Annotated in this window: 113 protein-coding genes, 1 pseudogene and 1 riboswitch (2 of these 115 cut by a window edge); of the genes and pseudogenes, 58 read left to right on the top strand and 56 right to left on the bottom strand. The window is 33.0% G+C overall.

Going from position 1 to position 115,343, the window contains the following annotated elements; all coding sequences use genetic code 11:
* The 3 genes from arfB to Z054_RS0101110 form a co-directional block, all read left to right on the top strand.
* A protein-coding gene (arfB, locus tag Z054_RS0101120; RefSeq protein ID WP_024768264.1) for an alternative ribosome rescue aminoacyl-tRNA hydrolase ArfB crosses the window boundary here: on the top strand, positions 1 to 51 show its 3' portion. 351 nt of this gene lie to the left of the window's left edge; the window shows 51 of its 402 coding nt (coding positions 352-402); the start codon falls outside the window, past its left edge; it ends in the stop codon at positions 49 to 51.
* 195 nt (positions 52 to 246) lie between these two features.
* Complete coding sequence (locus tag Z054_RS0101115; protein WP_024768263.1) at positions 247 to 582, top strand: hypothetical protein; 336 nt, start codon at positions 247 to 249, stop codon at positions 580 to 582.
* Positions 583 to 753: 171 nt separating this feature from the next.
* Positions 754 to 2,115: a sigma-54-dependent transcriptional regulator gene (locus tag Z054_RS0101110; protein WP_024768262.1), complete on the top strand. Its 1,362-nt coding sequence runs from the start codon at positions 754 to 756 to the stop codon at positions 2,113 to 2,115.
* Here the strand turns inward: Z054_RS0101110 and Z054_RS0101105 are convergent.
* On the bottom strand, positions 2,112 to 4,544 hold the full coding sequence (locus tag Z054_RS0101105) for a hybrid sensor histidine kinase/response regulator (protein ID WP_024768261.1): 2,433 nt from the start codon (positions 4,542 to 4,544) through the stop codon (positions 2,112 to 2,114). The two genes, Z054_RS0101110 and Z054_RS0101105, sit on opposite strands and share 4 nt — an antisense overlap.
* 369 nt (positions 4,545 to 4,913) lie before the next feature.
* Between Z054_RS0101105 and Z054_RS0101100 the strand changes: the two genes are divergently transcribed.
* From Z054_RS0101100 to Z054_RS0101060, 9 genes are all read left to right on the top strand, one after another.
* Positions 4,914 to 7,133, top strand: a complete 2,220-nt coding sequence (locus tag Z054_RS0101100; protein WP_024768260.1) for a TonB-dependent receptor — start codon at positions 4,914 to 4,916, stop codon at positions 7,131 to 7,133.
* A 54-nt stretch (positions 7,134 to 7,187) separates the two neighbouring features.
* Positions 7,188 to 7,287, top strand: a riboswitch (TPP riboswitch).
* Between the two features lie 72 nt (positions 7,288 to 7,359).
* On the top strand, positions 7,360 to 7,560 hold the full coding sequence (gene thiS / locus Z054_RS0101095; protein WP_024768259.1) for a sulfur carrier protein ThiS: 201 nt from the start codon (positions 7,360 to 7,362) through the stop codon (positions 7,558 to 7,560).
* 77 nt (positions 7,561 to 7,637) lie between these two features.
* A complete protein-coding gene (gene thiC / locus Z054_RS0101090) occupies positions 7,638 to 9,497 on the top strand; it encodes a phosphomethylpyrimidine synthase ThiC (RefSeq protein WP_024768258.1) in 1,860 nt (619 codons plus the stop codon).
* An 80-nt stretch (positions 9,498 to 9,577) separates the two neighbouring features.
* Entirely contained in the window at positions 9,578 to 10,180 is a 603-nt protein-coding gene (locus tag Z054_RS0101085; RefSeq protein WP_024768257.1) for a thiamine phosphate synthase, read from the top strand.
* Between the two features lie 18 nt (positions 10,181 to 10,198).
* Positions 10,199 to 10,975, top strand: coding sequence for a hydroxymethylpyrimidine/phosphomethylpyrimidine kinase (locus Z054_RS0101080; RefSeq protein WP_024768256.1), 777 nt, complete (start codon positions 10,199 to 10,201; stop codon positions 10,973 to 10,975).
* 11 nt (positions 10,976 to 10,986) lie between these two features.
* On the top strand, positions 10,987 to 11,613 hold the full coding sequence (locus tag Z054_RS0101075; protein WP_024768255.1) for a thiamine phosphate synthase: 627 nt from the start codon (positions 10,987 to 10,989) through the stop codon (positions 11,611 to 11,613).
* Between the two features lie 24 nt (positions 11,614 to 11,637).
* Positions 11,638 to 12,408: a thiazole synthase gene (locus Z054_RS0101070; protein ID WP_024768254.1), complete on the top strand. Its 771-nt coding sequence runs from the start codon at positions 11,638 to 11,640 to the stop codon at positions 12,406 to 12,408.
* The gene (thiH, locus tag Z054_RS0101065; protein ID WP_024768253.1) at positions 12,401 to 13,513 is read left to right on the top strand and encodes a 2-iminoacetate synthase ThiH; all 1,113 of its coding nucleotides are present in this window, start codon (positions 12,401 to 12,403) and stop codon (positions 13,511 to 13,513) included. The genes Z054_RS0101070 and thiH overlap by 8 nt, the downstream gene beginning before the upstream one ends.
* Positions 13,514 to 13,587: 74 nt before the next feature.
* Complete coding sequence (locus Z054_RS0101060) at positions 13,588 to 13,998, top strand: hypothetical protein (RefSeq protein WP_024768252.1); 411 nt, start codon at positions 13,588 to 13,590, stop codon at positions 13,996 to 13,998.
* A 28-nt stretch (positions 13,999 to 14,026) separates the two neighbouring features.
* On the opposite strand, the gene Z054_RS0101055 is transcribed toward Z054_RS0101060, so the two are convergent.
* A complete protein-coding gene (locus Z054_RS0101055) occupies positions 14,027 to 14,458 on the bottom strand; it encodes a Rieske (2Fe-2S) protein (RefSeq protein WP_024768251.1) in 432 nt (143 codons plus the stop codon).
* A 120-nt stretch (positions 14,459 to 14,578) separates the two neighbouring features.
* On the opposite strand from Z054_RS0101055, the gene greA reads away from it, so the two are divergent.
* The 3 genes from greA to Z054_RS0101040 all read left to right on the top strand — a co-directional run bounded on the left by greA (position 14,579) and on the right by Z054_RS0101040 (position 15,988).
* Complete coding sequence (gene greA, locus Z054_RS0101050) at positions 14,579 to 15,055, top strand: transcription elongation factor GreA (RefSeq protein ID WP_024768250.1); 477 nt, start codon at positions 14,579 to 14,581, stop codon at positions 15,053 to 15,055.
* A 126-nt stretch (positions 15,056 to 15,181) separates the two neighbouring features.
* The gene (locus tag Z054_RS0101045; RefSeq protein WP_024768249.1) at positions 15,182 to 15,571 is read left to right on the top strand and encodes an HIT family protein; all 390 of its coding nucleotides are present in this window, start codon (positions 15,182 to 15,184) and stop codon (positions 15,569 to 15,571) included.
* 6 nt (positions 15,572 to 15,577) lie between these two features.
* Positions 15,578 to 15,988 carry an acyl-CoA thioesterase gene (locus Z054_RS0101040; RefSeq protein WP_024768248.1) on the top strand — a complete coding sequence of 137 codons (411 nt, stop codon included), beginning with the start codon at positions 15,578 to 15,580 and terminating at the stop codon, positions 15,986 to 15,988.
* Here Z054_RS0101040 and Z054_RS0101035 read toward each other — a convergent pair.
* A complete protein-coding gene (locus Z054_RS0101035) occupies positions 15,985 to 16,344 on the bottom strand; it encodes a hypothetical protein (protein WP_024768247.1) in 360 nt (119 codons plus the stop codon). The two genes, Z054_RS0101040 and Z054_RS0101035, sit on opposite strands and share 4 nt — an antisense overlap.
* A gap of 82 nt (positions 16,345 to 16,426) precedes the next feature.
* A complete protein-coding gene (locus Z054_RS0101030) occupies positions 16,427 to 17,614 on the bottom strand; it encodes a sensor histidine kinase (RefSeq protein ID WP_024768246.1) in 1,188 nt (395 codons plus the stop codon).
* A 134-nt stretch (positions 17,615 to 17,748) separates the two neighbouring features.
* On the opposite strand from Z054_RS0101030, the gene Z054_RS0101025 reads away from it, so the two are divergent.
* From Z054_RS0101025 to upp, 4 genes are all read left to right on the top strand, one after another.
* On the top strand, positions 17,749 to 18,621 hold the full coding sequence (locus Z054_RS0101025; RefSeq protein ID WP_024768245.1) for a flavin reductase family protein: 873 nt from the start codon (positions 17,749 to 17,751) through the stop codon (positions 18,619 to 18,621).
* A 12-nt stretch (positions 18,622 to 18,633) separates the two neighbouring features.
* Positions 18,634 to 19,011: a DUF3127 domain-containing protein gene (locus Z054_RS0101020; RefSeq protein ID WP_024768244.1), complete on the top strand. Its 378-nt coding sequence runs from the start codon at positions 18,634 to 18,636 to the stop codon at positions 19,009 to 19,011.
* A 221-nt stretch (positions 19,012 to 19,232) separates the two neighbouring features.
* On the top strand, positions 19,233 to 19,871 hold the full coding sequence (gene aat, locus Z054_RS0101015; protein ID WP_024768243.1) for a leucyl/phenylalanyl-tRNA--protein transferase: 639 nt from the start codon (positions 19,233 to 19,235) through the stop codon (positions 19,869 to 19,871).
* Between the two features lie 81 nt (positions 19,872 to 19,952).
* A complete protein-coding gene (gene upp / locus Z054_RS0101010) occupies positions 19,953 to 20,606 on the top strand; it encodes a uracil phosphoribosyltransferase (RefSeq protein ID WP_024768242.1) in 654 nt (217 codons plus the stop codon).
* A 1-nt stretch (position 20,607) separates the two neighbouring features.
* On the opposite strand, the gene Z054_RS0101005 is transcribed toward upp, so the two are convergent.
* The 3 genes from Z054_RS0101005 to Z054_RS0100995 are packed head-to-tail and all read right to left on the bottom strand — an operon-like array spanning position 20,608 to position 22,958.
* Positions 20,608 to 21,012, bottom strand: coding sequence for an ACT domain-containing protein (locus tag Z054_RS0101005; RefSeq protein WP_024768241.1), 405 nt, complete (start codon positions 21,010 to 21,012; stop codon positions 20,608 to 20,610).
* A gap of 23 nt (positions 21,013 to 21,035) precedes the next feature.
* Complete coding sequence (locus Z054_RS0101000) at positions 21,036 to 21,599, bottom strand: DNA-3-methyladenine glycosylase I (RefSeq protein ID WP_024768240.1); 564 nt, start codon at positions 21,597 to 21,599, stop codon at positions 21,036 to 21,038.
* Positions 21,600 to 21,650: 51 nt separating this feature from the next.
* On the bottom strand, positions 21,651 to 22,958 hold the full coding sequence (locus tag Z054_RS0100995; RefSeq protein WP_024768239.1) for a leucine-rich repeat domain-containing protein: 1,308 nt from the start codon (positions 22,956 to 22,958) through the stop codon (positions 21,651 to 21,653).
* A 450-nt stretch (positions 22,959 to 23,408) separates the two neighbouring features.
* Between Z054_RS0100995 and Z054_RS0100990 the strand changes: the two genes are divergently transcribed.
* Entirely contained in the window at positions 23,409 to 24,023 is a 615-nt protein-coding gene (locus tag Z054_RS0100990) for a thioredoxin family protein (RefSeq protein ID WP_174412241.1), read from the top strand.
* Position 24,024: 1 nt separating this feature from the next.
* Here the strand turns inward: Z054_RS0100990 and Z054_RS0100985 are convergent, their stop codons facing one another.
* From Z054_RS0100985 to Z054_RS0100965, 5 genes are all read right to left on the bottom strand, one after another.
* Complete coding sequence (locus Z054_RS0100985; protein WP_024768237.1) at positions 24,025 to 24,717, bottom strand: hypothetical protein; 693 nt, start codon at positions 24,715 to 24,717, stop codon at positions 24,025 to 24,027.
* A gap of 33 nt (positions 24,718 to 24,750) precedes the next feature.
* Positions 24,751 to 25,458: a tRNA pseudouridine(55) synthase TruB gene (gene truB / locus Z054_RS0100980; protein ID WP_024768236.1), complete on the bottom strand. Its 708-nt coding sequence runs from the start codon at positions 25,456 to 25,458 to the stop codon at positions 24,751 to 24,753.
* A 12-nt stretch (positions 25,459 to 25,470) separates the two neighbouring features.
* The gene (locus Z054_RS0100975; RefSeq protein ID WP_024768235.1) at positions 25,471 to 26,265 is read right to left on the bottom strand and encodes an undecaprenyl-diphosphate phosphatase; all 795 of its coding nucleotides are present in this window, start codon (positions 26,263 to 26,265) and stop codon (positions 25,471 to 25,473) included.
* Positions 26,266 to 26,329: 64 nt separating this feature from the next.
* Entirely contained in the window at positions 26,330 to 26,596 is a 267-nt protein-coding gene (locus tag Z054_RS0100970) for a DUF3098 domain-containing protein (protein ID WP_024768234.1), read from the bottom strand.
* Positions 26,577 to 26,984 (bottom strand): hypothetical protein, encoded by a 408-nt coding sequence (locus Z054_RS0100965; RefSeq protein ID WP_024768233.1) that lies wholly within the window; start codon positions 26,982 to 26,984, stop codon positions 26,577 to 26,579. Before Z054_RS0100965 ends, Z054_RS0100970 begins: the two co-directional genes overlap by 20 nt.
* Before the next feature lie 249 nt (positions 26,985 to 27,233).
* Between Z054_RS0100965 and Z054_RS29780 the strand changes: the two genes are divergently transcribed.
* Positions 27,234 to 28,652, top strand: coding sequence for a CAP domain-containing protein (locus tag Z054_RS29780; protein ID WP_024768232.1), 1,419 nt, complete (start codon positions 27,234 to 27,236; stop codon positions 28,650 to 28,652).
* Between the two features lie 248 nt (positions 28,653 to 28,900).
* Here Z054_RS29780 and Z054_RS0100955 read toward each other — a convergent pair whose 3' ends face one another.
* Entirely contained in the window at positions 28,901 to 29,779 is an 879-nt protein-coding gene (locus Z054_RS0100955; protein WP_024768231.1) for a cell division protein FtsX, read from the bottom strand.
* Positions 29,780 to 30,210: 431 nt separating this feature from the next.
* Here Z054_RS0100955 and Z054_RS0100950 point away from each other — a divergent pair, with 431 nt between their 5' ends.
* From Z054_RS0100950 to Z054_RS0100915, 7 genes are all read left to right on the top strand, one after another.
* The gene (locus tag Z054_RS0100950; RefSeq protein WP_024768230.1) at positions 30,211 to 31,197 is read left to right on the top strand and encodes a phosphatidylinositol-specific phospholipase C; all 987 of its coding nucleotides are present in this window, start codon (positions 30,211 to 30,213) and stop codon (positions 31,195 to 31,197) included.
* 281 nt (positions 31,198 to 31,478) lie between these two features.
* Positions 31,479 to 33,245, top strand: a complete 1,767-nt coding sequence (locus Z054_RS0100940) for a thiol-activated cytolysin family protein (protein ID WP_024768229.1) — start codon at positions 31,479 to 31,481, stop codon at positions 33,243 to 33,245.
* A gap of 155 nt (positions 33,246 to 33,400) precedes the next feature.
* Entirely contained in the window at positions 33,401 to 34,327 is a 927-nt protein-coding gene (locus tag Z054_RS0100935; RefSeq protein WP_024768228.1) for a 2-dehydropantoate 2-reductase, read from the top strand.
* A 113-nt stretch (positions 34,328 to 34,440) separates the two neighbouring features.
* Positions 34,441 to 37,254: a leucine--tRNA ligase gene (gene leuS / locus Z054_RS0100930; protein ID WP_024768227.1), complete on the top strand. Its 2,814-nt coding sequence runs from the start codon at positions 34,441 to 34,443 to the stop codon at positions 37,252 to 37,254.
* Between the two features lie 345 nt (positions 37,255 to 37,599).
* Positions 37,600 to 38,715, top strand: coding sequence for an alanine dehydrogenase (ald, locus tag Z054_RS0100925; protein WP_024768226.1), 1,116 nt, complete (start codon positions 37,600 to 37,602; stop codon positions 38,713 to 38,715).
* A 110-nt stretch (positions 38,716 to 38,825) separates the two neighbouring features.
* Positions 38,826 to 39,518 (top strand): zinc metallopeptidase, encoded by a 693-nt coding sequence (locus Z054_RS0100920; protein ID WP_024768225.1) that lies wholly within the window; start codon positions 38,826 to 38,828, stop codon positions 39,516 to 39,518.
* A 237-nt stretch (positions 39,519 to 39,755) separates the two neighbouring features.
* Positions 39,756 to 40,352: a hypothetical protein gene (locus tag Z054_RS0100915; protein ID WP_024768224.1), complete on the top strand. Its 597-nt coding sequence runs from the start codon at positions 39,756 to 39,758 to the stop codon at positions 40,350 to 40,352.
* A 100-nt stretch (positions 40,353 to 40,452) separates the two neighbouring features.
* Here the strand turns inward: Z054_RS0100915 and Z054_RS0100910 are convergent, their stop codons facing one another.
* Both Z054_RS0100910 and Z054_RS0100905 read right to left on the bottom strand, forming a co-directional pair.
* Positions 40,453 to 40,923, bottom strand: coding sequence for an Lrp/AsnC ligand binding domain-containing protein (locus Z054_RS0100910; RefSeq protein WP_024768223.1), 471 nt, complete (start codon positions 40,921 to 40,923; stop codon positions 40,453 to 40,455).
* A 146-nt stretch (positions 40,924 to 41,069) separates the two neighbouring features.
* On the bottom strand, positions 41,070 to 42,440 hold the full coding sequence (locus Z054_RS0100905) for a saccharopine dehydrogenase family protein (protein WP_024768222.1): 1,371 nt from the start codon (positions 42,438 to 42,440) through the stop codon (positions 41,070 to 41,072).
* Between the two features lie 137 nt (positions 42,441 to 42,577).
* Here Z054_RS0100905 and Z054_RS0100900 point away from each other — a divergent pair, with 137 nt between their 5' ends.
* Entirely contained in the window at positions 42,578 to 42,976 is a 399-nt protein-coding gene (locus Z054_RS0100900) for a DUF423 domain-containing protein (RefSeq protein WP_024768221.1), read from the top strand.
* Positions 42,977 to 43,045: 69 nt separating this feature from the next.
* The gene (gene pckA, locus Z054_RS27660) at positions 43,046 to 44,602 is read left to right on the top strand and encodes a phosphoenolpyruvate carboxykinase (ATP) (RefSeq protein WP_035090232.1); all 1,557 of its coding nucleotides are present in this window, start codon (positions 43,046 to 43,048) and stop codon (positions 44,600 to 44,602) included.
* A gap of 76 nt (positions 44,603 to 44,678) precedes the next feature.
* Here pckA and Z054_RS0100890 read toward each other — a convergent pair whose 3' ends face one another.
* Complete coding sequence (locus tag Z054_RS0100890; RefSeq protein WP_024768220.1) at positions 44,679 to 45,425, bottom strand: uroporphyrinogen-III synthase; 747 nt, start codon at positions 45,423 to 45,425, stop codon at positions 44,679 to 44,681.
* 34 nt (positions 45,426 to 45,459) lie between these two features.
* Positions 45,460 to 46,113, bottom strand: coding sequence for a DUF4271 domain-containing protein (locus Z054_RS0100885; RefSeq protein ID WP_024768219.1), 654 nt, complete (start codon positions 46,111 to 46,113; stop codon positions 45,460 to 45,462).
* 96 nt (positions 46,114 to 46,209) lie between these two features.
* Between Z054_RS0100885 and Z054_RS0100880 the strand changes: the two genes are divergently transcribed.
* The 3 genes from Z054_RS0100880 to Z054_RS0100870 are packed head-to-tail and all read left to right on the top strand — an operon-like array spanning position 46,210 to position 48,784.
* Positions 46,210 to 46,941 (top strand): polyprenol monophosphomannose synthase, encoded by a 732-nt coding sequence (locus Z054_RS0100880; RefSeq protein WP_024768218.1) that lies wholly within the window; start codon positions 46,210 to 46,212, stop codon positions 46,939 to 46,941.
* 2 nt (positions 46,942 to 46,943) lie between these two features.
* Positions 46,944 to 48,284 carry a dihydroorotase gene (locus Z054_RS0100875; RefSeq protein WP_024768217.1) on the top strand — a complete coding sequence of 447 codons (1,341 nt, stop codon included), beginning with the start codon at positions 46,944 to 46,946 and terminating at the stop codon, positions 48,282 to 48,284.
* Positions 48,281 to 48,784 (top strand): DUF4296 domain-containing protein, encoded by a 504-nt coding sequence (locus Z054_RS0100870; protein WP_024768216.1) that lies wholly within the window; start codon positions 48,281 to 48,283, stop codon positions 48,782 to 48,784. The genes Z054_RS0100875 and Z054_RS0100870 overlap by 4 nt, the downstream gene beginning before the upstream one ends.
* Here Z054_RS0100870 and Z054_RS0100865 read toward each other — a convergent pair.
* On the bottom strand, positions 48,756 to 49,769 hold the full coding sequence (locus Z054_RS0100865) for an NAD-dependent epimerase/dehydratase family protein (RefSeq protein WP_024768215.1): 1,014 nt from the start codon (positions 49,767 to 49,769) through the stop codon (positions 48,756 to 48,758). The two genes, Z054_RS0100870 and Z054_RS0100865, sit on opposite strands and share 29 nt — an antisense overlap.
* Positions 49,770 to 49,888: 119 nt before the next feature.
* Positions 49,889 to 50,068 (bottom strand): hypothetical protein, encoded by a 180-nt coding sequence (locus tag Z054_RS0100860; protein ID WP_024768214.1) that lies wholly within the window; start codon positions 50,066 to 50,068, stop codon positions 49,889 to 49,891.
* Positions 50,069 to 50,347: 279 nt separating this feature from the next.
* Here Z054_RS0100860 and tyrS point away from each other — a divergent pair, with 279 nt between their 5' ends.
* Positions 50,348 to 51,643 carry a tyrosine--tRNA ligase gene (gene tyrS / locus Z054_RS0100855; protein ID WP_024768213.1) on the top strand — a complete coding sequence of 432 codons (1,296 nt, stop codon included), beginning with the start codon at positions 50,348 to 50,350 and terminating at the stop codon, positions 51,641 to 51,643.
* 117 nt (positions 51,644 to 51,760) lie between these two features.
* Here tyrS and Z054_RS0100850 read toward each other — a convergent pair whose 3' ends face one another.
* A complete protein-coding gene (locus tag Z054_RS0100850; RefSeq protein WP_024768212.1) occupies positions 51,761 to 52,612 on the bottom strand; it encodes a M12 family metallopeptidase in 852 nt (283 codons plus the stop codon).
* A 566-nt stretch (positions 52,613 to 53,178) separates the two neighbouring features.
* Positions 53,179 to 53,481 (bottom strand): ribosome hibernation-promoting factor, HPF/YfiA family, encoded by a 303-nt coding sequence (gene hpf / locus Z054_RS0100845; protein WP_024768211.1) that lies wholly within the window; start codon positions 53,479 to 53,481, stop codon positions 53,179 to 53,181.
* Between the two features lie 202 nt (positions 53,482 to 53,683).
* On the opposite strand from hpf, the gene Z054_RS0100840 reads away from it, so the two are divergent.
* The 4 genes from Z054_RS0100840 to Z054_RS0100825 all read left to right on the top strand — a co-directional run bounded on the left by Z054_RS0100840 (position 53,684) and on the right by Z054_RS0100825 (position 57,539).
* On the top strand, positions 53,684 to 54,766 hold the full coding sequence (locus tag Z054_RS0100840) for an efflux RND transporter periplasmic adaptor subunit (protein WP_024768210.1): 1,083 nt from the start codon (positions 53,684 to 53,686) through the stop codon (positions 54,764 to 54,766).
* Positions 54,766 to 56,028, top strand: coding sequence for an ABC transporter permease (locus tag Z054_RS0100835; protein ID WP_024768209.1), 1,263 nt, complete (start codon positions 54,766 to 54,768; stop codon positions 56,026 to 56,028). Before Z054_RS0100840 ends, Z054_RS0100835 begins: the two co-directional genes overlap by 1 nt.
* A gap of 7 nt (positions 56,029 to 56,035) precedes the next feature.
* Entirely contained in the window at positions 56,036 to 56,710 is a 675-nt protein-coding gene (locus Z054_RS0100830) for an ABC transporter ATP-binding protein (RefSeq protein WP_024768208.1), read from the top strand.
* A 73-nt stretch (positions 56,711 to 56,783) separates the two neighbouring features.
* Positions 56,784 to 57,539 (top strand): DUF6544 family protein, encoded by a 756-nt coding sequence (locus tag Z054_RS0100825; protein ID WP_152538423.1) that lies wholly within the window; start codon positions 56,784 to 56,786, stop codon positions 57,537 to 57,539.
* A gap of 34 nt (positions 57,540 to 57,573) precedes the next feature.
* Here the strand turns inward: Z054_RS0100825 and Z054_RS0100820 are convergent, their stop codons facing one another.
* From Z054_RS0100820 to Z054_RS27655, 8 genes are all read right to left on the bottom strand, one after another.
* Complete coding sequence (locus Z054_RS0100820; protein ID WP_024768206.1) at positions 57,574 to 58,062, bottom strand: hypothetical protein; 489 nt, start codon at positions 58,060 to 58,062, stop codon at positions 57,574 to 57,576.
* The gene (locus Z054_RS0100815; RefSeq protein ID WP_024768205.1) at positions 58,052 to 59,053 is read right to left on the bottom strand and encodes an MlaD family protein; all 1,002 of its coding nucleotides are present in this window, start codon (positions 59,051 to 59,053) and stop codon (positions 58,052 to 58,054) included. Before Z054_RS0100815 ends, Z054_RS0100820 begins: the two co-directional genes overlap by 11 nt.
* 28 nt (positions 59,054 to 59,081) lie before the next feature.
* Positions 59,082 to 59,834 (bottom strand): ABC transporter ATP-binding protein, encoded by a 753-nt coding sequence (locus Z054_RS0100810; RefSeq protein WP_024768204.1) that lies wholly within the window; start codon positions 59,832 to 59,834, stop codon positions 59,082 to 59,084.
* Positions 59,834 to 60,616, bottom strand: a complete 783-nt coding sequence (locus Z054_RS0100805; RefSeq protein WP_024768203.1) for an MlaE family ABC transporter permease — start codon at positions 60,614 to 60,616, stop codon at positions 59,834 to 59,836. The genes Z054_RS0100810 and Z054_RS0100805 overlap by 1 nt, the downstream gene beginning before the upstream one ends.
* Before the next feature lie 208 nt (positions 60,617 to 60,824).
* Positions 60,825 to 61,763, bottom strand: coding sequence for a hypothetical protein (locus Z054_RS0100800; protein ID WP_024768202.1), 939 nt, complete (start codon positions 61,761 to 61,763; stop codon positions 60,825 to 60,827).
* Between the two features lie 12 nt (positions 61,764 to 61,775).
* Positions 61,776 to 62,735, bottom strand: a complete 960-nt coding sequence (locus Z054_RS0100795) for a DUF6175 family protein (protein ID WP_024768201.1) — start codon at positions 62,733 to 62,735, stop codon at positions 61,776 to 61,778.
* An 18-nt stretch (positions 62,736 to 62,753) separates the two neighbouring features.
* Positions 62,754 to 63,284: a hypothetical protein gene (locus Z054_RS0100790; protein WP_024768200.1), complete on the bottom strand. Its 531-nt coding sequence runs from the start codon at positions 63,282 to 63,284 to the stop codon at positions 62,754 to 62,756.
* Positions 63,285 to 63,303: 19 nt separating this feature from the next.
* Positions 63,304 to 64,515 carry a hypothetical protein gene (locus tag Z054_RS27655; protein ID WP_024768199.1) on the bottom strand — a complete coding sequence of 404 codons (1,212 nt, stop codon included), beginning with the start codon at positions 64,513 to 64,515 and terminating at the stop codon, positions 63,304 to 63,306.
* Between the two features lie 731 nt (positions 64,516 to 65,246).
* On the opposite strand from Z054_RS27655, the gene Z054_RS0100780 reads away from it, so the two are divergent.
* The 3 genes from Z054_RS0100780 (at position 65,247) to Z054_RS0100770 (ending at position 68,592) form a co-directional block, all read left to right on the top strand.
* Entirely contained in the window at positions 65,247 to 66,149 is a 903-nt protein-coding gene (locus tag Z054_RS0100780; RefSeq protein WP_024768198.1) for a metallophosphoesterase family protein, read from the top strand.
* 12 nt (positions 66,150 to 66,161) lie between these two features.
* Positions 66,162 to 67,340 carry a helix-turn-helix domain-containing protein gene (locus Z054_RS0100775; RefSeq protein ID WP_024768197.1) on the top strand — a complete coding sequence of 393 codons (1,179 nt, stop codon included), beginning with the start codon at positions 66,162 to 66,164 and terminating at the stop codon, positions 67,338 to 67,340.
* Positions 67,341 to 67,464: 124 nt separating this feature from the next.
* The gene (locus tag Z054_RS0100770; RefSeq protein WP_206538786.1) at positions 67,465 to 68,592 is read left to right on the top strand and encodes an acyltransferase family protein; all 1,128 of its coding nucleotides are present in this window, start codon (positions 67,465 to 67,467) and stop codon (positions 68,590 to 68,592) included.
* 49 nt (positions 68,593 to 68,641) lie between these two features.
* Here the strand turns inward: Z054_RS0100770 and Z054_RS0100765 are convergent, their stop codons facing one another.
* Positions 68,642 to 68,881, bottom strand: a complete 240-nt coding sequence (locus Z054_RS0100765) for a NifU family protein (RefSeq protein ID WP_024768195.1) — start codon at positions 68,879 to 68,881, stop codon at positions 68,642 to 68,644.
* A 3-nt stretch (positions 68,882 to 68,884) separates the two neighbouring features.
* On the bottom strand, positions 68,885 to 70,024 hold the full coding sequence (locus Z054_RS0100760; RefSeq protein WP_024768194.1) for an Mrp/NBP35 family ATP-binding protein: 1,140 nt from the start codon (positions 70,022 to 70,024) through the stop codon (positions 68,885 to 68,887).
* A 221-nt stretch (positions 70,025 to 70,245) separates the two neighbouring features.
* On the opposite strand from Z054_RS0100760, the gene Z054_RS0100755 reads away from it, so the two are divergent.
* Positions 70,246 to 71,562 (top strand): Fic family protein, encoded by a 1,317-nt coding sequence (locus Z054_RS0100755; RefSeq protein ID WP_024768193.1) that lies wholly within the window; start codon positions 70,246 to 70,248, stop codon positions 71,560 to 71,562.
* On the opposite strand, the gene Z054_RS0100750 is transcribed toward Z054_RS0100755, so the two are convergent.
* Genes Z054_RS0100750 through trmB form a run of 3 tightly spaced genes read right to left on the bottom strand, consistent with a single transcriptional unit; the run spans position 71,557 to position 73,228 of the window.
* Positions 71,557 to 71,919: an MGMT family protein gene (locus Z054_RS0100750; protein WP_024768192.1), complete on the bottom strand. Its 363-nt coding sequence runs from the start codon at positions 71,917 to 71,919 to the stop codon at positions 71,557 to 71,559. The genes Z054_RS0100755 and Z054_RS0100750 overlap by 6 nt on opposite strands.
* Positions 71,910 to 72,539, bottom strand: a complete 630-nt coding sequence (locus tag Z054_RS0100745) for a LysE family translocator (RefSeq protein ID WP_024768191.1) — start codon at positions 72,537 to 72,539, stop codon at positions 71,910 to 71,912. The genes Z054_RS0100750 and Z054_RS0100745 overlap by 10 nt, the downstream gene beginning before the upstream one ends.
* Before the next feature lie 14 nt (positions 72,540 to 72,553).
* A complete protein-coding gene (gene trmB / locus Z054_RS0100740; protein ID WP_024768190.1) occupies positions 72,554 to 73,228 on the bottom strand; it encodes a tRNA (guanosine(46)-N7)-methyltransferase TrmB in 675 nt (224 codons plus the stop codon).
* 327 nt (positions 73,229 to 73,555) lie between these two features.
* Here trmB and Z054_RS0100735 point away from each other — a divergent pair, with 327 nt between their 5' ends.
* Positions 73,556 to 74,611 (top strand): glycosyltransferase, encoded by a 1,056-nt coding sequence (locus Z054_RS0100735; RefSeq protein ID WP_024768189.1) that lies wholly within the window; start codon positions 73,556 to 73,558, stop codon positions 74,609 to 74,611.
* Here the strand turns inward: Z054_RS0100735 and Z054_RS0100730 are convergent.
* The 5 genes from Z054_RS0100730 to chrA all read right to left on the bottom strand — a co-directional run bounded on the left by Z054_RS0100730 (position 74,549) and on the right by chrA (position 81,602).
* A complete protein-coding gene (locus tag Z054_RS0100730) occupies positions 74,549 to 75,628 on the bottom strand; it encodes a sensor histidine kinase (RefSeq protein WP_024768188.1) in 1,080 nt (359 codons plus the stop codon). The two genes, Z054_RS0100735 and Z054_RS0100730, sit on opposite strands and share 63 nt — an antisense overlap.
* Entirely contained in the window at positions 75,628 to 76,311 is a 684-nt protein-coding gene (locus Z054_RS0100725) for a response regulator transcription factor (RefSeq protein WP_024768187.1), read from the bottom strand. Before Z054_RS0100725 ends, Z054_RS0100730 begins: the two co-directional genes overlap by 1 nt.
* A gap of 216 nt (positions 76,312 to 76,527) precedes the next feature.
* Positions 76,528 to 78,915 (bottom strand): inorganic phosphate transporter, encoded by a 2,388-nt coding sequence (locus Z054_RS27650; RefSeq protein ID WP_035090081.1) that lies wholly within the window; start codon positions 78,913 to 78,915, stop codon positions 76,528 to 76,530.
* A 77-nt stretch (positions 78,916 to 78,992) separates the two neighbouring features.
* Entirely contained in the window at positions 78,993 to 80,192 is a 1,200-nt protein-coding gene (locus tag Z054_RS0100715; protein WP_024768186.1) for a porin, read from the bottom strand.
* A 279-nt stretch (positions 80,193 to 80,471) separates the two neighbouring features.
* Positions 80,472 to 81,602 (bottom strand): chromate efflux transporter, encoded by a 1,131-nt coding sequence (gene chrA / locus Z054_RS0100710; RefSeq protein WP_024768185.1) that lies wholly within the window; start codon positions 81,600 to 81,602, stop codon positions 80,472 to 80,474.
* A gap of 343 nt (positions 81,603 to 81,945) precedes the next feature.
* Here chrA and Z054_RS0100705 point away from each other — a divergent pair, with 343 nt between their 5' ends.
* From Z054_RS0100705 to Z054_RS0100685, 5 genes are all read left to right on the top strand, one after another.
* Positions 81,946 to 82,305, top strand: coding sequence for a toxin-antitoxin system YwqK family antitoxin (locus Z054_RS0100705; protein WP_024768184.1), 360 nt, complete (start codon positions 81,946 to 81,948; stop codon positions 82,303 to 82,305).
* Between the two features lie 383 nt (positions 82,306 to 82,688).
* On the top strand, positions 82,689 to 85,499 hold the full coding sequence (locus Z054_RS0100700; RefSeq protein ID WP_024768183.1) for a TonB-dependent receptor: 2,811 nt from the start codon (positions 82,689 to 82,691) through the stop codon (positions 85,497 to 85,499).
* Between the two features lie 41 nt (positions 85,500 to 85,540).
* The gene (locus Z054_RS0100695) at positions 85,541 to 86,869 is read left to right on the top strand and encodes a hypothetical protein (protein WP_024768182.1); all 1,329 of its coding nucleotides are present in this window, start codon (positions 85,541 to 85,543) and stop codon (positions 86,867 to 86,869) included.
* A gap of 513 nt (positions 86,870 to 87,382) precedes the next feature.
* Entirely contained in the window at positions 87,383 to 90,202 is a 2,820-nt protein-coding gene (locus tag Z054_RS0100690) for a TonB-dependent receptor (RefSeq protein ID WP_024768181.1), read from the top strand.
* Between the two features lie 39 nt (positions 90,203 to 90,241).
* Positions 90,242 to 92,212, top strand: coding sequence for a hypothetical protein (locus Z054_RS0100685; RefSeq protein WP_024768180.1), 1,971 nt, complete (start codon positions 90,242 to 90,244; stop codon positions 92,210 to 92,212).
* A gap of 90 nt (positions 92,213 to 92,302) precedes the next feature.
* Here Z054_RS0100685 and Z054_RS0100680 read toward each other — a convergent pair whose 3' ends face one another.
* Entirely contained in the window at positions 92,303 to 93,709 is a 1,407-nt protein-coding gene (locus Z054_RS0100680; RefSeq protein WP_024768179.1) for an MATE family efflux transporter, read from the bottom strand.
* A gap of 369 nt (positions 93,710 to 94,078) precedes the next feature.
* Between Z054_RS0100680 and Z054_RS0100675 the strand changes: the two genes are divergently transcribed.
* The 5 genes from Z054_RS0100675 (at position 94,079) to Z054_RS0100655 (ending at position 97,608) form a co-directional block, all read left to right on the top strand.
* Entirely contained in the window at positions 94,079 to 94,426 is a 348-nt protein-coding gene (locus Z054_RS0100675; RefSeq protein WP_024768178.1) for a T9SS type A sorting domain-containing protein, read from the top strand.
* A gap of 118 nt (positions 94,427 to 94,544) precedes the next feature.
* Positions 94,545 to 95,525, top strand: coding sequence for a LuxE/PaaK family acyltransferase (locus Z054_RS0100670; protein WP_024768177.1), 981 nt, complete (start codon positions 94,545 to 94,547; stop codon positions 95,523 to 95,525).
* Between the two features lie 2 nt (positions 95,526 to 95,527).
* Positions 95,528 to 96,547 carry a hypothetical protein gene (locus tag Z054_RS0100665; protein WP_024768176.1) on the top strand — a complete coding sequence of 340 codons (1,020 nt, stop codon included), beginning with the start codon at positions 95,528 to 95,530 and terminating at the stop codon, positions 96,545 to 96,547.
* 5 nt (positions 96,548 to 96,552) lie between these two features.
* On the top strand, positions 96,553 to 97,071 hold the full coding sequence (locus Z054_RS0100660; RefSeq protein WP_024768175.1) for a DUF350 domain-containing protein: 519 nt from the start codon (positions 96,553 to 96,555) through the stop codon (positions 97,069 to 97,071).
* An 87-nt stretch (positions 97,072 to 97,158) separates the two neighbouring features.
* Positions 97,159 to 97,608, top strand: a complete 450-nt coding sequence (locus Z054_RS0100655) for a YHS domain-containing (seleno)protein (protein ID WP_024768174.1) — start codon at positions 97,159 to 97,161, stop codon at positions 97,606 to 97,608.
* A 191-nt stretch (positions 97,609 to 97,799) separates the two neighbouring features.
* Here Z054_RS0100655 and Z054_RS0100650 read toward each other — a convergent pair whose 3' ends face one another.
* Both Z054_RS0100650 and Z054_RS32670 read right to left on the bottom strand, forming a co-directional pair.
* Complete coding sequence (locus Z054_RS0100650) at positions 97,800 to 98,465, bottom strand: peroxiredoxin (protein WP_024768173.1); 666 nt, start codon at positions 98,463 to 98,465, stop codon at positions 97,800 to 97,802.
* 211 nt (positions 98,466 to 98,676) lie between these two features.
* Positions 98,677 to 98,865, bottom strand: a pseudogene (locus tag Z054_RS32670) (acylphosphatase); the annotation flags it as partial.
* Positions 98,866 to 99,074: 209 nt separating this feature from the next.
* Between Z054_RS32670 and Z054_RS0100645 the strand changes: the two are divergent.
* Positions 99,075 to 99,914 (top strand): universal stress protein, encoded by an 840-nt coding sequence (locus tag Z054_RS0100645; RefSeq protein ID WP_024768172.1) that lies wholly within the window; start codon positions 99,075 to 99,077, stop codon positions 99,912 to 99,914.
* A 62-nt stretch (positions 99,915 to 99,976) separates the two neighbouring features.
* Here Z054_RS0100645 and deoD read toward each other — a convergent pair whose 3' ends face one another.
* The 7 genes from deoD to Z054_RS0100610 all read right to left on the bottom strand — a co-directional run bounded on the left by deoD (position 99,977) and on the right by Z054_RS0100610 (position 104,451).
* Positions 99,977 to 100,675 carry a purine-nucleoside phosphorylase gene (deoD, locus tag Z054_RS0100640; protein ID WP_024768171.1) on the bottom strand — a complete coding sequence of 233 codons (699 nt, stop codon included), beginning with the start codon at positions 100,673 to 100,675 and terminating at the stop codon, positions 99,977 to 99,979.
* 6 nt (positions 100,676 to 100,681) lie between these two features.
* Complete coding sequence (deoC, locus tag Z054_RS0100635; protein WP_024768170.1) at positions 100,682 to 101,326, bottom strand: deoxyribose-phosphate aldolase; 645 nt, start codon at positions 101,324 to 101,326, stop codon at positions 100,682 to 100,684.
* A gap of 2 nt (positions 101,327 to 101,328) precedes the next feature.
* Positions 101,329 to 101,628, bottom strand: a complete 300-nt coding sequence (gene trxA, locus Z054_RS0100630; protein WP_024768169.1) for a thioredoxin — start codon at positions 101,626 to 101,628, stop codon at positions 101,329 to 101,331.
* Positions 101,629 to 101,721: 93 nt separating this feature from the next.
* Positions 101,722 to 102,606 carry an RsiV family protein gene (locus Z054_RS0100625; protein ID WP_024768168.1) on the bottom strand — a complete coding sequence of 295 codons (885 nt, stop codon included), beginning with the start codon at positions 102,604 to 102,606 and terminating at the stop codon, positions 101,722 to 101,724.
* Positions 102,607 to 102,832: 226 nt separating this feature from the next.
* The gene (locus tag Z054_RS0100620; protein ID WP_024768167.1) at positions 102,833 to 103,126 is read right to left on the bottom strand and encodes a chaperone modulator CbpM; all 294 of its coding nucleotides are present in this window, start codon (positions 103,124 to 103,126) and stop codon (positions 102,833 to 102,835) included.
* A 10-nt stretch (positions 103,127 to 103,136) separates the two neighbouring features.
* Positions 103,137 to 104,024 carry a DnaJ C-terminal domain-containing protein gene (locus Z054_RS0100615; RefSeq protein ID WP_024768166.1) on the bottom strand — a complete coding sequence of 296 codons (888 nt, stop codon included), beginning with the start codon at positions 104,022 to 104,024 and terminating at the stop codon, positions 103,137 to 103,139.
* Between the two features lie 19 nt (positions 104,025 to 104,043).
* Positions 104,044 to 104,451, bottom strand: a complete 408-nt coding sequence (locus Z054_RS0100610; protein ID WP_024768165.1) for a hypothetical protein — start codon at positions 104,449 to 104,451, stop codon at positions 104,044 to 104,046.
* Between the two features lie 107 nt (positions 104,452 to 104,558).
* Between Z054_RS0100610 and Z054_RS0100605 the strand changes: the two genes are divergently transcribed.
* The 4 genes from Z054_RS0100605 to hemN all read left to right on the top strand — a co-directional run bounded on the left by Z054_RS0100605 (position 104,559) and on the right by hemN (position 109,240).
* On the top strand, positions 104,559 to 105,794 hold the full coding sequence (locus tag Z054_RS0100605; RefSeq protein ID WP_024768164.1) for a PAS domain-containing sensor histidine kinase: 1,236 nt from the start codon (positions 104,559 to 104,561) through the stop codon (positions 105,792 to 105,794).
* Positions 105,791 to 106,849, top strand: coding sequence for a response regulator (locus Z054_RS0100600; RefSeq protein ID WP_024768163.1), 1,059 nt, complete (start codon positions 105,791 to 105,793; stop codon positions 106,847 to 106,849). The genes Z054_RS0100605 and Z054_RS0100600 overlap by 4 nt, the downstream gene beginning before the upstream one ends.
* A gap of 84 nt (positions 106,850 to 106,933) precedes the next feature.
* Positions 106,934 to 107,770: a universal stress protein gene (locus tag Z054_RS0100595; protein WP_024768162.1), complete on the top strand. Its 837-nt coding sequence runs from the start codon at positions 106,934 to 106,936 to the stop codon at positions 107,768 to 107,770.
* A gap of 105 nt (positions 107,771 to 107,875) precedes the next feature.
* Positions 107,876 to 109,240 carry an oxygen-independent coproporphyrinogen III oxidase gene (gene hemN, locus Z054_RS0100590; RefSeq protein ID WP_024768161.1) on the top strand — a complete coding sequence of 455 codons (1,365 nt, stop codon included), beginning with the start codon at positions 107,876 to 107,878 and terminating at the stop codon, positions 109,238 to 109,240.
* Positions 109,241 to 109,261: 21 nt separating this feature from the next.
* Here hemN and Z054_RS0100585 read toward each other — a convergent pair whose 3' ends face one another.
* The 7 genes from Z054_RS0100585 to ccoG form a co-directional block, all read right to left on the bottom strand.
* Positions 109,262 to 110,146, bottom strand: coding sequence for a sterol desaturase family protein (locus Z054_RS0100585; RefSeq protein ID WP_024768160.1), 885 nt, complete (start codon positions 110,144 to 110,146; stop codon positions 109,262 to 109,264).
* A 5-nt stretch (positions 110,147 to 110,151) separates the two neighbouring features.
* A complete protein-coding gene (locus Z054_RS0100580; RefSeq protein WP_084050013.1) occupies positions 110,152 to 111,117 on the bottom strand; it encodes a sulfurtransferase in 966 nt (321 codons plus the stop codon).
* The gene (locus Z054_RS0100575) at positions 111,101 to 111,577 is read right to left on the bottom strand and encodes a hypothetical protein (protein ID WP_024768158.1); all 477 of its coding nucleotides are present in this window, start codon (positions 111,575 to 111,577) and stop codon (positions 111,101 to 111,103) included. The genes Z054_RS0100580 and Z054_RS0100575 overlap by 17 nt, the downstream gene beginning before the upstream one ends.
* Positions 111,578 to 112,798 carry a sulfite oxidase gene (locus Z054_RS0100570; protein ID WP_024768157.1) on the bottom strand — a complete coding sequence of 407 codons (1,221 nt, stop codon included), beginning with the start codon at positions 112,796 to 112,798 and terminating at the stop codon, positions 111,578 to 111,580.
* 179 nt (positions 112,799 to 112,977) lie between these two features.
* Entirely contained in the window at positions 112,978 to 113,679 is a 702-nt protein-coding gene (locus tag Z054_RS0100565) for a sulfite exporter TauE/SafE family protein (RefSeq protein WP_024768156.1), read from the bottom strand.
* On the bottom strand, positions 113,680 to 114,126 hold the full coding sequence (locus Z054_RS0100560; RefSeq protein WP_024768155.1) for a FixH family protein: 447 nt from the start codon (positions 114,124 to 114,126) through the stop codon (positions 113,680 to 113,682).
* A gap of 120 nt (positions 114,127 to 114,246) precedes the next feature.
* Positions 114,247 to 115,343, bottom strand: partial view of a cytochrome c oxidase accessory protein CcoG gene (gene ccoG, locus Z054_RS0100555; RefSeq protein WP_024768154.1) — the 3' portion only. It continues 325 nt past the right edge of the window; 1,097 of the gene's 1,422 nt are visible here — the last part of the coding sequence; its start codon lies off the right edge, out of view; its stop codon occupies positions 114,247 to 114,249.

The raw sequence follows: 115,343 nt of genomic DNA, 5'->3' as shown, positions 1-115,343 counted from the left end.
AAACAAAAGCATTCGTTAAAGAAAGCTAACCGTAAAAAGCCTTCTTTATAAGTGAATTTCTTTTTCCAAAACGTGTAATATTTCTACACTTTTGTGTGGATTCTACATTTTCTACACTTAAATGATTATACATGTAAAAATAATAAAACACTGATAATCAGATATTTAAATTGTTTTTCCTTCAGACTGCATCTTTGGAACAATTATTACTATTTATTAACTGTAGAAATAATTCAGTAACCCAAAATGAAAAAGTTACCAATGATAGTAGCGATTGTAGTAAGTATCTTTTCGGCACAGGGTGTTGTAGCTCAGGACGAATTAGCCGTTCTAAGTGATGATCTCGAGTTTAGAGATTATGAGTATGAGCAGCAGGAATATACTGAAATCAATATTGTAGAACTGCCATTATCAATCCAAGAAGCAGCTGCCAAAGATTTTGCAGAGTTAAGGATTGTAAAAGCATATATGTCTAAGGATAATACATATAAAATTATCTTACAAGGTAAAGACGATAATACAAAAGTTGTATTTGCAAGCGCTAATGGCAAATGGATAAAGCCAAACGACAATAAATCTTAAATCTAGGGGTAGAAAAGAATATCGTTTTGCAACCAAGGACGATATAAAGTTGTTTAGTGCTAAAAAAGAGACTCAATCCCAAGGGTCTCTTTTTTTATGTTTTTATTCGAACTAAGTATTTTAAATTGTAATTTTATACAATAGCTTTTTTTAGGTAATAAATTTTTAAATATGTCTAAGATACTTATCGTTGAAGATGATGTGGCTTTTTGTACAATGCTCAAGACCTTTTTACAAAAAAAGGAGTATAAGGTCTTTACAGCATTTTCTGGTAATGAAGCTATTCAAAAAATTAAGAAAGACACTTTTGATGTTGTACTTTCTGATGTAAGATTACCTGATAGTGATGGTATTACTTTATTAGCCGAAATTTTAAAACATAATTCGGATACTCAAGTAATTATTATGACGGGTTATGCCGAAATCAATATGGCCGTTAGCGCCATTAAGCAAGGAGCTTTTGATTATGTTTCAAAACCATTTAATCCAGATACTATACTGCATACTATAGAAAAAGCACTATACAAACAAGGAGCTATATCAGACAAAATAGTTAAAGAAAAGGAAACGAGTGTAACATCGCCTAAAATACCAAAAAGAGCTAATAATTCTTTTGTTCGCGGAGTTAGTGACGCTTCCAAAAAACTAAACGAATATGTAGCTCTGGTAGCCCCTACACGTATGTCTGTTTTAGTAATAGGTGATAGTGGTACGGGTAAAGAATATGTTGCAAGTAGTATTCATAAGGCAAGTAAGCGAGCAGACAAACCATTTGTTGCAGTAGATTGTGGAGCTATTCCTAAAGAAATAGCCTCTAGTGAGTTTTTTGGTCATATAAAAGGATCCTTTACCGGTGCTGTAAATGATAAAGTAGGTCATTTTGAGGCTGCAAATAAAGGCACACTGTTTTTAGATGAAATAGGTAATCTAAGTTATGAGTTGCAAGTTCAATTGTTAAGAGCACTACAGGAACGAAAAATCAAACCCGTAGGTAGTAATAAAGAAATAGAAGTAGATATTAGAGTAATAGTCGCTACCAATGAAGATCTTAGTCATGCCGTAAAGGAAGGAGATTTTCGAGAAGATTTATATCATAGATTAAATGAGTTTTCTATCAAGGTGCCACCATTGCGAGATAGAATTGAAGATCTGATGCTTTTTGCGAATCACTTTCTTGAAGAGTCAAATATCGAATTAGAAAAACATGTAGTTGGATTCGCTGATGAAGTATTAGAAGCATTTAAAAAGTACAATTGGCCTGGTAACTTAAGAGAATTAAGAAATATGGTGAAACGATCTGTTCTTCTTTCTCAAAGCGATATGATTACATTAGATGTATTGCCAAATGATATTGCATATGCTCCTCATAATGCAAAACAAACCTATGGTTTGTTTAAAAATCAGAATGAACAAGAGTTGATTCTTGATGCGTTAGAAAAAGCAAATGGAAATAAGGCTAAAGCTGCTAGAATGCTTTTAATAGATCGAAAAACACTGTACAATAAATTAAAACAGTACGATATTAGTCTTTAATTTTCTACCTTTAATTTATCAATTAAATCTTCAATTTTTTCGATACCATCATTTGTTAGATTCAGTATAGCTTTTTTATTGAGATCATATTGATCAGGATGTTCTAGTTTTTCTAGAATAGGAACTACTTCTTTTGCCTTGATTTGTTTAAACATAGGAAGCATTTTATGAGCAATCTTTTTAATATGATAGGTATCTTTTTTTCTGATTGTCATTTTTAATTCTTTAACATTGCCAATAGTACTTTCATAAAATGTATCTAGAATTGCATATAGAGAATCAGAATCACCTTGTGCAAAAAGCATTAAATCACTAAGAGAATATTGCTCGTCAGAAAGGTTAAGATCATTCTGAGTTGTCCCATTATAATTGATTAAATCAACACTAAGTACCTTGGCAATAAGGTTAATTAGTTCTGTTGGAGCATATGGTTTTCGTAAACTAGCAGCAAATCCGGCCTCTTGGTACTCCATAAAAGAAGTGTCTGTTCTACCAGATAATGCAACAACCGGTATGTTGGATTGATTTGCATTACTTTTTATAGATTGTAAAAGTTCAAATCCGCCCATTTTTGGCATTTGGATATCGGTGAGTACAAGATCGTATGTATTGGTCTGTAATAATGAGATGGCCTCGATACCGTTTTTACAAATATCATAAGTCAGACCAGCTAATGTAGCTACCTCGCTAGTTAAAGCTAATTGACTTGGGTCATCATCAACAATCAAAACTTTCTTATTTGTAAAATTTTGTATTTCTGAAACTTCTGATTCTTCTTCGGGGATTGATATATCAGACTGTTTAAGAGGGATGTAGAATGTGAATTTACTACCTACATTGAGCTCGCTATCTAATTTAATCTTACCTTTTAAGAGTTTAATTATTTTTTTGGTAATAGCGAGTCCTAAACCAAAACCGCCATATTTTTTCTCGGTATTATCATCTCCTTGAGAAAATTCTTCAAAAATATAATGCTGTTGCTCCTTTGTAATTCCGATTCCTGTATCTTTTACAGATATGACCAATTGTTTTTCTGATAAGCCGTTTTCGATAACCTTACTGTCAATTGTTATAGAACCTTCATTAGTAAATTTATAAGCATTATTTACCAAATTTGTCAATACTTGTTTTATTCTAAAAGGATCTCCTAAATACTGCTTTTTTAATTGACTTTCTGTTATAATCCTGATATCAAGATTTTTCTTGTCATTTATAGGAATAACACTGGAAATAGTATTTTCTATTAATTTTTTTGGAGAGAACGGAAGCTCTTCAATTACCATTCGGCCAGCTTCAAGTTTTGATAAATCAAGAAGGTCATTTACCAGGTGAAGAATATAGTCAGATGATTTCTTTAAGTGATCCAGATAATGTTTTTGCTTATTATCTAGCCCCGTTCTTTCTAATAAATCTGAATATCCAATAACTGTATTTAAAGGAGAACGAAGATCATGAGTAACCGTGTTAATTAAAGACTCTCGTGTTTTTAAAAGAGATTCGGTATATGTTTTTTCGGCTTCGAGTTCATTACGATATTTTTGACTTTTAGAAACATCTTTAGTAATCAAAAACAGAAATATAATTGCTATTAGTAGACTGATGGCTGCGATTACTACAATAATATCGGCGGTATTATTTAAAACTTGATTTGAAGCCTCTAGACGTGCAAAATATTGATTTCTTTCATTACGTTCAATAGAAGCAAGTAAATCTCTTAGTTGTTTTGTAATGATTTGATCTTTTTTGAGAAGATTGTTCTCCTTTAGTGTTATTTCACGTCTAGATTTTTTATCCTTTTGCTCAAGTTCTGCAAGTACTTGTTTTACAGAAGTAGCCAATGAATCTACAGTCTGATTGGTAAGTCGTTTTGCATTATCCTGTTTGGTCAATTCCAAAATATTAATCAGCGCCCTTCTTGTACGAGGGTCATATTTTTTAAATCGGATATCATATTTAGTATATCCACCAAAGCTTTTGTTTACTTTTTCCAGTTCATCAATAGCAGTTTCGTATAACCCTTTTTGTTTTCGTTGCTCATAAATTTTAATAAGCTCTTCGAGGTTTTTATTTTTACTATCAATAAGAAGTTTGATACTATCGATTTTTCGAGTTTGCAGGGTGTCATCAGAAATTTCAGAAACCTGATTAATCGTTTTTAGTATGGTGTCTATTTTGGTTTTATAGGTAATATATTTTTTAACATCAGAAGTCTGAATGATATTTCTTGTTAAACTTTCGGCTTCATATAACCCTGTTATAGTTTCACCAACAAGGAAGAGTTTCTCATTATTTTGATTTTTGATTTCGGCAATTTGGGTATAGTTTCCTAATTGCTGGTAGATAACCCAAAAAGCAGTTACAGCAAGTAAACCTGCAAGTAAGTAACCTGCAATAATTTTAAAAGTAACCGATCTTTTCGTATTCTTCATAACCCTTTTATAACTTCAAAAACCCCAAAGCATTGCTTTGTTTTAGTATAGATTCTACATTACATCAAATAAATGTACAATAAATCAATAAAACACAGTATTTTTGCGCCAAAATCTCAAAGGGGTGCTTTTTAAGTTTTTAACGTAAAAGGCTGAGATCATACCCGATGAACCTGGGCAGGTAATGTTGCCAAGGGACTGTGGAACTAAAAAAGGTACTATGTGCCTAGTTTGTGACATGCGAGATAACACTTTAGGAAATATAACACTTTAGATAGAACGTATATCCTTAATGTTATTAAGCATTTTTTAATTACTAATTTTTAAAACAGAATAATAACCCCTTTTATTCGTAATGAATGTTTACGAATGAAAAACGTATTATTTTATCTTACACTTTTCTTATTGAGCATTAACCTCACAGCTCAGGAAAAATCAACAGATTCTACTCAAACTAAGATAGAAAAACTAGATGAAGTCTTAGTAAAATCTGTACGTGTAGAAGCAGATTCACCAATTACTCATTCTAATTTGTCTAAAGAGGAACTGGCATCACGCAATCTAGGTCAGGATATTCCGGTTTTATTAAACTATTTACCAGGAGTAGTTACTACTACTGATGCAGGAACAGGAATTGGGTATACATATATTAGAGTAAGAGGTAGTGATGCATCAAGAGTAAATGTTACATTAAATGGGATACCTTTTAATGATTCAGAGAGCCAGGGTACATTCTGGGTAAACCTTCCTGATTTTGCATCTTCTGTCGAAAATCTACAGCTTCAGCGTGGAGTAGGAACTTCAACTAATGGTTCGGGAGCTTTTGGAGCTAGTTTAAATCTATTAACAGATGCCGTTTCTGAAAAAGCTAATGCAGAAATTTCGAATACCATGGGATCCTTTGGTACCAGAAAACATAATCTGAAATTTAGTACAGGTTTAATCAATGAAAAGATAGAAATAGCGGGTCGTTTATCAGCTATTGCATCAGACGGTTATGTCGATCGTGCTTCTTCAGATTTAAAATCATATTTCGTTCAAGGATCTTATGTAAATGATAATACTTTAATTAAAGCAATTACTTTTGGAGGACACGAGATTACATATCAATCATGGAATGGTATCGATAAGACTACTTTAGAAAATGACAGACGATTTAATCCAATAGGATTTCAATACGATGCAGAAGGAAATCTTCAAGGGTTTTATGAGAGTGAAGTAGATAATTATAAACAGGATCATTACCAATTGCATTGGAATCAAAGATATAACAACAACTGGTCTACAAACCTAGGTTTAAATTATACGTATGGTCGAGGGTTCTTTGAGCAATATGTAGATGAGTGGCATTATGGTAATGTGTTATTTTCTGATCAGGCAACTTTGGCATTTCTGGGAGTAAATCCTGTTACTGTTAACGGAGAAGAAATTACACAAACCGATTACCTACGCAAAAGATGGTTGCAGAATGACTTTTATGTTGCAAATGCAAGTGTAAACTATAAAGATAATAGTTTTGATATCGATTTTGGTGGATTCTATAGTTATTACGATGGAGACCATTTTGGTGAAATTATTTGGACAGAGAACCCTATCGGTTTTCAGAGTGGAGACAAATACTATTATGGAAATGGGAAGAAAACCGAATATACTATTTTTGGTAAAACAACCTATAGAGTCAATGATAAATGGAGTGCATTTTTAGACCTGCAAGGACGTTTTGTAAATTACGAAACCACAGGGTTAACTTCAAAAAGAGTTCCGCTTCAAGTAGATAAAAGTTACTCATTCTTTAATCCAAAAATGGGAGCAACCTTTCATGTAAATGACGCAAATCATGTATATGCATCTTATGCCAGAGCGAATAGAGAACCAAGAAGAGATGATTTTGAAAATGGTATTGATACAGCAGAGAGACTTAATGATATTGAATTAGGATGGCGATTAGCAAAAAACAAAGTAATAGTAAATACCAACCTTTATTATATGTGGTATAAAGATCAATTGGTGTTAACAGGAGCACTGGATGATGTAGGCGCACCAATTCGAGCAACTAGTGGAGAAAGTTATCGTTTAGGAATCGAAATAGATGCAGATATTACACTTTCTGATCAATTTATAATTAAACCCAATATTTCATTAAGTACTAATAAGAATAAAGATTTTGTAACCTCTAGAGATGGTAGCTTAATCGATCTTGGAAATACAAACATCTCATATTCTCCTAATATTGTAGCGGGTAATATGTTTGTTTATCGCCCTATAAAAAACCTTCAATTAGGGTTGCTGTCTAAATTTGTAGGAGAGCAATACATGGGTAATATTGATAGTGAAACTTCGAAACTCGATAGTTTCTTTATAAATGATCTTAATGTGGTATATGAAATCAAAAATATTCCTGTTTTTAAATCTATAGTATTAACAGGATTGGTAAACAATATTTTTGATGAGGAGTATGTGTCTAATGGATACTTTTTTACATTTGATGATGATTTTTCTAATCCAGGTACAATAACTACTGTCGAAGGAGCAGGTTTTTATCCACAGGCAGGAATTAATTTTTTACTTGGAGCAACATTAAAATTTTAATTAAAAACTCAAGTTTAAAAGTAATTTTAAACTTGAGTTTTATTACTTTTATAACATAAACTTTAGGGGTGTCCTTAACTTCGGTTAGGTCTGAGAAATACCCTTTGAACCTGATGCGGTTAGTACCGACGAAGGGAAAAGTAAATGTCACATTTTTTATAGATGTGATTTTTCTTCTCTATTTAGGCAATTAGGACCTAAGGTTTATGGAATTAATCTAAAAAAGATGACCGTAAACGTTAACAATCAATCTCAATTAATTTTAAAAAATAGCTCAATAAAAAAACTGTTAGAACAATTGGATATTGTTCCTAACGGAATTGCTATTGCTATTAATAATAAAGTCGTTTCTAAAGAAAAATGGGAACAGACAATGATTGAAAACGATGATGATATAGTAATTATAAAAGCCACTCAAGGCGGATAGGATTAATTATAGATCATTAAGAATATCATAAAAAACTAATAGCAAAGAGTATAATCAAAACCTGAAACACAATATTTATGAAGAAAAAAGATACAGCACCGCAGGATACTATAATTAGTACTACACCTTTTCCGAGTTCAGAAAAAATCTATGTATCTGGAACTATTCATCCAGAAGTTAAGGTAGCAATGCGAGAGATCAGGTTGAGTGACACCGTTGATAGTGTTACAGAAAAAAGAACGGCTAATCAATCTGTCACCGTATATGATACAAGTGGACCGTATACGGATCCTTCAAAAAAAATCAATGTTCATAATGGGATCGAACCTATACGAGAACCATGGGTTTTAGATCGCGAAGATGTAGAAGAATTAGATAGTTTTTCTTCAGAATATTGTAATGAGAGGTTAAAGGATTCTAGTTTGGATCACTTGCGATTTAATCATCTTCGTAAACCAAAACGAGCTAAAAAAGGAAAAAATGTTTCCCAGATGTATTATGCGAAACAAGGTATCATTACTCCCGAAATGGAATATGTAGCTATACGCGAAAATCAAAAACTTCAAGAAGTAAAACGCCTTTCGAAGCAACATCCTGGGCAAGATTTTGGAGCTAGTATTCCAGAGGTAATTACTCCAGAGTTTGTGAGAGAAGAAGTTGCAAGAGGTAGAGCGGTGATTCCATCAAACATCAACCACCCAGAAAGTGAACCTATGATATTAGGGAGAAATTTTTTAGTAAAAATAAATGCAAATATTGGTAATTCTGCCACAACATCAAGTATCGAAGAAGAAGTAGAAAAGGCAGTGTGGGCATGCCGCTGGGGAGCAGATAATATTATGGATCTTTCTACAGGAAAAAACATACACGAAACCAGAGAATGGATTATTCGTAACTCACCGGTACCGATAGGAACTGTACCTATTTATCAGGCATTAGAAAAAGTGAATGGCAAAGCCGAAGATTTAACGTGGGAGATCTTTAAGGATACATTGATCGAGCAGGCAGAACAAGGAGTAGATTATTTTACTATTCATGCAGGAGTACGTCTGGCGTATGTACCGATGACAGCAAAACGTATCACTGGTATTGTTTCTAGAGGAGGATCTATTATGGCAAAATGGTGTCTTGCGCATCATCAAGAAAGTTTTTTATACACGCATTTTGAAGAAATATGCGAGATCATGAAAGCCTATGATGTAGCATTTTCACTAGGAGATGGATTGCGCCCGGGTTGTATTGCAGATGCTAATGATGAAGCGCAGTTTGCAGAATTAGAAACCCTGGGAGAGTTAACAAAAATTGCATGGAAACATGATGTGCAAACTTTTATTGAAGGGCCAGGACATGTGCCAATGCATATGATCAAAGCAAATATGGATAAGCAGTTAGAAGCTTGTGGAGAAGCACCTTTTTATACCTTAGGACCTTTGACTACCGATATCGCTCCTGGTTATGATCATATCACTTCGGGAATCGGAGCTGCCATGATTGGTTGGTATGGGACAGCAATGTTGTGCTATGTGACTCCAAAAGAACATTTGGGATTACCTAATAAGGAAGATGTGCGTACGGGAGTGATTACCTATAAATTGGCAGCGCATGCCGCAGATTTAGCAAAAGGACACCCTGGAGCACAACATCGAGATGATGCCTTAAGTAAGGCACGTTTTGAGTTTCGATGGGAAGATCAATTCAATTTATCTCTGGATCCAGAACTAGCAAGAGAATATCACGACGAAACACTACCAGCAGAAGGTGCAAAAATTGCTCATTTCTGTAGTATGTGTGGCCCAAAATTCTGTTCGATGAAAATATCTCAGGAGGTACGTGACTATGCTGCAAAAAAAGAAATTGATGATCGAAAAGCACTCGAAGCAGGAATGCAGGAAAAAGCAGAAGAGTTTAAAGAAAAAGGAAGCGAAGTATATTTGTAGATCATAGTAATCAAGACATCAGGTTTCTATAATTTACTGATATCTGATATTTGAGCGCCGAAACCTAATATATAAAACCTATGTTAATCATATTAACCTCAGAACGAGAATTAGAGAACGAAGCAGGTAAAATCAATAAACTTTTCGATAATGGTCTGGAGATATTGCATTTTCGCAAACCAACATTAGATGTAGAAGGGTATAGAACTTTGCTCAACCAAATTGACACAAAATACCATAGCCGTATTATGGTACATCAATTTCATGAGTTATGCGAAGAATTTAATTTGAGAGGAACTCATATTCAGGAACAACCACGACTAGATTTAGAAGAAAAATTAGAAGAGTATGTTAATGATTATAAAACGAAAGGTTTTAAAATAAGCAGCTCTTTTCATTCTAAAGAGGATATTAAAAACTGTCTTGTTGATTTTGAATATGTTTTGTTGAGTCCCGTTTTTGGTTCAATTTCTAAAGCGGGATATAAAGGAAAAGGATTTGATGTCAATGATCTAGATGAATTTGTTATAGGAATGGGTGGGATTAATGAAAACACATTGCAAGCAACATTTGATCTGGGGTATAGAGGAGTCGGTGTTTTAGGCGGGATATGGAATACAGAGGATTCATTAAAAAGCTTCAAAATGATTTATGATAAACTTAAAACGATACAAACTATTTAAAGTTGATTCTTAATAAGAATGGTAAAAAGACCGTATGTACTTACTATTGCAGGTTTTGACCCGTCAAACGGAGCCGGACTTACTGCAGATATTAAAACGATTGAAGCATTAAAGGGCTATGGTTTGTCTGTTTGTACTGCAAATACTATCCAGAATGATGTTGAATTCAAAACATGTTATTGGGTCGATATTGATGTGATAAAAAGTCAAGTAGAAATACTATTTGATCGTTTTGAAATAGCGTATGTAAAAATAGGAATCGTTAAGAGTTGGAAAATACTTAATACAATTATTGATGTTTTATTAGAAAAAAATAATGCCATTAAAATTGTTTTAGACCCGGTATTAAAGTCTAGTTCGGATTTTGATTTTCATTCTTCTAACGACAATTCAGATGATCAGGATAATATCGAGAAACAGTTTGAGACTGTATTAGATAAAATCTACCTTTTGACACCAAATTATAATGAAATAGAGAAGTTGTACTCAAGTAAAACTATCAAAGAAACAATTGCTTATATCTCTAGTAGAACTAATCTTTTTCTAAAAGGAGGGCATAGAAAAGAAGCAGTTGGAAAAGATGAACTATTCACTACAAGTGGAAAGAATTTTATGTTTAATCCCAAAAGACAAAATGTATCAGAAAAACACGGAAGCGGTTGCGTACTTTCTTCTGCAATTACTACATATTTGGCATTAGGATTTCCATTAATAAAAGCTTGTTATAGAGGAAAAAGATATACCGAAAAAGTACTGGTTTCTAATAGTAGTTTGCTGGGATATCATAGAATTTAATAATAAAGATTATGAAAGAAGTAGGTTTACAATATATCTCACAAGGCAAAACTCCACAGGAGCATCTTGATAACATAAAAAATGCTTGTAAAGCTGGTTGCAAATGGATACAACTACGCCTTAAAGAGGTTGATATGGCTACTTATTTAAATACAGCGTTGCAATGTAGAAATATCTGTGATCAATATGATGTAATTATGATTATCAATGATAATGTAAGTGTGGCAAAAGCTGTTCTGGCCGATGGCATACATTTGGGATTAAGTGATATGAATCCTCGGGAGGCACGAAAAATCCTGGGAGATAATTTTATTATTGGCGGTACTGCAAATACTATAGAAAACTGCTTACAACATAGTAAAGATGGTGTTGATTATATAGGTCTTGGGCCTTATAAACATACAATAACCAAGAAGAAACTAAGTCCAGTATTAGGGATTGATGGTTACACAAGTATTCTTACCAAATTGAAAAATCAAAATTTAGAATTACCCATAATTGCGATTGGAGGAATTATAGAGAAGGATGTTGCAGCACTTATGCAGACAGGAGTTTCAGGAATTGCCATTTCGGGAGAATTGACAAACCAGGTGAATTTGAAGAAAAAAATAGAATCTATAAAAAATATAATGGTTTAAAAGCTATTGACCAATCGTTAAGAAATGGAAAAATTAAAAATTGCAGATAAAGAATTTTCATCCCGTTTATTTACAGGAACAGGAAAGTTTAGTTCTTCTGGATTAATGAAAGAAGCGTTACTTGCTTCAGAAAGTGAGCTGGTAACGGTAGCATTAAAGCGAGTTGATGTTAATAATGAAAATGATGATATTTTAAAACATTTGGATCATCCGCGAATTAATTTACTCCCTAATACATCTGGGGTCCGGGATGCTAAAGAAGCAGTCTTTGCTGCTCAATTGGCAAGAGAAGCACTAGAGACCAATTGGATAAAGTTAGAGATTCATCCGGATCCAAAATATTTATTACCAGATCCTATTGAAACCTTAAAAGCAGCTTCAGAATTGGTGAAACAAGGATTTGTGGTCATGCCTTATATTCATGCAGATTCTGTTTTATGTAAACGATTAGAAGAAGTAGGAACGCAATGTGTGATGCCACTAGGTGCGCCTATAGGAAGTAACAAAGGCTTAAAGACATTAGAGTTTTTAGAAATTATCATAGATCAAAGTAATGTTCCTGTAATCGTAGATGCAGGTATTGGAAGCCCATCGCATGCAGCGCAAGCGATGGAGATTGGTGCAGATGCCGTATTGGTAAATACGGCTATTGCAGTATCACAGCAACCAATAACGATGGCAAAAGCATTTAAAATGGCTGTAGAGGCTGGTCATATGGCATATAATTCAAAATTAGCCCCTATTAGACAGCATGCAGAGGCGAGTAGCCCGTTAACGAGTTTTTTGAATGAATAGTTTCAAAGATATATTCGAACGATATGATTGGGATGAAACACTTTCCAGTATCTTTTCTAAGACAGAAGCAGATGTTACGAATGCTCTTGCCAAATCCAAAAGAGACCTCGAAGATTTTAAAGCACTAATTTCTCCCGCTGCAAAACCATATCTAGAACATATGGCGCAAATAAGTAGCTATACTACTAAAAAACGCTTTGGCAACACCATCCAGATGTATACTCCAATGTATCTGAGTAATGAATGTCAAAATATATGTACGTATTGTGGGTTTAGTATGACTAATAAAATTCCGAGAAGAACATTAACCGATAAGGAGATTCTGGAGGAGGTAGATTTTTTGAAATCAAAAGGATATGATCATATCCTTCTGGTTACCGGCGAGGCAAATAAAATAGTAGGAGTAGATTATATTAATAATGCAATACAACTCATACAATCAAAGTTTGCCAATATTACTATAGAAATACAACCATTAGATCAGTCTGATTATGAACTATTGATCAAGAATGGTTTGTATGCAGTATTAGTGTACCAGGAAACATACCATAAAGAAGAGTATAAAAAACATCATCCAAAAGGAAGGAAATCTAATTTCGATTATCGATTAGAAACACCGGATCGATTAGGTAAAGCAGGAATTCATAAAATAGGATTAGGAGCTCTTTTTGGTCTAGAGGATTGGAGGGCAGATAGCTTTTTTACAGCATTACACCTTAACTACTTGCAAAAAACGTATTGGAAAACAAAATATTCGATATCCTTTCCGAGGCTAAGACCATACAGTGGCGGACTAGAGCCAAAAGTAGAAATGACAGATTCGGATTTGGTGCAATTGATATGTGCTTTTCGATTGTTAGATGAAGATGTAGAATTGTCTATGTCTACCCGAGAGAGTGAAGTATTTAGAGAACATATTGTAAATCTTGGAATCACTTCTATAAGTGCCGAATCCAAAACTAATCCGGGAGGTTATGTTGTAGAGCCACAATCTTTAGAACAGTTCGAAATTTCGGATGAACGTTCTACAGGAGATGTAGTGAAAATGCTTAAAAATAAGGGGCTAGAAGTCGTTTGGAAAGACTGGGCTTATAATTGGAAATAAATTGTAATATATTTAACCCGGGTTTAAGGCCAAAAAAAGCACTATTGTAAATATGGATATATAATTTTATTTTTATGAGTAGGATAATTACTGTAATTTCTCTTCTTCTCTTTTGGAGCCATTCAAGTTATGCTCAACAAGAACAGGATACAGAAACAATAAAGTATACAAACCCAATACTGGTGGAATTAAAACCTAATATACCAGTAATGCTTACAGATTCTTTATCTATTCTATTAACGGGTTATTCTCATAAACGCCCACCATATCCCGGTACCAGTGGTCCAACAAAAACTACTATCCAGTTATCGCTTTCTAAAGGGAATAATTGTGGGAAAATAGAAGTTTGCAGGTATGGTTTACAAGGAAAAACAGAATATACATATGCGCCTTCATTATGGAACGAATATGAATTTAAGTTAAAGGATTTTGATTTTCTACTGTCTTTTAATGTTGTGATTTCAAAAAAACAAGATACAGATTAAAAAGATACTGGTTTTTTTCTTTTTATAATTAGTTAGAGATAAATAACGTATTTCCTTCTCTTCGCACCCTATATCGTCTTAATCCAAATTGACCATCACCAGAGGTTTGTTGTCCTGTAACAATATTGTAACTGTTTCCATCATCACAATTGCAAGTCGAGGTAATCCCATCTATTGTCTGGGCAGAACAAGAACTAGGAGAATGATTAGGGTCGCTAAGCTCAAAAGCAGAATACTGTGTGTTATCAATATTATAAATGATGACTCCTTTAATACTTCCGTTTTCAGAGTTATCTACAAAATGATTACTCGGAAATTTAAGCGGGTTAAATTGAGGTAAATTAAGATTGATTTGATAATTAACACTCGAAGGAGGTAGAAATTGATTATTGTCTCCATTATCATCACTACTGCATGATAAAATTAAAAGAACACTTGCTAAAAATAAAGTCTTTTTCATAACACTAATATTGTATTGGCAAATTACGTAAATTTGTAGTCTTCAGTAAAATTTTTGTTATCTTTGAATAACAAATCCCATTCTTATGGGATTTTTTGTATTTATATAAACGATGAAGTTATGAGCAAAGTATCTTATTATACTGTAGAGGGGCTTAAAAAATTAAGAGACGAACTAGGTCAACTTAAGGATGTAGAGCGCCCAAAAGCTTCTCAGGCAATAGCTGAAGCACGTGATAAAGGAGATTTAAGTGAGAATGCCGAGTATGATGCCGCAAAAGAGGCACAGGGATTATTAGAGATGAGAATTTCTAAAATGGAAGAAACTCTTTCAAATGCACGTTTAATTGACGAATCTCAATTAGACACGTCTAAAGCCCTTATACATTCTACTGTAAAGATCAAAAATCAAACTAATGGTGCCGAAATGACCTATAAATTGGTAGCACAAAGTGAAGCAGATCTTAAAACAGGAAAAATATCTGTAGATTCTCCTATCGGAAAAGGTCTCTTAGGGAAAAGTGTTGGCGAAATAGCCGAAATACAGGTCCCTAACGGGATTATGAAGTTTGATGTTGTAGAGATTTCAAGAGAATAAAAGAAGTAATTTTTTAGATTTTATTACAAGCCTTTTTTAATTTTTTTAAAAAGGCTTTTTTATGGTTTTGACTTACAGATAAATAAACTATATTTCCAAAACCGTAACCCAACTAAAATTTAATTAATGTCTACCCTATTTACTAAAATTGTAAATGGCGAAATTCCATCGTATAAAGTGGCCGAAGATGAGAATTATTACGCCTTTTTGGATATTAGTCCAAATGCTAAAGGACATACACTTTGTATTCCTAAAAAAGAAGAAGATAAAATATTTGATCTGGCCGAAGACGAATATCTGGAGTTAATGCGCTTTTCTCGTAAAGTAGCTAAAGCTATAGAAAAAACAGTCTCTTGTAAACGTGTTGGTATTGCCGTTGTAGGCTTAGAAGTACCTCATGTACACGTGCATTTAATTCCATTAAATGAAATGAAAGAAATGACTTTTCAGCATAAAATTTCTATGGCGGAGTCTGATTTTAAAACACTGGCAAAAGAGATTCATTCGAATTTATAAAGACATATGCAAGAATCTGATTTTAAATTATCTCTACAACTTCGTATTGATTGGAGTGAGATGGATACCTATCAGCATGTGAACAATGTAAATTTCATGAAATATATGCAAAGTGCACGTGTTCAATTTTGGGAAGTAACAGGTTTGGCAAAATTATATGCCGAAACTAAAAAGGGACCTATGTTGGTTTCTACCCGATGTGATTTTAAAAACCCTTTGTTTTTTCCAGGAAATGTAGTAATTAAAACTAAAGTCGATTTTATTAAAAACTCTAGTTTTGGATTATACCATCAATTGTATAATGATGAGGGTGTACTTTGTGCAGAAGGTCACGATGTAGCCGTTTGTTTTGATTTTAATACAGATAAAACCTTTCTGATTACAGATGAATTACGAGAGGTTATGAAACAATATTAGATTCCTAAAAGATCGGGCCTGTAAAGATAGATATACAGAAAAGCTGCTATAGTGATCGCAAGAAGTAATAGAATATAAAACAATTTGGTAAAACGTAATGATCCAGATTGACGAGTGATTGTTTTTTTATGATAATCATAGACTCTTTCTATATCTGTGGTCCACTGTCCCGGAAAAATTTGATTTTCACATTTGTTACAGTTAATACTTTCTACAATATTGCTTTTGGTTTTTACCAGAAATTTCGATTTTAGTCTTTGCTGTTTGAAAGAAAGTATCATGCCATCGGTAGAGTAACATTCTGGACAATTATTGTTAAGAGTTGTTTCTTTTAAAATAATATACTCAGTTTTCACTTTGTTTTAGATTTGGCGTTAAATAGGTATTCTATAACGTTGCGAAAAAAATATTGTTATACCCTTTTAGGAAAATTTAAGATTAAGAAGTAACTCCAGACTTGCGAAGTGTGATTTGAAAAGTAGTGCCTTTACCAATATCGGATTTAAGAACTTTAATTTTTCCTAAGTGATATTCTTCTATAATTCTTTTTGATAAGGACAAACCTAAACCCCATCCTCTGCTCTTAGATGTATACCCAGGCTCAAAAATTTTAGTAAACTTACTTTTAGGAATACCCTTACCGGTATCTTTAATTCGTATAAAAACCCGTTTTGCATCATCTATAAGGTCAATTTCAAGATCTCCTTTTCCTCGTACCGCATCAATAGCATTTTTTACGAGATTTTCGATTGTCCAGCTATATAATTGGGAGTTTAATGATACTTGAATAGGTTTATCGGGTAAATTAAGCGAAAAATTAATGAGTTTAGAGCTCCTGGATTGAAGATATGTATAAGCGTTTCGGGTTTCTTCTACAATATCAACATCTTCAAGGTTGGGAATAGATCCAATTTTAGAAAAACGTTCTGTAATTATCTTTAATCGTTCAATATCTTTTTCTATTTCTACGATATATTCTGGATTTACATTTTCGGTTTTAAGGATTTCGTTCCAGCCTACCAATGAGGATAATGGTGTGCCGATTTGGTGAGCAGTCTCTTTAGCCATACCTGCCCATAGTTTATTTTGTTCACTAGCTTTAGAGGTGGTAAAAAAGAAATAAATTACTCCAATTAGTAAAAATATAATGATGGCAATGGTCATTGGGTAATATTTCAGTTTATTTAAAATATCCGAATTTCCATAATAAATATATTGAACGGTATCTTTAAGATCGAGTTCTATTGGGTCATTTTCTGATTTTAACGTTTTTAAATATGACTTAAGCTTATCTTCATCTGTTACTTCATTTTTAGATAAATTTTTAAAATAACTTGGATCAGGTTTCCCTAAAGAATCTCTAATAAAATCACCTTTAGAATCTGTGATGATGATAGGAATAGATTTGTTTGTAGTATTTATGACAATAGATAATTCGAGATAGTCATCGGATTGTTCGCTATCTAATGCTTTCTGGGATTGCACCCATATTTCAACTTTAGTTCGTTCATCATCCTTAAGACGTTGCATGAATAACGATGTATTCCATAAAACGAGACCGGTTATTACTAAAACAGCTATAATGATAAAATAGCTCGAAAAATTACGCTCATCAGAAAAATTCATACAGACTAGTTAACTAAATCCTAAATATAAACGTTTTAAAACGATTTTATTGTTTATAAAACAGATTCTAAAACCTGTTCATTTAATGATTCTAAAACCAAACTTTTATATATTTGCTCAATATAAAACAAATTATGATTACAATTGATCCATCAGAGGTTACTACTGGAAAATTACATGGTTTAATTCTTGGAGCAATCGGTCCCAGACCTATAGCTTTTGCTAGTACGATGGATATAAATGGCAATGCTAATTTATCTCCGTTTAGTTTTTTTAATGTATTTAGTGCGAATCCACCGATTCTTATTTTTTCTCCGGCAAGAAGAGTAAGAGATAATACTACAAAACACACATTAGAGAATGCGAAATCTACCAAAGAAGTAGTCATTAATATTGTGAATTATGATATTGTTCAGCAGATGTCATTATCAAGTACAGAGTATCCAGAAGGGGTTAATGAATTTGAAAAGTCTGGGCTTACCATGGTGCCTTCAGAAAAAGTCAAAGCATATCGTGTAGGAGAGTCTCCGGTACAGTTTGAATGCAAGGTTAATCAAGTAGTTCCTATGGGTGATGAAGGAGGAGCTGGTAATCTTATTATTTGCGAAGTAGTTCTTATGCATATTAATGAGAATGTGATGGATGAAAATAATAGAATAGATCAGCATAAGATAGATCAGGTTGCCCGTATGGGAGGTAATTGGTATAGTAGGGCTAATATGGGGATGTTTGAAGTGCCTAAACCATTAAGCTCAATAGGGATTGGTGTAGATGCATTGCCAGAAGAAGTAAGAAGCAGTACTGTTTTTACAGGAAATGATTTAGGTAAGCTTGGAAATGTAGAAGGAATGCCAACAAAAACTGAAGCTTTAGAATTTGTTAATAACCATAATGATATTAAGGGTAAAATTCAGGAGGCTAACCTAATAGAAATTCATAAATTTGCAAAGCAGTATCTTGATCAGGACGATATAGATACTGCATGGAACATTTTAGCAGCAAAATAATAATTCAATAAGATGGAAGTACAAGGTAAAGTAAAGATGATTGGTGAGACTCAAACCTTTGGAAGCAATGGTTTTAGAAAGAGAGAAGTTGTAGTTACTACTGAAGAGCAATACCCACAACATATCATGGTAGAGTTTGTTCAGGATAAATGTGACTTATTAAACCCTTTCCAAGTAGGTCAGGATGTAAAAATAAGCATTAATTTACGTGGTCGTGAGTGGGTAAATCCACAGGGAGAAACTAAGTATTTTAATTCTATCCAGGGATGGAGAATTGAGAGTTTGCAACCTGCAGCTCAGAATGCTTCTGCTCCTCCAACTCCGCCAGTAGATGCCTTTGAGCCTGCAAAAGATTTTTCTGAAGAAGAACATGATGATTTACCGTTCTAAATAGATTTTTTAGACAGTATTTTAATAAAAAGAAAAAAGTCCGATATTATTCATATCGGACTTTTCATTATTGTGGTTTTAGGTTAACCTTTTAATAAAACTCAAAAAAGCAATGATGAACAAAATTTATCTTAAAAGGTCCTAACAAATATTGCGATTTTTTTGGTCAATTCAAACAACTGATTGATATTTAACGTTGTATAAAGATTTATAAGTATATTTTGTACATTTTAACAGATACAATACAATTTCCACCAGTAACTCTTGCTGATACGAATGGTCTTTTGGCTATAGGAGGAGATCTTTCGGTCGATAGATTACTGGAGGCATATCATAACGGAATTTTTCCCTGGTATGATGAGGATCAACCTATTCTATGGTATAGTCCTGATCCAAGAATGGTGCTTTTTCCTTCAGAACTTAGAGTAAGTAAAAGTATGCGCCAACTTATCAGAAAAAATAAGTTTGAAGTAACATTTAATAAAGCTTTTGAAAGTGTTGTACAACACTGTGCAACAATCACACGTCCAGAACAAGAAGGTACCTGGATCACAAACGATATGCAAAAAGCGTATAAAAAACTTCATGAGTTAGGATATGCTATCTCTGTAGAGGTTTGGCAAGAATCAGTTTTGGTAGGTGGGTTGTATGGGATTTTGTTAAGAGAGAAAAAAGTATTTTGCGGTGAGAGTATGTTTTCTAAAGCTAGTAATGCTTCTAAATATGGTTTTATTACTTTGGTAGAGTGGTTAATAGCAAAAGAAATACAGTTGATCGATTGCCAGGTGTATACTGATCATTTGGCAAGTTTAGGTGCCAGAGAAATTACAAGGGCAGCGTTTATAAAATATTTGAGGTAAGATGAGTTAGAGATTGATTTTTCATCTGATTTCAAAAATAATTAAAAAAAGATTTTAATAACTTCTTAAAATGTAGCATCAATGGTTATTCATAATTTAGGATTAAAAAACTCAATTTTAAATCAATTTATTTTAGAACTAAGAGATGTTACTATACAGAAAGATGCAATGCGTTTTAGGAAAAATATTGAACGAATAGGCGAAATTCTAAGTTACGAATTAAGTAAAACTTTGGATTATGAAACCAAAACAGTTCAAACACCTTTAGGAACCAAGGAAATTTTGGTACCTAAGAATGCGCTTGTATTATGTTCTATTCTTAGAGCTGGATTACCATTGCATCAAGGGGTATTAAATTATTTTGATACTGCAGAAAACGGATTTATTTCAGCATATAGGGATCATCAAAATGATGATGATGATTTTGAAATTGTGGTAAAATATCTGGCTTCGCCTTCTTTAAAAGATAAAACTTTGGTTTTGGCAGATCCAATGCTGGCAACAGGAAAAACTCTTGAGAATACTTTTACTGTGATGAAAAGACATGGTATGCCTGAGCAAGTACATATTGTTTCTGTAATTGGATCAGAGCAAGGGATATCATATATTAAAAATGTGTTTCCAGAAAATACTCATCTTTGGATTGCTGCAGTTGATGAAAAACTAAATGATAAGAGCTACATTATTCCTGGTCTCGGTGATGCGGGAGATTTATCTTTTGGAATAAAACTTTAAGCTATTCTTCATAATTTTCGGATAGTTTCTTTAGAACACTAATTGCTTTGTTTTCATCTTTTTTGTCAACAAAAATATGATCATGATAATAGCCGGCAATTACATTACAACTAATTTTATGTTTTGCTAATTCTGTCGAAAAAATAGCTGTAAGACCTACCGCATCTAGAGAAGAATGGATTTTTAGAGTTATCCATGAGGCAATATATTCATAAGAAAGATTAAGTTGTTCTGCTTTTTTGCGATCAAGTATAATAGTTACTCCTTCCTGTTCTTTAAATTCACCAATACTATCTTCTCTGGGGATATTATCTGTATTTTTTACTGTAGAAAAAACAAACTCACCAGCCTGTAATACAGGAGACATGTTTCTGATTAAAGTAGTTAAATTAGTTTCTCCACTCATTTTTTGATGTTTTTAATGTGTTTCTAAACTTCTTTGTATCTAAAACAACCCACTTCGTGATCATTTACCATTCCAATAGCCTGCATAAAAGCATAAATAACGGTAGAGCCCACAAACTTAAACCCTCGTTTTTTTAAATCTTTACTTACGATATCAGAAGTTTCTGTAGTAGCCGGACAATCTTTATGGTGAGGCCAATTGTTCTGAACTTGTTTTCCATTTACAAAACCCCAGATATATTCATTAAAACTACCAAACTCTTCTTGGATTTTGATAAAATTCTGAGCATTAGTTATTGCAGAATTTACTTTCAGCTTATTGCGAATGATTCCAGCATTTTGTAATAGTTCTTCTTTCTTTGTGTCGTTATATTTAGCGACGATTTTATAATCAAAATTATCAAAAGCAACCTTAAAATTTTCTCGTTTTCGTAAAATGGTAATCCAACTCAACCCAGCTTGAAAAGTTTCAAGAATTAAAAATTCGAATAAAAGCTGTTCGTCGTGTAATGGTACTCCCCACTCAGTATCATGGTAGGCTTCATATAATGGATCGCCAATACACCAACCACATCTGTGTTTTTGCATAGTATATACTTAGTTTGTTTTATAGATCAAGTTTCTAAAATACTGTTTATTTTAAAAAGAAATTGAACAATCAGGCAGTAGTTTTTTAATTTTTTCTTTTTCTAGATCAGATAAATTATTACCAGATAGATGAATAATTTTTAATTTTTTTAAATCTTTTATAGATCCTGGTAAAGAAGTGAGATTATTGCTGTCCAAATAGAGTTGTTTTAAGTTTTTAAGCTTGTATAGGGACTCTGGTAAACTTGCAATACTATTATAGGATAAAGAAAGAGTTTCCAGTTTTTTTAGTTTCTCAAAGGATTTTGGTAATTTCTTAAGTTGATTACTTATTAGATATAATTTTTGCAAATTTTTAAGCTCTCCTATCGATTCTGGTAACTCTGTTAGTTCGCTATCTGAAAGGTACAGGATATCAACATTTTTCTTGTTTTCTAAGGCCTTCTTCAAGGAGTAGTAACTGTTTTCAAAATTAATTTCACAATTTGGCAATAGTTGCTTACTTGCTTCTTTTTTAGTTTTAGAAAGCCTATTGCCTGATAAATTAAGATCTTTTAAGTTGGTTAGATTTTCAATGGTTTTTGGTAATTCACTGATTTTATTAGCATTTAAATACAGAAGTTTTAATTTCGAAAGATTTCCAAATGTTTCAGGAATTCGATCCAATTTATTTTCTTTACAAATCAACCACTCCAGATTGTTTAGATTTCCGAAAGATTCTGGCAATTCATCAATTTGATTATCTGATAGATTTAATGCTTCTATGTTTTTTAGATTTCCAAATGTCAGAGGCAATTCAGAAAGTCGATTTCCTTCTATAAGAAGTTCTTGTAAGCTGGCAAGGTTACCAAAAGTATTAGATAACTCGATAAGCTGATTCTGTCTCAGATCTAATTTTTTTAGATTTGTAAGATTACCAAAGGATTCGGGTAAGACCTTGATCTGGTTGTTTTTTAGAAATAACCATCCTAGTTTTTTTAAATTTCCAATAGATTCGGGTAGTGTGAGAATCAGGTTCTCAGATAAAAGTAAAACCTCTATATTTTGTAAATCACCAAGAGATAAGGGTAGGTCGACAAGTTTGTTCTTTTTTATGTTAAGCGTTCTTAGTTTTTTTAGATTTGAAATAGTTTCTGGTAATTTGCTTATTTCATTCCCTTCTAGGTTGAGGTAGTGTAGCTGTTTTAATTGTATTACAGACTCAGGTAGTTTTGTGAGCTTGGTATAACTAAGATCTAACTTGTACACATGATCTTTATTGATCAATGCCTCTTGTAATGAGTTGTAAATTTTATTTTCCTGACCAATAGCAGTCATATACCCTATTAATAGTATAGTTATAGTAAATAATTTTTTCATGTATTTAAAATTTTCTATCGAAAACCCCTTGAAATGATGCTATAAGTCTGTAGTGTGTAAAGTGTATAATGTCCCTCTTGTAAAGTTATTATTTAAATTCCTGACTGTTAGCTTCAAAACCATATTTTTTTGCCTTTATGTTAAAGATTTATTAGAAATTGAATACAAAGATTGAAATCTAATCACACGTAGAGTACACTATTAACAGTAAAAATAAACCCACTGTTTACAGGGTATATATAATATCTGTAAGTTTTAAGGATAACTATCGTCCTATGTATAAGAAACCTTTAAGAATTGACAATTATAAGGTTTTGATATAAAAAGATGATTTTTTAGACATTGCCAGATAATGTAATAATAAATTAAAATGCTCATAAGCTTGATATTAAAAGCTAGACATTTTAGACAGTAAATATATTGTTTTACCTATTTTTGAAAGCTATAATTATGGAACAACCTACTACTATGACAATACCCGAATTAATAACTAAAGGAATTGATAATTCATACACATACCAGGAATATAAGAATCTGATTAGTGACTTGTTAACCGAAGATAAATCTACTGGTCATGAACAATCTGAAGCATTAACAAATTATAGTATGCTTAATGACCGTAGAATGAAACGATGGGATAAGACCTTGAAAATAGACGAATCAATTACCGCTTCATTTTCTAATGCCAATCTAGATGTAACCTGGGTAGTATTAACAGAAGGATGGTGTGGGGATGCTGCACATGTATTACCTGTATTGAATAAACTTGCAGAATTAAATGAGGGGATAGATTTAAAAATCATCTCTAGGGATGATCACGATGAGTTGATGAATAATTTTTTGACCAACGGAGGAAAATCAATACCTAAATTAATTGCATATGATAATCAAAGCAAAGAGGTGCTAAATTCATGGGGCCCAAGACCTTCTGTAGCGACACAAATGGTAAATGATTATAAAGAACAGCACGGTAGCTTAGATTCAGAATTTAAGCAAGATTTACAAGTTTGGTATAACAAGGATAAAGGTACAAATATTGCCGAAGATGTATTAAAACTACTGTAGTTTAAGATCCATAATTAAAGTAATATGTAATAGTGCCTTCTTGTTCTTCTATGTCAGAACGAGAGAATAAAGCCTTTCTGGCATAATCCATTGCATTGTCAAAAAGACATTCGTTTCGGGTAGTAGAATTTCTCTTGTCAACTTTGGTATTAACTACATATCCATTTTTATTGACTTCGATTTTTACAACTACTTTACCGCTTCCATTACATGTGTATACAGGATTAGGTAGATCTATAGATTTTCTGTTTTTTAAGCTATAAGTAAGAGAGCTATTTCTATTGTTAGTTTCTTTACCTTCTGGTTCTAGTTTTTCCTTTTTTTCCTTTTCATTTTTCTCTTCTTCATCAATAGGAACCTCACCTTCTGTAGGTGCAGCTTCTTCACTTTCTTCGGAAGCAGCTTCGGTTTCTGTCAATGATTTCATTCGTTGTTCAAACTCTTCAGGGTCTTCAAAATCTTCGTTAAAGGCCGAATGTGTTCTTTTGGCAGCAATTAATTGTCGATCTTCCTGAGCGATTAATTCTTCTTCAGGTTGTTCTTCTTCGGCAAGAAACTCTTCAGGGATTTCCATTAGGATTTCAGATTGTTCTTTTTGCTTGTTTATCATATTGATATTGTAAAGGCTTAGAACAACGATCCCCATCAACATTGATGTGATAATCAGAGCTTTATGTTTTTCTACAAATTCCATAGGTATCTATAACTACTTTTATTCTACAATATTTTATGTAGTTTCAATTTTTGGGCATAACTGGTTTTCAAAAGATTCAATTGTAGTAGCATCTTCAACAGAAAATGATCCTATTTTAGTCCTTCTTAAAACAGTTAAGTGAGCCCCACTATTTAATGCTTTTCCAAAATCATGTGCTAGTGATCTAATATATGTCCCTTTGCTGCATACAACTCTAAAATCTACTTCTGGTAATTTGATTTTGGTGATTTCGAATTCATTTATAGTAATTTTTCGAGAGCTAATTTCTACAGTTTCTCCTTCACGGGCATATTCATATAATCGTTTACCGTCTTTTTTTAAAGCCGAAAAAATAGGAGGATACTGATCTATTTCTCCAATAAAAAGAGATGTTGTTTCGTGTATAGTTTTTTCAGAAATATGGTCTATAGGAAAGGTCTTATCAATCTCGGTTTCCAGATCATAAGAGGGTGTTGTTGCTCCAAGCAATATTGTTCCAGTATATTCTTTGGCTTGTCCCTGAAATTCCTGTATACGCTTAGTAAATTTTCCTGTGCAGATAAGTAATAACCCTGTTGCAAGAGGATCAAGTGTTCCTGCATGACCTACCTTAATTTTTTTGATACCAAAATTCTTCCGGATAAGCCAACGAAGTTTATTTACAACTTGGAAAGATGTCCATTGCAGCGGTTTATCGATCAAAAGGATTTGACCGTCTTTATAATTTTGTTCGGTTAGCATTATAGATGGGGGCTATTTAATAAAACCAAAACTGATGGCTAATAAGCCAACAAGAATACAATATACGGCAAAATAAGTTAACTTACTCTTTTTTACCAAGGAAATCATCCATGTACATGCAAAAAGCCCTGAGACAAATGCAGCCAGAAAGCCAAGGGCTAATGGGATACTGTTTTCTGATGAAAAAGTAAGGTCGCCACCAAGTATATCTTTAGCAATTTTCCCTATAATCAACGGAACAACCATTAAGAAAGAAAAACGAGCGGCTTTGGTTTTGTCATTTCCTAACAATACCGATGTAGATATTGTTGCACCACTTCTTGAAATCCCAGGAAGCATTGCAATTGCCTGTGCAATACCAATTACAAATGCATTTGAATTACTTACTGATTTTCGAGTGCTTTTAGCTTTATCCGCAAACCATAATAGTGCAGCTGTAATAAGTAGCATAAAGCCAACAAACATAATATTACCTCCAAAAAGTTTTTCTAATTGCTCCTCAAAAAATAAACCTACTAAAACAGCAGGAATCATAGAAATGATGATTTTAAAAGAAAAGAGGGTTTCTTGGTTTTTTTTGAATTTCAATACTCCTTTTATAATCTCTAATATATCTTTTCTAAAGACTACCATGGTACTAAGTGCTGTTGCAAAATGTAGCACTACGGTAAAAAGTAAAGATTCTTCTGGAACACTTTGATCGCCTAAAATAGCTTTGCCAAGTTCGAGATGACCACTAGAAGAAACAGGTAAGAATTCGGTAAGCCCTTGTATTATACCTAGAATAATTGCATCAATGATTTCCATAGAAAATTTTGGGATTTCTTAAATTTGACGCAAAGATATAACTACCGGAAAATAAAATGTCAAATTACTGTTTTTTCTTCTTCTCAGGATTTAGAAGAATAGCATATACTTCGATACCAAAACCAATTAAAACAATAGTTGGTGCTAATCGAATCCTTCTAAAATTATAGATATCAGGATTAAAAACATTAGGATCATCACTTCCTCCTCCTGCCATGAGAATAAAGCCAAGAGCAATTACTGCTATTCCTATGGCCATAACGATATAGTTTTTCTTTCCAAAAACAAAATCAGGTTTTGGAGGCGTATTTTTATTGGATTGTTTTTTCATGCTCATCGTTATCAATTTCGTTAAATATCACATTATTATCAATCATTAATTTTGATATATGTCCCATATTTTTATCACGGGTAAATATAGTCCATCTTTCTATACCATACAAAGTAACTTTTTTATTAAGAATATCAGAGCGCAATTGTTCTACTGTTAGTTGATATTGCAATCCACGATTGATATAGTAGTGATGCTCATCATTCTTAAGGATAATCACGATATCAAATCCCGGTCCTTCCTGTATGTCGGTTACAATTCCTTCGATTTTCATAACATCCTCTGGCTGCACGTTGCGTACAGGTCGAAATGTTTGTATCACTGCTATCATAAAGCCAACAAAAAGTACAAAAATGATCGAAAGATATATTTTAGCGATTTTACCCATTACAGAAATATTATTATGTTTTTGATTTAATATTAAGTGTTATTTTTTTTCAAAGTAACGCATCTTACCTTTTTAACTATTATGCATAAAAACGATTATGATGAGATGTTTTTTATAGAACCCAAAACTATGTTTTTTCAAGAATAATTATATAAACTTTAACAATTATATGAGCAATAGGAAACCGTGTTTTAAGTTTTAGTCCCTTAACCAAAACAAAAATAATAATTACACAAAAAATTTAAAACCATGAAAAAAATCATTTTATTCGTATTTATTTGGACATCAATTATCCATGCTAAACATGCTGATAGTCCTATATCTGGTATTTTCGGAAATTCTGAGAATAAAGCAATTTATGATGAAACTGGAAATGTTTCAGAAATCAGCAATAGAAATAATTTTACAACTAGTGCGACTGTTAGTTGTACAGAAGTTGTTGTTGCTATCGTTTTTGATCGGTATGCTTCAGATATCAGTTGGAAAATAGAAAGAGAAAATGGACAAGTTGTAGTATCAGGAAGTGGTTATCAAAACTCTGCTCCAGATGTTTCAGAAAATGTATGCCTAGAAGATGGGATTTATACATTTATTATTAGTGATTCATATGGTGATGGGCTTTGTTGTTCTTATGGGCAAGGATCGTATACAGTATCATTAAACGGGACAGCACTTGTTTCGGGAAGCTCATTCACTTCTTCAGAATCCAAATCATTTACTATTGGTAAAGCTTCGCCACCACCAACTCCATTAAATTTAGTAGGATCAGATATTACAAGTAATTCAGTACGTCTTTCCTGGGAGACTCAAGGAGAAGTAACAAACCTTACCACTTTTGACATATATAATGGTAATGAAGTTGTAAAAAGTGTAAAAGGAAGTAAAACAGTTACTCTGGATGGATTAACACCAGAGACATTGTATAGCCTTTCGGTAAGAGCAAAAAATGTTCAGGGAGATTTATCAGAGTTTTCTAATAAAATAAGTATCACTACGCTAAAAGGAACTGATGGTGGATTTTCTAAAGAAATGTTAGATCTTCTAAAATTGGTAAACGAAGCTAGAGCGGCAGATGGTAAGCAACCATTAAAAATGAATGCTAAACTAGTTGCAGCGGCAGAGTTTCATGCAAATGATATGAAAAATAACAACTTTTTCTCACATACAGGTTCTAATGGGTCAAGTGTGAGTAATAGAGTTCAAGATCAAGGATACTCATGGAGTAGAGTAGCAGAAAACATAGCAAATGGACAGCGTACTGTTCAGGAAGTACACAATACGTGGATGAATAGTTCTGGGCATAGAGGAAATATCTTAAGTGCTAATTATACGGAGATAGGAATGGCTAGAGTGGCTAATCTTTGGGTTCAGGTATTTGCAAGACCATTATCCTCTGCGTTCTCAAATGATAATTCTATAGCAGTAAGTAAAATAAGCCAACAATTAGAGATATACCCTAACTTGTTATCAGGTGATCAAAATAAAATTAATATTGTAGGCCATAACGCTAATACTGTTTATAAAGTATATAGTATGACAGGTAGAACAATACATCAAGGAAAAATAAATGGTAATACTTTAGAGGTAAATGATTTATCTCCGGGAATGTATTTGATCAATTTTGTTATGGATGGAAAAACCGTCACTAAACGATTAGTAAAAAAATAAGATCAGAAAAAGAATAGTATCACTATAATCTTTATAATGTAATCAGGCCCTTATTTTAAGGGCCTGATTTATTTTTTGAGAAAACAAACACAATGATTATCCTTGCTGTAAACAGTACAGTTAATGATATCCTTAATAAGAACCCTTGTTTCTGGACTATATTAATCCGTTGTGCATTTAGAAATTAAAAAAGCTCAAATGCATAACGGGTTATATTAGTCTTTTTATAGAGATACTATTAAAACAGACTAATAATATAATTCATCAGTTCTTAGATTCAAGAACCGTTGTGTAGCAAAGAATGTACTGATCCAGGTGATGAGCACACCAATTCCAAAAATACCGGCAAATAAAATAATAAGTAAGATTTCATCATCAAGCAATGCCAGTTCTGGGAATGTCTTATTAAGATAATACAATACAATCCCAACTCCGATTAAAGCTACAATTGCTCCTATCATTCCTAGTCGTACACTTTTCCATACAAAAGGCTTGCGAATAAATTTCTTTGTAGCACCTACCATTTGCATAGTCTTAATAATAAATCTTTTAGAGTATACCGATAAACGTATAGAACTATTAATAAGTAATACAGCAATAAAAGTAAAAATACCACTAATGAGAAGTACCCAAAAACTAATGCGTTTTATATTATCATTTAATAATGAGATCAAAGGTTTGTCGTAGATTACTTCATCCACAAAATCTTTTTTGATGATAGAAGCATTTATTTCTTCAATTTTTGCCTGATCGACAAAATCAGCTTTTAAATAAACATCAATAGAATTTTGAAGCGGATTATATCCTAGAAAATCCATGAAATTCTCTCCTATGTCCTTGCTATGCTCTTCGGCAGCTTCATCCTTAGAAATAAAAGTAGTTGATTTAGTATATTCTGCCAGAGCCAGAGTTTTTTCCAGTTGCTTGATTTCAACATCTTTGGCGGTATCCTTTAAGTAAATTGTAAGTGCAATTTTTTCTTTAAAATGATCTGCTACTTTTTTAGTATTTAATACCAATAAGCCTAATAAGCCCAATAAAAATAATACCAAAGAAATACTAATAACAACAGAAAAATAAGAAGAGATTAGTCGTCGTTTTTGATATTTTTCAAAAGATGAGCTCATAAATAAATTGATTTGTGTGTAAAAATAATAAAGTTAATGAGACTTTTTATTCTAAAACGCACCTCATTTTAGAATAAATTACTCGAATTACCCCCATTACAGAACGGGATCTGTTTTTACTTTATTATCAATTTTATCAACTTCAGTTTACCAATTAACGTATTCTTAGACGTAATTATTTTTTAAGTTTATGATCATGATAACCTAAGTAAAATATAGTATAGGTCTTTATTCTGATTTTAAAAGTAGTATTATACCAAAATGTTAAGTATCAAAAATAAGAATTAAAAGGCTGTACTTCCCATGTTTTATTAATACTCTAGGGCTGTCTACCTTTTGTCCCCTTGTTTTTTTTTATTCTTCAAGAATCAGTAATTAAGTTTGAAAGACAACGAACCTAACTTTCTAATAAAAACCAAAAATTTATAATTATGAAAATCAATTGTATTGCTAAATTTATTTTAGCTGTGACGGTAATTTTATTTTTCCAATCTTGCGAAAAGGATGATAATTTTGGACCTACTGTTTCTCAAACCACATTAGGTGCTAGCAACATTAAAAAAACTGTGCCTAGGTATTCCTTGTCTAATTGGATGGGGGCAATTAATAAAAATGTAAGCCTTTCTGCATTGAGTATCCCTGGAACACATAATTCTGGAGCAAGATATGATCACCCTATTCTTCCGGGCACTGCAAAAAACCAAAATTTAACCATTGGACAACAGTTAAATAGTGGTACTCGCTTTTTGGACATCAGATGTAGACATTTTAAAGATGGTTTCACGATACACCATGGATCGGTATATCAAAAACTTAATTTTAATAATGTGTTAAACTATTGTTTTGACTTTTTAAACAAAAATCCTACCGAAACTATTATCATGTCGGTAAAAGAAGAGCATGACTCATCTGGTAATAGCCGTTCTTTTGAGGCTACTTTAGACAGTTATATTAACCAAAATCGTAGCAAGTGGTATTTGGGAGAAAATATTCCTAGATTGAATAACGTAAGAGGAAAAATTGTACTATTAAGAAGATTTAATAAAAGAAGTAGTACACCCAAAGGTATAAATGCTACCAATTGGAAAGATAACACCACCTTTACTATAAATAATGCAAATGCAACTTTACAGATACAAGATAAATACAAAATTTCTGACAAGAATAATAAATGGAATAGTGTAACTAGCTTATTGAGAGCTGCCAAAAACGGAAATAGTAATACGATGTACATTAATTTTGCTAGTGGTTATAAACCAGGCTGGTTTGGCATACCTAGAATATCCGAGATTTCTAATTTTATCAATCCTAAAATAAGTAATTATTTTAGGAACAATACTTCTGGTCGTTATGGATCCATCATGATGGACTTTGCCACAGCTGATAGAAATAAATTAATTATTAAAACTAATTTTTAGTACGTAAACCCATAAATAATTCTACTAATAGCATCAGTAAAACAAGGAAAATCCCGTTCTACAACGGGATTTTCCTTGTTTTACTGTCAATTGTATTAGCTATAGTGTATAAACAACAATTAAGGTTCTGCATCTTTTATAGTTTGCTGATTATCATGATGAGTCCCCCTTTTGTCCCCTTGCTTTTTTTTGTTCTCCATTGGTTAATAATTAGGTTTGACTCAATAAAAACCAAAATTTATTAACGTAAAACCTAATTATTAACAAAAACACAATCAATTATGAAAACAAACAAACCTAGTTTATTATTAAGGTATAGAGCTATTGCTTTTACAGGGGTTTTTTTAGGAACACTAATATCCTGTCAAAATGATGATCTTACCAATGATACAACAACCTCAAATCTTGAGGCAAGAGAACAATATCTAAATGAAGACATTCCTGATGGTATTAGTAATTTGGTTATAACAGAACAATACAGTACAGATTCTAATGCAAAAACATTAGAAGAAGAAAACTGTATGACAAAAAATATTTCTTTTAATCAAACCGATTCTGATTTTTTTCTATTAGATCCTAATAGTTCTTTGCTTTGGCCGGGTAATTTATTAGCTTCTAGATCTATACAAGAAGGAGCGCCTGTGTCAATTCCTATTTATGGAGAAGATCGAAATCCTATAGAAGTAAGAATAAATGTGTTGTCAGGAACACCTACTTCAACACATAAAACGATCCAAGCTCCAACACCAGGAAAAGTGCAGGATAATCTAAATGCTATTTTGAATAGTTACTATGATAGTGGTGCAAAATTTCCTGCAAGTTTTCAAATATCTATAGAAAGAATACATAACGAACAACAATTGCAAGTTGCTTTAAGTGCTGGGTATTCAGGGCCAAGCGTCGATATATCTGGAAAGTTAGGAATTAACTTTAAAGAACAAAAAACCAGATTTGCCGTTACGCTTCAGCAACGTTTTTTTACTACTTCTGTTTCCCCAAAAGAGAACATAATCGGCCAATATGGCTGGTTAAGTAATAGTGTTGTCCCAGAAAGGCTTGATCCGTATGTAACCGATTTTAAAGAGGTTAGTGCGGATCAGGCAAACCCATCTTCTTTTATAGAATCAGTCACGTATGGGCGGTTATATACTATGATATATGAGTCTACAGAAAGAGCATCAGATGTAGAAGCTGCTTTGAAATTTGCTTATAATGGTGGAATTAGTGATGGTAATGCTAGTCTGGCTGTTCGTCACAAGAATATTTTTAGAAATGCCACTGTAAAGGTTAGACAACTAGGAGGAGATCCTGCAGATGGTATTGCATCCTCATTGTCTGGTTTAGCTAATAACTTAGAAAAAGTTGTAGAATTTTTGAAAAAAGGAGCAAATGTGTCGCGTCAAAACCCAGGATATCCGATTTCATACAAAGTTAATTATGTTAAAGGTAATAGGCCTTTTAAAGTAATTCAAAACATAAAATATAAAGTTAGAACATGTGATCTTGTAAATTATGAGACGATTAGAATAGACCCTCTCGATGCTGCTGTACATGAAGGTAGTGATCATAATACTAGTGGAGCCGAGCTTTTTGGAAGATTATATGTGCAGAAATATGATGTAGAAAATCGCAATTGGTATCGAGTAGGTGAAAAAATATATTGGGGTTATGGGATAGAACATAGGATACGTGATTATTACCCGATAAAAGGAGAGAATAGAAAAAAAGAAATAGGAAAAGGGAAAGTGATCGATTTTAAAGTAAAAACAGGAAGCAATCAACGTTTTAGAGTTGTCTCAGAAATAGGAGAATGTGATGCCAGTTGTTCTCCATGGAGCGATACAGCATCAGGAGGGAGAAGATATATTACGTATCAATATGATACTACATCAAAGAAATGGGTAGATTACAAAAGACACAATCCACATGTTTCAAATTATACCATAGGTACATCCTTTAACCAAAGAACCTGGAATGGAGCCAGATCTAAAGCTAATGATGGGATTGTAGTATATGTTGATTATTCATCATATGTTATAAAAAAATAAGATACTGCTTTAACTAGTTATTTCAAGAAAGGGAGTGTTATTGTAAAAGACACTTCCTTTTTTGTTTTGATCCAAAAGACTAAGAAACTTCAAGAATTTATTAAATTTGAGCATATATGTTGATCCATAAATCATATTAAAAAGAAAAATCTAATATGCATATAGTTATTATAGGAGTTGGAGGAGTTGGTGGATATTTTGGAGGAAAAATTGCCAATTCTGGTCAGAAAGTAACTTTGATAGCCAGAGGAAAACATCTTGAAGCTATTAAAAAGAATGGATTACAAGTTAAAAGTATCAATGGGGATTTTGTGACTCACCCATTTTATGCAACGAATCAGATTGATACTGTACAAAAAGCAGATGTAGTACTGATCTGTACAAAATCCTGGCAGGTTGCAGAGGCAGCAAAATCTATTCATCCTGTTTTAAAAGAAGATACTATTGTTATTCCATTACAAAATGGAGCAGATAATGCAGAAAAAGTAGGTTCTGTATTAGATACAAAGCATGTTTTGGGAGGGTTATGCAAAATCTATAGTAAGATAGAAAGTCCAGGTGTTATTTCTCATTTTGGTCATCAACCCGAAGTTGTTTTTGGCGAATTAGACAAAAGTAAAACAGATCGTCTAGAGGTAGTAAAAGAAGTGTTTGACAGAGCAGGCTTTAACAATGTAATTTCTGAAGATATAGATGTTGATATCTGGAGCAAATTTATGTTTATTACTACAGTTAGTGGTATTGGTGCACTTACCCGGGCTACTATAGGAGAAGTATATGAAAACCCAGAGACCTATCGTATTTTAGAACAAACAGCTACCGAAATTTATAAGGTAGGTATTGCTAAAGGAGTTTCATTACCAGAGGATATTGTACGTCGAATTCTGGTTTTTATCAGTAAACAACCCTACAATTCTACAGCTTCTATGCAACGTGATATTATGGAAGGCAGACCTTCAGAATTAGATAATTTTAACGGTTTTATTGTAAAAGAAGGCGTAAAACTAGGAGTTCTAACGCCTGCAAATACCTTTATATATAGTTGTTTGTTACCGATGGAGACTAGAGCCAGAACTTTATAAAATCGATAAAAGACTTCTAATATTATTACATTTCTTCAAATTAGACACAATAATATTAGTATATACCATATTTTTGCACTTCTCATAAAAATGGTAATACAGAAATAAACGTAATGAGCTACGATTTTAATATTATTGAAGCCAGATGGCAAAAATATTGGGCAGAAAAAAGCACTTTTAAAGCTGAAAACAACAGTGATAAACCTAAATATTATGTATTGGATATGTTTCCATATCCATCAGGTGCAGGATTACACGTTGGACACCCGTTGGGGTATATTGCCAGTGATATCTATGCACGCTATAAACGTCATAAAGGATTTAATGTATTACACCCGCAAGGATATGATTCTTTTGGATTACCAGCAGAGCAGTATGCGATCCAGACGGGGCAGCATCCAGCTCTAACAACCAAAGAAAATATAGCTCGCTATCGTGAGCAATTAGATAAAATCGGATTCTCTTTTGATTGGAGTCGCGAAGTAAAAACCAGTGATCCTAATTTTTATAAATGGACACAGTGGATCTTTATAGAGCTTTTTAATTCGTGGTACGATAAAGATGCTGATAAAGCAAGAGCGATTGATGATCTGGAAACTGTTTTTACATCAGAAGGAAATGTAAAAGTAAATGCGGTTTGTGATGAAAATATAACACCATTCACTGCCGGGGATTGGAATAATTTTTCTTCAAAAGAAAAGCAAGAAGTACTATTAAAATACAGATTGACCTATTTGGCAGAGACCGAAGTAAACTGGTGTCCGCAATTGGGAACAGTATTGGCAAATGATGAGATTGTAAACGGAGTTTCTGAGCGAGGAGGATATCCTGTGATTCGTAAAAAAATGACACAGTGGAGTATGCGTATTTCTGCCTATGCAGAACGATTACTACAAGGATTAGAAACAATCGATTGGACAGATTCTCTAAAAGAATCACAACGTAACTGGATCGGGAAATCTGTTGGTGCCAGCGTTATGTTTACTATAAAACAACACGATGAAGTAATCGAAGTGTTTACCACACGTCCTGATACTATTTTTGGCGCTACGTTTATGACATTAGCTCCAGAACATGAATTGGTTGCTAAGATAACAACTCCCGAACAGAAAGCTGATGTAGAAGCCTATATTGAAGCAACAGCCAAACGTAGCGAACGTGAGCGTATGGCAGATGTAAAAACCATTAGTGGAGTATTTACAGGGGCATATGCAGAGCACCCATTTACCAAAGAACCAGTACCTGTCTGGATCGGAGATTATGTATTAGCAGGGTATGGTACCGGAGCTGTAATGGCAGTGCCATGTGGGGATCAACGTGATTACGATTTTGCAAAACATTTTAATATACCTATCACTAATATTTTTGAAGGAGTAGATATTTCTGAAGAAGCTTTTGCCGATAAAGAAAAAACCATAATTGGAAATTCTGATTTCCTTAATGGTTTAAACTATAAAAAAGCAACCAAGACTGCTATTTATGAGTTAGAAAAACTAGGTCAGGGGCAAGGTAAAACCAATTATAGATTACGCGATGCGGTATTTAGCCGTCAACGATATTGGGGAGAACCGTTTCCGGTATATTATGTAGATGGGATGCCACAGATGATCGATGTAGCACATTTACCGTTAGCACTACCCGAAGTAGAAAAATATCTACCTACAGAAACCGGTGAGCCGCCATTAGGCCGTGCCGATGTTTGGGCATGGGACGCCGAGAAAAATGAGGTGGTTTCTAATGACCTAATAAATCACACTAGCGTCTTTCCTTTAGAATTAAATACCATGCCGGGATGGGCAGGGAGCTCGTGGTATCCGTTTCGATATATGGATGCTGGTAATGATTCTGAATTCGCTTCCGCGGAAGCGATGCAGTACTGGGAAAACGTGGACTTGTATATCGGAGGGAACGAACATGCAACCGGTCACTTATTATATTCTCGTTTCTGGACAAAATTCTTAAAAGACAGAGCATACCTTACCGTTGATGAGCCATTTAAAAAACTAATCAACCAAGGGATGATTTTAGGAACTAGTGCTATTGTGTATAGGATTAGCGGTTCTAATACGTATGTTTCTAAAGGATTAAAAGATCAATATGAAACAGAAGAACTTCGTGTGGATGTAAGTTTGATCAATAATTCGGATGAACTAAATGTGGATGCTTTAAGAAAATGGCAACCACAATTTAATGATGCTGATTTTGAACTTGAAGATGGAAAATACATCGTAGGTAGAGAAGTAGAAAAAATGTCGAAACGATGGTTTAATGTGGTGAATCCAGATGGTATTTGCGAGCAGTATGGAGCAGATAGTTTACGTTTGTATGAGATGTTCCTCGGGCCACTAGAACAAGCAAAACCTTGGAATACTGCTGGGATTACAGGAGTACATTCTTTCCTTAAAAAATTATGGAAATTATATCATGATGGCGAGACATTTGGTGTAACCGATGCCGAACCTACCAAAGACGATTTAAAAACATTGCATAAAACTATCAAAAAGGTAGAAGAAGATATCGAGAATTTCTCGTTTAATACATCGGTAAGTACCTTTATGATTGCGGTAAATGAATTGACAGCTCAAAAATGTACTTCGAGAGCGATTTTAGAATCCTTGATCGTATTAATTTCTCCTTATGCTCCTCACATCGCAGAAGAGTTATGGTACAAATTAGGACATAAAGAATCTATATCGACAGCAGCATTTCCTGTTTTCGAAGAGAAACATCTGGTAGAAAGTACCAAGCAATATCCGATTTCGTTTAATGGCAAAATGCGTTTTACGATGGAGTTATCGTTAGACCTAAGCAAAGATGAGATCGAAGAAGCAGTTATGGCGCATGAAAAGACACAAGAACAACTTGCTGGTCGAGAACCTAAAAAGATAATCGTAGTACCTGGTAAAATTGTAAATGTGGTTGGGTAGTATATTGATTTTTAATGTATTACTTCATTGAGATGTTTAAGGGTAAAAGTAGGACCGTCAACCTCACTTTGTGTGATGGTTTTACCATTATTTGATGTTAATTTATTGTTTTTTTTATTTTTTAATCAAAAAATAATTAGTGATATAAAAACAGAAAATATCAATCTGTAAGTGATTTTTGATTTCTATCGAAAAAATTTCAATAAAAACGAAATATACTGTTGAAAAACTAATTTTTTTAGGAAAAATCAAAGATTCTTCAAAATTGTTAAGATTGTATTTTTTGAAGTTTTTTAATTGTGTATTTTGCGAAAAACATATATTTTCGGCACAAAAATTAGAGATATGGTAATTGGTGTTCCCAAAGAAATCAAAAATAACGAGAACAGAGTAGGTGTAACTCCTGCCGGGACTATGGAGCTTGTTAGACATGGTCATACTGTTTTCATACAGCAGAATGCTGGTCTTCAAAGTGGTTTTGAAGATGAAGAATATATCAAAGCAGGTGCTAAAATTTTGCCTACTATAGAAGAGGTATATAGTACTGCTGAAATGATTATTAAGGTCAAGGAACCTATTGAGCCAGAATATAAATTGATCAAAAAGGATCAATTGGTGTTTACATACTTTCATTTTGCATCGGGAGAAGCATTAACTAATGCAATGATTGAAAGCGGTTCGGTTTGTGTTTCTTATGAAACTGTTGAAGATCCAGATCGAAGTCTTCCATTATTAACTCCGATGAGTGAAGTAGCAGGACGTATGTCTATCCAACAAGGAGCTAAGTTTTTAGAAAAACCATTAAAAGGAAGAGGAGTTCTTCTTGGTGGTGTTCCTGGTGTTCCACCAGCAAAAGTATTAGTACTTGGTGGAGGTGTAGTAGGAACTCAAGCTGCTAAGATGGCTGCAGGAATGGGAGCTGATGTAACGATTTTGGATATTAGTATGAAGAGATTACGCTACTTAGATGATGTAATGGCTGCAAATGTTAAGACAGAATATTCTAACGAGTATAATATTCGTAAGCATATAAAAGATTCTGATTTAATTATCGGAGGAGTATTAATACCAGGTGCAAAAGCACCAAAATTGATCACTCGTGATATGCTTAAAGAGATGCGCCCAGGAACTGTGGTAGTAGATGTAGCAGTAGATCAGGGAGGTTGTTTTGAAACAACAAAACCAACAACGCACCAGGATCCAGTATATATTATTGATGATGTTGTACATTATTCTGTTGCAAATATGCCAGGTGCAGTACCATATACGTCAACTTTGGCATTAACTAATGTCACTTTGCCATATGCAGTACAATTGGCAAATAAAGGCTGGAAAAAAGCTTGTAATGAAAATATACCACTTAAAAAAGGACTAAACGTGATTAACGGTGATGTTGTATATCCTGCGATATCCGAAGCTTTTAATCTTCCTTTAAAAGATGTAAATGCATATTTGAATTAAACTCGATTTATTGGCTAACTCAAGTTTATTTAATCAAAAACCTCGTTATTATGGCGAGGTTTTTGTATTTTATATACCAAGTTTAATTACAATAAAAAAAGTGAATAGTTATGATGGGATATTATATTATTGCGGGAGTCATATTTTTGGTGAGTACCTATGTAAGCAATAAACTCAAAAGTAAATTCAAGAAATATTCTAATATCAGTTTGCAAAATGGCATGAGTGGTGCAGAAATTGCTACGAAAATGCTACAGGATAACGGGATTCGTGATGTGCAGGTGGTCTCTACAGCAGGAATGCTTACGGATCATTATAATCCGTTAAATAAGACAGTAAATTTGAGTGAAGGAGTGTATAGTCAACGTAATGCAGCGGCAGCGGCAGTTGCTGCTCATGAATGTGGTCATGCTGTGCAACATGCCACATCATATAGTTGGTTAACAATGCGATCAAAGATAGTACCTGCTGTAGGAGTTGCAAGTAAACTCTCTAATTTTGTGATTATGGGAGGGCTTATTCTTTCAGCATCTGGAATGATCTTTGGAAATACTATTTTCCTGGTTGGGATTATATTATTCGGAGTAACTACGTTATTTGCATTTATTACACTTCCTGTAGAGTATGATGCTAGTAATAGAGCATTAGCATGGTTAGAAAATAATAATATGCTTACTACCCAGGAGCATGCAGGGGCAAAAGATGCATTGAAATGGGCTGCTCGTACTTATGTAGTAGCTGCTTTAGGTTCTTTGGCAACCTTACTGTACTTTATCTCTATCTTTATGGGTAGAAGGGATTAAATAAAATAATGGTGTTCCTTTTCTTATGAAGGAATGAAGAGTTTTGATAAAAAGCTGTTTACGGTAAAATGTGAACAGCTTTTTATTTGCTTAAAGAATTTAGAATACGTTTTGAAAAAAGGAAATTATTTTTTGGGTAATAGATTTTAAGATATGACACTATACTGTAAATCATCAATTTAAGGAGTGAGTCGAAAATCCTTTTTAAAAGAGTAGACACTTAAAACTTACAGTATTATGGAAAAACGTAAAACACTAAACAAAGTAAAGTATTCTTTTTTGATTGTATGTGTATGTATTGGAGCATTTTTAATAACGTCTTGTGAACAAGAAGAAGAATTGAAAATCGAGAAATTAGAAGAAAATGCAGAAGAGATTACTACAAAAGGGCTAGAACAAGGAGAAGAAGCTGGTGTGTGTTATGTGGGTAGAGCTTCTTGCTCTGATAATTTAACCAATGATGGGTGTGATTTTACATCAGGGAATGGCAGGGATATGCCTAACCAATATCTAATGGTAGATATGCTAAATAATTGCCGTAGAGAATCACTTCCCTCAAATTGTAATTGGTGGTCTAATATCACACAAACACGGGTAATAAAAATAGATTTAAATAATTGTTGTTATCCAGCTAGTGCAATGACTGGTAGATTGGATGCCTGGAAAGATGCGGCAATGTATGCTAGACCAAATTCGTCTTATCTAATTACAAACTATGAAAGAATAGGTGGGTTTATGGTGACTGTTTATGGCCCGTATAGAATGTCAATACGTGTTACCTACCGAAAGAAAATATGTTCTGCGGTTGCTAATCCTGATGTGATAAAAAAATAAGTTATGAAATGATTAGTTATGAAATGATTAGTTAGAGGCTATTCGAAGTGTCTTTGTCGTTTACTTTGGGTAGTCTCTGTTTTATTAATTTTAAAGAAAATTAGATCTTGATTTGTCGATCAATCTGCTGATCTAATGATATAAAAGTCTCTGTACGAGATACACCTTCTATAGCTTGAATGTTTTTATTCAATACAACCATTAAATGTTCATTGTCTCTACATAGTATTTTAATAAAAATAGACCAATTTCCTGTAGTGTAATGACATTCGATTACTTCTGGGATGTCTCGTAATTGTTTTACTGCTTTTGGGTTACTTACGGCTTTGTCGAGATGTACACCTACAAAAGCCATTGTTTTATATCCTAGTACTTTGGGATCGATAATAAACTTTGATCCGGTAATAAGCCCTGAAGCTTCGAGCTTACGAAGTCTTTGATGAATAGCGGCACCAGATATTCCTATTTTTCTGGCAATTTCCAGGATAGGTCTTCGGGCATCTTCCATAAGATTGCGTAAAATCTCTTTGTCAATGCCGTCAATTTTTAAGTTATTGTTTTGACCTTTCATAGGATATAAAATTACAATTATTAACTAAAAATACAATTAATGGTTTGTAATTGAAACGTAAAACTAGAAATTATTAAAAAATTAAATTAGATAACAATTCAATAGATTCTAGATTAATTTAAAAAAGGATAATTCTTTAATTCAATTTACCCTTTTACACCATCGGGGTTATAGCCAAGATAATCACGTTCTCTTTCCTTAAACACGATACCATACTCTTCAAGTTCTTTGAGTATAGGAGTATACACCTCTTCCTGAATAGGGATCTGTACTCCTGGGGTAGTAATTTGTTTATTCAAAATACGTAATGTCGCCATTGCAACTGGTAAGCCTACAGTTCTGGCCATTGCTGTATACGTTTGATTTTCGCCAATACTTACCATAGTAGCATCTACCTGTTTGTGTTTGCCGTCAATCTCATAACCAAACTTATGATACATCACAATCATATCTTTATCTCCTTCACCCAAGGTCCAGTTGTCCATTAAGATTTTCTGAAGAATCTGTGCAGGAGTAGCATTAGGAATGCCTACTTTTTTATCTGGATTAAAAAGATCAAGCTCCAGGAGTTTGTCCCACATAATATCATCTTGATCAATCTTAAGATAATGACGAAGTTTCAACTCTACCGAATCCGAAGGAGAATAAGCAAGAAAACAATTTGTGAAATCACGATAGCTCATATCTTCTGAATTCGCAAGAGTGTAATCATCCGCAGTCATACCTAGTTGTACAAAGGTATTCCAGGCTCTAGAAAACCCTACTCTTCTTATAGTTCCTCTGTATAGAGTTAAGATATCATCTAATCCATAGATACTTTGATATTTTAAAGAATTTCGATTTGCATAGGCTTCAAAACGGCCATAACCTTCGACTTCGAGAAATTCTGTTCTTCTAAATAATTTATGATAAGGTATGTACTTATATGTTCCTTCCTGTAGGAATTCTGCACCACCACCTTGTCCGGCAATAACAACATTACGAGGATTCCAGGTAAATTTATAATTCCATAAGTTAGTATCACTTTCGGGAGCGACCAGGCCACCTGTAAATGACTCAAACATAATTATTTTACCTCCTTGATTTCTAATTCGATCGATGACCTGCATTGCACTCATATGATCAATACCAGGATCTACGCCAATCTCATTCATAAAGACGAGCCCTTTTTCACGAACTTTTGCATCAAGTTCCTGCATTTCTGGGCTAACATATGAAGCAGTAACCATAGATTTGCCAAATTGCAGGCAGTCTTTAGCTACTTCGATATGAAACCGTGCAGGAAGCATTGATACTACAATATCTGCATTTTGAATAGCTTTTTCTCGTGAATTCTGATCAAAAACATCCAGAAGTACTGCTTCTGTATTAGAATGATCGCCAGCTAGTTTTTTTGCGTTTTCAATAGAAATATCACCAATAGTGATATATAGATTTTCTGAAATAGATTTATCCTGGAAATATTTAATGAGAACCGCAGTAGATTTACCTGCACCAATAACTAAGATCTTTCGCATACCTTCTGATATTTTGATAACTTTGATACGAATGTAATAAATACCGCAAAGATTAGGTTCTCTATAGCTGCGGATTAATTATATTTTTGAAAAATTTTTGTCTAAAGTTTAAAATTTAATACTAGTTATAGTCAATTATGGATAAAATATCAGCAAACAAAACAATTTTGATTACCGGTGCCGTGATGGGATTACTTGCCGTGTTATTAGGAGCTTTTGGAGCTCATGGATTAGAGAAATTAGTAGATCCAGAACAGATTAATTCTTTTACCACCGGAGTACGATATCAAATGTATCACGCTATCGTTTGTATTATTTTGGGGAATATGTCTGTTTTACAAGAAGTTACCAGAAAGCGTATTTTTTACTTTTTCATGGGGGGAATAACCCTTTTTTCAGGGTCAATATACCTTTTGGTGATCGATGAAGTTTTAGGGATTTCCCTGTCAAGTATTGGTTTTATTACCCCTTTGGGAGGCCTTCTATTGATACTAGGGTGGGTTTTCTTAGTAATTTCACTGGTAAAGATTAAGTGATTTTTTTGTCGGTTGGTGTAATTTTTATTTATAATTTTGCACGTACATAACAAACACAACATATTATATATGGAACCACTGTATCCAACTACGAAAACGTTTTCGTTAAAGAATTACGGTATTGAAAATGCTACAATGCGCTACCAGTTATCTTCTGAAAATCTTCAAGAAGAAGTAGTGCAAAAAGGTCAAGGGAAAATTACCAAATCAGGTGCATTAACAATTAACACAGGAGAATTTACTGGACGATCCCCTATGGATCGTTTTATTGTTAAAGATCATATCACACAAGATAAAGTGTGGTGGGGAGATATTAATATTCCTTTTGATCAAAATGCATTTGATGCATTGTATGATAAAGTAACAAATTATCTTTCAGGGAAAGAAGTATTTGTACGTGATAGCTATGCATGTGCCGACCCAGAGTATAAATTAAATATTCGGGTACTTAATGAATATCCATGGTCAAATATGTTTGCATATAACATGTTTTTAAGGCCGGAAAAGAAAGAATTAGAGTCTTTTGATCCTGATTGGTTGATCGTTAATGCACCTGGATTTATGGCAGATCCAGAAGTAGATGGTACACGACAGCATAATTTTGCAATCCTTAATTTTTCTAAAAAGATAGCTTTAATAGGAGGAACCGGATATACAGGTGAGATTAAGAAAGGGATTTTCTCTGCTTTAAATTTCATTCTTCCTGTAGAACGTAATTGTTTACCTATGCACTGCTCTGCTAATGAAGGAGAAGATGGTAAAACAGCTCTGTTTTTTGGATTATCAGGAACTGGTAAAACTACTTTATCTACAGATCCTAAAAGAAGACTAATAGGAGATGATGAGCATGCCTGGACAGAAGAAGATACAGTATTTAACTTTGAAGGAGGATGCTATGCAAAAGTAATAGACCTTTCTTCAGAAAAAGAACCGGAAATTTATAATGCTATTAAGAAAGGAGCATTATTAGAAAATATAATTATAGATGATAATGGAGTTGTAGATTATACAGACTCCAGTATTACTCAAAACACAAGAGTAAGTTACCCGATTGATCACATAGAAAATATCAAGGTGCCTAGTAGAGGTAAAACGGTAACTAATATCTTTTTCCTTACTGCAGATGCTTTTGGTGTATTACCTCCTATTTCTAAGTTAACCAAAGAGCAAGCTTCTTATCATTTTATTAGCGGGTATACTGCTAAGGTTGCAGGAACAGAAGCGGGAGTTAATGAACCATTACCAAGCTTTTCTGCTTGCTTTGGAGCTCCTTTTATGCCATTACATCCTAAAGAGTATGGAGATATGCTAATGAGTAAGATCGAAAAAACCGGAGCTAATGTATGGTTGGTAAATACAGGATGGACTGGTGGAGCATATGGTACAGGAAGCCGAATGAAACTGAAATATACCCGGGCAATGATTAATGCTGCCTTAGAAGGTAAGCTTAATGATGTAGCCTATATTACTGATAATTATTTTGACCTTAGCATGCCAGAAACTTGTCCTGATGTACCTTCGGATATTCTGAATCCAAGAAATACATGGGCAGATAAAGATGCTTATGACACTAAGGCTGGAGAACTGGTAAATTCTTTCAAAAAGAATTTTAAACAATTTGAATAAGATTTTTTACTTTAATACTAAAAAAGGGATCGATATTCGATCCCTTTTTTTATGCATTGAGAATAAATAAAACTATCTATTTCTTATTTACTTCTTTAATGTATTTTTGAAGTGCCATTGTCATTGATGGCGTTTCTGGAGTCGGTGCCTGAATGTTAACAATCAGATTGTGCTCCTCGGCTGCTTTAACTGTTGAGTTTCCAAATACAGCAATTCTGGTATCGTTTTGTTTGAAATCAGGAAAATTCTCAAATAAAGACTGTATCCCAGATGGACTGAAAAACACCAAAATATCATAAAACACATCTCTTAAACCAGAAAGATCACTTACCACAGTTCTGTAAAAAACAGCTTGCTTCCATTCTACTTTTAGAGTATCTAATGTTTCAGGAATTAGTGGCTTTAGCTTATCTGAAGAAGGTAATAAGAACTTCTCGTTTTTATACTTCTTGATCAAAGGAGATAACTCCTGAAAAGTACGTTTTCCTACATATATCTTTCTTTTTCGATATACAACGTACTTCTGTAGATAATATGCTACGGCTTCACTTTGACAAAAATACTTGAGGGTATCAGGTACTTTATAACGCATCTCATCTGCTATTCTAAAGAAATGATCAACAGAGTTACGGCTGGTAAGGATAATAGCAGTATATAGTGATAAATCTACTTTTTGTAACCTTACTTCTTTTGAGTCAACTCCCTCTACATGAATGAAGGGGATAAAGTCAATTTTTACTTTTTCCTTTTCTTCTAAATCAAAATAAGGTGAATTTTCCACTTTGGGCTCCGGCTGTGAAACCAAAATTGTCTTCACTTTCATATATTTTCTTTCTTTTTTGTAAAGATCCTACTAATTAACTAATAAGCTTATACAGTATAAAATAGGGTGCGATTTCAAGTGCGCAAAGATACAAAATAAAATAAAACAAGTGGTTCAAAATAATATTTTCGTTTTTCTTATAAAAAGAAACAAGCATGATTGTATTAAGAATAATTAGTAAAATCAGCAATATTATAAATGCAATTATAGAAGGTTGTAATGCATAAATAAATACAATATTAATAGGTAATAGTATGACTCCCATGAAATTACGATACGACACTTTGTAAAATAAATATTCATCAATTATAGAATCAATAGAAAAAATAGTTGCAACTATTTTTTCTATAAGTAATTTACAAATAACGATAACAGTATATATGATTGCAATCTTAAAATACAATGTGATTTGATTGGGTACAACTTGCCATTCGAATACACCAAAACATAGATATAGAAACAGAGATACCGAAACGATCTGAAATAATAGTAAAATTGCATTAAATAAAGAAGAAAGCTTATTTAGCTTTTGATATGATATAATATATTTGCTATTACTAAAAAGCATCATGAAATCGGTAAAGCGAAGCATATTCACCCCTTTGGCCGCAGCTAGTAGCATTAGGCATACTGTGATTATGATAGTAAGCCAATTTGTTGATGTTATTTCTCGTAAAATAAATTCCATATTCTGTTCTGGGATCAAAATTACGATCAATTAACTCATAAAAACAAGAAAATAACTAGTAATTATTTAGTTATATTTGCCTGAAAAATAGCCTAGATGGTGGATGCCTTAGTTATAATCCCTACCTATAATGAAATTGAAAATGTGGAGCGTATCATTAAGAATGTGCTTTCGCTTCAGCGTGATTTCCATATTCTTATTGTAGATGATAATTCTCAAGATGGAACTGCAGATAAGATAAAGGAGTTACGGTTAGAATACCCGGAGTCGCTTTTTTTGATAGAACGAGCGGGGAAATTAGGTTTAGGGACAGCATATATTACTGGTTTCGAATGGGCATTAGAACGATCTTACGAGTACATTTTTGAAATGGATGCAGATTTTTCTCATAACCCTAACGATCTTATACGGTTGTATAATGCTTGTGCCAAAGGATCTTCTCAAGTTGCTATCGGGTCTAGATATGTGACTGGAGTAAATGTAGTGAACTGGCCAATGAGTAGAGTTTTATTATCCTGGGGGGCTTCAAAATATGTTCGATTTATAACAGGAATGGATATTCATGACACAACTGCAGGATTTGTCTGTTATAAAAGAGAGGTATTAGAAAAAATAAATCTTAAAAAAATTCGATTTGTAGGATATGCCTTTCAGATAGAGATGAAGTTTAAGGCTCATTTATTAAAATTTAAAATAAAAGAAATTCCTGTAATCTTTACAGATAGAACCAGGGGGACATCAAAAATGAGTAAAGGAATTATTTCTGAAGCTGTTTTTGGAGTTATAAAAATGAAATTTAACAGCTTATTTAATCGCTACGAAATATGATTATGGATAATGTGCTTATTAAAAATGCTAACATCGTTAATGAAGGGCAGGTTTTTAATGGAGATGTATATATAGAAAATGGTGTTTTTAAAGAGATTGCACCGCAGATAAGTGCAAAGTCGCCAGATGTACACATTTTTGATGCAGAAGGTAAATACTTATTACCGGGAGTCATTGATGATCAGGTACATTTTAGAGAACCTGGATTAACACATAAAGCAACTATAGAAACGGAGTCCAGAGCAGCTATAGCAGGTGGGATTACTTCTTTTATAGAAATGCCTAATACTGTGCCGCAAACAACAACAATAGAAAAACTCGAAGAAAAATTTGAAATCGCTGCAAAAACAAGCTATGCGAATTACTCTTTTATGTTTGGTGGTACAAACGATAATCTAGAAGAAATCCTTAAAGTAGATCCTAAAAAAGTAGCAGCACTTAAACTGTTTCTAGGCTCATCTACAGGAAATATGCTGGTCGATAACCCAGAAGTGTTAGAAAAAATATTCTCTTCTACAGATTTGTTAATCGCGGTGCATTGTGAAGATGAAGAAACGATTAAGCGTAATACCGCAAAATATAAGGCAGAGTACGGTGATGATATTCCTGTAAAATTTCATCCTATTATTAGAAGTGAAGAAGCTTGTTACTTGTCTTCATCACAAGCGGTAGCACTAGCTAAAAAGACAGGAGCACGATTACATATTTTTCATCTTTCGACAGCAAAGGAATTAAAGCTATTTACAAATAAAATTCCGCTTAAGGAAAAGAAAATAACAGCCGAAGTATGTATTCACCATTTGTGGTTTTCTGACACAGATTATGAAGAAAAAGGAACGTTGATTAAATGGAATCCTGCTGTAAAAACAGCAAAAGACAGGGATGCTCTGTTTAAAGCACTACTAAAAGATAAAATAGATGTAATTGCTACAGATCATGCTCCGCATACTAAAGAAGAAAAAGATAATATGTATACCAAAGCACCTTCTGGAGGACCATTGGTACAGCATGCACTTCCTGCTATGTTAGAATTTTATCACCAGGATAAAATAAGCTTAGAAAAAATCGTTGAGAAGATGTGTCATAATCCGGCAATATTATTTCAGATCGAGAAAAGAGGATTTATAAAAGAAGGATATTATGCAGATGCTGTTTTAGTCGATATAAATGCACCCTGGACAGTAAATAAAGATAATATTGCATATAAATGTGGATGGTCACCTTTTGAAGGGACTACCTTTAGATCGAGAGTTACGCATACTTTTATTAATGGAAGTTTGGTATATAAGAACTTTAAATTCTATGATGTGCGACACGCACAACGACTAACTTTTGACAGATGATTAGAAATATAATATACACTATAGCTTTTCTGACCTTTATTTCTTGTCAGAGTATAAATAAACCCCCTAAACCAGAATCGTTTATAGAAGAAGACCGTATGGTTGAAATTTTAACTGATATTGCTTTTGTAAGGGCCGCAAAAAGCTCTGATAGAAAAACTTTAGAGGAAGAAAGTATTAACCCTGAGGTTTTTATTCTGAAAAAACATGGTATAGACAGCATTATTTTTGTAGAAAATAATACCTGGTATTCTGGTCAGATAGAAAAGTATGAAGCAATTTTTGTTCGCGTAAAGGCCAATCTGGATAAAGAAACGGCAAAATACGAGAAGTTGAAAAAGGAAGAGGATTCTATTAAAAAAATTGAAGATTCTATTGCAAAAAATAAAGATACACTTAAGCTTAAAGATTTACCTGTTGTTACAGAAGATATAATCGAGGAAAAGATAGAAGAAGCTAAAGGGAAAAGGACTAATGCTCCTCCTTCAAAAAAGCAGTAGCGGTTTCTTTGATACTTTTTTCAATTGGAGTAAAACTATAAATAAGTTCCTTTTTTATTTTATCATTCTCATAGTATTTTGTAGAAAATGCGCTTCGTATAGATGATCTAAATATCGATCTATTCGTTCTAAACAAAATATGGCTAACACGTTGCGCATAATAGGCAATTTTCATCAAGAAAGGAGAAATTTTCTTTTTAGGTAGTGGTTTGTGCAGTGCCTTGGCAATCATGCTAAAAGCACTTTTGTAACTCAAATTCTCACCAACCAGAATGTAGCGTTGGTTACTATAGGTACCTGTTGTGAGTTTATACATAATATCGACAACATCCTGTATGGCTACATAACCGGTAGTTCCTGTAGTATAATATTTCATTCCGGCATAAATCCTTTTAAAGAGATATCCACTACCATTATCAAAAAAACCAGGGCCGATAATGATACCAGGGTTTACAATTACAGCGGTAAGACCCTCATGTATTCCTCTCCAGACTTCCATCTCTGCACCATATTTGGTAATTGAATATACAGAATTAGGAGTTTCAGGATTCCATTCTGCCTTCTCATCAATATGAGCATTTAATAAATTTTCCCCAAGTGTTGCAATCGAACTTACATAGCAGAGTTTGGCCACTTTTTTGATTAAACAAAGGTTTACAATATTTGCTGTGCCATGGATATTGGCTTTTCTTAATTTTCTATAGTGAGATGGATTAAAACTAATTTTGGCAGCACAGTGATATACATGAGTAACTCCTTCAAAAGCTTCAGTTAGAACAGGGATATTATTGATATCAGTATTCACCCACTCTATAGTATCAAACAAGTGTTTTTCTTCACTTGTGAAATAAGAGGAGAACACTTTTTTGGCCTGTTCTTTTTTAGTCTCGGTTCTGTATAAAGCACGTACTTGTTGTTTTTCCTGTATAAGTCTAACCAGTAAATGCGTTCCTACTAAACCTGTTGCTCCTGTAACTAATATCATAGTATATATTCTACGATACTAAAGTAAACAATTAATGTACATTTTTGGGTTAAATAATAAAGACCTCAATATTTTGAATATGTATTAAGGTCTTTTGAATTTTTCTTTAAACTAAAAAATTACTCACAAATATTACTACATCTACATGACTTTATAGGCTCATCACCAGAGGTTGGAGCTTCATTATCAGTTTGTCCATTGTGTGGTTGTCCTCCATAAATAGTATTTAGACCATATAATTTTGCGATTTCTAATTTTTTAAGATTCAGTTTTTTAGAATTTTTTGCTTGTTTTTTCATAATATAAATTGGTTTTAATTAATAGAAATGGAAATTATTACTATTTGAAGACTGCATACCCCCTGTTTTCAGTGAAAATCCAGAAACGTGTATTTAGACTACTCGGTAATTTTTTTAAGAGAAAAGAGGAATGGATATTTTAGTGCTATGGCTATTAGTGTAACAGGTGTTTTACAATTGGTGAAGATGATAAATCAATACCATCCAATTTCTACCATAATCATAGCTGGATATTATCCATATTTTTATCTTTGTCGCTCTTAATTGAATTATAGTACAATGACTACAAATTTTATAGAAGAATTACGCTGGAGAGGAATGTTGCATGATGCGATGCCTGGGACCGAAGAATACTTAATGGAGCAAATGAGATCTGCCTATGTGGGGTTTGACCCTACAGCAGATTCATTACATATCGGTAACCTGGTTCCTATCATGTTACTGGCACATTATCAGAGAGCAGGGCATAAGCCTTTTGCATTGGTAGGTGGTGCCACAGGTATGATCGGTGATCCTTCAGGAAAATCGGCAGAGCGTAATCTACTGGATGAAAAAACACTTCGTCATAACCAAGAAGCTATAAAATCACAACTAAGCAGATTTCTGGATTTTGAAAGTGATGCTCCCAATGCAGCTGTATTGGCCAATAACTATGACTGGATGAAAGAGTTCTCATTCTTAGAATTTATTAGAGATGTGGGTAAACATATTACTGTAAATTATATGATGGCGAAAGATTCTGTTAAGAATCGAATTTCGTCAGAATCATCAGAAGGGATGTCATTTACAGAATTTACATACCAACTGGTGCAGGGATATGACTTTTTACATCTGTATAGGGCGCATAAGTGTACTTTACAAATGGGAGGAAGCGATCAGTGGGGTAATATCACTACAGGAACCGAACTGATCAGAAGAATAGCAGGAGGAAAAGGATATGCATTAACATGCCCGTTAATTACTAAATCTGATGGATCAAAATTTGGTAAATCTGAAGGAGGAAATGTATGGTTGGATGCTAAGCGAACATCACCATATAAATTTTACCAATATTGGTTAAATACCAGTGATGAAGATGCCGAAAAATACATTAAGATTTTTACGTTTTTAACAGAATCTGAAATAAATACTTTAATAGAGCAACATAAAGAAGCTCCGCATCAGCGAATTTTGCAGAAAAAACTGGCAGATGAGGTGACCGTTATTGTACATTCTCAGGAAGATCTTGATAATGCGATTAAAGCATCTGCAATTCTTTTCGGGAAATCTACATCTGAAGATCTAAAAGGTTTGGATGAAGCTACTTTTTTAGATGTTTTTGATGGTGTACCACAAGCCGAGATTGCAAAGGATACAATAGCTAATGGTATTGATATTATTGGTGCCCTGGCAGAACACACAGGGTTTCTTAAATCAAATGGAGAAGCTAGAAGAGCACTGAAAGAAAATTCTATTTCGGTAAACAAAGAAAAGGTTAACGATACTTATTCGATATCAAATAATGACTTGATCAATGGTCAATTCGTTTTATTACAACGTGGTAAGAAAAACTATTTTGTGATCAGAGTGGTATAAAACACGTAGAATCTAATTTTTAGAATACCTACATCAAGTTTATTTGAAAATAGAAATATAAAAAAGGAGGGAAATATTTGATATTTCTCTCCTTTTTCTAATTAACGACCCTTCTTCTTATTTATAGTATCGTTTTATAACACTAAGGTCTCTGCTGCTTAAAGCACGACGTTGTACATTAAAAGTACTTCCGTTTTTTCTTACGATTGTAGGCTTTCCGTTTTTACTAAAAAAGTAAGAGCCATACATCATAATAGATCCAATATCAAATGTTGAGGTTCTAACCGAAGAAGAAGATCTTTTATTAAAATTAGAAGCTTTACCACTTTTGATGTTGTTAAAATTAACAGTAACATAATTATCTCGTTTGGGATGTTGTTGCTCATGATACATGCCAATCGCGTGTCCGATTTCATGAATAGTGTTTCCGGTAGAACAACCAGAAGCTAAGGTGATATTTTGTCTACCTCCTGTTCTTCCTACAGAAGAAGAACACCCTGATCCTGATCTAAAACGAATATAAGCTCTTTGATTTGTTCTTTTTATAAATCGAATTTTGGTTTTACTTTCCCAATGATTAATTGCACTAGTTACACGACCTTTGTTTGATAAATTACTGTCAACAGTATAAGGAATATAATAGTAATTTCCTGATTTAGGCCAGTGCCTATTTCTTCGGATCACTCCCTTTTGTAAAGTGTTAGTTTCTTCTACCTGTTCGGGAGATAATATCATATCTCCAAGGATAAGATTACCATCTACTTCTTTAAATTCTGTTTTGACATCAAAAAAGTCTTTTGATATAGTTTTTTCAGCCCCATTTAGAGGATAAACTTCTGCAGAAGCTTCTGATTTAGGAGATTCCTGATTAATTTCTGTAGTTACAGACTCATCTTCTGTTTGGCAATTGGTAAACATCAATACAGATAATGCATAAGCCGAGAGGCTTAATATTTTACTTGTTTTCATAATGTAAATTTTAAGTTAAATTTGTGTTTGTATATTGGGAATTAACGATCAATGAATACTTGATATTGTATTTGAGTTGATTTGTAAATTTGCTTTTTATGCTGTAAATCAAGGGTTTAGCATAATAAAACTATGGTTACCTTGTAGTGAAGAATTGAATTGTATTTAAAAACAGACACTTACCCAATTTTGGTATAACCAATAAAAAATTTATTTATTTTCGATAAATTTTAAAGATAAGTGTATATAAAACAAAAACAGGTAAGTATATACTTACCTGTTTTCTTCAAAGAAATTAATTTTATTAGTTGGTATATTAATCCTTAATGTTCAATTTATTGCTAAATATAAGTTTTGGACTATTTACCTAGAAATAGAGTTAATTTCTTTGTTGTGGCTTTGTTACATTTCTACAACAAAACCCATTTCTTTTTAACTAAAAATTTAAAGAAATCATTTGTTAACCATGAGCTAAAGTAATTCTGTTAGTGTTTATAAAACATGACAAATGTCAGTTTTTGAATTTTAGAATGTTAAATTTTTGACTCATTTCAGAAATGTAGTGCCTAGATATATGGTTTCATTTCTTGTTTCCGTTTTTTGAGCTGTCTTTCTAAATCACTAAGTGTTTCTTTAAAAGCAAATTCAAAATTTTTCTCATTAGATGTAGCATATAGTTTTGGTCCTGGTAAACTTAACTCTACATCACAGATTTTACCTTTTCCCTTTGGGTCGTTTTCTTTTTTGAAAAATACATCCGATTTAATTATCCAATCATATTTTTTGAATAATTTATTTAGTTTTTCATGTACATAACCTTCCATGGTTTCACTAGTTGGCATTTGTACAAATTGAATATTGATTTGCATTTGTTCGTATTTTATGGTTTTTAATTGTTAGATCTATACTGCTCTGTATTGGTGTAAAATTCACATATTTTCTGAGCTTCATTAGAGCAGGTATTTTGGTCTAATCTCTATGCTAAAATAAAGACTATCATCTTTTTTAAATATGACAAATATCATTCCGAAAATCAGTCTTTTCAACGAAATTCGATAAAAATATGTAGGTATGTCTAAATATGTATTATGGATGTTTTTTACTGCTGTTCTTATATCCTGTGGAGATAAAGAGGAAAAAATACGTCCTGCAGTAAGAGACATTACAGAATTGGTATATTCATCGGTTACTATCCAGCCAGACAGCTTGTATCAAGTATATGCTTCGGTACATGGTATTTTGGATAAAAACCTTGTAGAAGAAGGAGATAGTGTCAAAAAAGAAACCCCATTGCTTCAGATCATAAACAGTAACCCTAAGTTAAATGCAGAAAATGCTAGGTTATCGTTTGAGCTTGCCCAAAAAAACTATAATGGCAATGCAGCAATTCTTAGTAGTATAGAAGAAGAAATTAAATCAGCAACTCTTAAAATGACTAATGATTCTATAAATTATTGTCGTCAGAAAAATCTATGGAGTCAACAGATAGGTTCTAAAATAGAGCATGATACTAAAAAACTCACCTACGAACTTTCTGCAAATTCTTTGAACCTGTTGAAAAATAAGTATGATAGAACTCGAGAAGAACTCAAGACTCGGTTACAACAGGCAAAAAACAATTATAAAACCTCGGTAATAACCACCAAAGACTTTACTATTAATAGCAAAATTAATGGCAAGGTATATGGCTTATATAAAAATCCCGGAGAGATTGTAAATACTATAGAACCTATTGCAGCAGTTGGTAGTGCTACTGTCTTTGTTGTCGAAATGCTAGTTGATGAAGTGGATATTGTAAAAATTAAAAAACACCAAAAAGCTATAATAACCCTGGACGCATATAATGGAGAGGTATTTACTGCAAAAGTGAGTAAAATATACCCTAAAAAGGATGAGCGTAATCAGACTTTTATGGTTGAAGCTCTTTTTGACAAAAGCCCAGAGGTATTATATCCGGGATTGTCTGGAGAGGCAAATGTTATCATAGCTCAAAGAAAAGAAGTACTAACGATACCAAAAGAATACCTGATTGATGATACTAAAGTAAAAACTGAAAAAGGAACAGTAGAAATTGCTATTGGGCTTCAGAGTATGGATACTGTAGAAATCTTATCAGGAATTACCAAAAACACCTGGATCTATAAACCCGAATAATGACCAATTGGAAAGTCATATTAAACATTGCCAGAACACATCTGGTTACCAAAATCAAACAAACTGCGACAGCAGCTTTGGGTGTAACTTTTGGCATTGGCGCATATATTACTTTGGTTTGTTTTATGACCGGACTGAATAAGATGCTAGATGATTTGATTCTTAATCAGACACCACACATTCATATTTTTAATGAAATTGAACCTTCAAAAAAACAACCTGTAGACTTATATAGTGAATTTCAAAATACATTTAATGTAGTGCATTCGATTAAACCAAAACAAAGCCAGAAAAGAATTCATAATGCACTTCCTATCATTAACTATCTTAATAAAGATCCTCAGGTTAGGGGGGCAATACCACAGATTAAGTCACAAATATTTTATATCGCAGGGTCTATTGAATTAGGAGGTAATCTAACCGGTGTTGATATTATGAAAGAAGTGGAATTTTTTAATTTCAAAGATTACATTGTTAAAGGAACTCCCCAGGCTTTGAAACATAATGATAATGGAATTTTACTAGGTGCGGGTGTTGCAAAAAAAATGTCTCTTGATATTGGCGATAGAGTACAGATCAGTACTATAAAAGGAGATGTTTTTCCGTTAAAAATTGTAGGAATATACCAAAGTGGGATTGCTGATATTGATAACATTCAAAGTTTTGCTACTATTAAAACTATACAGCGTATTTTGGGAGAAGCAGAAAATTATATTACAGATATCAATGTAAAACTTCACAATATTGAACAATCCATCGCATTAGCAGAAAAAGTAGAGCAACAGTTTAAACTCAAAGCAATTGATATTAATACTGCTAATGCACAATTTGAAACAGGGACTACGATTAGAAACCTAATTACCTATGCCGTCTCTATAACACTATTGATTGTAGCAGGTTTTGGTATTTACAATATTCTAAATATGTTCATTTATGAAAAAATGAATGATATCGCTATTCTAAAGGCAACTGGTTTTTCGGGAAAAGATGTGCAATTGATTTTTATGAGCCAAGCCATGATCATAGGTGTTGTTGGTGGAGTTTTAGGACTGTTAATTGGATTTGGTCTATCTCATCTTATTGATCAGTTACCTTTTGAGACAGAGGCATTGCCAACAATTACTACTTATCCTATCAATCACAATCCCTGGTTTTATAGCATTGGTATCACATTCGCTATGATTTCAACTTTTTTGGCAGGTTACTTACCTTCTCGGAAAGCAAAAAAAATAGACCCTGTGCGTATCATCAGGGGACAATAACAATGCTATGAAAACAGTTCTTGAAGCCAAAGACATCAATAAGTATTTTAGAAAACCAGTACTTTTTCATGTGTTAAAAGATATTTCTTTTAAGGTAAGCAAGGGAGAATTTGCCTCTATTATGGGAAAATCGGGGTGTGGTAAATCTACTTTGTTGTATATCTTATCAACTATGGATACAGATTATGAAGGAGGGTTATACTTGAATAACGAACTCATAACGGGACAAGAAAGAGAAAAACTCTCTTATATACGAAACAAACATATAGGTTTTGTATTTCAGTTTCATTATTTGTTATCTGAATTTTCGGTATTAGAAAATGTAATGCTTCCTGCCAAAAAATTAGCTGAAAAATCTATTGAAGAAATTGAGTATGATGCGATGAAGAAGCTTCGTATCCTTAAAATTGATCACCTTGCCAAAAAAAGAGCCTCACGTATCTCTGGTGGAGAAAAACAACGAGTTGCCATAGCTAGGGCTTTAATAAATGATCCTGCTATCATTATGGGGGACGAACCCACAGGAAACCTGGATAGCTATAATTCTGAAAATGTATTCAATGTTTTTAAGCAATTAAGTGATGAAGAAGGGCTGTCACTTCTGGTTGTTACCCATGATATAGATTTTGCGAATAAAACCGATCGAATTATAGAAATGGGAGATGGTAGAATTATAGGTTAATTATAATTTTTAATAAAAAATAATTCTAAAAATGATATTGGTTATAATTGGAAGTATACTAATACTATTCGTTGTGATATCCATAGTAGGGATAGTATTGTTTAATGCTTTTGTAGAACAAGAAAGAGCACTATTATTTAATACAGGTAGAGAAATAGATAGAAAAGTCACCCAGAAAGACTTGGATGACCTTCCTGATCTGATGAAAAATTACCTTAACAAAGTGAATATTGTGGGGAAACCAAAATACTGCAATGCTATTTTTACCCAAAAAGGAGAGATCAGAACGAGTCCAGAAAAAAAGTGGTTACCATTTTCTGCTACACAATACATGTCTTCTAACAATTTTGGATTTATTTGGAAAGCCAAAGCATTACCTATGCTAATCAGGGATAAATATACTAATGGTAAAGGTGAAGTAAGAGTGAGTGTACTGGGGTTAAAAAATATAGTTCTGTTTACAGGTCAAAAAGTAGATCAAAGTTCATTAGGGCGATATCTGGGAGAACTTATCTGGTTTCCGATAGGTTTCCTAAACTCTGATATCTCGTGGGAAGCTATAGATTATAGAACGATAAAAGCTACTATCGTAAACGATAATCATACTCTTGAAGGCTTTTTTATATTTAACCAAAATGGAATGATAGATCATTTTAAAACCAAAAGATATCGAGATACAGAACTAGAAGATTTTATTGGAGAAGTAGGAGAATATAAAGATTATAATGGATTGTTGATTCCGAATACGATGACTGCGATCTGGGATCTTAAAAAAGGGAAGCAGAAGTATTTTAAAGCTAATATTCTTGATTACAAATTAATGAGCTAACAATACATATCAAAACAAACTATCCAGAATTGGATCAATACCCTACTTTATTCTTTAGAGAAGGGACTTCCCATTTAATAATTTCTTTTAAAAATTCATCTACTTTCTCAACTATAAGTTTTTGAGTTATCGATTCTGGAGTATATACTCCTAATTCTATCATGTTATTTTCTTGAGGTTTATTTTCGATCTCGGGGAATAACATAAAAACATAAATGTCACCATTGTAGGATTGTGAAAAAATTAAGGCTCCTCCTGGCAAAAATTGATATGCAGGTATTAGGTTTGTGCAATCTATTAGTTCTTGAGGAAAGGAATCAAAAGTAATATTTATAGCTTCGTTATTATGAATCCAGCTCAATTCCTGAACTTTCCAACCAATATCATATTGTTGTACAATTCCCTGTAAGGTTTTAAGTAGAATATCTTTGGTTTTGTTTTTCCAAAGCATTCTTTTATCTACAACCGTTTTTATAGAATTCCTATAATCATTAACCCGTTCTTCAAGATGTTCAATTTTCATGGCTATTATTCTTAAAAGATTCTTCTTTTTTCTTTTCTTTCTCTAGCTTTTTAAAGTACCCTCTAAACAAAAAATTATGTTTTAGAGCTTCCATATTCTCGTTAAAACGATATGTTCCTTCTTTAATGCTATTCATTGTAGAGTCAATATTTTTAACCAGGTTTAGATCTGTTGTTAGATAGTGTAACGCTCCTTTTCCTTCTTTTACCTCTTTTAGAACTACTGTAAGATTTTTGGTCACTTGATTAATATCAGCACTTGACTGCTCCAGATTATCAACAATAGTTTTCATTTTCTGACCAGATAGGCTATCCTGTAACAAAACACCAGCCACACCTTTACCTTGATTGATAGAATAGATGATATTTCTAAGTTCTGTAATAGCTTGTGATGCACCTGTGCTGGCATTTTTTAATTGAAATATAGTTTGTTTCAGGTCTTTTGCCATTATAGAATCATTGATCAATAACCCTATGGTTCCATTACCTTCAATGATTTCTGTAGTTATTTTTAACAAGTCTGCTGTAAGTAAGGCGGCATTTTCATTGGTGACATTAAGAGTACTGAGCATATCATCGGTTCTTACCTTACTGTAAGATTGGATGGTGTCACCTGATATCACAGGTAATTTTTTGCTTTCCCTAGGGATAATATTTACAATCATATTGCCTACCAAGCCGTCTGATCCTATAGTTGCTACGGCGTCTTTTTTAATATGTTTTCCTATATTTTCTCGAATAAGCATTTCGACTATAATTTGAGTATCGTCTATCATCTTAATCTTGCTTACTGTTCCTACATTGATACCAGAATACCGAACATTATTTCCTAATTCGAGACCGTTGACATTAGTAAATTGAGTCATGATTCTGATATTGCTACCAAAGAGATTTTTTCGATTTCCGATAGAGTATAATGCGGCGATAAGTAATACTGTGCCAATCAAGACAAAGACACCAAGTTTCAACTTTTGAGATGCTGTTTTTTTCATAACGTTTCACTTTAGTTTTATCTATCCTCTAATGCTTAAAAAAAGCTTTTACCTGGGGGTCATTTGATTGAGATAATTCCTGATATGTTCCCTCTGCATAATTAATTCCGTCTACGAGCAAAATAATTCTATTAGAAATCACTCTTGCACAATCCACATCATGTGTGATGATTAATGATGAGGTTCCATATTTCTTTTGGATACTGCGCATTAATTCGATAATTTCTTTAGAGGTTATTGGATCTAATCCGGTCGTAGGTTCATCATAAAGAATAATTTTAGGCTTTAGGATTAAGGCTCTTGCCAGTGCTACTCGGCGTTGCATTCCTCCTGAGAGTTCTGATGGCATTAGGTCAATTGCATGTGCCAAACCTACATTTTCTAGTGCTTCTATAACTAAAGCTTCAGTATGCCCTGTCATATTCAATTTATCTTTATGTCTACGTAAAGGAAATTCCAGATTTTCTCGAACGGTCATAGAATCATATAGAGCACTACCTTGAAACAAAAAGCCAATCTCGGTTCGAAGTAGATCCAGTTCTATCTGTCCCAAAATAGTAATGTCCTGCCCTTTTATTTGTATACTACCACTATCTGCTTGCATTAACCCCACCAGACATTTAATCATTACCGATTTACCAGAACCCGATTTGCCCATCACAACCAGATTTTCTCCTTCAAATAATTGTAGATTAAATCCGTTGAGCACGTGATTATCGCCAAAGTTTTTTCTTAGATCTTTGATCTCCAGAACAGAGGTTATGTTTTTTTTAGGTTTCATTAAATTTCAAAAAATATATCTGCCAGAAATACTGCTACGAAGTCAATGACAAACAATAACATTGAAGTATATACTACTGCAGAGTTTGATGCCTCACCAACACCTGCCGTTCCTTTTTTGCAGTAATATCCTTTGTAACATCCTACTAATCCTATCGCATATCCAAAAAAGAATGATTTTACTGTAGCAGGAATGATATCACTATACTTTATAGCATCAAATACCTGATTAAAATATAATTGATAGGAGACAGCTCCTTTTAGATTTTCGATAATGGCTGAACCAAATAGAGCAATTGCATCTCCAAAGATAATCAATATAGGAAGCATTAAGGTTGTTGCTGTAATACGTGTAACAACAAGATACTTAAAAGGGTTGGTTCCTGATACTTCCATAGCATCGATTTGCTCTGTTACTCGCATAGAACCCAGTTCTGCACCAATTCCAGAACCAATGCGTCCTGCACAAATAAGAGCAGTAATTACGGGTCCGATTTCTCTCACAATAGAAATCCCAACCATAGAAGGCATCCAGGACTCTGCGCCAAATTCCATCAAAGTAGGTCGAGACTGAAGCGTAAAAACCAATCCTAAAATAAACCCGGTTACTCCAACTAAAAGTAAAGAACGATTACCCATATTATAGCACTGTCGTAATAGTTCCTGAAACTCGAACGGTCGAGTAAATACTTCTTTAAAAAAACGTCCTGAGAAATATGACAAATCGCCTATCTCTGTAAAAAAAGCTTTGGTCCTTTCTACTATGCGAAGTGATTGTGTCATAAATGATTAACTACAAGGTTATTCAAAGATAGAAGTAGGATTTGCTAATAAAAATGATATAAATCAGGTGTTCAGATAATAGATAGTAATACTGTATAGTATAATTATGGTAAGATGGTATTAAGTTTTATCCTATGAAGCGGTTTTTGAAACATAAAAAAGGCTGTCTCTAGAGGCAGCCTTTTTTATATGTATATGATGTATAATCTTAATACCAACCTCTTACATTATACTTAACGTTTTGGGGCTGATTTTTACCATAAGCTACTCCTACATCTCTAGCAGCTTTAATATATGTTTTCTTAAGATCTAATACTTTTAACTGATAGTTCCAGTCTCTATCACTTAGATCCTTTACTCTAGCGGCAATTTTTGCATATAAAGATTTTACCTGACCGTAACAAGCTCCTTGAGGTTCTACGGTTGACAAAATAGCTCCAGCTTCATTTGCTGCATTTATATCCTGGTTTGCTGCCCAGATTGCTGATGCTTCAGTAAGCTTTTGTTTACAGTCTCTATCAATACTCTTTTGATAAAGAACCTTGATTTTTGATTTTACCTTATTAAAACATGTACTTGCTTCAGGAACGTTAGTCAATACAACCAAAGCTTCATCAAATTCATTCTGAGCTTCTAATGCTGCCGCTTTTTTAAGAATGTTAGAACAGTTTGCATTATAATACTCTATGATTTTTTCTTTTCCTTTTTCAACAAATTCTAAGATTTCAGGATTTTTAGGTGATAACCTTTTAATAGCAGAAATATATGCTTTAGTTTCATTATTACCTACTCCTTTCAATTCGATTGATTGACTTGCAAATAAAGTCCCGGATACACCATCTCCGATATATAAAGTAACATTTAAATTTAATGCTGTCTTTGGTGGAGCTGTAGCAGTAATGTCCTTACTTAACACACTAACGTTTGGTGCTAGTATAAACCTTGAGTTATACGCATTTTTACTAATTCCATTTTTAGTAATAATTTGTGCTAACCTATTTAATAACATTTTTTTTGCAGAAGCAGGTATCCCTTCTACTTGACTAGGTACATATGCTGCTAATGAGATCCCATCGTTATTCTTTTTTTCTTGTGCTACCATTGAGGTTGCTACAAAAAACAGCATTATATATAATATTTTTTTCATCGTTTTATAATTTTATTTGCCTCCTAATATGATGGTTGCTCTTCCTAGGCCTTTCATAACAAGTTTGTTAGGAATTGCATAAGGTTCAGCCTTAAGTTTTTTACTTAGTTTTCTTACAAATCTTCGGGCATCCATTGCTCTGCCTTTTTCGTTAAAAAGAGGAATTCTAACTTGCTCAAAAAGAGCCATATCTGCCGTCATGTCTGTTGTGTTAAATCTACCTTTAACAGCATTATCAGCTAACCAGTCTTCAATAATAACTCCTAACTCTTCGTCATCATCTCCATATTCTGCTTCTAGGTCACCATCCCAATCATCCCATTTCTGGATTCTTACAATAATTTCACGTCCGTTTTCAAACATATCATCAAAATGAGTTTGTAGAGAACCGGTAAAATTATCCATATGTGATAATACAGCTTCAGAAAGCAATACTGGTACTTCTGCAGAAAATGAAGGGGCTCCTGTACCTGTTGCTGTTGCGATTTGCTTGTCTGTATATGCGTCTAACCCTTGAAGGTTAAAATTAACTGATTTTTTAGGTCCGGTTTTATTAATTGTCCAGGTTAATTGCATTATAATATCTGCTTTAGTGATTTTCTTAAGGGCATCAATCGGACTTTCACTTACACCACTTCCCGTGTCTTTTGAAGAACGCATATTGTCCTCTGCAGCATTAGACTCTAAAGTCTTTATAGCAGACTCCATATTCTTAAGAGGAAAACCTCTTTCGGCCATCATTCCATTTATTTGACTGATTACCTGAAGCACCTCTGCATTTTCTTGAAATGCTCTTTTATAATCAGGAACTTTTACGATTGTTCCTTGATTGTTAAAACCTAACATATATCCATTTTGATTGCACCAAACATCACTAGGCACAACCATAATAGTAGGTTTTTTTGCCTGACCAAAACCAAATGATATAGTCAGCATTAAAACCCCAACGAGTACGATAATATTTTTTTTCATTAATCTTTTGTTTTAAATTTAAAATCCAGCGTTTAATGCTCTAATTATTCCTTCTGCTTCTAATTTTTTTCTTAATTGGTCAGTGGCAACATTTATAACAACTCCTATTTTATATTCCCTTTTACTCACTTTTAAACGATCACCGGGTGCTATATTACCATCGGTTGCAGCGGTAACGTATTTCATAAATTCACCGCCATCGCTAAAAAAAGTATCAAAAAATGCTGCATGTTCATTTTCTGCTCCGGGTTTACTTACAAGAGGTTTAAAAGAAGTACATCCATTTCCTCCTCCTGCATATCCTTTAAAAACTATACCATGTACAGCATTTTTCATAGCTTGACCGATAGCGAACTTTGGTTTTTTTGAATATGACCAAACTTTTACAAGCTTGGAGCCTTGTTTAGCAATGCCTTCACATTCAATATCATACCTCCATGCTTTTGTGTCTTTATTTGCTATTTTCTTTTTTCTCTGTGCATTGGCATTAAAACTAAAACTTAATAGTAGTATTAATACCAAGCTTATTTTCATGATGGATTTATTCATAATATAAAGTTTGAATTTCTTAATTAATTTGTCTGATCAACATTCCTGAGTAATATTTTTTCCCCCCTTTGAATAAGGTGTATTCCTTAATTTTTTCTGTAGATTCTCGTTCTTCACCAGCCATAAAGAGGTTATCCCAAATCTGTTTCTTGTCTACTTTTATAACTCCTTGTCGCTTATAAAATGTTTTTCCGTTTTTATCGATTGTTTGCTCTAATACTTCGTATTTATCTCCTCCTTCTAATCCTTCTTTTAGCCCAATTTTTGCAGATAAAGGATCTCCGCTTATTAGAGGCGTCTTGGTTCTAAATACTTCGTATTTTCTTTGCAATTTTGCGATTACAGCATCAACTGCTTTTACAGTGGCAACTGCAACTAATTGTTCTTCGCTTTTTCTAGTAAATGAACTACTTTGCAGATCGGCCCAGGCTATTTCTGTACCTACCAATTCTACTTTAAAAATATCAGAATCATCAAAAGCCTTCTTTTTGGCTTCATCAAAATTAGCATCATCTGTCCAATAATCATTATAAAAAATAGCAGCGGTTTCTTCATTCCATATCAATTTGTATAAGTTTGAAGTTGTTTTTATCACATACCCTTTTCCTGCAACATCAAGAGCTTTTCCTGCTAATTTTGAACCTAGACCAGTTTTTCCTGTAAGACTTGCTGCAAATCCTAATCCTTTTTTGGCGGTCTGAGCTACCTCCTCTTTACTGATATACTTAAAATCATTAACAACAATAAATGTATTTTTAATAAGTTCTTCTCCGGCATCAGCTAATAAAGCTAGTCCTCTTTCACTGTTTTTAGCAATTTTTACATCTAATTCTGTAGCGTTGTATGATCCTCTTTCAGAGATGAGATCCATATTAAAACCTCCTTGTTCACTTCTGTTAAACCATTTTGCAACTACAGCTTTTGCAATCTTATTAGCAGAAAAATACTCTGCAATAGCAACTTTTTGAGCCTCTTTTATCTCTTCTTTTGATAACGACTCATCATAAACCTTGGCAATTGTTCTTAAGTCAATGTTATGATTATTAAATTTTTCTGGAAGCTCAGCCGATGTAAATGCCTCTTCAATAACATCTGCGTATTGTCTTTCTTGATCGGTTACCATAAGTGTAAACAAAGAGCTTCTTCTGTAAACAACATCGGTGGGTTTTTCTTGACTGTAAATATTAAATGTACTTACAGCTACTAGTAAACATAAAATTACTTTTTTCATAGATTAAACTAGATTAAAAATTGATTAGTTAGTGTTTAATTTCATTTTGCAACATCTAATTTATTACAGGTTGACTGTAAAGTTATTAGTGTAACTTACAACAATACACCCTGAAATCAGGGGTTTCTTTTGGGTTACGTTAAGATTATGTGGAGTGTTTTATTTTTGGGGAAATATATTGACTAAACCTGTTTTGGTAATTGTTTTTATGTAATGTTATGATTATTAAATTTTTAAGGAATTTGTACTATCTTGAGTGTGAATTCTGTAAGCTTTTCTTGACTGTAGGTACTAAATATACCTATGTATACTAATAAATATAGTATTACTCTTTTCATAAGTTAAAATTGATAGTTAGTGTTAATTGCATTTCCCTATATTAATGCGAATTATGTACCTCCTTTTTTAGATACCAACAATTGCTAAATTAGATAAAAAAAAATGATTAAATTAATTTTTAATTAATCATTTTTTCTCGTTTAAAATCAAATTTTGTGTTTAAATCCGGCTAACTGTTTATAATACTCCTTTATTGAAGCAGAATAAGTTTATTACAAGTTAAAATTTTGATTATCATTCTTATGTCAATTTGTATCAACTCTATTTAATATAATCTTATTCAGATAAAAAGAATACTAACTATATTAATTATTTAAAATACTTGTATCATCCATCATTCGAAATTGAAGTTATTTAAACAGGAATATTTTATATTTACAAAAACGTAATGTATGTCTTCTCAATCCCGTTTGGATCGTGCTTATAAAAATGCCAAAGTAATTCAGTTTGATGATACTTCTAAGTTTATCTTTTTTAGTGATTGTCACCGGGGAGATAATAGTTTTGCAGATGAGTTTGCTAATAACAGAAATATTTATTTTCATGCCCTGAAACATTATTATACCGAAGGGTTTACCTATTGTGAATTAGGTGATGGGGACGAACTGTGGGAGAATTTAAGTTTTGAAACCATATTTAGAGCACATAAAGATATATACGAGTTATTACAATTATTTCATGCGGACTATAGATTAAATTTGATTTGGGGTAATCATGATATGGTATACCGGGATCCAAAATATGTAAAAAAACATCTTAGTTCTTATTTTGATCAAAAAACAGATACAGATAAAGAAGTTCCTTTGTTCCCTGATATAAAATACCATGAAGCTATTGTATTGAAACATAAGAATACAGAGCAGGAAGTTTTCTTGATTCATGGTCATCAAGCAGATTTTATGAATTATATAGGTTGGAGAATAAATAGGTTTCTTGTGCGGATTTTATGGAAACCTCTTCAGGTAGTGGGGATAGCAGATCCAACCAGTCCTGCAAAAAACTACAAAGAAACCATACGAATAGAGCGCAGAATCAAAAAATGGATAGCCAATAATGAGAACTTGTTAACTATTATTGGTCATACTCACAGACCTAGATTTCCAGAAGCTGGAGAACTAGCTTTGTTTAATGATGGAAGTTGTGTGCATCCCAGATCTATTACAGGAATAGAAATTGAAAATGGTAATATCACCTTGATTAAATGGCAAATTTCTACTACTGAGGACGGAACGTTAAAAATCATTAGAGTTCCCTTGGAAGGGCCTCAAAAGTTAACCGAATTTATTACAGAATAGACCATTCTATTAATGGAAAATGTTCAATATATAATCGATAAGATCCCGATACGTCATAACCTGGTATCATATTTTATGTTTTTGGGTATATTTTTAGGAATATTACTGAGTTTAGTAATTCTTTTTAGAACCTCAAAAAATACTGCTTTTAGAATATATGGATGGTCTTTATTGCTGCAATCTATTATTGCAGTTGATGTTTTTTTATGTTATACAGGCCTCTTAAAATATGTACCACATGTAAACGACAGTACAGAACCTCTGGTATTACTTTTAGGGCCATCGATTTATATGTTTATTTATGCACTGCTCGAAAGAAATTCAATTACTTTTAAGAAACATTGGATACACATTTTACCGTCTGCAGTATATTTTTTGTCTCAGATAAAATATTATATAGGGCCTGTTTCTATTAAAATTAATGCATATTTAGGAGCGTATTTTTCAGAAATACCAAGAATTCCTGTTCCAGATAATATCGATTATTCTTACCTATGGATTAAAGATGAATTTAGATGGCTCGTTTTATCCAGCTTTGTCATTTACATTATGCTATCTATAAGGCTTATATTAAGGCATTTTTATACTAGTGAAACAAAAAATGCAAATAATATAAAGGTTACTAAATATGATTTTTCTAGAAACATGATCATTGGATTTCTGGCAACATTTATCCTTGTGTTTTTAGTATTTCTAAATTTTGAAGATGATGCAGGTGATCATTATATTTTTATCTTTCTTACAACTCTTATTCTAATCACAACTTTTGTTCTACTTTCAGAATCACGATTCTTTGAAAATTCATGGATAGCTGATAAGTATGAAACTTCAAAAATTAAAAATGATCAAAATTCTATAAAAGAAATAAAAGCTTTTATAGAAGACGAAACATACTATTTATTGCCTTCGGCTTCATTAAAAGATTTGGCAAAAACCTTAGGATCTAATTCTAATTATATTTCTCAAATTATAAATGCAAATACCAATTTAAATTTTAATGATTTCATAAATCAATATCGAATTGAAGAATCTAAAAAAAGGTTGCTAGATGAAAATTATAGTCATCTCACTATTGAAGCTATAGGTAATTCTGTTGGTTTTAAATCAAAAGCTACATTTTATAACGCTTTTAAAAAACATGTAGAAATGTCTCCAAAAGCATTTATAAAATTTCAAAAACCTGTTTCTTAGGATTAAACACCGGTCAAAAAATGTCTAAAATTATAATTCTAGACGTAATACTATTTTTTTGTTAGTTGATTATAAGCAAAATACTTCACTTTTGGCGAAACAAATTTTTAATAGTATACATATTATGGAGAAACAAATTCGTCGATATGATCTCGACTGGTTACGGGTTATTGTATTTGGGTTATTGATTTTTTATCATGTAGGAATGTTTTTTGTGCCTTGGGGGTTTCATATTAAAAACAACATAATTTATGATTGGCTTCGTTGGCCTATGCTCTTTTTAAATCAATGGCGTTTGCCTATTTTATTTGTGATATCAGGTATGGGTACCTACTATGCACTTTCTTCCAGAAATTTATGGCAATTTAATCTGGAACGTATTAAGAGGTTGGCAATTCCATTACTCTTTGGGATGCTGTTTATTGTCCCTCCACAGGTATATTTTGAACGCATGTCAAACCATCAATTCTCTGGTTCGCTAATAGAATATTTTACTACCATAGCATATGCCGGGATATATCCGGAAGGTAATTTTAGTTGGCATCATCTCTGGTTTTTGCCCTATCTATTGATATTCTCTTTAGTGCTTTCACCAGTATTTATCTGGATTAAAAAAAATCCGACAAAACTAGTTGTCTGGGTCAAAGGAAAAGTGCAAAAAAAGTATGGATTATATCTTTTTATTATACCATTATATCTCACTGAGGCTTTTTTAGAACCTTTTTTTCCTGTCACTCATGCATTAATCGATGATTGGTTCAATTTTATAAATTGTTTTATTTTATTTTTCTTTGGATTCATTCTTATTGCATCTGGAAAAGAATTCTGGAATAGTATAGATCAAATAAAATCTAAAGCACTGATCATAGGGATTATTACATTCAGTACCCAAATATGGATATGGTTGCAATTAGAAGATAGCACATTTGTGCATTTCTCTGAAGCTTTAGTTAAAGTAATTAATTTGTGGTCCTGGATTTTGGTAATATTTGGGTATGGAGCAAAATTCTTAAATAAGAAGAGTGAAAAATTAGCATATTGTAACCGAGCAGTGTACCCCTTTTATATTTTACATCAAACGATTATGATTGCAATAGGGTATTATGTAATGAATCTGGATTGGGGATTTATACCTAAGTTCACAATATTAATTTTAGGTACATTTTTAGGTAGTTGGATGATCTATCATTTGATCATTTTAAGAATACCCGTTTTACATCCATTTTTTGGACTAAAAAAACCCTATGTTTAAGGAGTGAAACTCCTTAAACATAGGGTTTTGTATTATTTAAGTATTGTGCTTATTCTATATTAAGTACAGCTTCGATCTGAGGAGCATATTTTTTAATAGTCATTTCTACTCCAGATTTAAGGGTCATTTGGTTTACACTACACCCTACACATGCACCTTCTAACTGAACTTTAACGATCTTACCATCTTCAATAGAAATTAAAGAAATGTTTCCTCCATCACTTTCCAAAAAAGGTCTTATTTCATCTAAGGCCTTTTCTACATTAATTTTTAATTCTTCAGAAGTCATTTTCTATTTTTTTACAGCAGAACAGCCTGCCATTGTTGTTATTTTAATTGCTTCGGTAGGAGGTAGATTATCATTTCTGTTCACTACTTCCTGAACTGCATTCTTTGTCAATTCCTCAAAGGCCTTTTCTGTTGGTGTTGCTGTTTGTAATGCTGCGGGTCTACCTGCATCTCCAGCTTCACGTATACTTTGCACTAATGGAATCTCTCCTAAAAATGGAACATCAAGATCTTCTGCAAGATATTTAGCTCCTTCTTTACCAAAGATATAATATTTATTGTTAGGAAGCTCCTCTGGTGTAAAATATGCCATATTTTCTATAATCCCCAAGACAGGTACATTAATACTGTCTTGCTGAAACATAGCTACCCCTTTTCTGGCATCTGCTAATGCTACATTTTGTGGGGTACTAACCACCACGGCTCCAGTTATTGGTAGAGATTGCATAATAGAAAGGTGTATATCTCCTGTACCCGGTGGTAAATCGATTAACATAAAATCGAGCTCTCCCCATGCTGCATCAAAAATCATTTGATTTAGTGCTTTTGCTGCCATTGGCCCTCTCCAAACTACTGCCTGATTTGGTTGCGTGAAAAACCCAATAGATAGGATCTTAACACCATAATTTTCTATGGGTTTCATTTTGGATTTCCCATCCTCTTTTACAGAAAGAGGTCGTTCTCGTTCTACATCAAACATTATAGGGACAGAAGGGCCGTAAATGTCTGCATCCAATACCCCAACTTTGAATCCCATTTTAGCCAAAGTTACTGCAATATTAGAAGTTACAGTAGATTTTCCTACACCTCCTTTACCAGAAGCTACCGCAATAATATTAGTAATTCCTGGGATAGATTTTCCTTTGATTTCGTTGTTTTGAGGTTGAGCTGTGGGAGCTTCAACCTTAATATTAACTTTTACTTTTGCTTTTTCATATACTTTCTCATGAATAACTTTCATTACATCTACTTCGGCACGTTTACGAATATGTAATGCCGGAGTGGTCAAGACTAAATCTACAATGACTTCATCGCCAAAAGTAATTACATTTTTTACAGCACCACTTTCTACCATATTCTTGCCTTCTCCAGCCACGGTGATAGTTTCTAATGCTTTTAAAATATCCGATTTCTCTAACTTCATGAGTATTATTTCTTTTTCTAACTAATTTTATCAATCCAGATGAATCCTAAACGCAAAGATAGGTTGAAAAGTTAAGATTATAAAGCCTATAAATTGAAATGATTTATAGCTGTATCGCTATTGATTATATCTTAATATTTGTAAATTTTTGAAAAATTAGGAGATATTAGGATAAATCGTATATTTGATAATATTTGTAAATTTTTGAAAAATTAGGAAATATGATTGAAAAAGCTCCAGGTTTTGAACCAGATAATGATACTTATTTTCAAATGGGAGCATTAAATATAGAAAATAGTCTAGACAAAGATGCGTTCGCAAAAATAAATTCGAATTATTTGTTTTGGGACAAAATAAAGTATTTGAAATTTAAAAATCTAAATGCCAATGCAGCTTGGAGACACATAAAGACAAAAAGGTTTTTGAATCAGGTAGCTTTATATCTTGAAGGGAAAAACAGAACCCTGTGGTTTAATTATAACATAAATGAATTTCTACAGCAAAAACTCCATTATCTAGATCATAATTTTGGAGCAGGATTACAAAAAGAACAATTACTTTCAGAATTAGATAAACAACAATATCTTAATAATGCATTGATGGAAGAATCAATCTTTTCATCTATGATAGAAGGGGCTACCACTACAAGAGTGAAAGCTAAAGATATGCTTAGGAAAAATAAAAACCCGAAAAATAAATCGGAGCAGATGATTCTGAATAATTATGAAACTATTCGATTTATAAGTGATCATAAAACTGAAGATATTTCAATCGAGAAACTTTATGAGATTCATAGACTGGTTACCAAAAACACATTAGAAGAAGAAAAAGTAGGGGTTTTTAGAAAGAATAATGAAACACATGTAATGAACGAAATTACAGGAGAGATTATTCATACACCTCCTGATTTTGAGGTGCTTGATACACTTATGCAATCGTTCTGTGATTTTTTTAATACTAATCCAAAAGATAATTTTATTCACCCTATTGTTAAAGCAAGTATTTTGCATTTTTTGATTGGATATATTCACCCATTTGTGGATGGAAATGGAAGAACAGCTCGTGCGATTTTCTATTGGTATTTGCTAAAAGATGGATATTGGCTGGCAGAATATCTCTCTATTTCAAGAGTAATTATGAAAACGAAAACGCAGTATGAAAAAGCATATATTTATACTGAAATAGATGATATGGATGTTACTTATTTTATTTACTACCAAGTAAAAGTACTAACACAAGCTTTTGAAGACTTAAAAAAATATGTTGCCAAAAAGAAAAAAGAAGAAGTTAAACTATCGATATTTTATAAGGAACCTAATATTAATGAAAGACAGGCACAGCTATTATTTTGGATAAAGAAAAATGAAAATCGTTATTTTTCAGTAAAAGAAATTCAAACTACTTTTTCAATCACTAATCAGACTGCAAGAACTGATCTGGAAAGTTTGGTAGATCGAAATATTCTAAAAAAAATCAAGATCAATAAAAAGACCGCAAATTATTGGAAAGGTGACGATTTTGATGAAAAATTCTCATAGCTCTTTCATAGGGTCCCAGAACAACTTTTCGAAATCGATGATTTGATTATCGATCACTTCAATACCTTCATTCTCTAACAACTGTTGCATTAGATTTGTGCCTTGAAAGTGATGTTTTCCGCTAAGAATTCCTTTTCTATTTACAACACGGTGGGCAGGAACATCTTCACGACCTCCACAAGCATTCATAGCCCAGCCTACCATTCGAGCACTACGTGCGGCACCCAAACATTTTGCGATAGCTCCATAAGAAGTAACTCTGCCATATGGAATAAGTTTGGCGACTTCATATACTCTTTCAAAAAAATTTGAGCCAGACTCTGATCCGGTATCTATATCATTTTTCTTTACTCCCATGTATATATAATTCTTGCTAAGGTTATAACTACTAGAACCAACATTAATATCCCCATAAAGTAATTAGAGTATTTGGCAATAGATGCAGTTTTCTTTTCGATTTTAAGGAAAGAAAACACATAAAAATAGAGCGTTACAAAGGTTCCTGCTCCTGCTGCTATGATAAAAGCAGTAATTCGCAAGGTGTCATATTCTATTTTTCCACTAACACTCATTCCTGCAGCAATAGCACAGAAATAGGGTATGGGTAATACATTAATTGCAGACATCATAACACCTTTAAAAAAGCTTCTGGTGTCATTATTTCGATAGACCTTTATTTTTGTGCTTTTTTGCTTTGCTTTTGCAAAAAAATAGATGGCCATGAAAAAAAAGATTACTGCTCCTGTACGAAGTAATATATTTCTAACATATGGATTGAAGAAAATATACTTGGCTAGAAGAATTGCTATCAGTGCCTGAAATATCACAACTATTGATGCACCAACTGCAACTAAGATTCCGTTATTTTTACCTCTCTCAAGGCAGGTTCTGGCTACGGTCATATTTACCAATCCAGGTGGAATCACTCCAACCAGTGATGCAAAAAATGTGACTAAAAATAGTTTGGTAGTTTCCAAAATTACTAAGGTAATTACGTGATCCTAAACTGGATGTAAGTTATAGGTTTATTTTGTTCTAAATATTGTTTTTCATAAAAAGTTTGAATCGAAGTTACAACCTCTGGAGACCCTTCATTATGATAAACATTATGGTTAGAATAGAGTATTTCATGTCCTTCACCATGCAATAACCCTAATGTGTATCCATGCATAAATTCGCTATCTGTTTTAAGATGTACAATACCATCTGGTTTTAGGATTTTTTTATAACGCTGTAAAAAATCATGATTGGTTAATCGATGTTTTGTACGTTTATATTTGATTTGCGGATCTGGGAAGGTAATCCATATTTCATCAATTTCTTCTTCTTCAAAAATATGATCGATTAATTCTATTTGAGTTCTTATAAATCCCACATTACGGATCTCATCTTCGATTGCGGTTTTTGCTCCTCGCCAAAAACGAGCTCCTTTGATATCGATACCAATAAAATTCTTATCGGGGTATTGTTCTGCTAACCCTACAGTATATTCTCCTTTACCACAACCTAATTCGAGAACAATGGGGTTTTGGTTTTTGAAGAATTCATCATTCCATTTTCCTTTATACCCCAAAGTATTATTAAGCACATCCTCTCGAGTAGGTTCTACTACATTATGAAAGGTTTTGTTTTCGTTAAATCGTTTTAATTTATTCTTACTTCCCACTGATCCTCTTAATTTCTTTACTTACTTGTCTTTTAAATTCGATTTGTGTTACACTAACACTTGTCGATACTATCCTTTTTATTATGATTGACGTATTTTTTTACGTCGAATACCAGAAGTGTATCTCATTTTGCTATGAGATATACTTGTTTTTCCTACCCTTCAGCTTCAATTAAATAATCAATACATTCTTGTTTTTGAATATGAAGTTTCACTAAAGATAATTTTTTGGTAAAATTAAGGAAATATATGCATAAGAAAATAGGATTACTTTTATTATTAAGAATCAAATTGATAGTTACTATAACAACTTAAATACTAGAACGTTTGAAGAAAAAAGTACTTGTTGCTCCTCTTAATTGGGGGCTAGGTCATGCAACCCGATGTATTCCTATTATCAATGCATTATTAGCAGAAGGTCTGGAGCCTGTTATTGCTTCTGATGGAGTTGCTTTATCGTTATTAAAAAAGGAGTTTCCTATGTTACTTACCAAAGAACTCCCTTCTTATAATATAGAGTATTCTAAAAAAGGAAGTAACTTCAAATTAAAGATGTTGTTAAACAGCCCTAAAATTGCTCATGCAATTAATGCTGAAAAAAAAGCAATAAAAAAAATCATTGAAGAGGAAAAATTTTGTGGGATTATCTCTGATAATAGAATGGGAGTACGACATAAGAGTATTCCTTCGGTATTTATTACACATCAACTTACTGTATTGAGCGGAAAAACTACTTCTATAAGTACTAAGTTACATAACAAGTATATTAAAAAATTTGATGTGTGTTGGGTTCCTGATATGGCAGACGACCCTAATCTAAGTGGTGAATTAGGCCATCCCAGGAAAAACAATATTCCTGTGACTTATCTTGGACCATTAAGTAGATTTGAATATCATATTGTACCTAAAAAGTATGATATTATGGTATTGCTTTCTGGACCAGAACCACAACGCACATTGTTAGAGCAAAAACTGTTTTACGAATTTGAACAAAGCGATAAGAGGATTGTATTTGTACGTGGACGTATTGAGGAAACCCAGCAGACGTTTGTGAAAAATAATATCACTATTCATAATTATCTAACAGGAAAAGATTTGGAAGATACTATTAATAGTAGTAATTTGATTATTTCGAGGTCTGGATATACAACAGTAATGGATCTTGCAAAACTGAAGAAAAAGGCTTTTTTTATTCCAACTCCCGGGCAGTTTGAACAAGAATATTTGGCTGAACGTTTAACTATTAATAAATTGGTTCCTAGTTGTAATCAGAACGAATTTACATTAACAAAACTAAGGGATTTAAATGCGTATAGAGGGCTAAGTAGTTTTAGTACTGATATTGACTACAGGGAACTTTTTCACTTTTTCCAAAGTAAATGAAAATTCACTTCCAACTCGATAATCACTTTCTACATAAATACGTTCATGATGCGCTTCGATAATATGTTTTACAATAGCTAGTCCAAGACCAGATCCACCTTCTTTACGCGATCCACTTTTATCTACACGATAAAAACGCTCGAATAATCGAGGAATATGAGCTTGTGCAATCCCTTCACCATTATCAGTAATTCTAATAATGGTTTTATTACGAATCAAGTCTTCGATGCTTATTTCTGTAGTACCGTCTTCTTTTCCGTATTTTATTGAATTTACAATCAAATTAGAAAGTACTTGTTGTATACGTTCTTTATCCGCATGCACAAGTATAGGTTCTTCATAGTTCATATCAAAAGTAAGGGCGATATTCTTTTTTGACGCTTTCATCTCATATAAATCAAATACGCTTTGTACTAATTCTACAATATCAAAGTTGGTATAGTTGAGATTGAGATCACCAGTTTCTAACTTGGTAATCATGTCCAGATCATTTACAATGTAGATTAAACGTTCGACTCCTTTATTGGCTCGATTTAAGTATTTGTCAAGAATCTCGGGATCATTCATTGCGCCATCAAGAAGGGTAAGAACATATCCCTGAACAGTAAACAAAGGTGTTTTTAATTCATGAGAAACGTTACCCATAAATTCTTTACGATAAGCTTCTCTGATTTTTAGAGTTTCGATCTCTGTTTTTCTTTGTTGAGCAAACTTCTCAACTTCTTTGATAAGAGTTCTCATATCTGTTGTAACAGGGCCTTCTCCAATAGAGTCTACTTCTAACATCTCTATATCATCATAGATTTTACGTACTCTACGATAAATAAATTTCTCTACTCTGTACTGTATGATTATAAAGCAAATCATATAACAGATTGCTGTAAAACCTATTATAAAAAATGGGTTAAACAGGGATTGAGTATATAAAAAAACGCTCAATGCGAGCGTTATTAATATGGTTATATATAAAGACGATAGGTATGCGAACCTGTACGACTTTTTAAAATTTTCTGCCATTAAACTACAAACTTATATCCTACTCCTTTAATAGTTTTGAAACTGTTATCGCCGATTTTTTCTCTTAGTTTTCTAATATGAACATCAATAGTACGGCCTCCTACAATAACTTCATTGCCCCAAACCTTATCAAGGATATCTTCTCGCTTAAAAACCTTACCGGGCTTAGAGGCCAATAAAGATAATAATTCGAACTCTTTTCTAGGTAATACAATCTCCTTTTTATCTTTGACAATTTTATATTCGTCTCTGTTGATAACCAGGTTTCCTATCTTAACAACATTATCTGAGGATTCCTCTTCTTTAAGTCTTCTTAACAGGGCTTTTACTTTACTTACCAAAACTTTAGGACGAATAGGTTTTGTGATGTAATCATCTGCACCTGCATCAAAACCAGCAACTTGAGAATAATCTTCACCACGTGCTGTAAGAAAAGTAATGATTGTATTTTGTAAATCTGGTAGCTTTCGTATATGTTCACAAGCTTCTATACCATCCATCTCTGGCATCATTACATCAAGAATGATTAAATGTGGCTTTTTCTTTTTTGCTGCTTTTACAGCTTCAACTCCATTTTCTGCGGTTAATACTGTATATCCTTCTGCAGTAAGATTGTACCCAACAATTTCTAAAATATCAGGTTCATCATCAACTAATAGTATCGTAATATCTTTTTTATTCATTATTGTTTAGCATTACATAACATTGGATAAATATACTACTTAATACCAAGTATACATATTTATATAGACTTGGTAACGATAAGCTAACATTCAAGGGATGAGTAGGTAACATTTACTTAACGTAGTTATTTTTTTGAATTGTTTTTGTGAAAATGAAAAAGGCTAAATCAATAAATGTTTAGCCTTTTTTTATAATGTACTTAAAGATGAGATTTACTATTTGTGTTCTCTATAAGTCTCTAACAAGTTCATTGTTGCAGTAATAAGATCTTTGGTTTCTAATAGTAATCCAAAATACAGAGTTGTATTTTTTGGGCTACTTTCTTCAGTTCTTGTTCTAGCAACTTGTTTATCAATTTTTTGATTTACTTTATTGAAGAGCTCTTGTTTTTCATTAATAATATTATCTATATGATCAAAATCTCTATCGTTAAATGCTTTTTTGATTTGTTTAAACAACTCATTTAATTGCTCTTCGATCTCTTTTAAGTCTTTGATCTGATTGAATCGAAGTTTTTTATGATTGTTATTTACATGTTTATGACTTGCCTTGGTAATATATTCCAAAGATTGAGACATATCTTGCAGATATCCTAAAATATTAATATAGAAGTTACTGGCACCTACACTAGACTCGTCGAGATTCTTGATAAAGTAGAAAATATTATCTCTTAGCTCTTCAACTTCTTCATCTAGTTTGGCAATTCCTTTTTTACTTTTCTTTAAGGCTACCAAATCATATTTTACAAGGCTTTCGATTGTACTTGTGTAAATCTTATTTCCTCTATTTACAAAGGATTTGATATTATCTGCACTTTCTTCGATCACTCCTTGAACAGAGCTACTTTCAGAATTTTTAAGACTGTCTTCAGCTTTCTCTGCTTTGACTCTTTTTCTATAATTAATAGTATTTCTTGCTAAAAGCAATACTGCTACAAGTAATAGTACTGCAATCATTATAGGGCCGCCAAGATTAATCAAAAATGCTACTGCTGCTGCTGCAATAAATGCACTTATAGCTGTAAAGAACCATCCGCCAATCACGTTAAGTACTCCGGCTACACGATATACAGCACTTTCTGTTCCCCATGCTCTATCTGCTAATGAGGTACCCATTGCTACCATAAAAGTAACATAGGTTGTAGAAAGTGGTAATCCCATAGAAGTTGCAATAGAAATCAAAACTCCAGCTACCATAAGATTTACTGCTGCTCTTACCATATCAAATGCAGGCATTTGGTAAGTTTTGTTCTTTGGTAAATCTATTACAGGTTTAGTGAATCTTTTTTCTATAAATTCCATAGCAGGTCTTGGTGTAATAGCAGCAAGTCCTTGAGATATCAAAACAGTACTTCTAACAACACCTCTTGATAAAAAATTTGGTTTAAAACGTTCTTTAGCTTCCCCTTCTCTAGAAAGATTAATTTCGGTATCGGCAACATAACGTGCTTTTTTCGAAAACCATAATGTAAGAACCATAATTCCTCCTGCCAAGAATAATAATAACACTGGCGTTTCACTTTTTTTAGCTAAAACATCCATAGAAAATTCTGCTGCAGGAACACCAGAAACTACCCAGGCCTCATAAGATTGCCAGCCTGCAATTGGGACACCAATAAAGTTTACCAGATCATTACCAGAAAAAGCCAACGCTAATCCAAATGTACCTACAATGATAATAAGCTTATAAATATTTATTTTAAAGAAATTAATAAGAATATATGACAATATTGACCACAGTACAAAACCAGCAGCTACGATCTGAAATACATAGGTTTCTAAAAAACCTCTCAATGTCATTTTAATTGTCCCTGCATCTCCATCAATTTTAAATAGATTTTTTTGAGCTTTAGCCAATTCTTTTACACTTTCGTATGCACTACCAAAATAATTATTAGCCCAGTCCAATAGTCCCTCTGGACCACCATTATAAACAACATCAATTATGGCTTTAGCATAATTAGTACCTTTAATTCCTTTCATGAAAATGAAATACAGTAATGCAGTTAATGCAATCCCTCCAAATAAAGCACCAACCCATTTGGCTTTCTTTTCAAAATTATAGGATAGTAATAAACGGGTTATAAATTGTACAATAGCACCCACAGAGAATGCTATCACGACCGAGAGCAGAATACCACTAATAATTTTTGTTGCTGTCTTAGTATTAATATAATTTCCTATATCAGAGAAAGTTAATCCTTGATCTGCTCCAATTTTAATTAGAGCAATAGATACTGCTGCTCCTAAAAGGTTAAATACAATAGATACCGTTGTCGAAGTAGGCATCCCCAGCGTATTAAAAAAATCGAGTAGGAGTATGTCTGTAATCATAACTGCCATAAAGATGATCATGATCTCATCAAAATAGAATTCGCCAGGGTTAAATATACCCTTACGAGCTACTTCCATTAATCCACTAGAGAAAACAGCTCCAGCTGCAATACCAATACTGGCAACAATCATAATTGTTCTAAAAGACACTGCTTTAGAACCAATAGCAGAATTCAGGAAGTTAACCGCATCATTACTAACTCCCACAATAAGATCGGCAATCGCTAATATCGCTAGCGCGACTACCATTAATAAATAAATATTATCCATACTTTTTGTTTAAGGTGCAAATATTATAATCAATTCTCAGCTTAATGTTACCAAACTGTTATGTATTAGCTTGTGATTTAGAAATGTATATCAAATTGTAATCTATACATTAATCCACTACTATCCCCGTCTTCAGTGGTATAACTTATATCAGATTGAACTTTTAAGTTATGACCAGCTATATATTTTGATACACCAAGGGTATATTGTTCTTCAAGATTTTTACCAACAATTGCATCGTAATTAAGATTGGTATAACGTCCTGCTACTTCCCAATTGCTTTTAAATAAATATCCGGCTTGAAAATTTAATGCATTACCAACCTGAACGATATCTCCTGTTGGTGTCCCATCTTCTTCTACCGCAATAGCTTCATCAGCATCTCTATCAGCAAACTCTCCCATAAAAGAGAAACCTTTATACTTAAACACAGCATCTACAAATATTGTAGAGATGTTAGTTTCATAAAAACCAGTATTGGTTTGCATATAAGAACCCTGATTACTTCTGTTTTTTACAGCATCTGCATTAAAATCATAAGTTGCCGCCAGCATTAATTTAGGAGTTTGTTCTCTCTTAAGATCCCCTCCTTTATAATCTCCTTTACCTTTAAATTTACCAAAAGGTAATAATTCAAGTCTTCCTGTATATTGATGACCACCTAAATTCCCACTGGTAATATTTCTTCCTTCTCCCTGAGAAACTGCAAAAGCTTCTCTAACTATAAATTTATCAGATAATTTAAAGTGATGTCTTAATTGTACTCCCAAATCACGATCTATGTTAAATCGACTATTTAATCTGGAACGATCTACTAATTGTAAGTTTGCTGAAGAAATAACACGTTCTACATTACCGGGTAGTTTTGTTTGCCCTGCCCAAAGGGTAAAGTTTTTGTAGAAATTCCATTTTATAACAGCATCAAGAATATAACGAGGAGCATTACTAGTGAATTCTGAAGCTCCAGAAATATCTCTATTGGATAATCCCAACTCTATTTTATATTGAAGTTTTGGACTATAAGCAAAACCACTAAACTTTAAACGTGCTCTTCTTACTAAAAAATTAGTCTCGGGTTTACTGTAGTCACCATCATTAATATCCCAACCAGTGGTAGAAAGTAATTGAAATCTGGTTGCAAATTTCATACTCCAAGAGCTATCTTTAGCAACTACATTTAGGATTCCTTTTCCAAATTTAGTCTCAGTAGTTTCCTGAGCATTCACAAAACAAAGCGTAAAAAAGACTAACGCTGTTAGTGTGTTTTTTAATTTCATAATCAATACTAGTTTTTGTCGCTGCAAAGAACCTGTATCAATGTTAAGTTAATGTTAACTTAATGTTTTATAATGATTATATTAGAATGTTTTTTTTGAGTATTTATGTAAAATCAAAAAAGGCTAACCTATTTCGGTTAGCCCTGTATTTCAAAAATCTAAGTCGACAAAAACTAATATGATTTTTTGAAACTACATGTTGTCTTACGACTCGCCAAAAATATTTTATTTGGCGAGTTTTTATGTTACCAAAACTTTAAGCTATCATTAAAAGTGATTCTATATAAGACTTAACATGTAACCGAGAAGTGATCCGCCGAGTATAATCCACATAGGATTTACTTTTTTAATTCCAAAAATGATGATAGTACTTATTATGGCAATACTTATTGCTTTCCAATCGATTAAAGTATCCAAAGACATTACAAATAATACCGATAACATGATGGCTACGGCTGCAATATTTACAGTATCGAGAAAATAGCTAAGCAGTATTGATTTCCTCATTTTGGGAACTAATGGATTAAGAAGTAATACGAAAAGGAAAGAAGGAAGAAAAATTCCTAAAGTAGCAGCTATGGCTCCCCAAAATCCCGCTAATTGATACCCAATAAAGGTCGCAGTAGATAAAACAGGGCCAGGTGTAAATTGACCTACCGCAATAGCATCTATCAATTCTGGTCTGGTCAACCACCCTTTTGTCACTAATTCTGCATCCAGATATGCAAACAGAACATAACCACTACCATATAATATGGCACCAACTTTAAAAAATGTCCAAAGAACTTTTATAGAAGAAAGTTTAATAAACGTAAGTGTAGAAATTTTAAATATAAAAAACGGAGCAACAGATTTAGAGGAGGTATTTAATTTCGATTTAGAATAAAAATATAATATTCCAAAAAGACCTGCACTTAACAGTGCAATAACCTCATTTACTCCCAATAAACTAAAAATTAGCACTAAAACTCCGATAGTACCTAATTCCCAGTTTTTTAATGCTTTCTTTCCTAATTTTAGAATTGCCGATAAAATAATGGCTAATACAGCTGGCTTAATTCCTGAAATAAAAGGAGTTACTTCTGGTAACTGCCCATAAGAAGTATAGAACCAAGCCAAAACTCCTGTAATAACTACGGCAGGAAAAACAAAACAGACTCCGGCGACAAATAAACCGGCAATTCCGGCACGCTCATGACCGCAATGCATCGTCATTTCGGTAGAATTAGGGCCAGGAATCAGGTTTGTGGCTCCGATAAGATCCAGAAAATGTTGCTTATCCATCCATTTTCTTTTATCAACTACTTCGTTCTCCATCATAGCAATATGCGCTGCAGGACCACCAAAAGCAAAACAACCTAATTTAAAGAAAACAATAGCGACCTCAATAAGCTTTTTCTTTTTATTCATTTATAGTATGATTCTAGAATTATACATAGAACTAAGCCAGTCAAAACTATGAAATAAGGCACTAAATTAAACTAAAATATGTTACCAATCATTGTTGTTGATTCTACGCTGTTATCTAGATTAGTACGAGTCTTAACTTTACAAAAACAAAGCTGAATAGATAGCTAGATTAGAAATCTTAAATATTGTGAACTATAAATTTAACATTGATTAAATGATTGATAGTCATTATCTTACAAGATTAATGTTAATTTAATGTTACGTAAATGTTGTTTAAATGTAAAATAAGCACTACTTTTATAATATAAGTCGACATCCCAAATAATCTAAAATATTTAAAATCATGAAAAAGATAATAGTAGCAATGGCCATTTTGTTTTCTGCAACCGCAATGGCTCAGGATGTAAAGCCGACTTTTGAAAAGCAAGGAGATCAAATTAAAGGTACATTTTATTTTGAAGACGGAACAGTAAGACAACAGGGTTTCTATAATAAAGAAGGGAAACTTCATGGAGAATGGAAATCGTATGATGCTACAGGGAAGAAAATTGCCATGGGGCAATATAATAATGGAGTAAAAACAGGGAAATGGTTTTTTTGGAATGCAGATAAATTATCTGAAGTAAATTATAATAAAAATCAAATCGCTGATGTAACAACTTGGTCGGGTAAAGACAATGTAGTTGTGAATTATAAAAATTAGATTTTACCACAAAAAAATAAACAGAAAAGACTTCCTTAATCGGAGGTCTTTTTTGTTTTTAAAACTTTCAAAAAAGAATAGTGTTACTTCTTTGATTTGATTTTTCTATCTCAGAAAGGTTATAATTTTTTTTACATTGCTTATTCGTTATATGTTTTCTTAACAATAAAATGAATCTTTTTCAGGAAGAGTTTTATTAGTGTTAATTTCTTATTTACAGTGGTTTGTATGCGATTCTAACATAGAATTAACACTGAGAAAACATTCAATAAACAATGCGAGATAACAATTTTCTAACATTAATATGACACATAATTAATTTTTGAATAACACAGATTTAACACTGCCTGTCGTTCTTTGCCGGGAATTTCAGAACAAGTTAAATGAGAAAAATTGTTACACTTTTTGCGTTATTTTTTGTAGGAATACTCTTCGCGCAAGAAACCGGTTCGATTACCGGAACATTGTTAGACAAGGAATCTAATAATCAACCTTTACCTTTTGCTAATGTATTAATTAAAGGAACAACCAAAGGAACGACTACAGATTTTGATGGTTTATATACTATTGAAAACCTGGAGCCAGGAACATATGTACTAGAGTTTAGTTTTGTAGGGTATGAAACTTTAGACATTAAAGATGTAATCGTAAAATCAAATGAAACCACTACAGTCAATACTTCTATAGCAGCAAGTGCAGCTGCATTAGATGAAGTTGTAATTAAAACTACGACCAAAAAAGAATCTGAAGCAGCTATTTTATTAGAACAAAAAAATGCGGTGACTATTCAACAAAAGATAGGAGCGCAAGAACTTTCTAAAAAAGGAGTAAGTGATGTTGCTACAGGCTTAACTAAAGCGACAGGTATTTCTAGGCAGAGTGATAAATTATATGTTCGTGGATTAGGAGATCGTTATAACAATGCCTATTTAAATGGATTACCTATCCCGTCATTAAACCCAAAGTTAAAACTTATTGACCTTGGGATATTTCCAACCGATATAGTTGAGAATTTAGGGATTTATAAAACGTATTCTCCAGATATCTATGGTGATTTTGCTGGAGCAAGTGTAAATATCGATACCAAAGACCGTCCTGGAAAAGGTTTTTTAGAAGTTGGTTTTAGTTCGGGAGTAAATTCTAATGCTGTTAGTAATGATTTTTTCTTACTTAATGGTGGGCAATACGATGAATGGGGATTAGATGATGGATCAAGAAGAGTTCCTGTTTTCTTAGACATCCCGAACTACAATTACAATAGTACAGAAATAGATTACTATCCTTTTAGTACTTCTTTTAATCCTGTTAAAAAATTTAATGCTCCAGATGGGGGTATGAGTATTACAGGGGGTAAAACCTTCACAATTGCAGAAGATCAGAAATTAGATGTATTGGTGACTGGATCGTTTAGTCAAAACCATAGAACTGCTTTGGGAGGTAACCAAGCTGCTTTTAACTCTCAGGGAGAAAGTATTACTGGATTAGGAAATTTTAAAAATGTAGATCGATATGAATATTTTACCAACACTACACTATTAGGAAGTTTAGGGTACCGCTGGAATAGTAGCAATAAGATTCTTGCAACTACCTTATTTGTTAATGATACCGAAGATGAACTTAGAGAATTTACAGATGGTGTTAGTAGTGAAGATACAGATGTTGGTATTCGCCTTAGAAGAGGAACCTATGAACAAAATAACCTGTTTACACAACAACTTACGGGAGAACATAGGTTTAACGAAGGGAAATATGAGCTAAATTGGGGAGTTGCTTATAATAAAGCAAAGGGACTAATACCAGACAGACGTCAATTGGTATTTACAGAGTTGCAAAATGGAAACCTTGTTTTAGGAAATCGTACAAGTCCGGATTTGGCAAACAATCAACGTTTTTATCAGGAATTAAATGAAAATGATTATTCTGGTAAGATTGATTTTGATATTAATTTTGGAAAGGATGAAGATGATAATTTTAAAAATGCACTTACTGTTGGATTAGCAGCAAGATCAAAAGATAGAGATTTTGAATCTAATCAGTTAAACTACAACCTTAACAGTCTTGTAAATCAAAATGTAGATTTTAATAATCCGGATGCAGTACTAAACGAAACTAATTTCCTTAACGGAGAGTACATTGTTTTAGAAAATCTTAATCCAACAAGAATTTACGAAGCAGATTTATTAACCATTGCAGGGTATGCAAATTTACAATATGCATTCACAGAGAAATTAACCTTCAATGGAGGTGTTCGTGCAGAATTGTTTGAGCAAAATATATTTTATAGAGAACAACAGGATTTAGAAACGTCTCCTTTTAAAACACAAAAGATTGATGAAACGTTTATCCTGCCTAGTATAAGTTTAAAATATGAATTAAACTCAACATCAAACCTTCGTTTTGCAGCTAGTAAAACAGTTACACTGCCAAAATTTACAGAAATAGCACCTTTCTTAGATGAAGATGTTACCGAAGCTACTCTGGGAAATACTATTCTTAGTAATTCTGATAACTATAATGTTGATATCAAATGGGAACATTTTCCCGAGCAGACTGGCGAATTGGTAGCAGCCACATTATTTGGTAAATATATCGAAAACCCAATCGAAAAAGTATATGTAGCATCAGCTTCAAATGTAAACACATTTATCAATTCTGATAATGCTGTAATCTTTGGAGCAGAATTAGAATATAGAAAGAACCTGGGTAATCTTTTTAAAGTAGAAGAAACAATCTGGAACAGCTTAAACTTTGGTGTTAATACTACAATAATGTATACACAGGTAGAAATTGACCCAACAATTACAACGTTTAATGGGTCTAATATTGCTCCAACTAATGTAGAAAGACAATTACAAGGTGCTTCTCCTTTTCTGGTAAATGCAGATGTAGTGTATGCCAAAGAATTTGGGAATCACAAAATTACTTCAGCTTTGGATTTTAACATTTTTGGAGATCGAGTGTATTCTGCTGGTGGAAATGGAGTAGGAGATATTTTTGAAAAAGGATTCGGAGTGCTAAACTTTAATTTTAAAGATGAGATAGGAAAGCATGTCGAAATAAGCCTTAAAGCTAAAAATTTATTAAACCCATCTATAGAACGATATCAGGATCAAGAAGACTTAGGTCAAGAGTTTACTACCTACAAATTTGATAATGGAATCAACTTTAGCCTTGGAGTTACTTTTAAACTTTAATTATAAACGGAAAACACAACTAAAATTAATCATTATATAAAATGAAAACTAAAAAATTATTTACGGGAATATTAATAGGAACAGCAGTTTTATTTAGTGCTTGTACTATACAGGAAGATAATATTGGAGATATCACAATCAACCAGGGAGGTTCTGGAGGAGATACTTCTGGAACCGAAATATTAGAAGGTCAGATTACGCAAAATACTACGTTAAAATCAAGCGAAGTATACGAGTTAAGAGGAGGTGTATCAGTGGTAGATGGAGTGACATTAACTATCGAAGCTGGAACAAAAATTATCGCAGGTGATGTAGGAGGAGTATTCTCATATTTAGCTATCGAGCAAGGAGCAAAAATCATTGCAGAAGGTACTGCAGCACAACCTATCGTATTTACTTCTAATAAATCTACTCCTAATCCTGGAGATTGGGGAGGATTATTATTGGCTGGTAAAGCTCCTATCAATAGAGGTACTACAGCAACTACAGAAGTAGCAAACCTTACCTACGGGGGAACTGATCCGGCAGATAACTCGGGGATATTGCGTTATGTGCGTTTAGAATATACAGGAGGAAAAATTAATGATGATGCAGAATATAACGGACTTTCATTATATGGTGTTGGTAATGGAACTACTTTAGAGTATATCCAGGCTTTTAATGGAAATGATGATGGAGTAGAATTTTTTGGCGGAACCGTAAATTTAAAATATGCTATTGTAACTGGTGCGGGAGATGATTCTTTTGATTGGACAGATGGATGGATAGGAAATGGGCAATTCTGGATCGCACAGCAAACTTCTGCTGCAGGAGATAAAGGAATCGAAGCAGATAATTTGTCTTCTACTCCTGATGCTGCTCCATTCTCTAACCCTACTTTATCTAATATTACGCTAATCGGTGCAGAAGATGGTGATGGCGAAAATAAAGGAATTGAATTTAGAGCAGGAACCAAAGTAACAATGTACAATGCTATAATCAAAGCATTCCCAGGAAAAGGAATTGAAGTTGATGATGATCAAACATTGATCAATCTTAATAATAATGAAGTAATTGTTAAAAATTCTATCATTGATAATGCAAAATCATTCGATTTGGATCATGGTGGTGCAACTGTGGATTTGGCAGATTTTGCAACTTTTAATAATTTCACGATAGATGGTTCTGGTGCCCCATTTAATAGTGCTGGTACTGCTATACCAACTGGTTTTGAAATTACTGGTGTTAGAGGAACCTATACGTATACTGCTGCGGTAGATGGTGTAGATAATTTTGACCCTTCTACATTAGGAGCATTCTTTGATGCTGCTAACTATGCCGGAGCATTACAAGAGGGCGATACCTGGACATCAGATTGGACTCGTTTATAATATAATACCCCATATTAAATATTTGAATTATAGAAGCTTGGCTAATCGCCAGGCTTCTTTTTTAGTATATTTCAGAATAAACAATATACAAATAGTTAATAATCGATTTGAAAGATTAAAAACGTAAAGAAAACTAATCTTAGAATCTCATATTTCGCTATGGTGTTTTATCTTAGTGTTAAGGCAGATTCTATAAATTTACTCGGTTTAACACCTTCATAACAATTCTCTAATAATTTATAAAAAATAGATTTTGTATCGCCGTTAATATTTGAGGCTCAAAATATGATATAGATCAGTATGCCTTATTTGATTCGAGTATACCTTATGATTCAGTAGTTTATTGGCAATTTAATAGTGTAAATCCTAGGGGCAAATTCCCTCAAGAATCCTACAGGCTTCACCTTTTTTTCATTTTTCCTACGTCACATTCCCTTAAACTAACCATAATAGTGGGGTAAAATCAATTACTGTAAAACCGTATTTATTTGTATTAGATTTTGAAAACATATAATGAGACAAACATTTACAGTACTAGCGCTATTTTTTGTAGGAGCTATTTTTGCACAAGAAACCGGGACTATTGCCGGAAAATTATTAGATAAAGAATCAAACAATCAACCTCTTCCTTTTGCTAATGTAATTGTAGGAGGTACTGCCAAAGGAGCGTCTACAGATTTTGATGGGTTATATGAAATTACAGGAGTTCCTGTAGGGACATATACGCTATTGTTTAGTTTTACAGGATATCAAACGGTAGAAATACCTAATGTAGTAGTAGAAGCAGATAAAGTAGCGGTGGTAGATGCTACTATGGGAGCTACAGCAGCAGCACTAGAAGAAGTTGTGATAAAAGTAGTTACCAATCGTGAACGCGAAGAAGCCCTGCTTTTAGAACAGAAACAAGCAGTACAAATTAAAGAAAGTATTGGAGCAGAACAGTTATCAAAACAAGGAATATCTGATGCCGCTGCCGCTACAGCAAAAATATCTGGGGTTAATAAAGTAGAAGGATCTGGAGATATCTTTATTAGAGGTCTTGGAGATCGTTACCTTTCTACAACAATGAATGGATTGCCTGTTCCTTCTGAAGATGTTGAAAGAAAAAATATCGATTTAGGCTTATTCTCCGCAAATATCATTCAAAATATTGGAGTAAGTAAAACATATTCTTCATTGTTTTATGGGGATCAGGCCTCTGGAAATGTTGATATAGTATCCAAAGAATATTCTGGAAATGGAGAGCTAACTATAGGTATAAGCGGAGGTGTGAATACGAATGTTATTGATGGTGATACATGGAGCAATTTTAGAAGTACACAAAACACTAATAATACAACCTTAGGATTTTATTCTAGTAACCTAAATACAGAAACAGCTCTAACACAAGAGAGCTGGAATCCAGAGACATCAAATACTCCGGCTAATTTTGGTATTTCTGTTACAGCAGGAGAAAAAATAGAGTTATTTGGAAATAATTTATCTGTGTTTTTTACAGGATCATATTCAAAATCCAATCAACAAAGGATTGGAGAGTTTAAAGAATACAGAGCAAACTTTGTTAACGATACTATTCCGGATGCCGAACGTTTTACAAGTACTACGAATACAACAGGACTTCTAAATTTAGCATATCGGATAGGCAGTAACACTAAACTGAAATTCAATTCTCTATTCATTAATAAAGGAGAAGATCAACTTAATGAATTTGGTAGAGGAGGCAAAGCCGGTATTTTTGAAGAAACACCAGTTGCGGATAATGCATCTCAATTTGTAAGAGATCAATTGTTTAGACAAACCACTCTTTTTATTAATCAATTATTTGGTAGTCATAGTATTACAGAGAAGGACGAGCTGGATTGGGGTATTGGTTATAATGTTGTAAATGCAGATGAGCCTAATCGTATTAGAAATGAACTTAACATTTATGGAGAAAATGATATTAGGTTTGGTAATACAGGAGGGTTTCAACAACGAAAATCATCTCAAGAAATTAAAGATAAAGAAATAAATGGATTCCTTAAATATAATAGAACAATAACTGATAGTGAGTTCTATTCTGCAAAATTTGATATTGGAGTTAATTATAGAAAAAAAGAGAGAGATTTTGAATCCAGATTTAATGGCTTAGCTATTTCTAGAAGTAATATAGGATTATCAATTAGCTCTTTGGATAACCTAGACGAAGGTTTAAATTTTCAAAATGTAGATAATGGGACTTTTATTCCGAGAGATCAGAATGATACATATGAAGCTTTATTAGAAGAACAAGCGGCTTTCCTTAATTTTGATATTCGGATTAAAAAATTAGTTGCTAATCTTGGTATTCGATATGAAGAGGATCAATTAGATGTACCTTTCTTTGATGTAGCCAACTTTTCTGGTAGTGATAATTTCATTTTTAACGAGTATACTAATCTATTACCTAGTATGAGTCTTAAGTATGAAGTTAATGAGAAACACAATATTCGCTTAGCCGCCAGTCAAACTTTTACATTACCGGAATTTAAAGAAATAGCACCTTTCGAATATGTTTCTCCTACAGGTAGGGTAACACGAGGGAATCCTAATCTAAAGCCTTCGACTAATTATAATTATGATTTGAAATGGGAATTTTTTCCAACATCTAAGGAGTTAATATCACTAACAGGTTTCTATAAAAAAATAGAAGATCCAATTAACTTGGCACAAACCAGGGGAGCTGCAGGAGTGTTCTCTTACTTCAATACAGCAGAAAAAGCAGATATATATGGTATTGAACTTGAAGGACGAGTTAATCTTATTGAAATTGAAGATAAAGCAAACCTGAACTTAAATGTTAATGTTACTCGTATGTGGCATTCACAAGATCTTAAAGGAGAAGATAGAGATGCCGGTCAGTTTGAAGAGTTTAGATATAAAAATAAAACCGAATCTGGATTACAAGGCGCATCAGATTGGATCGTAAATGGATCTCTAAGTTATTCTAATCAAAAAGAAAAGGAATTCATCGCTACCCTAACAGGTAACTATGCTTCAGATAGAATATTTGCATTAGGTTCTCCAGATGATGTGGCGAATAAAGAAACTTTATACAACGAAGAAATCATTGAAAATGGATTTGTAACAATGGATCTTATCCTTAGTAAACAAATCAATGACAAACTCAAAGTCAAATTAACAGCTAGAAACCTGTTAAATCCTAAAATTAAACAAACCCAACTAATAGCCCAAGAGGATCAAGCCGGAATCAGATTTGATTCTAATAACAACCCAGTTAACGAGGTAGAAGAAACAATACTTTCTTATAAAAAAGGAAGTACGATAAGTCTAAGCCTTAATTATACATTTTAGAATACTCAAAAATTAAATACGAACAAAAATTAAAACAAAATGAAAAAGTTAGTCTTAAAAATCAGCACGATTACTCTTGCTTTAAGTGCATTTGTGTTTTCGTCTTGTAGTAGTGATGATGATGCTCCTACTCCTCCTTCTGTAGAAACTACGGCAGATAAGCTTAAAAAAGGAGAAATGAATGGAGAATTAGAAGAAAATTTTATATTAGATGCAAGTACAACTTATGAACTAACAGGTAGCTTTATAGTTAAAGAAGGTACTAAACTAACAATTCCTGCCGGGACTAATATCTTGGTTAAAGCTAGTGGTACAGAATCATTTATTGCAGTATTAAAAGGAGCACAAATAGATATTCAGGGTACTGCTGCTAATCCGGTAGTTATGTCTTCTGAAAAAGGGAACCCTGGTGATTGGGGTGGTCTTACTATATGTGGTAAAGCTACTACTACAGCAGGTGTAGATGCAGTTGCAGAAGTAGGAGGATTTATTTATGGAGGTACAAATGATACTGATAACTCTGGATCTGTTAAATATTTAGTGATTCGAGGAACTGGTGCTCAAATTAATCCAGATGCTCAATATAATGGAGTCTCTTTTTATGCTGTTGGATCAGGAACTGTTGTAGAAAATATTGCTGTAATTAATGGAGCAGATGATGGAGTTGAATTTTTTGGAGGTACAGTATCTGCTAAAAATCTTTATCTAGAAAATAACAATGATGATGCTATTGATTGGACAGAAGGTTGGAATGGTACTATAGATGATGCTTATGTTGCTCATACAAATGATGGTTTCTCTACTGTAGTTGAAGCCGATGGAGAAAACAAAAGTCCTAAGATCAATAACCTTACTGCAGTAAATACTTTTCAAGCAGTTGAAGGTAGTGGGACTGCATTACAATTTAAAAAACAATCAGGAGCTACTATCACAGGTCTTTCGCTTGCAGGATACAAAACTTCTGTAGATATGAAAGATGGTGGAGCTTTAACTAATGTGAACATAAATGGTGCTACTGCGGATCCTGCAAATGCTTATAACCTTGCTGCTACTGTAGATATTACAGGATGGACTTGGATTGGAGCACAATTAAGCCTTTCGGGTAAATTAGGAGGGACTTTAACTAGTGATCTAACTTTAGATGCATCTGTAGCTTATGAGCTAGAATCATTTTTATTAGTTCAGGATGGAGTTACACTAACAATTCCTGCAGGGACAAAAATTACTGCTAGAGCCGGAGGAGTAAGTGTATATATCGCAGTGCTAAAAGGAGGTAAAATAGACATTCAAGGTACTGCTGCTAATCCAGTAGTAATGTCTTCTAAAGATGGTAATCCTGGTGATTGGGGTGGTCTTACTATATGTGGTAAAGCTACTACAACAGCTGGTGTAGATGCAGTTGCAGAAGTAGGTGGATTTATTTATGGAGGTACAAGTGATACTGATAATTCGGGATCTGTAAAATACTTGGTAATCAAGGGAACAGGTGCTCAGATCAATCCTGACTCTCAGTATAATGGCGTTTCTTTTTACGCTGTAGGATCAGGAACAGTTGTAGAAAATATAGCCGTTGTTGATGGAGCAGATGATGGAGTTGAATTCTTTGGAGGAACAGTATCTGCTACAAATCTTTACTTAGAAAACAATTCTGATGATGCTGTAGACTGGACAGAAGGATGGAACGGTACAGTAACAAATACATATGTTTCTCATACCATTGCTGGATTCTCTACTGCATTAGAAGCCGATGGAGCTAATGAAAACCCTAAATTAATAAACTTTACTGCTATCTCTACGCAAAATGGTACTGCACTACAATTTAAAAAACAATCTGGGGCAACTATCACTAATATCTTCTTGAGTGGATACGCAACCAATGTTGATATGAAAGATGGTGGAGCTTTATCTAATGTACAAATTGACGGAGCAGATGCTACTACGACGGATCCTTATAATACAGGTACTCAAGTAGACATTTCTACATGGACTTGGAGAACCGCTGGTCTATAAGAAATTTAGAATTAGCCAAATTATAGAAACACCCTCATGTTTTTGAGGGTGTTTTTTTATGTATTCTTGTGATAATTAGGAATTACTATACTACACTTTTACTTCTTTCCATTTTCCTTTTTTAAACCAAATAATCCCAATTACTGCGATTAAAACTTCGGCAAAGGTAATTGCAAGAAATACCCCCATTGCACCCCAATCCAGAACTAAAGCAGCGAGGTATGCAAATGGTAGTTGAAATACCCAGAAACAAAAGAAATTGATGATAGTAGGAGTCTTGGTATCACCTGCCCCGTTAAAAGATTGTATGATCACCATTCCATACGCATAGAATACATATCCCGCAGCAATTACACGTAAACTTAAGGCTCCATACTCTATGACTAATGCTTGATCACTAAAGATTTTTATAATTGCTTCTGCAAATAAGAGGTAAAATATAGATACAATAGCCATGAAATATGCATTGTATTTTCCTGTTTTCCAAACAGATTGCTCGGCACGTTCTGGCTTTGCAGCACCTAGGTTTTGACCTACCAATGTAGCCGCAGCATTACTCATTCCCCAGGAAGGCATTAGAGTAAACATTAATACTCTAATAGCTATAGTATACCCTGCCAGTACTTCACTACCAAATTCTGCCATAATCCGCATCAAAAATACCCAGCTAGATGTTCCGATAATAAATTGTCCAATCCCTCCTATAGAGACTTTGATAAGATTACCCATAATTTCGGCTCTAAAAACAATATCTTTAAAAGCAACCTTGATCTTACTCCAGCCATAAAAAAGAATTAATAGTTGAAATATCACAGCACTACCTCTACCTATAGTTGTAGCAATTGCTGCTCCCTGTACACCAAAAGCAGGCACAGGACCAAATCCGAAAATAAAAATTGGATCCAGAATGATGTTTAATATATTAGAAAAGATCAATACTCGCATTGCTACAGAGGCATCACCTGCACCTCTAAATACAGCATTGATTAAAAACAGCAGCATTATGGTCACGTTTCCGCCTAATAATACTTGGGTATAGCCATATCCATCTGCAATAAGATCGGGTTCGGCTCCCACGAGTCCAAGTATTTCTTTCGGAAAAATAATACCAATAGCGCTAATTATTATAGCAATTACGATTCCTAAAAGTATAGATTGTATTGCTGTTTGTGAGGCACCACTAATATCTTTTTCACCCACTCTACGGGCAACAATTGCAGTGACTCCCATACTAAGCCCAATAGCAATTGCATATACCAGAGTAAGTACAGATTCTGTTAATCCTACTGTGGCTATAGCATTAGCTCCAAGACTAGAAACATAGTAAGCATCTACAAGAAAAAATATAGATTCCATCATCATTTCGAGAACCATAGGCACAGAAAGCATGAAAACTGCTCTGCGAATACTTCCTGAAGTGAATTCTTGTTCTTTGCCAGTAAGTGCAATCTTGAAATATGAAAATATACGGGTAAGTGTGAGTTTTTTTTGAGTCATGATAATAAAGAATTATGAATTAAAAAAATAAATAAGAAGTACTGAAGAAGGAATTCTTAGCTTCTAAATCGAGGGGTCTCTATGTGCACAATTATGTACATAATTCTTTTATAACTTCATGATGAAACAAATATCAGGCATTATTTTTGATTTACAAAATTTAAATAGTAACTCATCTTGATTTTTTTCTCTTCGTAAGAGTTCTAAATTTGTAGACTAGGAATAAAAATCAAGATGCATAGTAAGTGAAAACCGTAACTTATGTACTGAACTACCATGTAATCTGTGGTTTATACACAAGTATGCTAATAATTTGTAATATTTTTAATTATAATGTTGTATATTTATTGCCCCAAAATAAATTTTTGTATGAAAAAAATCTACTTGCTGCTTACATGTATTAGTCTTATTTGCTTTTCTTTTGCTCCAGGAATTCAAGCACAGTCTGATACGGCCAAAACACAAGATTCGAAGAGCATAAAAATCGAAGGATTGCGTTTGTACCCTAATCCAGCACCTGCTGGAAGTATGTTATCTATTACCTCTACTAAAGACCTTACCAAAACAGTTTCAATTTTCACAGTTTTAGGAGAAAAAGTACTTTTTAAAGTTTTAATTGGTAGAGAGTTAGATATTAGCCATTTAAATCCTGGTGTATATGTAATTAAGGTTACCGAAGGAGAATTAAAAGCTACTAAGAAACTTATCATTAAATAATTTTTTAAACTATAATCGTTTTTCACTAATTATACTTTAAATTATCTTATAAAAAACACTGCTAAACAAGGGAGTCTTTTTTATACCTTTGTTCTACAAAATTTGTTGAACAAACCTTATGCATGCTGATACTATTTTTTCTATTCAGAACGACACAGATTTTGAGAGATCAGCACTACGCATCTTTAACTATCAATATAACAACAATTTAACGTATCAGAGATTTTGTAATCTTTTAGGAATTGCCAAAACTTCTGTAAAATGCGTTAATGATATCCCGTATTTGCCCATTCAATTTTTTAAACAAGAGAAAATTGTTAGTACTACAGCTTCGATACATAAAATTTTTACAAGTAGCGGTACAACAGGTAATGTAACTAGTAAACATTATGTTAGTGACCTTACGGTATATGAAAGAAGTTTTAGAAAAGGATTTCAACATTTCTATGGAGATATCACCGATTATATAGTATTGGCATTACTACCTTCTTATTTAGAAAGGGACGGGTCTTCTCTAGTGTATATGGCAGAAAAATTAATTAACGATAGTAATCATCCCCAGAGTGGATTTTATCTACATGACACTAAGAAACTGGTAGATACCCTTCAACAACTTATTGCAGAAGACAAAAAAATTCTTCTTCTGGGTGTTTCATTTGCTTTATTGGATCTTGTTGAAAATTATAATGTACAGCTAAACGATACATCTATAATTATGGAAACTGGTGGGATGAAGGGGAGAAGAAAAGAAATGATTCGGGAAGAATTACATGAAGTTCTTAAAAATGGTTTTGGGGTTTCTCAAATTCATAGTGAATACGGGATGACCGAGTTATTATCGCAGGCGTATTCTAAAAATGATGGACTTTTTTACTGCCCACCCTGGATGAAAGTTTCTGTCAGGAACCCTGAAGATGCTTTAACTCAATTAGAGGTAAATAAAACAGGGGGGATAAATATTATGGATCTGGCTAATATAAATTCATGTTCTTTTATCGCTACTCAAGACCTAGGTAAAATTTATACTAATGGGAGTTTTGAAATTATTGGTAGATTTGACCATAGTGATATCAGAGGCTGTAATTTAATGACGCTATAAATATGGCAATTAAAAAGAAATTAGGTTGTTTTTCGTTTCCGGCGATTATATTAATCTCTTTGGTTGGTAGTAGTGTTGTACAAGGTTTTTTCCCTATTTCTTTATTCTGGGCCTTTGCATTACTACTATTACTGCTTTCGTGGTTATTAGGTAAATTAGATAGTCATCAAAAAAGCTTTCAATGGCGATATATGCTGTATAGTACATTTGTTTTAGCATCTTTATTAGGATTACGACATGTATTGGATGCTATTCCTGTATCTATAGAAAACCAGAAATCTGATGTTTCAGAATATATTTATCGTGAGAAAACCCTTGAAGAAGGAGATTCTATAATGTTATTACGACAGGACAGACAATGGACTGATAATTATGGTAATACTTTTAAAGGAAAGTTTTCGATTCGGGAAAAGGATTACTTTTCCTCTAAAAAGGAATATCTTAATACCGTACAAAAACATAAAAAAGGCTCTTGGGGTAAGTTGTATCAATATCTTGTAACTTCTGATACGCCTAGGCTGGACTTAATTCTCGAAGAACTTACTACTATTAAAAACACAAATAAACTAAACCAATTTGAGTTTGCAGAAATGGTAGTGACTTTTATACAGGATATTCCTTACTCTTTTGTTTTTGAAAATGACTGTGAGTCTCCAGAAAAATATGAAGAATCTATTCGGGTGATATTAGAAGAATGTTCTGATTGCTGTATAGGTAATATTCCTTTCGGAATCCAAAACCCTGTAGGTTTTATGGGAAATTTAAAAGGAGATTGCGATACCAGAACTGTAATTATTTATGCTATTCTTAGCCATTTTGGGTATGATGTGGCTATTCTTAATAGTGATTATTATAAGCACTCTGTTCTTGGGCTGCATATTCCGGCAAAAGGAATATATAAAGTGCAGAATGGAAAACGATATTATATATGGGAGACCACAAATAAACATTTTACTATTGGCACATTACCCAAAAATTTTGATAACATAAATCATTGGCATATTGTACTAACTAACACCTAAAACTCATGCAAACGAAACTATTAACCCTTGCTTTTATAGAAATAGTACTCGCTATTGTCGTTTCTGTACTCATACTGTTTATTTCTTTTAAAATTCTGCAAAGCGTATTTTTTAAGAATGTTTCTTTTAGAGAAGATAATATGGCTTTTTCTGTTTTTGCAGCAGGAATTATTTTATCGATTGGTATGATCCTGGGAGAAATTATCCCATCTATAACCAATATGATACGACTGTCGATGTCTGGAGAAAATGAAATTACATTTGGAGAGATTATTCAATATTCTGGATTGTATCTATGTATTGGATTTATATTTGCCTTGCTTATTAATACTTCGGTTTTTTTACTTTTTTCTGCTCTTACCAAAGGTGTAAATGAATTTAAAGATATTCAACAAAATAATTTGGCTTCTGCTGTAGTAGTTACTGCTACATTGTTATCGATTACCTTAATAGCAAAAGATAGCATTAGTCTATTGATTAGTGCTTTGATACCGTATCCGGAAACTACTAATTTTCTGCTATAATAGCTTAAACACCTTATAATTATGTTAAAAGTGTAATGATTAGGTTTTTTTACGACTTAATGGATAAGAGCGTAATAAAACTAATACATGAAACAATATATAACTATACTATTCTTTGCCTTTGTAGCAGTAGTAAGTGCTCAGCAAGTAGATTATAATACTAATAAAGATTTTGTGGCAGAAGGATATGATGTTACAGAATACTTTGGCAATAAGGCAGTTAAGGGAGATGGTAAGTTTATAGCAACTCATGATAAAGTAAACTACAAATTTGCAAGTCAGGAAAATTTAGAGAAATTTAAAAGTAATCCTGATAAATATGTTCCACAATATGGAGGGTATTGTGCCTATGCTGTAGCGGTGAATAGTGAAAAAGTAGATATAAATCCTAAAACCTTTGAAGTAAGAGATGGTAAGTTATACTTGTTTTATAATTCGTGGGGGATTAATACACTGGATAAATGGATAAAAGAAGATGCTCCAAAGTTGCAAAAGAAAGCTGATACGAATTGGCAAAAAATAAAAATAAAAAAGTAATGCAGTCTTATTGAGCTGCATATAATGCTAAGTTTTTTCAATAATTGATTGGTTAGTTGACAAAGCCTGCTAGAAATAGGTTCTAGTAGGCTTTGTTGTTTTTTAAACAGTTATGACCTCTGTTTGTTAGTAATCAAAAACCTCCTAAGCATATAAAATGTAGGAGGTTTGGTTATACTCTTAACTATGTATTAGTTGAGATTTAATTCTTTTCTGGCAAGGTAAAAATCTACTTTTTCACAAGAAGTATCCTGTATTCTCTCTTCCATTTGCTTCAACGTCTTAGGAGGAGGAACGATTACTTTATCTCCTTTTTTCCAATTTAACGGTAAAGCTACTTTGTATTCATCAGACACTTGTAAACCATGCAACACTCTAAGGATTTCATCCATATTACGTCCAACATTGAGAGGATAGTACATGATAAGTCTTATTTTTTGATATGGATCAATAAAAAATACAGCCCGTACAGCTGCGGTTTTACTTTCATTAGGTTGTAACATACCGTATAGTTTAGCAACTTTCATATCCAGATCTGCTATGATCGGAAAATCAAGATATACTCCAGTCTTTTCTTTTACATTATTTACCCAGGCAAGATGAGAATGAATACTATCTATGCTTAACCCAATAAGTTTAGTGTTTAAATCTTCAAATTCTTGTTTTCTTTTTGCAAAACCACTTAGTTCTGTTGTGCAAACAGGTGTAAAATCTGCGGGATGCGAAAATAAAACTACCCATTTTCCGTCTGCGTATTCAGATAACTTCAAAGCGCCGTGCGTGGTTATCGCATCAAAATCTGGTGCATCGTCACCTATTCTAGGCATACTGTTCATTTCTATTTCTGTTGGTTCCATAATTTTAATGTTTTAATTTAAGTAAAAGAAAAGCTTATGATATGATCCTCACAAAAGGGAGGTTGCTAAACATATACATAAGCGCATTTTTCATTGCTAGTGTATTTAAGTTTATAGCTTAAAAATACCATCCGTTGAAAGGATTAAAAATGAGAAATGTCATACTTAACAAGATCTTAAATTAATTTATGATTTAATTAATAAAGGTCATCTAACGCAAAATATCGAAGCTTTTAAAAAACTGTAAATCACCTTCTTCAAAAGAAACAGTATCCACTTTTGCAAATTCGGGACCTATAGCACACCATTCTAATAATTGACTAAGTTGATTTTTATCTCCTTCGGCTTCTATGTAGACGTTTCCGTTAGGTAGGTTTTTTACATGTCCTTTAATTTTGAGTGTTTTGGCTTTTTATTGGGTGCTTTTGCGATACCAAACTCCCTGGACTTTTCCTTCGACTGTGATGTTATAATGTTTTTGCATTGTCTGTAGTAGTATTTAAAGGTATTACAAATAAACTGTTTTTTAGCGTAGTGTAATGATATGATAATTATCATATTAATTGGCGATAACATCTTTTAATTTTGATAGTATAAAAACAGATAATCATGAAAAAAATTCTTGTACCCATAGACTTTTCAGAATATTCAGAATATGCATTGCAGGTTGCAGCACTATTGGCTAAACAGCAAAATGCTGAAATCATAGTATTGCATATGCTGGGATTGTCTGAAGCCGTATTGATTAAAAATGAAGCTCAGGAGGCAAATGAAGCGATGTATTATATGAAGCTTGCCGAAAAAAGGTTTAGTACCTTTCTAGATAAAGAATATCTTAAAGGTATTGAAGTTACAGAGACTGTACAAAATTATAAGATTTTTAGTGAAATTAACGAAGTCGCTCATGAAAAGGAAGCAGATCTTATCGTTATGGGATCCCATGGTATTAGCGGTTTACGAGAAGAAGTGTTTATAGGATCAAACACAGAAAAAGTAGTACGCACATCAGATATCCCAGTATTGGTCATAAAGAACCCTGTAGATAACTTTGTTTTAAAAGAAGTTGTATTTGCCTGTGATTTTAAGGTAGAAAATATTAAAGCATATCATAATGCAATGACACTATTTAACTCCCTAGGCGTTAATATACATTTACTATATGTTAATTTACCGGGAGAACAATTTAGAAGTTCGGACCAAATAGAAGAAAGAGTAAAAGAATTCCTTTTTAAAGCAGATTCTGGTAATCTTGATATGTATAATAAGGTAGCTTACTTTAACGATTATAGTGTAGAAAGCGGAGTCTTTAATTATAGTAAAAAGATCAATGCAGATATTATTGCGATTCCTACTCATGGTCGTCGTGGTTTGGCGCATTTCTTTAATGGTAGTATCGGTGAGGATATTGCAAATCATGCAAACAAGCCTGTGATCACGTTTAAAATATAAATCAAAAAAACCTCGCAGGTTTCTAAAATCTGCGAGGTTTGTATTATAATCGTGAGGTGTTTTTATAAGGTTCCTAAAGCAATATCAATCATTTTGCTAAAAGTCGTTTCTCTTTCTTTTGAAGATGTTTTTTCTCCCGTGACTAATGAATCAGATATCGTTAAAATAGCCAAAGCTTTAACCTTATGTTTTGCTGCAATAGTATACAACCCGGCAGTTTCCATCTCAACACAAAGTACTCCAAATTCTGCCCAACGCTGATATGAATTAGGATTGTCTTCATAGAACTCATCAGAAGATAATACATTTCCCGCTTTAATAGGAATGTTATTATCTTTTGCATACTGTATTGCTTTCATAAATAATTCGAAATCTGCAGTAGGAGAATAGTCCGAATTTATAAATCGTGCAGTATTGATATTCGAAGTAGAAGAGGCAGCCATGGCAATAACAATATCTTTGAGCTTAATATCTTTTTGATATGAACCTGCAGAACCCACTCGAATTAAATTTTTGACTCCATAATCACTAATAAGTTCATGACTGTAAATTAAAGCAGAGGGAATTCCCATTCCAGTACCCTGTACAGAGACAGGTTTTCCTTTATAGGTTCCGGTATAGCCAAGCATTCCTCTAATTTCATTGTAACAGATAGGATTGTCAAGAAAAGTTTGCGCAATCCATTTGGCACGCATAGGGTCTCCTGGTAATAAAACTGTTTCTGCTATTTCTCCCGGTTGTGCTGCGATGTGTAGACTCATCTTATTTTATTTTGAAGTTACTATAGTGACCCCAGATGAGGTACCAATTCTGGATACACCTAAATCAATGTATTGCTTTGCTGTTTTCAAGTCTCTGATTCCTCCAGAAGCTTTTATCTGGATGTTATCCTGCACTTCATTTTTCATGAGTTTTACATCATCCAAAGTAGCACCGCTGGTGCCAAAACCTGTAGATGTTTTTATAAAATCTGCTCCCGCATTTAAGGATAATTGACAAGCAATTTTCTTTTCGGCATCGGTGAGATAGCAATTTTCAAAAATTACTTTCAGGACACGTTCTCCAATTACTTTCTTTATTACTCTTATTTCCTCTTCTACAATAGTATAGTACCCGGATTTTAAGAGTCCGATATTAAGTACCATATCAATTTCATTTGCACCTTCATCAATACATTGTTGAGCTTCATATATCTTTACTTTGGTAATTGTAGCACCCAAAGGAAAACCTATTACAGCTGCTATATTAACATCTGTATGCATTAATTCACTTTCTGCCAGACCAACATAATAACTATTTACACAAACTGCATAAAAATGATATTCTTTTGCTTCTGCACAGAGTTTTTTAATATCATCAACTGTAGCATCTGCTTTTAATAATGTGTGATCTATATATGTATTGAGTGTCATGGTTATTGGTGTGAATTTATTACTCCAAGCAGATCATTTTTTTGCAATACTCCAGATTGCCTCCAGAGTTGTTTGCCTTCTTTAAATAATATCATTGTGGGTACACCGCGAACCTGATATTTTGATGCTAAAGGTTGATTTTTATCTACATCAATCTTAACAATCTTGATCGTATCTCCCAGTTCATCTTTAACCTCTTTAAGAATAGGCGCAAGCATTTTACATGGGCCACACCAATCTGCAAAAAAATCTACCAATACTGGTGTTTTTGATTCAATGATATTGCTAAAACTACTTTTCATCTGTTTTTTTTTATCATTATGGCTATTCATACTGCCAAATCTCTTAATTGCTAAGTTATAATAATGAACCGAGAAAGTTTTTAATTAAAGAAATTAACTTACTATCGGGCGGTCATTATATTTTTTGATAAGATGCATTATAACTTTTATTGGGATTTCTATAGAATACGTTCCCGTATACGAAGGACAAATTACACAATCATCAAAATAAAATTCTACAGTATCATCATTTACCACAAAATTATTTTTATAAGCTTTAAAATCCCCTTTTGAAAGCTCCCAACAGTCATAATACAATTCTCCAGAACTAATACCGTCCTTTATAATTGTATTTATAGTAGTAAACACTTCTTCTTCTGTGCCAGTTTCAAAGAAATCATCAAAATAAATGAAATCATGTTTTTTAAGATCAAAGTTCACACAATCAAAGAGGTATGTAGAATATAGCATTCCAGAATAATAATTCTCCTTGTAAAGGACAACACTAATACGATCACTTTTTACACTATAGATTTTATAATCAATAATTCTTTTATCTCTAAACCTATCGATTTTTAAGGTGTCACAAAGTAACTCTTTGTCTTCAAGAATTTGATTTTCTGTTTTTTCAATATTCAGATAATTTTCTGAAATAAAATTATTAAATACCGAGTATAAAGGATCCATTTTCTCATTTAGGTATGGATATTTGTAATCCAGAACATAAAGATCTTCTTCTTTTAAAAAGCTCTTAGAAATTACTAATTCTTGTAATTTGGTTTTATCATCTTTGGCGGTAATTAATCGTTCTTTTTTAATAGCTTTTGTTTTCTCTTTGTTGAGCTCAAGATTTTCTTCAGAAAAAACCAATATCGTATCTTCTGCTTTTTGTTCTGTATGTTGTTCGGTTTCTTGTTGCTCTGATGATTTTTGCGGAGAGACCTCTTTTTTACATGCAATAAGGCTTAAAAAAATGAGGCAAGCGATAAGAGTTTTCATAGGTTTGTTTTTAATTCATATAAAAATAGGGCAGCAAATCATCAAAAAATATGATAATGATCATCTTGTTTAACAAATGAAAAGACGGATTTCGTTAGAAACCCGCCTCTTACTATGTAGTGTGTAATTAAAAAAATCTGTTTTCTATTTGTTTTTACAAATATGTAATCAAACTAATCATAAGAAAGCTTGATGAATACAGATAATCTTTGAACCGTTACCGGTGTTAATTTTCATATAGTCCTAATCTGTTTTTAAGTATGTTCATTTCATTTTGAATTTGATGAACTCGTTCTAGTAGACGCATGATGACTTCGACTCCTTCGAGGTTAATTTCTAATTCTTTATTGAATAGTATAATTTGTTCGATTCTGGGTAATTCGTCAGAGTTTAAAAATACGGTTTGACGAATAGTAATAATTTCAATTAATCCAAACTCATGTAATGAGTTTATGAAGGAGAATTCTATCTCGTGACGTGAACAGAATTCTATTGCTGGTATAAGATGTCCTTTAGTCATTATAATACATTTAAAGCTTGGATAATGTTCTAAATAATTCTTTTTGTTGTTTCGACAGGTTATTTGGGATTTTGATAGCATATGTGATAAAAAGATCTCCAAATTGTCCTTCTTTTTTATATACCGGAAATCCTTTTCCTTTTAGTTTGGCTTTGGTTCCATTTTGAGTTTCGGGTTTTACATTTAGTTTTACTTTTCCGTCAAGGGTTTCGATTGTAATTTCATCACCCAAAACTGCAGTATACAAATCAATATCTACTTGTAGATAGAGATCACTTTTGATCCGTTTAAACAAGGTTTTGTTTTCAATACGAAAAGTAATGTATAAATCTCCATTTGGACCTCCTCCGATTCCTGGACCTCCATGATTTTTGATCTTTATAGTTTGCCCGTTTTCAACTCCTGCAGGAATTGTAATACGAATATTTTTTTTGTTAACAGTTAGTGTTCTCTTATGTGTCTTATAGACATCCATTAGATCAAGATGTAATTCTGCATTATAATCTTCTCCTCTATATCGAGTTCTACCTTGTGGAGAACTTCTCCTTGAACCTCCAAACATAGACTCGAAAAAATCTGAAAAATCACTTTCTGAGTAATTTTTATAGTATTGCTGTTGTCCAGATCGATTGTATTGTTGCTGAGATTGCTTGGCTTTTTCAAACTCTTCTGCATGTTTCCAATCTTTACCGTATTGATCGTATTTTTTTCGGTTTTCGGGATTACTTAATACTTCATTTGCTTCATTAACTTCTTTAAATTTTCTTTCTGCTTCTTTATCATTTGGATTTAGGTCTGGGTGATATTTTCGAGCTTGTTTTCTATACGCCTTTTTAATATCTCCTTCTGAAGCATTTTTTGAAACATCTAATATTTTATAGTAATCAATAAACTCCATATGCTAACTTGAAAATTAGTTATTGTTTTTCAAAAATTAATTTTAATCGACCAAGCATCATTAATTCAGATTTGTTTTTGCCAGAAAACGCACCTGCAATGGCATTAGATGTAGTCCAAATCAATTGTTTTAGTCTATCTGTAAAAAGAGATTGGTGTTCTTTAAAAAATGTTTCGAATTGAGTAAAGCAATCTTCTGCACTCAACTCTTCATGATCAAGCCAGTCAAAAACAATCTCGATTTGAAAAGAAGCATCGACACCAAACTCATCTTCAATGTCATCTACTTTTAACCATTCTGTCTTTACAATTTTTCGTAAGGAATCGTATTCTGATTTGCGGACTACTTTATCCGATGCAGCAATTGCATAAAATAGCTTGCCTAGGTTTTGATAAAATATAATCCCTATATTTTGAGCAGTATTCATATCATAAAAAATTATCGGTTAATGAATATAAATTTAATCAGATCTGATCATATTTTTTATGACATAAATCAGTTCTGGTAATAAATCAAAATCATTACTTTTGAAGCATGAAAGTTTTCGAAAAGGATAATAATATTTTCAAATTACTTTCTGAGGCCATTTCAGAAGGGATCATTGTGGTGAACGAGGAGCAAACAATAGTGGCAACTAATGGTTCTGCGAATACTATTTTTGGTTATGACAAAGATGAGTTAGTGGGAAAACACCTTAATACTTTGATACCAAGAAAATACCATCACGGTCACAAAAAACACTTTGAAGGTTTTGTAGACCACAGTGAAAAACGACATATGGGAGCAGGGCGAGATCTTTTTGGGATACGAAAAGACGGTTCTGTATTTCCGGTAGAAGCAGGATTAAATCCATTTACAATTTATGGTAACAATTATGTAATGGCCCTTGTTATCGATATTACACTTCGGAAACAACAAGAACAGCAAATACAAGATCTAAATGCTAAGCTAGAGCATAAAATAGAAGAACGTACAGAAGAACTGCATCATACCATACAAGAATTAAAAGAAGAAGTAAAACTTCGTATGGAGGCCGAAGCTCAAACCAAAGAATCTTTAAAAAAAGAACGAGACTTAAGTGAGTTGAAAACAAAATTTCTTTCGCTTGTTTCACATGAATTTAAAACACCATTAAGTGGTATTCTTACTTCTGCCACACTTGCAGGAAAATACACTAAAACAGAACAACAGGAAAAGAGAGAAAAGCATCTCGATACCATAAAAAACAAAGTAAAGTACTTGGACAATATCCTTAATGATTTTTTATCTATCGAACGATTAGAAACAGGTAAAGTAACCTATAAATACAGTCAGTTTCCACTAAGTAAAGTTGTTAATGAAGTGGTCTATGATGCTAATATGTTACTTAAAGACGGGCAAAGAATAAATTACCCTAAGGATATTGATGACTATGTTATAGAGTTTGATGAAAAGATTTTGGAGCTTGCACTCACTAATTTAATTAATAACGCCATCAAGTATTCTGGAGAACATACCACTATAGATTTACAGGTATGTTTTGAAGATGATATCCTTACATTTAAGATTATCGATCAAGGTATTGGTATTCCTAAAAAAGAACAAGATTTTATTTTTAAGCGATATTTTAGGGCAGAAAATGCCTTGTTAGATCAAGGAACCGGTATTGGGCTAAATATTGTGAAAAGTCATTTGGAAAACCTAGGAGGGAGTATTACTTTTACGAGTAAGGAAAATAAAGGTTCTACATTTACTGTTACTGTACCTACAACCAATACTCGTGAATCATGAAAACTATTCTTTTAATCGAAGATGACACAGCACTTAGAGAAAACACTGCAGAACTGTTAGAACTTTCAGATTATAAAGTAATCACCTCTCCAAATGGAAAAGTTGGGATCGTTAAGGCCAAGGAAGAAAAACCAGATATCATTGTTTGTGATATTATGATGCCCGAAGTTGATGGATATGGAGTACTAGAAGCATTGTCCTTTGATACGACAACCAACCATATTCCTTTTATATTTTTATCTGCAAAAACAGAACATAAAGAGATTAGAAAAGGAATGGACTTGGGAGCAGATGACTACCTAACCAAACCTTTTGAAGAGGAGGAGCTATTGAATGCAATCGAGAGCCGTCTTGCAAAAGCAGCATTACTGTCTAAAATTGTTAGAGATCAACAATCCTCTACTAAAAGCACTTCTGAGGATAACGGACTTAGGAATTTACATGAGCTTAAGAATTTTTTTGATGATAATGGTGAGATTTCTGAATTTAAGAAAGGAGAAGTAATCTATGAAGAAGGAGAGCATTCTAATAACATATATCTCATCCTAAAAGGAGTTGTTAAAAGTCATAAAATGGATGAGAATGGTAAAGAACTGATCACTACTTTATACAAAACCGATGATTTCCTGGGGTTCACTTCGTTTATAGATAATACACCATATTTAGAATCAGCAACAGCGGTTGAAGACTCTGAATTAGCAGGAATATCAAAAAACAATTTAAAAGAGATTCTAGAAAAAAGTAAGAATATTTCTCTCGAATTAATGGAGCTACTTACAGATAATCTTTCTGAAATTAAAGAGCAACTATTACAAATGGCCTATAGTTCGGTACGCAAAAAAACGGCACAAACGATACTTCAATTTGCCGACGTATTGAATAAAAAATCTCAGGATAGTATAAAAATATCCAGAAATGATTTGGCAAGTGTAGCCGGGATTGCAACAGAAAGTTTGATACGTACATTATCCAGTTTTAAAAAAGATGGGTTGATTGAAATCGAAGGGCGTAACATAAAAATTCTGGATTTATCTGGCCTTCAGCTAGTAGAATAAAAATACAAAAGCACTCAAACTGATTTTTGTCATATTTTTCATGAGTACATCCTAATACATTTGCTGTATTAGAAAGTATTAAAAATGAAGAACATCCTGATCCCTACAGATTTTTCTGAAAATTCGTGGAATGCCATTACATATGCATTGTCATTTTTTAAAAGGGTGAAATGTAACTTTTATTTGCTACATGTCTCTCCCTTTGAAGAAATGATGGGAGGAGATTCATTTTATGGTTCAAAAGAAACAGTCTTAGAAAAAAGCACACAAAGCGATAAAGAGCAAATGCAATTATTGCTTAAAAGAATAGAGAAACTACCTTTAAATACGAAACATAGCTTTTTCACAATTAATGAATATATTTTTTTTGTAGACGCGATTAGAAAACAGGTCAAGGAAAAGAACATTGATTTTATTGTTATGGGAACCAAAGGAGCTTCTGGGATTAAGGAAAAAACCATAGGCAGTAATACAGGAGATGTAATTACAAAAGTAAAATGCCCGGTTTTGGTTATCCCCGAAAATGCCAAGTATACCAAGCCTAAAGAAATTGCATTTCCCACAGATTATAATATGTTATACAAAAGTAGAGTGCTAAATACGATCATGGATACTCTTACTTTAAATGAAGCCGCTTTACGGATTTTGCATGTTGCCAAAAAAGAACAAGAATTAACCGATCGACAAAGAAAAAATAAAGACTTTCTAGATGATTCTATTGATGAAATAGAGCATAGTTTTCACTTCCTGTCTAACCCCAATATCGAAGAAGCGATACAATGTTTTGTTGAAAGCAGAGACATTGATATGATTACTATGATTGCCAAAAACCTTAATTTCTTCCAACGTATTTTGTTTCACCCTACAGTCGAAAAAATAAGTTATCATATCAATATCCCTTTTTTAGTATTACATGAATAATTTGTAAATGAGGAGAGAAGAAATATCGGGTTTTTATAATATAATTAATTAGGTGTAAGCTAGCCACATTGATGACAGCTAAGAATAGTTCAAAAAAACAAAAAAATGGGCACAAATTTAATTCATAAATATAATATTCCTGGACCTCGATACACAAGTTATCCTACTGTCCCTTATTGGGATATCAATACTTTTTCATTAAAAAAATGGACAACATCCATTCAACAATCGTTTACAGAAAGTAATAATACAGAAGGAATAAGTTTATATATCCACCTACCATTTTGTGAAAGTATGTGCACTTTTTGTGGATGCAATAAACGTATTACAAAACGACATGATGTAGAGGAGCCCTATATAAATACGATTTTAAAAGAATGGCAATTGTACCTTAAATTTTTTGAGACTAAGCCCAAAATAAAAGAGTTACATCTGGGAGGAGGTACACCTACATTTTTTTCGCCCGAAAATTTACAGTATCTAATTAATGGTATTTTCTCTGGAGTAGAACAAGCAAAAGATTGTGAATTAAGTTTTGAAGGGCATCCCAATAATACTACTAGAGAACATTTGCAGGCGTTATATGATGTTGGTTTCAGAAGAGTAAGTTTTGGTGTGCAGGATTATAACGAAACGGTACAAAGAGCAATCCATAGGATTCAACCTTTTGAGAATGTAAAATATGTAACAGAGACTGCCAGAGAAATTGGTTTCACCTCTGTTGGGCATGACATTATTTTTGGACTGCCTTTTCAAACACAAGAAGCAGTAGTTGATACAATCCTAAAGACAAAAGAACTATTACCTGATCGACTGGCATTCTACAGTTATGCGCACGTACCATGGCAGAAAGGTAATGGGCAACGAGGTTTTAAAGAATCGGATCTCCCAACAGGAGAACAAAAGCGGAAACAATATGAAATAGGAAAAAAGCTACTATCAGAAGTAGGTTATGTAGAAATTGGGATGGATCATTTTGCCTTAAAAAATGATTCACTATACCAATCTATGGAAAATCAAAGTCTGCATCGTAATTTTATGGGATATACAGCTTCCAAAACACATGCAATGATTGGTTTGGGAGTATCTGCAATTAGTGATAGTTGGTATGGTTTTGCTCAAAATGTAAAAGGAGTAGAAGAATACCAGCATTTGGTGAAAGAGGGTATTATTCCTGTTTATCGAGGGCATATTTTAACTATAGAAGATCAGATTATACGCAAACATATCCTTAATTTGATGTGTCATTTTAGTACCAAATGGGAAGATGATCATATGTATTTTAAAGAACTACCTGAGGTGTTACAGAACTTAAAAGAATTAGAAGCAGATCAATTACTGGTGATTAATGATTCTCATATTCATGTCACAGAAAAAGGACGTCCTTTTGTTCGTAATATCTGTATGGCTTTTGACCTTAGATTACAACGAAAAATACCAGAAACAATGTTGTTTTCGATGACTGTTTGATACTCTTAAGAATTTGAAAAGCTATTCTTTTTTCTGTTTTGATGTTTTGAAGCCATAGATAATTTGACCAATAAAATTTTCAGGGACTTTTTCATCACCAGGAAATCCTAAAGCTATTGTGCCGCTATCTTCGGGGATATAGTTGGTCTTAAAGATATAATCCCAAAGACTTAAACTAATTCCAAAATTCACACCATAAGAGCCTTTAGGTAATTCATAAGAATGATGATATAAATGCATGACTGGGTTATTTAGGATGTATTTAAGCGGTCCCCAGGTAATTTTTATATTAGAATGATTAAAATGGCCAATTGTAATTGCTAAAAAATGTACAATGTAAGCCTGTTCTGGTTCAAAACCACCTAGAACCATTACACCAATAGTTTTAAGTGGTTTATAGAAAATGTTTTCCATCCAATGATATCTTAGGTGTGCAGCAAACCCCATTTCTTTAACAGAATGGTGTATTTTATGAAATCTCCATAAGAATGGATACTTATGAAGTAAAATATGGGTAAACCATTGCACAAAATCCAGTACAATAAAAAATAGTAGAAGTTGTACCCATGTAGAAAGATTAGAAACATCAATTATGGTTAAAGTTTTTGCAGAAACCCCAATATCTTTAAAAATCACTTCAAGTAGCTTATAAAAACCACTTATAGCAATAGCAAAAAGAAAAAAATTAAAAAACATATAGAAACCATCTAGCCAAAAATCTTTTCTAAAAACAGATTGATTTTTTCTCCAGGGAAAAATAACTTCTAACCCCCAGACTAATAATGATATAATTATAAGTCCCCAGAAATAATTGGTATACCATGGAACTTCAAATAACATTGATTTCCATGTCCATTGTATATTACCCATAAAGGAGTCGATAAATGCACTTATATATTTTTCCATAACTATTATTTTATTGTTGTTGTCTCATCTTGTTCAAAAGGCAGATCATTAAAATAACTCCATTCTACCCAGGAACCATCATAATTTTTGACATTTTTGTATCCTAGTAATTCTGTGAGCACAAAGGTGGTATGTGCAGAGCGTACTCCACTATGACAGTATGTGATGATAGTATCTGTTTTTGATGCTCCCATTCTGTCATAAATAGTATTTAGATCATCATAAGATTTAAATTTGTACGTTCCCTTATGGTCTATGGTTTCTGCCCAATCGATAAGTATACTTTTTGGAATTCTCCCTCCTTTAATAGCTCCTTTTTTTTGTTTTTTGCCGCTAAATTCATCAATATTTCTGGTGTCTAGAATGACGACTTGTTTATCAGAATTTATGGCTTTAATGATTTCTTCTTTTGTAATATATAGTTCAAAAGTATTATTATGAAGTGTAAAAGCTGATGGAGTAATCGATACAGTATGATTATTAATCAAGCCTCCTGCTTTTTTCCAAGAGATTAACCCTCCATTTAATATTTTTACAGATTTAAAATCATAATTTTTAAGTACCCACCAGAAGCGAGCAGCATCACAAGATCCTCTATCATCATATACTATTAAGGTATCGTTATTTTTAATCCCTAATCTGCTAAATAATTGCTCAATTTTTTCTTTTTTAGCCATCATCCCGTTATAGGGGTATGAAAAGTCCTCTATGTCTGTACGCCAGATGTTTATTGCCCCATTAATATGATTTTTAGCATAGTCTTCTGCTGTTCTAAAATCTATTATTTTTATATGTTGCTGTTTTGAAAGAGATACTAATTCTTCAACTTCTATTAGATGTTTAGAACTATAATAAGTTTTTGTATCTATTTTGGTTTCTGTAGAAATCACATCCTTTACTTTATCTTTAGATTTTGTACAGGAAAAAAATAGTGTCCCCAAAATTATCATGCTGCTAATCCTGTAAATCATACCACTCAGTATTTGTTAATATTTCACGCCTTCCTTTTTTCTTGGGAGGATAATTAGTAACGAGGTAGTTTACAATGATTTCTTCATTGGTTCCTAAATCCCATAAGTTTTGAGTTTCCTGCATCCATCGTATCGTTTCTATCCATCGTTCTGTAGTCATCCTGTTTTGTATAAGGAGCTTAGACGAATGACAATTAGTGCAATTATTTATTACTTCCATTAACCCTTTGGCTTCAACCAGGCCAGTTCTTAGATGTATTCCATTTTCAATTTTGTCTTCATCTTCTTCTATGGTTGTAACATAAGTTGAATTAAACTCTTCTTTTTTAAATGCAGACAATGTAGGGTCAACAAGAAGATAAACCCCACTAATCGTAATCATTCCAACCATAATGAATAGTATTACCAAAAGTCGATAAATAACTTTAACATAGTGTCTGAATTGATTTTGCTGTTCCATTTATGTGACTTTTATTGCAATACGGTGACAGGCATTATTTAAGTATCCCTTAGGATTCCAACCGGGGAGAATCATAGGCTGGCTAACACCTTGTGTATCTGTGGCACGTGCCCAAACTTCATAGTATCCTTTTTTCGGAAAATTAATAGTCGCATAAAAATGCTGCCAGGCAAGACGATTTACAGGTTTTTCTATTGAACATTTTTCCCAGGTAGCTCCAAAATCAATTGAATATTCCATTTTATCGACTTCCAATTCGCCAGCCCAGGCATGCCCTCTAATATTTATTTTTTTTCCTTCATCAATCATCGCTCCTGATTTAGGATGTGTAATTAAGGATTTTATAGGCATCGATTCTATGATACACATATCTTCATCACTTACTTTTTTACCAGGTGCTACTGGTTCACAAGGTATTCGATATGCAGTCCCTTTCATTTTGGTGCCATCGTGTATTTTGTTACGGACACTAATTCTGTTGATCCACTTACCAGAAACAGAAGCAGGCCATCCTCCAGCGATCAAACGTAGAGGATATCCATGAACTAATGGAATATCTTCTCCATTCATTTGAAAGGCTAATAGTGTTTCATCCTGAAGAGCTTTTGCTACTGGAGCTCCTCGGGATATAGGTTCTTTATTGGGATCTTGACTTAAGTGAGTATCGGCAGCATGATACCCAATGTAAACGGCATTATCTTTTATGCCTACATCTTCAAGAAGATCTCGTAATCTAATACCTGTCCAATTTGCACAAGAGACCGCTCCAACGGTCCATTGATTGCCTTTTGCGGGAGGGTCAAATTCACTACGGCCGTTACCTCCACATTCTAAGGTTAGTTGGTAGGTATGTTGTTTAAATTTTGATTTTAGTTCAGTAAGTGTATAGGTTTTCTTTTGGACTACAGATTCTCCATCAATTGTTAACGTCCAGTTTGTAGCATTTATATTTTTGGGAATTAGACCATTATTTCGAATAAACATATATTTGTTAGGAGTCACTTTATCATCCAATAAATGAGCTTTAGCCTCAATATTCCAAGGTTTGTCATTTAAAATGACCATTCCTTTATCTTTTTTGAATATTTTGTAAGGGTCTGAACCTTGCAATGCCAGTGGCTCGTATCCTTCGGGCATTATAGCTCCAAAAACAATATCATATCCTATGACTGCTACCATAGAACTTAATACCGTTTTTTTAACAAAGTTTCGTCTTTTCATTTGGTAAACAGTTATTGTTTTACCTCATAAATCTAACGTTTTTCATTCTTTGTTTCGGTAACAAAGGTTACATATATGTTCTGGTAAGTACAGTCGAGTATTTTATTGTAGTGAATTTATGGTATAAATAAAACTCTTAAAAATTATATAAGTGGAGTAAATATTATCGAAATACACTATTAATGGCACTCAAAATTTGCAGAAACTATTTCGGTTACAGGTTTAGGAGAAAGATACGGGATCCCTAATCCAAGACCTCGTATAATAAATAATAATCCGATTATGACTACAAATACAGGAATCATTTTTTGAATGTGTTGCCGGGCTTTTCTGTTTAAAAAATTCCCAGCATATACAGCCATTGTCATTAAAGGTATGGTTCCTAATCCAAAAAAAGTCATATACAAACTACCTTTGAGAATATGACCAGAAGCAATGGCTCCAAAAACAGCCATATAAACTAAACCACAGGGCAAAAAACCATTTAAGAAACCAATGGAGAGAAAAGTATCTGGCGTTTTCTTTTTCAAGGCAGCCCCCAGGGCATTTTTGACTTTGGAGATAATTTTGTAAATCGGTTTTGAGAAATTATATTTAGAAAAAATTTGATATGGGATCAATATAACTACGATCATCAAAACGCCAACTCCAATAGATAATTTTTGCTGTAATCCAAAAAGATTTAAACTCTTCCCTATGATTCCGAAGAATAATCCAATGATACTATAGGATAATAATCGCCCAAAATGATATAGAAATACCTGAAAGAATTTTTGAATGGTATTAGATTTGTTTACAGGTAGCATAAAGGCAATAGGACCACACATTCCCACACAGTGAAAACTACCCAATAAACCTAATATGAACGCAGATATAAGCATTTAATATGTAAATGATTTTTTAAATAAATATGAAGTATTTTCATATTTCCAATCAATAGTGATATTCCAACGTCCTTCTAGTAGATTCTTATCTTCAATTATTAATTCTGAAGTAGAGAGTGAAATAGGAATTTCGAAATCCAACTTTTTATTCGATGGTCTGTAGAAGGATATAGTGCCAGAAATATCATTATAGTTTTTATCTTCTGGAAAAGAGATGGCTAGACCTTCTGCTGTTTTTTTAACGATAACATCTTTTAGTAATGTTTTTGAGTTTTTTTCAGCATTGATTTCATTCTGAAAAGCAAGTTCTTGTTTATAATAATCTTCAGTTACCAAATCGTGTTCATAGTCTGAATTAGTATTCATTTTTACAACAAAATATAGGATAAAAGAGATAAACCCTATAAATACTAATACGATGGCGGTTCCCCAGTTTATTTTCATAATATCTTTCTTTAGTTCTGTTATGGGTTTGACCTATACCAGAATGACAAAAAGGAACAAAATACTTGTCATTCAGGCATAGGTTGAAAATCCACTATAATTTATAGTTTTATATTTTTATTACCTATAACTTCTAGGTCCTAAAAATGCAGTAATCGTTGTTTCAATTAATTTGTCATTACTATATACTCCGATTTTTAATCGGTCACTGTCCCCATTTAGAGCAGCACCATTGATTTCAATAAACAAAGTGCCTTCGGCAATTCCCTGTTTAGGAACATTAAAATTCTTATGAGTAACTAGCTCTATTTTCCCTTTATGGGACATTAATTCAAAACGAACATCTTTAATTTCTGCCGTGGTTTTATTAACCAGTTTATAGGTGTATACGTTACTAATGATATTATCATTTTTTCTCTCGTATAATTGCCCTGGTAATCGTAAGATATTTGCTTCTACGTCGTTTCTTAGAAATGACATTCCTAGTAAAACACCAGTTAGAATTACCAGAACAGCACTATACCCTTTTAATCTTGGGGTGAATTTAAATTTTGCTTTTTTAGCAATGTTATCTTCACTGGCATATCGTATTAATCCTTTAGGAAGGTTTACACTTTCCATCATATGATCACAGGCATCAATACAAGCCGTACAGTTTACACATTCTAGCTGTGTACCATTACGAATATCAATTCCTGTCGGACAAACATGTACACATTGAAAACAATCAATACAATCTCCTTTCCCGGTAGAAGGGCGGTCTTCATTTTTCTTAAACTTGGCTCTTCCTTCTTCTTTCTCTCCACGCTTATAATCATAAGCAACTACAATTGATTTAGAGTCGAGTAGCACACCTTGTAATCGTCCATAGGGGCATGCAATAATACAAACTTGTTCTCTAAACCATGCGAATACAAAATAGAAGACAGCCGTAAATATAAGTAAAGAGATTAGGGTGCTTACATGTTGAAAAGGTCCATCAATGATATATCGTAACAACACATCACTTTCGATCAAATAGGCTAAAAATATATTAGCAATTAGGAACGAGATGATAAAAAATATAGTCCATTTAAGGATACGTTTTCGAATCTTTTCTGCATTCCAAGGTTGTTTATTTAGACGTATTTGTTTTCCGCGATCACCTTCGATCCAGTATTCTATTCTTCGAAAAACCATTTCCATGAAAATCGTTTGCGGGCATATCCACCCACAAA

Source organism: Aquimarina macrocephali JAMB N27 (genome assembly GCF_000520995.1).
Taxonomy (GTDB): Bacteria; Bacteroidota; Bacteroidia; order Flavobacteriales; family Flavobacteriaceae; genus Aquimarina; species Aquimarina macrocephali.
Note: the sequence above shows the minus strand (reverse complement) of the source record. Positions and strands in the feature narration are given on the sequence as shown.

Coding starts and splice junctions, on each gene's coding strand:
- Z054_RS0101115 (WP_024768263.1), top strand. CDS start 247: ATGAAAAAGTTACCAATGATAGTAGCGATTGTAGTAAGTATCTTTTCG.
- Z054_RS0101110 (WP_024768262.1), top strand. CDS start 754: ATGTCTAAGATACTTATCGTTGAAGATGATGTGGCTTTTTGTACAATG.
- Z054_RS0101105 (WP_024768261.1), bottom strand. CDS start 4,544: ATGAAGAATACGAAAAGATCGGTTACTTTTAAAATTATTGCAGGTTAC.
- Z054_RS0101100 (WP_024768260.1), top strand. CDS start 4,914: ATGAAAAACGTATTATTTTATCTTACACTTTTCTTATTGAGCATTAAC.
- thiS (WP_024768259.1), top strand. CDS start 7,360: ATGACCGTAAACGTTAACAATCAATCTCAATTAATTTTAAAAAATAGC.
- thiC (WP_024768258.1), top strand. CDS start 7,638: ATGAAGAAAAAAGATACAGCACCGCAGGATACTATAATTAGTACTACA.
- Z054_RS0101085 (WP_024768257.1), top strand. CDS start 9,578: ATGTTAATCATATTAACCTCAGAACGAGAATTAGAGAACGAAGCAGGT.
- Z054_RS0101080 (WP_024768256.1), top strand. CDS start 10,199: ATGGTAAAAAGACCGTATGTACTTACTATTGCAGGTTTTGACCCGTCA.
- Z054_RS0101075 (WP_024768255.1), top strand. CDS start 10,987: ATGAAAGAAGTAGGTTTACAATATATCTCACAAGGCAAAACTCCACAG.
- Z054_RS0101070 (WP_024768254.1), top strand. CDS start 11,638: ATGGAAAAATTAAAAATTGCAGATAAAGAATTTTCATCCCGTTTATTT.
- thiH (WP_024768253.1), top strand. CDS start 12,401: ATGAATAGTTTCAAAGATATATTCGAACGATATGATTGGGATGAAACA.
- Z054_RS0101060 (WP_024768252.1), top strand. CDS start 13,588: ATGAGTAGGATAATTACTGTAATTTCTCTTCTTCTCTTTTGGAGCCAT.
- Z054_RS0101055 (WP_024768251.1), bottom strand. CDS start 14,458: ATGAAAAAGACTTTATTTTTAGCAAGTGTTCTTTTAATTTTATCATGC.
- greA (WP_024768250.1), top strand. CDS start 14,579: ATGAGCAAAGTATCTTATTATACTGTAGAGGGGCTTAAAAAATTAAGA.
- Z054_RS0101045 (WP_024768249.1), top strand. CDS start 15,182: ATGTCTACCCTATTTACTAAAATTGTAAATGGCGAAATTCCATCGTAT.
- Z054_RS0101040 (WP_024768248.1), top strand. CDS start 15,578: ATGCAAGAATCTGATTTTAAATTATCTCTACAACTTCGTATTGATTGG.
- Z054_RS0101030 (WP_024768246.1), bottom strand. CDS start 17,614: ATGAATTTTTCTGATGAGCGTAATTTTTCGAGCTATTTTATCATTATA.
- Z054_RS0101025 (WP_024768245.1), top strand. CDS start 17,749: ATGATTACAATTGATCCATCAGAGGTTACTACTGGAAAATTACATGGT.
- Z054_RS0101020 (WP_024768244.1), top strand. CDS start 18,634: ATGGAAGTACAAGGTAAAGTAAAGATGATTGGTGAGACTCAAACCTTT.
- upp (WP_024768242.1), top strand. CDS start 19,953: ATGGTTATTCATAATTTAGGATTAAAAAACTCAATTTTAAATCAATTT.
- Z054_RS0101005 (WP_024768241.1), bottom strand. CDS start 21,012: ATGAGTGGAGAAACTAATTTAACTACTTTAATCAGAAACATGTCTCCT.
- Z054_RS0101000 (WP_024768240.1), bottom strand. CDS start 21,599: ATGCAAAAACACAGATGTGGTTGGTGTATTGGCGATCCATTATATGAA.
- Z054_RS0100995 (WP_024768239.1), bottom strand. CDS start 22,958: ATGAAAAAATTATTTACTATAACTATACTATTAATAGGGTATATGACT.
- Z054_RS0100990 (WP_174412241.1), top strand. CDS start 23,409: ATGGAACAACCTACTACTATGACAATACCCGAATTAATAACTAAAGGA.
- Z054_RS0100985 (WP_024768237.1), bottom strand. CDS start 24,717: ATGGAATTTGTAGAAAAACATAAAGCTCTGATTATCACATCAATGTTG.
- truB (WP_024768236.1), bottom strand. CDS start 25,458: ATGCTAACCGAACAAAATTATAAAGACGGTCAAATCCTTTTGATCGAT.
- Z054_RS0100975 (WP_024768235.1), bottom strand. CDS start 26,265: ATGGAAATCATTGATGCAATTATTCTAGGTATAATACAAGGGCTTACC.
- Z054_RS0100970 (WP_024768234.1), bottom strand. CDS start 26,596: ATGAAAAAACAATCCAATAAAAATACGCCTCCAAAACCTGATTTTGTT.
- Z054_RS0100965 (WP_024768233.1), bottom strand. CDS start 26,984: ATGGGTAAAATCGCTAAAATATATCTTTCGATCATTTTTGTACTTTTT.
- Z054_RS29780 (WP_024768232.1), top strand. CDS start 27,234: ATGAAAAAAATCATTTTATTCGTATTTATTTGGACATCAATTATCCAT.
- Z054_RS0100955 (WP_024768231.1), bottom strand. CDS start 29,779: ATGAGCTCATCTTTTGAAAAATATCAAAAACGACGACTAATCTCTTCT.
- Z054_RS0100950 (WP_024768230.1), top strand. CDS start 30,211: ATGAAAATCAATTGTATTGCTAAATTTATTTTAGCTGTGACGGTAATT.
- Z054_RS0100940 (WP_024768229.1), top strand. CDS start 31,479: ATGAAAACAAACAAACCTAGTTTATTATTAAGGTATAGAGCTATTGCT.
- Z054_RS0100935 (WP_024768228.1), top strand. CDS start 33,401: ATGCATATAGTTATTATAGGAGTTGGAGGAGTTGGTGGATATTTTGGA.
- leuS (WP_024768227.1), top strand. CDS start 34,441: ATGAGCTACGATTTTAATATTATTGAAGCCAGATGGCAAAAATATTGG.
- ald (WP_024768226.1), top strand. CDS start 37,600: ATGGTAATTGGTGTTCCCAAAGAAATCAAAAATAACGAGAACAGAGTA.
- Z054_RS0100920 (WP_024768225.1), top strand. CDS start 38,826: ATGATGGGATATTATATTATTGCGGGAGTCATATTTTTGGTGAGTACC.
- Z054_RS0100915 (WP_024768224.1), top strand. CDS start 39,756: ATGGAAAAACGTAAAACACTAAACAAAGTAAAGTATTCTTTTTTGATT.
- Z054_RS0100910 (WP_024768223.1), bottom strand. CDS start 40,923: ATGAAAGGTCAAAACAATAACTTAAAAATTGACGGCATTGACAAAGAG.
- Z054_RS0100905 (WP_024768222.1), bottom strand. CDS start 42,440: ATGCGAAAGATCTTAGTTATTGGTGCAGGTAAATCTACTGCGGTTCTC.
- Z054_RS0100900 (WP_024768221.1), top strand. CDS start 42,578: ATGGATAAAATATCAGCAAACAAAACAATTTTGATTACCGGTGCCGTG.
- pckA (WP_035090232.1), top strand. CDS start 43,046: ATGGAACCACTGTATCCAACTACGAAAACGTTTTCGTTAAAGAATTAC.
- Z054_RS0100890 (WP_024768220.1), bottom strand. CDS start 45,425: ATGAAAGTGAAGACAATTTTGGTTTCACAGCCGGAGCCCAAAGTGGAA.
- Z054_RS0100885 (WP_024768219.1), bottom strand. CDS start 46,113: ATGGAATTTATTTTACGAGAAATAACATCAACAAATTGGCTTACTATC.
- Z054_RS0100880 (WP_024768218.1), top strand. CDS start 46,210: ATGGTGGATGCCTTAGTTATAATCCCTACCTATAATGAAATTGAAAAT.
- Z054_RS0100875 (WP_024768217.1), top strand. CDS start 46,944: ATGGATAATGTGCTTATTAAAAATGCTAACATCGTTAATGAAGGGCAG.
- Z054_RS0100870 (WP_024768216.1), top strand. CDS start 48,281: ATGATTAGAAATATAATATACACTATAGCTTTTCTGACCTTTATTTCT.
- Z054_RS0100865 (WP_024768215.1), bottom strand. CDS start 49,769: ATGATATTAGTTACAGGAGCAACAGGTTTAGTAGGAACGCATTTACTG.
- Z054_RS0100860 (WP_024768214.1), bottom strand. CDS start 50,068: ATGAAAAAACAAGCAAAAAATTCTAAAAAACTGAATCTTAAAAAATTA.
- tyrS (WP_024768213.1), top strand. CDS start 50,348: ATGACTACAAATTTTATAGAAGAATTACGCTGGAGAGGAATGTTGCAT.
- Z054_RS0100850 (WP_024768212.1), bottom strand. CDS start 52,612: ATGAAAACAAGTAAAATATTAAGCCTCTCGGCTTATGCATTATCTGTA.
- hpf (WP_024768211.1), bottom strand. CDS start 53,481: ATGCAAATCAATATTCAATTTGTACAAATGCCAACTAGTGAAACCATG.
- Z054_RS0100840 (WP_024768210.1), top strand. CDS start 53,684: ATGTCTAAATATGTATTATGGATGTTTTTTACTGCTGTTCTTATATCC.
- Z054_RS0100835 (WP_024768209.1), top strand. CDS start 54,766: ATGACCAATTGGAAAGTCATATTAAACATTGCCAGAACACATCTGGTT.
- Z054_RS0100830 (WP_024768208.1), top strand. CDS start 56,036: ATGAAAACAGTTCTTGAAGCCAAAGACATCAATAAGTATTTTAGAAAA.
- Z054_RS0100820 (WP_024768206.1), bottom strand. CDS start 58,062: ATGAAAATTGAACATCTTGAAGAACGGGTTAATGATTATAGGAATTCT.
- Z054_RS0100815 (WP_024768205.1), bottom strand. CDS start 59,053: ATGAAAAAAACAGCATCTCAAAAGTTGAAACTTGGTGTCTTTGTCTTG.
- Z054_RS0100810 (WP_024768204.1), bottom strand. CDS start 59,834: ATGAAACCTAAAAAAAACATAACCTCTGTTCTGGAGATCAAAGATCTA.
- Z054_RS0100805 (WP_024768203.1), bottom strand. CDS start 60,616: ATGACACAATCACTTCGCATAGTAGAAAGGACCAAAGCTTTTTTTACA.
- Z054_RS0100800 (WP_024768202.1), bottom strand. CDS start 61,763: ATGAAAAAAATATTATATATAATGCTGTTTTTTGTAGCAACCTCAATG.
- Z054_RS0100795 (WP_024768201.1), bottom strand. CDS start 62,735: ATGAAAAAAAATATTATCGTACTCGTTGGGGTTTTAATGCTGACTATA.
- Z054_RS0100790 (WP_024768200.1), bottom strand. CDS start 63,284: ATGAATAAATCCATCATGAAAATAAGCTTGGTATTAATACTACTATTA.
- Z054_RS27655 (WP_024768199.1), bottom strand. CDS start 64,515: ATGAAAAAAGTAATTTTATGTTTACTAGTAGCTGTAAGTACATTTAAT.
- Z054_RS0100780 (WP_024768198.1), top strand. CDS start 65,247: ATGTCTTCTCAATCCCGTTTGGATCGTGCTTATAAAAATGCCAAAGTA.
- Z054_RS0100775 (WP_024768197.1), top strand. CDS start 66,162: ATGGAAAATGTTCAATATATAATCGATAAGATCCCGATACGTCATAAC.
- Z054_RS0100770 (WP_206538786.1), top strand. CDS start 67,465: ATGGAGAAACAAATTCGTCGATATGATCTCGACTGGTTACGGGTTATT.
- Z054_RS0100765 (WP_024768195.1), bottom strand. CDS start 68,881: ATGACTTCTGAAGAATTAAAAATTAATGTAGAAAAGGCCTTAGATGAA.
- Z054_RS0100760 (WP_024768194.1), bottom strand. CDS start 70,024: ATGAAGTTAGAGAAATCGGATATTTTAAAAGCATTAGAAACTATCACC.
- Z054_RS0100755 (WP_024768193.1), top strand. CDS start 70,246: ATGATTGAAAAAGCTCCAGGTTTTGAACCAGATAATGATACTTATTTT.
- Z054_RS0100750 (WP_024768192.1), bottom strand. CDS start 71,919: ATGGGAGTAAAGAAAAATGATATAGATACCGGATCAGAGTCTGGCTCA.
- Z054_RS0100730 (WP_024768188.1), bottom strand. CDS start 75,628: ATGGCAGAAAATTTTAAAAAGTCGTACAGGTTCGCATACCTATCGTCT.
- Z054_RS0100725 (WP_024768187.1), bottom strand. CDS start 76,311: ATGAATAAAAAAGATATTACGATACTATTAGTTGATGATGAACCTGAT.
- Z054_RS27650 (WP_035090081.1), bottom strand. CDS start 78,915: ATGGATAATATTTATTTATTAATGGTAGTCGCGCTAGCGATATTAGCG.
- Z054_RS0100715 (WP_024768186.1), bottom strand. CDS start 80,192: ATGAAATTAAAAAACACACTAACAGCGTTAGTCTTTTTTACGCTTTGT.
- chrA (WP_024768185.1), bottom strand. CDS start 81,602: ATGAATAAAAAGAAAAAGCTTATTGAGGTCGCTATTGTTTTCTTTAAA.
- Z054_RS0100705 (WP_024768184.1), top strand. CDS start 81,946: ATGAAAAAGATAATAGTAGCAATGGCCATTTTGTTTTCTGCAACCGCA.
- Z054_RS0100700 (WP_024768183.1), top strand. CDS start 82,689: ATGAGAAAAATTGTTACACTTTTTGCGTTATTTTTTGTAGGAATACTC.
- Z054_RS0100695 (WP_024768182.1), top strand. CDS start 85,541: ATGAAAACTAAAAAATTATTTACGGGAATATTAATAGGAACAGCAGTT.
- Z054_RS0100690 (WP_024768181.1), top strand. CDS start 87,383: ATGAGACAAACATTTACAGTACTAGCGCTATTTTTTGTAGGAGCTATT.
- Z054_RS0100685 (WP_024768180.1), top strand. CDS start 90,242: ATGAAAAAGTTAGTCTTAAAAATCAGCACGATTACTCTTGCTTTAAGT.
- Z054_RS0100680 (WP_024768179.1), bottom strand. CDS start 93,709: ATGACTCAAAAAAAACTCACACTTACCCGTATATTTTCATATTTCAAG.
- Z054_RS0100675 (WP_024768178.1), top strand. CDS start 94,079: ATGAAAAAAATCTACTTGCTGCTTACATGTATTAGTCTTATTTGCTTT.
- Z054_RS0100670 (WP_024768177.1), top strand. CDS start 94,545: ATGCATGCTGATACTATTTTTTCTATTCAGAACGACACAGATTTTGAG.
- Z054_RS0100665 (WP_024768176.1), top strand. CDS start 95,528: ATGGCAATTAAAAAGAAATTAGGTTGTTTTTCGTTTCCGGCGATTATA.
- Z054_RS0100660 (WP_024768175.1), top strand. CDS start 96,553: ATGCAAACGAAACTATTAACCCTTGCTTTTATAGAAATAGTACTCGCT.
- Z054_RS0100655 (WP_024768174.1), top strand. CDS start 97,159: ATGAAACAATATATAACTATACTATTCTTTGCCTTTGTAGCAGTAGTA.
- Z054_RS0100650 (WP_024768173.1), bottom strand. CDS start 98,465: ATGGAACCAACAGAAATAGAAATGAACAGTATGCCTAGAATAGGTGAC.
- Z054_RS0100645 (WP_024768172.1), top strand. CDS start 99,075: ATGAAAAAAATTCTTGTACCCATAGACTTTTCAGAATATTCAGAATAT.
- deoD (WP_024768171.1), bottom strand. CDS start 100,675: ATGAGTCTACACATCGCAGCACAACCGGGAGAAATAGCAGAAACAGTT.
- deoC (WP_024768170.1), bottom strand. CDS start 101,326: ATGACACTCAATACATATATAGATCACACATTATTAAAAGCAGATGCT.
- trxA (WP_024768169.1), bottom strand. CDS start 101,628: ATGAAAAGTAGTTTTAGCAATATCATTGAATCAAAAACACCAGTATTG.
- Z054_RS0100625 (WP_024768168.1), bottom strand. CDS start 102,606: ATGAAAACTCTTATCGCTTGCCTCATTTTTTTAAGCCTTATTGCATGT.
- Z054_RS0100620 (WP_024768167.1), bottom strand. CDS start 103,126: ATGACTAAAGGACATCTTATACCAGCAATAGAATTCTGTTCACGTCAC.
- Z054_RS0100615 (WP_024768166.1), bottom strand. CDS start 104,024: ATGGAGTTTATTGATTACTATAAAATATTAGATGTTTCAAAAAATGCT.
- Z054_RS0100610 (WP_024768165.1), bottom strand. CDS start 104,451: ATGAATACTGCTCAAAATATAGGGATTATATTTTATCAAAACCTAGGC.
- Z054_RS0100605 (WP_024768164.1), top strand. CDS start 104,559: ATGAAAGTTTTCGAAAAGGATAATAATATTTTCAAATTACTTTCTGAG.
- Z054_RS0100600 (WP_024768163.1), top strand. CDS start 105,791: ATGAAAACTATTCTTTTAATCGAAGATGACACAGCACTTAGAGAAAAC.
- Z054_RS0100595 (WP_024768162.1), top strand. CDS start 106,934: ATGAAGAACATCCTGATCCCTACAGATTTTTCTGAAAATTCGTGGAAT.
- hemN (WP_024768161.1), top strand. CDS start 107,876: ATGGGCACAAATTTAATTCATAAATATAATATTCCTGGACCTCGATAC.
- Z054_RS0100585 (WP_024768160.1), bottom strand. CDS start 110,146: ATGGAAAAATATATAAGTGCATTTATCGACTCCTTTATGGGTAATATA.
- Z054_RS0100580 (WP_084050013.1), bottom strand. CDS start 111,117: ATGATTTACAGGATTAGCAGCATGATAATTTTGGGGACACTATTTTTT.
- Z054_RS0100575 (WP_024768158.1), bottom strand. CDS start 111,577: ATGGAACAGCAAAATCAATTCAGACACTATGTTAAAGTTATTTATCGA.
- Z054_RS0100570 (WP_024768157.1), bottom strand. CDS start 112,798: ATGAAAAGACGAAACTTTGTTAAAAAAACGGTATTAAGTTCTATGGTA.
- Z054_RS0100565 (WP_024768156.1), bottom strand. CDS start 113,679: ATGCTTATATCTGCGTTCATATTAGGTTTATTGGGTAGTTTTCACTGT.
- Z054_RS0100560 (WP_024768155.1), bottom strand. CDS start 114,126: ATGAAAATAAACTGGGGAACCGCCATCGTATTAGTATTTATAGGGTTT.